The organism is Lacrimispora sanguinis (assembly GCF_044987295.1).
GTDB classification, from domain to species: Bacteria; Bacillota; Clostridia; order Lachnospirales; family Lachnospiraceae; genus Lacrimispora; species Lacrimispora celerecrescens_B.
The window spans coordinates 1,038,088-1,153,430 of sequence record NZ_CP173277.1; the positions used below are offsets into that span (position 1 = coordinate 1,038,088).

Genomic DNA, 115,343 nt, shown 5'->3' on the forward strand with positions numbered 1-115,343 from the left:
TTTCCATAGAAGCCCTCATTTTTGATCGTTATATAGTAAGTTTATTCCCTCATAAATACCCAGTGCCTGTCTTATTTTAAATACTTCCGCCTTTTTGAAGAAAATCTTTGAACTCAAAAAACAGGCCCGGATGGTTTCATCCGGGCCTGTAAGTTATCATATAAAGATCAATTAGTCGTTGCCGTATAAAGTAACCAGCTTCTGCAGGTACTCATAACGCTCTTTCGCATCTGCCTCATTCTTTGCAAATAATTCAGCTGCTCTCTCAGGATTCTTCATAGCTAAGGAAGCATAACGAACCTCGCCCTTTAAGAATTCCTGATATCCTTCTAATGCAGGAGCCTTGCTGTCTAAGGTGAATTTCTTCTCAGCTGCTGGATTGTAACGGAAGTTGTTCCAGTAACCGCACTCTACAGCCAGTTTTTCTTCTGTCTGAGCCTTGGACATGCCCTTCTTGATACCATGGCTGATACATGGAGCATAAGCGATGATCAGAGATGGTCCTGGATATGCCTCTGCCTCAGCAATTGCCTTAACAGTCTGAGCATAATCTGCACCCATAGCGATCTGTGCAACGTATACATAACCATAGCTCATAGCGATGCTTGCAAGATCTTTCTTTCTTGTTTCTTTACCGCCTGCTGCGAACTGTGCAACAGCACCTGTCTTGGTAGCTTTTGAAGACTGTCCGCCGGTATTGGAATAGATCTCTGTATCGAATACCATAACGTTGATGTCTCTGCCGCTGGCAAGAACATGGTCAACACCGCCGAAGCCGATGTCATATGCCCAGCCGTCGCCGCCGAAGATCCACTGAGACTTCTTAGCAAGGAAATCTTTGTCCTTAACGATAGCCTTGCAGGTATCACACTCAATACCATCTAATGCTGTAACTAACTTATCAGTAGCGGAACCATTGGTAGCGCCAACTTCAAAAGTATCCAGGTATTCTTTGCATGCTGCCTTGATATCATCGGAAGCCTTCTCGGAATTCATGATCTCTTCAACTTTTGCCTTTAAGCCGCCTCTGATAGCGCTCTGAGCCAGCATCATACCATAACCGAACTCTGCATTATCTTCGAATAAGGAGTTTGCCCATGCAGGACCCTGTCCCTTTGCATTTACGGTATAAGGTGTGGATGGTGAGGAGTTACCCCAGATGGAAGTACATCCGGTTGCGTTTGCAATGTACATTCTGTCACCGAATAACTGAGTGATCAGTTTTGCATAAGGTGTCTCGCCACAGCCTGCACATGCTCCTGAGAACTCAAGAAGAGGCTTCTTGAACTGGCTGCCCTTAACGGTATTTTCTTTAAATTTGTCGATAACTTCCTGCTTGATCGGAAGTGTCTGGCCGAAATCAAATACTTTCTGCTTTTCTTCGCAGTTTTCTTCCATATTGACCATAACAAGAGCCTTCTCGCCCTTCTTTCCAGGACATACGTTTGCACAGGAACCGCAGCCTGTACAGTCAAATGCGGATACAGTTACAGCGAACTGGTATCCTGGCATGCCTGTCATAGGAAGAGTCTTCATCTCTGCTGGCTTATTTGCTGCTTCTTCCTCAGTCAGAGCAACGGAACGGATAACAGCATGAGGACATACATAGGAACAGAAGTTACACTGGATACAGTTTTCCGGAACCCAGCCAGGAATGGTTACTGCAATACCGCGCTTCTCGTATGCGGAAGAGCCTGATGGTGTGGCACCATTGGCATAATCGCTGAATGCGGATACAGGCAGGGAATTTCCTTCCTGTGCATTTACCTTGGACTGAATGTTATTAACGAAATCAATAGCATCCTTTCTGCCTTCTGTAATAAACTTATAATCAAGACCTTCATCTTCGCAGTTTTTCCAGCTTTCAGGAACGTCTACCTTGACAACGCCCTTAGCACCTGCATCGATGGCTGCCCAGTTCTTCATAACGATTTCTTCGCCCTTACGTCCGTAGGTTGCTTTTGCAGCTGCCTTCATCAGTTCGTTTGCCTTCTCGGAAGGAATAATTCCGGTCAGCTCGAAGAATGCGGACTGAAGGATTGTGTTGATACGGGTCTGGCCCATGCCGGTCTCAATACCGATCTTCACACCGTCGATGGTGTAGAATTTAATATTGTGGTCAGCAATGTATTTCTTTACCTGTCCTGGCAGATGCTTCTCAAGACCTTCTGCATCCCATGGGCAGTTTAATAAGAAGACACCACCGTCAACCAGTTCCTGAACCATGTTGTACTTACGGATATAAGCCGGATTGTGGCATGCCACAAAGTTAGCCTGACGGATCAGGTAGGTGGACTTAATCGGCTTGTGTCCAAAACGTAAGTGAGACATGGTAACGCCGCCGGACTTCTTGGAGTCATAATCAAAGTAAGCCTGAGCATACATATCGGTGTTGTCACCAATGATCTTGATGGAGTTCTTGTTAGCACCTACGGTACCATCTGCACCAAGACCCCAGAACTTACAGTTTGAAGTTCCTTCTGGAGTTGTAACGATAGGAGTACCTGTCTCAAGAGAAAGATGGGTTACATCATCCACAATACCAATGGTAAATGGAGATTTCTCCTTGTTATTATAAACAGCAACGATCTGAGTCGGTGTGGTATCCTTGGAACCTAAACCATAACGGCCGGTTAAGATCTTCACCTGATCAAACTTTGTTCCCTTAAGAGCTGCAACAACATCAAGGTATAACGGCTCGCCTAAGGAACCTGGCTCTTTTGTTCTGTCTAATACGGAAATAGTCTTAACTGTATCCGGAATAGCATCAATGAAAGCCTGTGCAGCGAAAGGACGGTATAAGCGAACCTTAATTACGCCTACCTTGTTTCCAGAAGCCAGAAGATAGTCAAGAGTCTCCTCAATGGTATCGTTTACAGAACCCATGGAAATGATTACATGCTCTGCATCCGGTGCTCCGTAGTAGTTGAATAATTTATAATCAGTACCGATCTTTGCATTAACCTTGTCCATATATTTCTGAACAATTGCAGGCAGAGCATCATAGTATGGGTTGCAGGCTTCTCTTGCCTGGAAGAAGATATCAGGGTTCTGAGCGGAACCTCTTAATTCCGGATGGTTTGGATTTAATGCACGGCGACGGAATTCGTCGATTGCATCCATACTTACCATCTCTTCTAAATCCTCATAATCCCAAGTTTCGATCTTCTGGATCTCGTGGGATGTACGGAAACCGTCGAAGAAGTTAATAAATGGTACTTTTCCCTCGAGTGCTGCCATATGAGCAACTGGGGTTAAGTCCATAACTTCCTGTACGCTGGATTCGCAAAGCATAGCACAGCCTGTCTGACGGCATGCATATACGTCGGAGTGGTCACCAAAGATAGATAAAGCATGGCTTGCAACTGCACGTGCGGATACGTTGATAACACCTGGTAACTGCTCGCCTGCGATTTTATAAAGGTTTGGGATCATAAGTAAAAGACCCTGGGAAGCTGTATAGGTGGTGGTCAGCGCACCTGCTGCTAAGGAACCGTGTACTGCTCCTGCCGCACCTGCCTCAGACTGCATCTCTGTAATCTGTACTTTCTGACCGAAGATATTGGTTCTTCCGTCTGTCGCCCACTCATCTGTTGCTTCAGCCATAGGTGAAGATGGGGTAATCGGATAGATAGCCGCTACATCAGTAAATGCGTATGACGCATGAGCTGCTGCATGGTTACCATCCATGGTTTTCATTTTTCTTGCCATTCTTGATTTCCTCCTGCAAATGTATATAATGTATAAATTGGTTCCCGTATAGGGAAAGTGACCTGACATTATTATAACAATTATTCAACAAAAAGCAAATATTAAAACAGGAAAATTAAGTATTATTTTTGAAACAATCTAATAAAAAGGGACTGGAGCGAATATTCTGTCCAGTCCTGTCTTTTTTTGTTTTGTTTTTATTTTGTTTTTATCGTGTTTTTATTTTGTTTTTAGTTAAAAGGGTTGGGAGGAATGACATTCTGGCCTCCGTTATCGCCTGCCGCTTCTGTGGTAGAAGACGGTCCCTGGGGCTGGGTAGGCTGAGTTTCTGTGGTACCGGGGCCCTGAGGTCCTCCGGAATTTCCAGCTGTCTCATTATCGTGAGGTGCGGTGGTCTCTCCCGGTCCCTGGGGACTTACTCCAGTGGTTTCAGGAGCAGAAGTCGCCGGATCAGTTGCCGGAATGACAACTCCGGATTTATTCCGCTTGATGGTAGCCGACTTTCCACGGTACGTACTGTTGTGGAAAAACTCATCGCTTACCACAACACCATTCTTTTTGGTAACCAGATTGGTCACCCAGCGGCTTCCCTTGGTCTCAGCCTTAACGATCTTTTCTTCCGTAGGCTGAAGTGTCTGGTCTTCCTCGTAAACCGGCGCCGGAGCATCTAATTCTGCTGTTTTCTTCGATGTCATGGATAATGTGACACCCTCCTCCAGAATCGGAATTCCCACAATAGAGATCTTAAGCTTCCGGTCGGCAAAGCTGGTTCTGATGGCTATTGCAGTGGTAGAATTATTGACAAATTTCATATCTGGTCCGCCGTAGCTGACCATGGCATCCTCACCTGGTGTAACATAGGAAGGCTCGTAGCTGTGGGCGTGGCGCTCCGTAGTAGAAATCCCTGCGAATACTACCGCATTATATAAGGTAGAAGACACCTGGCATACGCCTCCTCCGGGCTCCTCAACTAATTCTCCGTTCAAATAAGCGCCTGCCGGACGATATCCCTTTGCAGTGGAACGCTCCCCTGTGGCTTTATTAAAGGAGAATTCTTCTCCCGGCTGCAGTATTACCCCGTTCAGGGCCTCAGAAGCCAGTTCGATATTCTTATTCCTTGCACTGTTAGCCGTAGTAGTTGTAGTATAAGTACCTATGACCTTATACATTTCCTTTGCCTGGGCTTCCGTTATCTTAGGGGCAACTTCCTTGCCTTCCGCCGCGATAACCGCCTGGAAATTCTTATCCTTGAGCTGAGTCAAAATATCCGATGCCAGCTTATCCTGATTAATCACAACTCCGTTTTTCTCTCCGGAATAGACAAATTTCCCGGCACTTTTATCAAATCCTGATATGGAACCGTTCTTGGCCGCAACATCCCATTTTCCTGCGATGGCTTTTACCTCAGCCTGAACGTCTTCATCCAGTCCGTCAAATTCAAGAGTATAACTTTCCTTTGGTTCACCTGAATATATTTCTTCAAGCAGGGAATCCAGCTTTTTGTCCAGCAGATTCTTAAGTTCGTACTGATCGTCATGATAGGTGACCTTCATTCCCCACTGATACTTCTTTTCAATGGCATCCCGGGCCTCTTCCCTGGACATGCCAGCGATGGAGATTCCATCGACTTTCACTTCTTTCCGTAATTCCGTCTCTGAAACGGTTGGGGTATTAACCTCCGTCTCTTTTGCTTTACGGCCTCCAATAAGCTTAACAGCCGCCATAACACAGATAAAAGCAGCAACAGCCAGAATGATCGCCAGAAGTATCTTTGTGATGTTATACTGAGGGCCTCTTTTTCTTTTCTTTCCCCGCTTTGGCTGATAGGAGCTTCCTGTTCTGTAAGTCTGTCCTGTCCTGCGGCCTGTTTCAGATACATTTTTACTGCTTCCATTCCGGGAAGAACTGGCTCTTCCCCCACTTCTTTGTCTGTTATCTATTTGATTCATTAACTTCACCTTTTTACATGATTTTGTAGCTTTACATTGAGTAGTATACCATACTTTGTGGGAAATGCTATTACGATTTTATGAATTTTCTTAATTATTTTTCGTCTTTTTTCTACATTTTACAGAATGAAAAAAACATGTTACTATAGTGTTACCAAACTATTTCATTTTGGAGGTTTTTATGAAATTTGTCGATTTGCATGTTCATTCCAATGCTTCGGATGGCACATTCACTCCCTCCGAAGTTGTGGCCCTGGCAGCAGAAAAGGGCCTGGCTGCCATAGCACTGACCGATCATGACACCATTGACGGTCTTTCAGAAGCCCAGGCTGCTGCTGCCGGGCTTCCAATTGAAATCATTCCCGGTATTGAACTCTCCTGTGTGTACCAAGAAGAAGAAATTCACATTCTGGGGATTTATGTCGATCCCACGGACCGGAATTTTATCTCTGAAACGGATGCTCTGAAAGAAATTCGAAAAAAAAGGAATGAGGAAATGATACGCCGTTTCCAAAATGCCGGCATTTCCATCACATTAGATGAAGTAATGGCAGGAAATCCTGACACGGTCATAACCCGTGCCCATTTTGCCCGGGTTCTTCTTGAAAAAGGTTATGTAAAGAATATGGACCAGGCATTTAAAAAATATCTGGACTATAGCGGCCCCTACTGTCCCCGTAAAGAAAAGATCACTCCGGAGCACGCCATGAAAATCCTTACCGATTGTAAGGCTTCCCCTGTTTTGGCCCATCCATACCAATATCACCTGGGAGATAAAAAGACAGAGGAACTGGTCCGCTATTTAAAGGATTTAGGGCTTCACGGTCTGGAGGTCTACCACTCTTCCAACAATCAGTATGAAAGCGGCAAATTAAGAAAATTGGCCAGACAATATGACCTTTTTCCCACAGGCGGCTCTGATTTTCATGGGAGCAACAAGCCTGATATCGGCATAGGTGTTGGACGGGGAGGCTTACGGGTAACTGCGCTTCTTTTGGACGATATTAAAAGGATACGGCGAGAGAAGGGCCTTTGACCCCTTCTCGCCAACCGGCTTCTATCAGCCGATTTTTCCCTCATCCATAAAACGGGCAAGCTCGATTGCGTAATATGTAATAAGGATATCCGCCCCTGCGCGGTATATACTTACCGCAGTCTCGCAAACAATCTTTTCTTCCTCAATAAATCCAGCTTTGGAAGCCGCTTTTATCATGGCATATTCCCCGCTTACACTGTAGGCGGCCACAGGAAGTTCGTGACGGTCTGCCACCTCTCTTATGATATCCAGATAAGAAAGGGCCGGCTTTACCATTACGATATCGGCTCCTTCCGCCACATCTAACTCAACTTCCTTTAATGCTTCTTTCCTGTTATGATAATCCATCTGATAGCTCTTCCGGTCTCCAAAAGCAGGCGCAGATCCTGCAGCCTCCCGAAATGGCCCGTAAAATGCGGAGGAATATTTGGCAGAATAAGCCATGATCGGCACATTCACAAATCCTGCCTCATCAAGGGCCTGCCTCATGGAACCGATCCTGCCATCCATCATGTCGGAAGGGGCCACCATATGAGCTCCTGCTTTTACATGGGAAAGGGCTATCATGTTCAAATATTCCAGAGTCTTGTCATTATCAACAGATTCTCCGTCAAGGATTCCGCAGTGACCGTGGGATGTATATTCACACATGCATACATCTGTAACAATATAAACCATAGGATAGTGCACTCTGATAAAGCGGATGGCACGTTGTACAATGCCTTCCTCATCATAGGCCTGGCTGCCGCAAGCGTCTTTATGAGCCGGAATTCCAAACAACAGAACTTTCTCTACACCGGCGTTTACGAGCCGGTCCATAATCTGGGGGAGCCGGTCCACGCTGTAGCGGTATTGACCTTCCATGGAAGGGATTTCTTCCACAATTTCTTTTCCATCCACCACAAACAGCGGATAAATAAGGGATTCCTTTGAAACTCTGGTTTCCCGTACCATTTTTCTTAGGGTATCTGATGTTCTTAATCTTCTTGGTCTGTATAATAAATCCATATCCAATCCCTCCATTTTATTCCTGTCCTATTATACACCCTCTCAAATAAGATTCAAGTAATTCTTGCAGCAATGGAAAAGATTGCTTATAATAGTATCCATATTAAATGAATCAGAAACGAGGTACGCTTTATGGAAGAATTCTATCAGGCAATTGAGGAAGCCATCCGCATGACCGGCTATAAAGGCCCGGTGGACGGGGAAGAAATTTACGACGAGATCAGCGACGAAATTGAGGACAAGGAACCGGGAGCCTATGTATTTATGTCGAAGAAAACGGATGATACTTTTTTTGAATATAAAATTCAGATTTTCGAAGACCAGTTTAATTTAAGCGCCATTGACATCCACACGCCTGATCAGGTTTATCACGCAGATTTTGATTAAGAACGCTCTTTGGAAAGCCACAGGTCCGTCAGGGAATGTACCACATTTCCCTTGCAGCCTGTGGTTGTTTTTGCCATGGCAAGAGAGTTTAAGACTGCCTCCTCTGTCGCTTCTGCCGCAGCCGTAAAGGCCGTCTCCAGGGCGCTTTCTTTTAAAATGCTGATGGACATCAATTCTTTTTCTGCCTGTTCCGGTATCCGGTTTGCCGTGGTAAAGCCAATCATAATATCTCCGCTTCCATGTCCCATATAGGAACCTGTTCTGGAAAGTCCTACCCCAGCCCGCTTTATAATTCTCTTTAACTGGCGGTCTGAGACAGGAAGGTCCGTAGCTATGACTGTCATTATGGAGCCTCTGTCTAAAACCTGCGGCTCTGTTATCCTGGCAATTTCCGTTCCAACAGCCTGTCCGTCTATCATCAGGTTTTCTGTACTTCCAAAATTCGACTGCACCAATACTCCCAGGGTATAGGTTTCTCCCCCTATTTTAAACATTCTGGAGGCGGATCCGATGCCTCCCTTTAAGCCATAGCATACTGTTCCGCAGCCGGCGCCTACGGCCCCTTCTTCAAAATCCGGCAAAGCGTTAGCCACAGCTGCCTTCACCTCTTTAAGTCCTACAACCCTTTCGCTGATGTTATTTAAGACCGAATCATTGCACTCTCCTACCACAGGATTGACAGAAGCCAGCTCTGCGCCCTCCTGCCTGCATTTTTCAAGCATCAAATCCACCAGGGCATCGTGAACCTTCCCTACATTTAACGTATTGGTAAGAGCAATGGGCGTTTCCAAAGTTCCCAGCTCATCAAGCTGGACCAGGCCTTGGCTTTTGCCAAAACCATTATGAATATAAGACGCCGCAACCAGCTTCCTTAAAAAGGGATTGTCCTTACAGGGAATAATGACCGTAACACCTGTTTTGTGATCCATGGTATCGATTGTGGCATGTCCTACCAAAACACCTTCCACATCGGTGATTTTATTAAGGGGGCCCGGAGCCAGTCTTCCTGTGATAATGCCATATTCCCGTATCCTCTTCATGATCTTATCCTCCATTTTTGCATTTGTATTCTTATTATACATAATAAACAGCCGTTTGACTTGTTTTTCTGGTTTTTTCCATATTGTACCAGAGTAAGAACACTGCTATAATAGGACATAGGAAATGAGAATCATTTCACGGACATTCCAAAGGAGGAATTCACATGAAAATTCAAAATATCACAGATGTAGAAAAGTTTTTCAAAGTAATCGAGCAGTGCAAAGGCACCGTTGAACTGGTTTCCACAGAAGGCGACCGGATTAATTTAAAGTCCAAATTAAGCCAGTACCTTTCCATGGCCACCATTTTTTCCAATGGCAGCATGATTAATGAACTGGAGCTGGTTGCCCATGACCCGGAAGATGTGGAAAGACTCATTAAATACATGTATCAGGGCGAATAATAAAAATTGTATATCCACATCTGATAAAAACCGCAGGATCTTATGTCCTGCGGTTTTTATATTGTACTTCTTGACATCATACCCCCTCTATTATATAATCAACTTGTTGAATATATAATAGAGGGGGTATGATGTATGTCACTTAAACACGGTCTGCTGGGATTGCTCAATTACGGCTCAATGACGGGATATGAGCTGGATAAGGCATTTAAGGATTCTCTTTCGTTTTTCTGGCAGGCAAAGAACAGCCAGATTTACCGTGAACTGGATGCCATGGAGCGCTGCGGCTGGCTGACCAGTGAGCGCGTTATTCAGAACCAAAAGCCAAACAAACGGGTGTATAGCATAACAGACAGCGGAAAAGAGGAGCTAACCAACTGGCTGTCCTCGCCGGAATCGGATATTGCCGACGCAATGCGTATAAGAAGTGCATTTCTGATGCGTGTATTCTTCGCTGGAGAAAGAAGTATCGAACAATCATTGGAAATGCTCCGCACATATCGCAAACAATGTACGGAAAGCAGTAAGGGAATGAGCGCCGCTCAAGACATCATCTCTGAATATGGAGCGGTTGTCGGCGACGCTAGAAAAGCGGAATACTGGAAAATGGTAGCCCTTTACGGTGAAGTCTTTTACGATGCCAGCCTTAACTGGGCAGACAAGGCAATTGCTCTATTAGAGGAGATGAAACGATGAACATATTAGTTATAAACGGTTCTCCCAAAAGTGAACGCAGCAATACCATGTGCCTTACCCATGCCTTTTTGGACGGAGCCCAATGGACAGACGCAGAAATTATTGATGTGGCAGACGCCAGCATAAAGAGCTGTCTGGGATGCTTTGCCTGTTGGAATAAGACACCAGGAACGTGTGTCATAAACGACGATATGAGTGAAATTCTAAAAAAAATGATTGCAGCAGATGTGATTATATGGTCTTTTCCACTGTATTATTTCAGCGTTCCCGGCGGCTTAAAAAACTTAATCGACCGCCAATTGCCGTTGAACTTACCATTTATGGCCGAAGGAAAGGAAAGCGGAAGTCATCCGGCAAGGTATGATTTAACGAACCAAAAACACCTTGTGATTTCAACTTGCGGCTTTTGGACATCAAAAGGTAATTATGACGGTGTAATCTCCATGTTTGACCACGCTTGCGGCAAAGGCAGCTACTCGGCGATCCTTTGCGGGCAAGGAGAATTGTTCCGCTTGCCGGAATTAAAAAGCCGCACGGATGCATATTTAGATATCGTCCGCCGCGCCGGGGCAGAATATGCCGCCGGAGGAATTCATGCCGTAACACAGGCAGAGCTTATGGAACCGTTATATCCCCAGGAGGTATTTGAAAAAATGGCGGATGCTTCCTGGGGCATTTCCAAAAGTGAGGATTCCGGCACTCCGGCAGACGACAGCCTAAACTTTACCACGCAGATGGCTGCTTTATATAATCCTGACGGCGTGGATCGTGTACTAGAATTTTATTATACCGACATTGATAAAACCTATCAAATCTTAATGACAAAGCAAGGGGCTAAAGTCATAACAGATGGGTTCAATTCATACACCACAAGGATTGAAACGCCTTACTCGATCTGGCGTTCAATTTCTCGCGGTGAAATTTCCGGGCAGGATGCACTGTACCAGCGGCTTTATAAAGTTCTCGGTGATTTTAATCTCATGATCAAGTGGAATGAGTTATTTGGTATGCATACGGCGACCAAATTAGCCAATATAAAGACGCAGAACAAGACCAACATGAGAATTTTTCTCGCGCCGTGGATTGTCATCTGGACGGTAATGGCGATAAATCCAACTGCCGGTGCTGCAGCAGCCATTGCCATTGCAGCGATTGTTCCACTGTTATGGCTTGCGTTCCGGCCTGTTGTCTATGAGCAAATCAGCATTCCAATCGTGGCCGGACTTTCACTGGCGGTAATCTTCGGTGCAGATACGAGAATGATCGTTTCCAGCAGCTATCTGATATTTGGATTGATGTGGATCATCGGTGCATTTACCAATATACCGCTGACTGCCCATTACAGCGCAGCGCACTATGGCGGGGAAGATGCCTTTTCCAATCCGATTTTCATGAAAACAAACCGGATATTGACTGCCGCTTGGGGAGGGTTATATCTTATCACTCCGATTTGGACATATATTTTGATGGGTACTGGTTTTTCATCCTATATCGGTTTCATCAATACTGTCTTACCTGCTCTCATGGGTGTTTTTACCGTATGGTTCCAGAAATGGTATCCGGCACACTGGGCGAGAGGATAAGAACGGAAAGCTGCCTTGCTGGTTCTTTCGGCCAGCAAGGCAGCTTTCTTATTTTTTAATTTTATGCCTCTTCCGCTTCTCCAGTCTTTCGTTCACGATTTCCCGAAGAATGGCATACACCACGGAACAGAGAGGGATAAATATCAGCATTCCCACAATTCCCATGGCACTGCCGCCGATGGTGACCGCAACCAGGACCCAGATGGAAGGAAGCCCCACAGAATTCCCTACTACATGTGGGTAGATAAAGTTTCCTTCCACCTGCTGAAGTACAAAGAAAATGATTAAAAAAACAACCGCATCCAGTGGCCTTACCATCAGCATCAAAAATGCCCCGATGGCACAGCCGATAAATGCCCCAAACATTGGTATCAGAGCTGTAAAAGCGATCAAAACGCCGATCAGTATCCCATATGGAAGGTCAAAGGCCGTCAGGGTCAAAAAGAACATACTCCCAAGGATAATCGCTTCCATGCACTGTCCCGTAAGAAAATGGGAAAAGGTTTCAGAAACCAGCGTTAAAATCTCAAGCGTCCGCAAGGTTACCTCTTCCGGAAGAAATGCCTTCATCAGCTTATGTATCTGCCGTGAAAGAGTTTCCTTCTGAAGAAGTATATAAACAGCAAAGACCAGGGCGATTAAGAAGGCGGTCATTCCGCTAATAAAGGAAAGGGCGGCCGACACGGTAGAAGAAAGCACCGTACCCGCTCCGGCGGATAAAAATCCAACCACATTCTCCAAAAAGGATTTCCAGTCAATCTCAATGTTACTGATATAATCCGCAATTTCAGGGTTCTGGGCAAACAGCCTCTCCGCTTCCTCCTTAATCCCTGCAAGAAACGCCGGAATGCTGTTTTGCAGGCTCATAAGGGTTTCAAAAAGCTGAGGCAACACAACAAAAACAACAAGCAGCAGGAGTCCCATTACAAACACAAGGGTAAGACAAAGGCTCAATGGTCTGCGGATCTTACTCTCCTTCTTTCCCGGCAGCAATTGCTCGATCCTGCGCATCGGAACATTGAGGATAAATGCCATGACGCCTCCCAGAAGAAAGGGCGAGATAAATCCCACCAGCTTCATTGCCAGGGCAAACAGACTGCGATAATTCCAGCCGGCCACCACCACGATTACTGCAAATACGATCAGGCCCCGTATTTTTTTAATTGTACTGTCATCTAATTCCATCATACTCTCCTTTTATGACTCCTCCTCAAACACTTTTCTGATATCTTCCTGCAAAGCCTGAAAAGTGCCCTGTGCCATTAGGGTACTTCCCCCGCCTCGACCGTTTAACCTGCCATTCAATGCTTTACTCAATGCCTTCATATCCTGCTGGCCGCTTCCAATAGCATACTGAAAGATACCTTCGTCTCCAGAACATGTCAAAACAACGCTTCCCTTCTTTCCTTCATACAGCATCGTGCAAAACTGCCTTAACTGCACAGGAGATAAGTCACGTTCAAAAACCAGCAGAGGAGCATCCAGTTCGGGATAATCTCCTGCCTTTCTTTCTAAAAGCTCTTTGGAAAGCTGACCGATTCTTCCATTTTTTTTCTGCCCTTCTTCTTTTAATCTGTCAACTGCCTCAAGAAGTTGATCCGGTTTTGCCGACAGCAGGACAGAAATTCCTGACACAGTCTTTTGTTTTTTGCAGTAATCCTTTAGAGCCATCCTACCGCACAGCATGGTCAACCTGACACCGCCCTTATAATGAATCATTCCCGTCACTTTCAAAATGCCGATTTCCCCCGTCGTCATTACATGGGTTCCGCAGCATGCGCACACATCGCCTCCCGGAAATTCGATCAGCCGGACTTGCCCGGTCAATTCCTTTTTACTCCGGTAATCGATAAGGGAAAGCTCTTCCTTTGAAGGATAAGACTCTAAAACCGGAATATCCTGCCAGATGAGTTCATTCACTTCCGATTCAACCACCTCGATTTCTTCCATGGTCAGGATTCCGTTAAAGTCCACGGTCACCTCATCCTTTCCCATGTGAAACCCTACGTTATCAAGACCATAATGCTTATGTACGATTCCCGACAACAAATGCTCTCCGGAATGATTTTGCATAAAACAGAATCTTCTATCCCAGTCTATGATTCCCTTCACCCTACTGCCTACCTTTAGGGGCTTATCCGTAATATGGACAATGCCTTCCGGTCTTTCCCTAACATCAAGAACTGACGCTTCCCCCAGACTTCCCATATCAGCCGGCTGTCCGCCTCCCTCTGGGTAAAAAGCAGTCCGATCTAAAAACACCTCAAAAAAGCAGTCCTTTCCCGGCCTGCAATCCGCCACTACCGCTTCAAAAGTTTTAACATAAGGTCTGTCATAATATAATTTTTCCATCTTTTGCTCCTCATTTCTCTGTTGTACTAATTATACACAACAATTGGATAAGTTCAATCATAACAATTCTAAAATTTTAAGAAAAAATGGAAACAGTGGCAAGCTGACATTCATACACTTACATTGTAAACAAATTATTTGGAGGAACCAATATGAGTGATCTGGCAGCAACTAACTGTGGATGCGGATGTGATGGAGGATGTGGTAATAATGGATGCGGCTTCAATATTATCTGGCTGATCATTATCCTGTGCTTCTGTGGCGGCGGCGGCGGCTTCGGTTGCGGTGGCGGTTGCGGTAACAGTTGCGGAGGCGGCTGCGGTAATGATGGTGGATGCAGTTGGATAATCATCATCATTCTTCTGCTCTGCTGCTGCGGCGGCGGCGGAAATAACTTCTTCTGCTAAGCAAAACATAAAACAAGGCCCGATCTTTTACAGATCGGGCCTTGTTTTTTATTTATTAACGGCTCTGACCGTTGTTTTTTCCAGGTCGTTGAAAAGAGTTCTGGCCACTTACTCCTTTTATGGAGCTTCTGCCCTGCTTTTTCTTCATACAATCTTCATCAATTTCATACACTGCATTTCCATCTATAATTAATCTGCTATTCATATCTAAATCACTCTCCTGTAATACTAATATATGCAGATGCATATATTGTCAACAAGAAAAGTAAGGAATCTTATGCCATGAACAACGAGCAAAATATACGCGCAAATGATCTGGACTCCCTTATTGGTGATAATCATCTTCAGATGATGAAGGCTGCCCTGCCTTATATGAGTGTTTCCCAGCAGCGTTTTATGTCCTACTTCGTAAAAATAAACGAGCTGCGCCGCACCATTAATCTTTTTGAAGAAGGAGAAGTAGCTGCCATGGGCCTCAATTCCTCAAGGGAAAGAGAACGGAATAACAACCCCTTTGACATGCTGAACACCATAAAGGCCTTTGCAAATCCCGCAGAACAGGATCTCATCGACCTTATTATCAACTTCTCTCAGGGGATTAGGCTGGCCAACTCTTCCCCGGATCCAAGCCCGGTACCAAGTTCCACCATTCCGATCCAGGCCCAATCCCAATCCCAACCGCAGTTCCAAGCCCAGCATGAAGGATCCGGAAGGCCTAACAATAACCAACGGCAGAATAATAACCCCTTTGGACGGATGCCTTTAGACCAGCTCAAGAATTTCATGCCGCCGGATCAACAGGCCCGGTTTGAAACCATGCAGCTTATGATGTCCGCCATGCAGCAGATGAATTAATCCATATTCCTCCCTGGCTCCCCTACCATATCCCATAGAAAGGACGAATAACAACCTATGAACATTAACTGGAAACAAGACCCCAGACTTAGAAATATGAATCCGCAAAAGCTCTCCATGCTGACCGAATTTGCAAAGCGGGTAGAATCCACTCCAAAAGACCAGCTTGTCCCAACGCTTTTAAACTTAAATGCAGAGGCAAGCCGAAAAGGCATTCAGTTTAGTAATGAAGAGACTGATCTTCTCATTACCATTATGAGCGCCAACATGACACCTAACGAGCGGAAACGAATGGATACCTTGCGGATGCTTTCCCAAAACTTAATGAAGCGCAATACAAAATAAGAACAAGGACATTATGGGCGGTTCCAATAGGAATCCGCTATAATGTCCTTATTTTATCATTCAGCACTTTGGCCTAACCCTTGGCCGATACCATTGATTCGTCACACCATCCATGATCTTCTCTATGTAATATTGAATATTAAAAACAAACCACATTTGAGCATCGAATCTCATAATCGTCCAAATAGATAAACCTTGTAAGTTATATTTCTCTACTAGCTCTGCTCTTGCATCAAAGCTTCTTGCATCTTTAAACCATATTACATGCAAAGTCCCATCACAATCCTCATAGTAGAAATAAGGTGACTGTGCTGCCTCATTAAATTGGATAACCAGATCGTTATCCGCTGCAATTTGCACTGCTCTATTGTTAGACATTACAACAGCGCCTGTGGCACCTGGGACATATGGAAGTGTCCAGTCATAACCCTGAGTGGTGATTCCTAATATGATTTTATCGTTAGGAATAATACCGGCTACGTAATCCAATAACTCTCTTAAAACATTAACCGGGAAAATTGAATTCGGATAGTTATAAATCCTTGCCCAATCATAAGAAGCAAATATGATACCATCTACATATTCAGAAAATTTAGAATAGTCTAATTTTTCGAAGCTGGCGTAGGGAGTATCAATATTTGTGATAGGTGTTACAGTAATCACGATCCTGTATCCTTCTGAATGGAAAATATCCCAGGCTTTCTTCAAATATTCCGCAATGTTATTTATGTTGTCATAGGTAATGTCTTCGACATATATGTTTATACCATAATAACCTTTCCTTTTTAGTATTTGAAGAGCGTTATCTATAAGGCGATCCTGTATAGAAGGATTATTTAAAATTTCATAGTTCACTTCATGACTAGTTAATCCTTCTTCCGTAATCGTGGAAACAAACAGCATAGGTGCAGCTCCATATTCTTTCGCCAGCTGAATAAGTTCCGTGTCATCAGATCTGGTGATGATTTCTCCCTCACTTGTAGCCCTATAATTGAAAATAGTCAAAAAAGTTAAAAAAGGAAGTGTCTTTATTAAAACAGATTTATCTATATACGGAAAGGCATAACCTCCGGTGCTAATTGTTCTTACTTTATTCGTTTGATAATTTATAACAATCGTTTCGCCGGTGTACAAAAAATCTCTGTCTGAGAGGTAGGGATTATTTCTCAGTAATTCCAATGGCGAAACGCCATGCTGCTCTGCAATACTATTCAAAGTATCGCCGGGCTGGACGGTATATACTGTTTCCGGCTGAACAATCACAATGGTTTGGCCTATTGCTAAATTGTCAGGGTTTGTAATTCCGTTTTCTAATATTAATCTGTCAACAGGAATTTTGTAATACTCCGAGATTGAATAGATGGTTTCACCGGGTTGGACAACATGTATGACCATGGCTTCCCTCAAATGATCTGATTAATTCTAATATATGCCAATCCGACCTGTTCATACAATTAAAATTTTACTTTCCATTCGCTTATTCCCCTTCATTCTTTCGTATCTTCCCATTGCGCCTGCTCTTCCAATTTCATCATTTGACGATTAACTCGTTCATCCATTGTTGGAAGTCTCCGAGTATTGTCTTTATAGTAACTTGTAAAAATAACACCCGCAAACAGCAGTGAATTAACCACCAATAATAAAATTACTCCATTCCAAGTTATGTCCTGATTTTGAAGAACTTCCGCCGTATAATTGCCGGTAATAATCGGAACTAAATTATTGTTGACAAAATGCAATATAACAACCGTCCATATGTTATCGGTTTTTAAATAAGCCCATCCATAAAATATTCCCAATGTTACACATGTAATTAATTGTCCTGTTAAGCTTATAAACCCTACGGAAGGTGACGAATAATAAAAGAAATTAATGGGTAAATGCCATAATCCCCAAGCAACTCCAAGAATAAGAATACCTCGAACCATTCCAAACTTTTTCTGCAATATAGGTTGAAGAAAGTACCTCCAACCGTACTCCTCTCCCAAAAATGCGGTAAATACTAAAAAATAGTTTATGGGTAATGTTATTAGCATCAGCCAAGTAACAGGCTTTAGGATAATTTCAGTCATGGTTTGTATTTGATCATTTAAAATATACATGATAACAGTTCTGCCAATGTAAAGAATGAAATATAGCAGAACAATGAGAGCTGCTGCGTTCCAACGCCCTCCTTTCAATCCATAGGCAATTCGCTTATCTTTCTTTTCAGTAAGCAGTAAAATCCAAGCGATAAGAGAACCAAGGATCATTAGATATTGGGAAATAGCGTTCCAACTCACACCAGGTATAAGAATGCTTGACACCGTACAAACAACTAATAGTAACGTAAGAATTAAAAAACCAATAAAAAATCTCTTTGGAATCAGATGATCTTCTTTGTGTGTAATCAAAGCGGCAAGTATTGCCCCCGAAGCAGGGTAGAACATCTGGGCTGAGGGAAAAACCGATACATCAAGCCCCTTCGTATAGCCAATCCCCATTAAAATCCCCAGCATATATGGTAATACAAAGGCCACTCCCAGGAAAATAAGCATCTGAGTTTTCTCATAACTTTTTTGACGTTCCATTTCATTCTCCTCTCTGTTTTATCAATCTCATAAAATCAAACATCGATCCATTCTTTTATAATCTAATTTCTTCTTTTGTTATCTGCATACAAAATACAACAATTCCTATTACAAACCATTTAACCGTATTGGAATACCCTAAAAATCTTCGCTCAAGAGATAAACGGCAAAGGTATTTTGGGTTTGTGTATCATAAATAACAGATATATAACCCTCTTTATATTTAAAGTGCATGTCGCCATTTTGATCACTAATTGGTTCCCCAAAGGCATTTTGAAAACTTTCTACTTTATCACCAATTTTAGCACCTTTGAAGTCTAAATCTTCCCGTTGGGTAAATACCTGATTGACTACATCGGTATCTGTATTAAACCATACCCGAATTCCAGTCTCTTTAAATTCCAAACCACCTTCGTCGACTGATTCCGGCTTTTCACTTATATCGTTGATCAAATCCTGTTTACTCGAACCCAACAAATCAAAATATAGCTCAAAAGAGGTACCCCCCATTTCCGATGAAGGAGTTTGGTCTTGAGTAACTGATTCCTCCTCGGAAACGATACTAGGGGGAGCCTGTGCAGCAGAATCCTCGCCGCCCTTGGAATCATTTTCTATTTCTGTGGCATTTTGCGGTTTCGTTCCGGGGTCAGAGCTGGATGTACTTGAGCATCCGTTTAATAAGAAAAGACATAACAAAGTTATTACCGTCCATTTAATGGGTGTTTTTTTGTATTGTGTAATCATGATTTATTATAAAACTCCTTCCTTCTTTAAAATCGACTTAACCGACTTTTTCTCCAAACAATATATTCCTGCAACCTTTCTGATGTCTCCACAACTTTTATATTCATCAATAATATCCTGTACAGTAAACTCATAATTAATTGGCTCATTCATGTATTCTGTCATAAGGTAACTCTCTTTCCAGTTTTTCTAACCCCTTCTTTCGAAGTCATACGGCTCATCATCCAGCCTTTCTAATTCAATCTCAATAATTCCATTGTCGCGGCAGGTAAATGTATCCTTTGATCCTACCGGCTGCTTTCTTAAATTGTTACATTTGGGATATATATCAGCCAGGGTAGCATAACAGTACTTTTCCAATTTATTGAAACTCATATCAAAGCAGTGCTTTTTAATTATGATCTCATCACCTTCTTCAAAGATGGGGCAATAATTATTCTTTTTTACAACTGTCATTTTAATAACTGTCTGAGGGCGGATCTCCATTTCTATACCTCCTGAAAATTAGATTTCATTTAACTTTACAAAATAAATCTGCTTATTTTACGCGAAGTTGTTGTTTACTCTGTTCAGCAAACCAATCATCGACTGCTTGCTTACTAAAATATAGTCGGTCGTTAATTTGAACATAAGGAAACCCTGGCCAATCTCCATTCAAAATACTATTTTGCAAATCGGAGCGAAGTTCATCATTCATGTTATCATAGGTATTGCCATAACTTTCGCTGTCGCTTTCCTCATAAGTTGGAAATATTCCCATATATTGCTTCAAATCATCAATTCCCATAAGTTCAGGATATGTATAGCCATTCGATATACTACCGCTAAAATTTCCCATCATTGGACGGTCAGCAATAACGTTTGCAAAAATCAAAACAGCAATTATAAATCCGACTACTGCAATGATAGTACAAAGCATCAATGGCATGCTGTTTTTCCAATCCCAGTTTTTGTCTGACTTCATTTAGACCTCCTAAATATTGATTTTGATTATTTTTCAATTTAATGATAAATAATCAAAAGCAATCCTTGGATCACCATTCGCCACATGGATAATTCCACATTTTTTAAAACCATTTTTTAAAACAACTGCTTGCATAGGTACATTGTCTGCATGAGTATCTATTCTAAGATAGTCTGTTTTGCTTTTACAAAAATCAAAGCAAGCTTTCGATACCCCTTTTACCTGTCCACTCCCAGCCAGTCTGTGAATGGTACCATAGGGCATATCACAATGCCAGTTTCCCTGTTCAATCGTATGGTATGTAGGTTCTTCCCCAATGATAAATGCAAAAGTACCAACCATAGTCTCTTTTTCAGTACAAACATAACAGTTCCCGTTTACAATGTCTCTTTCCACTACATCCACATTTGGATAGGCGGGACTCCATTGTGTTGGATTTCCACTTTCTATCATGAACTTACGGGCATATTCATAAATTTTCATAATCGCCTTTACATCTTCATCGACTGCTCTTCTTATTACCATTCTACATGAAAACATCCTTTCAACTGTTATTATTTAAGTTTTACATCATCATATAAATTCTCATTCATACTCCTCCTCGGAAGAAATATATACAATCCAAATCACTCCACGATTATTTCCATTTTACCACATCATCGCTTACATTTAAATGATATTATTTGTCTCCCTAAAATATAAATAGCATTTCATTATGCATGGGTGGGTATTTTTACATACATTATTTTACGCTAAATAAGGACACTATAAGCCATATTTCTACAGCCTAAAATGTCCTTATTTTAAAATTGTTTTATTTAACAGTTTTATTTGCACACGATATTTACAATATGCTACATGAGTGGCTTGTAATCTTTCTTTTATCGTTCTGTCAATTTCAATTAATGTTGCTTTATCCACAATGTTTACCTCATAAGAAAAGTTCTTTCGTCTCAACCATATCACCCCAGGTAATTCTTAGTCAATGCCCATAATCCTCTCTATGTAATACTTAGTATTGATAATAAGCCATAACTGGGTGATGAATCTCATGATAGTCCAAATAGATAAACCTTGCAGGTTATATTCCTCTACCAGCTCTGCTCTTGCGTCAAAACTTCTTGCATCTTTAAACCATACGACATGCAAAATCCCATCGACATCCATATAATAGAAGTAGGATGACTGTGCTGCTTCATTAAATTGAATTGGTATATCGTTTTCTGCTGCAATTTGCACGGCTCTATCATTAGATATTATAATAGCTTCTGTGGCACCAGGGACATATGGAAGTGACCAATCATAACCTAGAGCAGTGACCCCTAGAAAAATTTTTTCGGAGGGAATTATACTAACCACATAATCCATCAATTCTCGTAAGATATTAACCGGAAAAATCGCACTTGGATAGCTGTAAGACCTTGCCCAGTCATAAGAAGAAAATATAATTCCATCTACAAATTCAGATAATTTTGAATAGTCTAATTTTTCAAAATTGACGCCGGGGATATCTACATTCGTAGCCGGTGTTATGGTAATCAGCACCTTATAACCTTCTGAATGAAATATCGAAGAGGCTCTTTTCAAATATTCTGCAATGCTGTCTATGTTGTCATTGGTTATGTTTTCTGCATAAATATTTATACCATAAAAACCTTTCGATCTTAGTATGTAAAGAGCGTTATTTATAAAGCGATCCTGCACAGTAGGGTTATTTATAATATTATAAGTCACTTCACGACTGACGATCCCCTCTTCTGTCATAGTGGAAATAAACATCATGGGTGCAACACCATATGCTTTAGCCAGCTGTATAATTTCTGTATCATCGGCACTTGAGATAATTTCACCTTCACTTGTAGTCCTATAATTGAATATAGTCAGGTAAGTTAAAAAAGGAAGTGTTTTTATTAAAACAGATCTGTCTATATATGAAAAAGTATAACCCATAGTGGCAATTGCTCTTGTTCTATTTGTCTGATAGCTTATAACTAATGTTTCACCGGCGTATATAAATTCCATGTCAGAGAGATAGGGATTGTTTCTTAATAATTCCATTGGCGTAGTCCCATGCTGCTCCGCGATACTCTCCAAAGTATCACCTTCCTGGACAGTATAAAGTGTTTCGGGTTGAACAATTACAATCGTTTGGCCTATTGCTAAATTTTCAGGGTTTGTAATTCCGTTTTCCAATATTAACCTGTCAACAGGGATTTCGTAATACTCTGATATTGAATAGATGGTTTCACCGGGCTGGACAACATGTATGACCATGGCTATCCTCAAATGATCTTATTAATTTAATTATATGCTAATCTTACTCGTTCATAACAACAACGTTTAAAATTTAAGTATCTCAATCAAAAACATTCGATAGCCATATAATATTTTCAAAACCTATAATAGCGGGCACATTATTAGAGATGTCTTCTACCCCTTTATGTACCATTTGACATTATATTGATTCTCCTATTTTGTCATTTGGCCAGATACCTGTTTCTATCCTTTTATCTTAGAATCAAAAGCCTCAACAGGAATAAGAATGACCCTCTATCCATGAAATAGTAAATACATTCCCCTGAAGTCCTGCTTTACACATGCCAGCTTGTCATACATTATATCAATAGTGGCGTTGCTATCCTTTCTTTTATGTTTTTACATCAAATGAACGTTTGCATTATTTGAACGCTAAATAAGGACACTATAAGCCATATTTCTATAGCCTATAATGCCCTTATTTTAAAGCTTATTTGTTCAACTTCTTTATTAGATTTTACACCAATTTCTTTACTCCATTACACCATTCCTACACCAAGTGGGTAATAAAGCATAATAAGATATAACAAGTTATAACAGGTTCAGTCCTTATAAAATCAAGGTTTTCAGCTTATTTATAAGTTTTGACAGTTTTATTTGCACACGATATTTACAATTCTTCCAGGAACATAGATTTCCTTAACAATGGTTCCGGTTATCTTATCAGGGATCAACGCCTTACCCGCTTCAATGGCGTCTTCCTTTGATACATCTACAGGAAGCTTTACCACTGCTCTGGTCTTTCCGTTTACCTGGACTGCAACTTCGATCTCGTCATCCTTCATGGCCTCTTCATCACATTCTGGCCACTGAGCGTGGAATACTGAACTCTCGCCGCCAAGCTGCTGCCACAGCTCCTCACCGATATGGGGAGCAAAAGGAGCAAGTAAAATCACAAAGGCTTTCAAAGTCTCTTTGTCAATGCCTCCGTTCTTCTTGGCCAGGTCAATCAACTTATTGTTATATTCCATGAATCCGGAAATTACTGTATTTAAATTAAACTGATTGAAACGCTGTTCAATATCAAAAATCAGCTTGTTGCGCAGGCGAAGCATTTCTCTGGTGGCTTCCACATTCTTATCGCTGCTTTCCGCTACCAGATTCCAGAAACGGTGCAAGAAACGGCTGACGCCTTCGATTCCTCTGTCATCCCACTCTGCATCTAACTCCGGCGGCCCTACGAAAAGTTCATACATACGGAGAGCATCACAGCCATAGTCACGCACCAACTCATCGGGAGATACCACATTTCCCTTTGACTTACTCATCTTGATTCCATTCTTTCCATTGATCATACCCTGATTAAACAACTTAGTAAATGGTTCATCAAAGTCCACTACACCGATGTCATTTAAGAACTTGGTGTAAAAACGGGAATACAAAAGGTGAAGTACGGCATGTTCCACACCGCCGATATACATATCCACCGGAAGGTACTTTTTCGCCTTCTCCTTGGATACCAGTTCATTATCGTTGTGACTGTCTACGTAGCGAAGGAAATACCAGGAGGAACCGGCCCACTGAGGCATGGTATTGGTCTCTCTCTTAGCGGGAGCGCCGCATACCGGACATGTGGTATTTACCCATTCCTCAATATCTGCCAGCGGAGATTCTCCCGTACCGGTAGGCTGGTAGCTTTCTACCTCCGGAAGGGTGAGAGGAAGCTGGTCTTCCGGAACTGGAACGTTGCCGCAGTGTGGACAATGGATGATCGGAATGGGTTCTCCCCAGTAACGCTGTCTGGAGAATACCCAGTCACGCAGCTTAAAGTTTACGGTTTTCTTACCAAGGCCCCGCTCCTCGATAATTGCCGGAGCTTCTTTTTTAAGGACAGAGGACTCCATTCCGTTCCACTCACCGGAATTGATCATGGTTCCGCTGGCATCGGTATAAGCTTCGGTCATGTTTTCGATTTCTTCGCCGTCCTTTGAGATAACCTGGACAATGGGGATATTAAACTTCTTAGCAAACTCAAAATCTCTGTCATCATGGGCAGGCACGCACATGATGGCACCGGTACCGTAGTCAGCAAGCACATAATCGGAAAGCCAGATAGGTACCTTGGCGCCGCTTAAGGGATTTACTGCGTAGCTGCCGGTAAATACGCCGGTCTTTTCTTTATCCTGAAGACGGTCCACGTTTGACTTCATGGAGGCGTCGTAAATATACTTCTCAACCGCTTCTTTATTTTCCGGAGTAGCAAGGCCTGCGGCAAGAGCGTGTTCCGGCGCTAGCACCATAAAGGTGGCTCCGTATAAGGTATCAGGTCTGGTAGTATAAACTGTGATGTTCTCCTCTTTTCCGTCTACCTTAAAATCAACCTCAGCTCCATAAGATTTTCCGATCCATTCGGACTGCATCTTCTTGACCTTATCCGGCCAGTCAAGCTTATCCAAATCATTTAACAGACGGTCAGCGTAAGCGGTAATTTTTAACATCCACTGTCTTAAGTTCTTCTTTGTAACTCCGGTTCCGCAGCGCTCGCAGCAGCCGTTTACCACTTCTTCGTTTGCAAGTCCTGTCTTACAGGATGGGCACCAGTTGATAGGGAATTCCTTCTCATAAGCCAGGCCTTTTTTAAACATCTGAACAAAAATCCACTGGGTCCATTTGTAGAATCCGGGATCCGTGGTGTTGACCTCCATATCCCAATCATAAACAGCCGCGATCTCATTGATCTGACGCTTAATGTTCGCCACGTTTTCTGCCGTGGATTTCGCCGGATGGACTCCCATCTTGATGGCGTAATTCTCTGCCGGAAGACCAAATGCATCCCAGCCCATAGGGTGGATCACATAATGTCCCTTTAAAATCTGATACCTGCTCCAAACATCAGAAATTACATAACCTCTCCAATGGCCTACATGAAGACCGCTTCCTGAAGGATATGGGAACATATCCAGACAGTAATATTTCTCCTTCTTTCCATCATCAACATTGATGGGGTTCTTTGCCCAATTTTCCCGCCATTTTTTTTCAATGGCGCTGTGGTTGTATGACGCTGCCATAACAAATTTCCTCCTTTTACGTCAGGGTTCTTTCCCTGTATCAAATGCCTGCAGATAAAGTAATGTCCGTAAGAGCGCATAAAAAAATGCGCCTCAGACCGCTTATTCGGCCATAGAGACGCAGGATCTACCGCGTGGTACCACTCTATTTCATACAGTTTTGTATGCTCTCACTGGATATGAAAAAACATATCCGCCCGCTTTAACGGTCGGGATACCGGCAATGCCTACACAGAAAGCAGAGCTTCCTTCAGCACGCTACTCAAAGGCCAGTTCGGCTGCCATCCCCAACCGGCTTCCACCACCCGCCGGCTCTCTGTTTGATTCAGACAGCTTACTATTCCTTATCACAGTATTTTTGCTAACTACAAATGTAACATAATTGACGAATTGTGTCAACCGTATATCGTCTTTCTTTTTCTTTAGCCTGCAGAAATGACAAAGGTCACAGCCGAAACAATAAAAAACAAGATCATTCCAATATTTAAAAAGAGTACTTTAAATGCCCCTTTGCCCCAGGTTTCCATAAATCCAGGATGAAACATTAACTTTTTTTGATTCATAAAAAACAAAAAGGTTCCGACAATAACCGCCCCAAGCATAAAGATGGAGTAGGCAACGGTAAGGAGCGGATTGTCTGCTATATGAAGGGCCACAACGGAGCCGAGAAAATTAATAATCATATGAAAAATGATGGTATAGCGAAGCTTTCCCGTCTGAATATAAATATAGGCTAACACCAGGCCAATTCCAAAGGCATAAAAGAACTGATAGAAATTACCGTGACTTAAACCAAAGACAACGCTGGATACCAGGATAGCCGCTTTATCTCCATAAAGCCGGATCCGGTCGATCAGGATCTTTCGGAACAGGATTTCTTCGCAAATTGGGGCCATTACCACCATGGTGACAAAGATCGACCAGGTGCTTAAGCCTTTCATCACTTCCTCTACCGGGTTGACCATGGGTTTTCCAAGCAGCGCACTTACAATATTCATAAGGCTCATGCCCATAAGGTTTCCAAAAAACAGGGCGCTCATACAGACCAGGAATCCGGTAATCAGCATTCCTGCCCCGGCTTTTCCTGCCCTGGGCCTGCATAAAACAGGCATATCCTTTATAATCAGGTAGGCAACGATTCCTCCCACAAGGTAATTCAACAGGGAAACGATCACCATGTACCAGTTTCCAAAGGTTATTTTCATTCCAAAACGGGATAGTAAAAGAGTAATGACTCCTACTTCAAGCTGTATAACAAGCGTTACAAGAAGGAATGCTCCATATCCGATTCCAACTCTCGAAAACGCCTTCCATGCATTTTTTCTGTCTTCCACTATTCTCATACCTCCTGCCAGTTGGTATCAGTTTATCACAGATCAGAAAAAAGCGCAATTATTCCGGATTCCTCTTCTGCTGGGTTATGTATGATCGTTCACTGGCCCATTATAAGGAAATCGTCGAGCAAATTAAGTCCTGAACCTTATCCAGTAATAACAAAAAACCCATTGCAGAGCCTTACAATCAGGCTTGCAATGGGGTTTTTATCACTTTATATCATATTTAAACTTCAATCCTGTCAATCTTAGATGCTCTTTCTTCCACTTCTCTCTTCTGCACATCTCCAGGAGCCAGCTCATAGCGGCTGAATTCATATTCATAGGTTCCGATGCCTCCGGTCATGGAGCGAAGATCCGTATTATAGCCGAACAGTTCGGACATAGGCACATCCGCCTCGATGACCTGCTTTCCGCTGTGGTTGGAATTCATTCCTAAAACGCGTCCTCTCCTACGGTTTAAGTCGCCCATAACATCTCCGGTAAATTTATCCGGGACCGTAACCTTAAGGGAGGCAATCGGTTCAAGCAGAACCGGATTTGCATCCATAAAGCCCTTTTTAAAGGCCAGGGTTGCAGCCATCTTAAAGGCCAGCTCAGAAGAGTCAACCGGATGGTAAGAACCATCGGTCAGTGTTGCCTTTAATCCCACAACCGGATAAGCGGCAAGGGGGCCTTTTAAGACACACTCGGCGATTCCTTTTTCAACCGCCGGGAAATAGTTTCTCGGCACTGCCCCGCCAAATACGCTTTCAGCAAAGACATAAGGCGTTTCCTGATCTCCGGAAGGCTCAAAGGTCATCTTAACGTCGCCGTACTGTCCATGTCCGCCGGACTGTTTCTTATACTTTCCCTGGACCTCTACCTTCTTACGAAGGGTTTCCCGGAAAGCAAATTTCGGTTTACTCAGTTCAATATCAACTTTATAGCGGTTTAAAAGCTTGCTTACAACCACCTCCAGCTGCTGGTCACCGATGCCATAAAGGAGCGACTGACGGTTTTCCGTATCAGTGACTGCCTTTAAGGTCCAATCCTCTTCTGTCAGCTTTGCCAGAGCGCTTGATACCTTATCCTCGTCGCCTTTTGTCTTGGTCTTATAACGCATATACGTATATGGAGTGGATATCTCCGGTTTATGGTATACGATTGGCGCGGAGCGAAGGGCAATGGTATCACCGGTCTGTGTCACATTAAGCTTTGACACGGCTCCGATGTCTCCTGCCTTTAATTCCGTAACTTCAATGGCCTCTTTACCTCTTAACACGTAAAGCTTACCGACCTTTTCTTCTGTATCCTTATTCACGTTAAAAATTGCGGAATCAGGCTTTAAGGTACCGGTACAAATCTTTAGCAGGGAATATTTTCCAATGAATGGGTCCACAATCGTCTTAAATACACGGGCTGACAGGGATACATTATCATTATATTTTGCTGTAAAGCGCTCTCCTGTGGAAATATCCACACCAATGCACTCGAAATAGTCTGGAGACGGAAAATACTTATCTATAGCCTGAAGCACCATCTTGGCACCCTGGGCATTAATTCCGGAACCAAGCATAACCGGAACGATATTTCCTTTTATTACATGTTCCCGAAGAGCAGAAGAAATCTCATCAATGGTAAACTCATCACCAGAGAAATAGCGTTCCATATATTCCTCGCTGGTTTCTGCTACAGCTTCCATAAGAGCTTCACGGGCAATTCCCAGATTCTTCTGGCTATATTCAGGAATCTCACATTCTTCATAATCACTGTTGACGGTAAAACGCCGGCCTGCCATCTTTACAATATTAACAAAACCTACGAACTTTTCGTTTTCACGAATCGGGAGGTGGAACGGCGCGATCTTTCTTCCGAACTCTTTATCAAGCTTTAATAACAATTCACGGAAACTTGCATGGTCATCATCCATATTGGTCACAAAGAAAAGTCTGGGAAGCTTGTACTTTTCGCAAAGTTCCCACGCCTTTAATGTTCCAACTTCAATACCTGCCTTACAATTAATAACTATTACTGCTGCATCCGCAACGCTGATGGCCTCTTCTACTTCGCCAACAAAATCAAAATATCCGGGAGTATCAAGCAGGTTGATCTTGATGGGGCCATCCTCTCCTTTATACTCCAAAGGAATCAGGGTCGTAGAGATGGAGAACTGTCTCTTGATCTCTTCTTTGTCATAATCGCTGATGGTATTGCCATCGGTAACTTTTCCCATTCTGCTGATGGCTCCGGTAATCAACGCCATAGCCTCTGCCAGGGTGGTTTTACCGGCGCCCCCGTGCCCAAGTAAGGCGACGTTACGGATCTGTTTGGTTCCATACACGTTCATAAACATTCCTCCTGTTCGGTATTTAAGTCTATAAGGATATTTTACTAAAAATGTCTTATAATTGCAAGCAGAAGGTGCAATTTGCACAAATATTTTTTACGCAAATCTCAATTCAATAAAAGAAGCGGTTACTACGACAAAAAATGATAAAAATTTATGCAATCTTAACATCAACCAAGTTGAAATATACGAAAATCGTGATAAAATATACAATGATATAATAGCAAATCTTAAAAAACTTAAGAAAGTAGGGGGTTAATGGTGTTATGGGTAATTTAAGCTTATTTCTAATCATTTCCATTCTTGTTTCTATTTTTGCGTTTGCTTTTGCAGTGTGGTTGTACCGCTGGGTATCTGCACAGCCATCTTCAAATCAACGGGTGAAAGAGGTTGGAAGCTATATCAGACAGGGGGCAAATACATTTTTAAAAAAAGAATATATTGTTTTATCAAAGTTTTGTGCGGGAGCGGCACTTCTGATTTTTCTGTTTCTTCCGGCTCCGATCTGGAGCGGAGGCTCGGTTTTACATAACCTTACCATTGTTCTGGCCTACCTATGCGGAACTGTTTTTTCTGCCATCGCAGGCAAAATAGGAATCCAGGTAGCTACCATAGCAAACATAAAGACTGCTGAAGCGGCTCAGAGGGGCGGTTTAAAGCCTTCTTTTCTGTCGGCCTTCCGTGGCGGTGCAGTTATGGGTATGGCAGTCGTGGGAAGTTCACTTTTAGGAGTAACTCTTGTTATGTTGATTAGCGGAGATTCCGTTGCACTATTGGGCTTTAGCTTTGGTGCCAGTTCCTTAGCTTTATTTGCCAAGGCAGGCGGCGGTATTTTTACAAAGACTGCGGATATCAGTGCGGACCTTGTAGGGAAGGTTGAACTTGGGATCCCTGAGGATGATCCCAGAAATCCGGCGGTAATTGCCGATAATGTGGGGGATAATGTAGGAGATGTCGCCGGAATGGGCGCAGACCTGTTTGATTCTAACGTGGCCTCCACAGTATCCGCCTTGGTTATGGCCATTGCTCTGGGTAAAAAAATAGGAGTCGACTATGCTGCTATGGTATTCTGCTATGCTTCTCTGGGACTTTTATCTTCCATCATAGGAGTTATGGCAGCCCGTATGGGAAAAAAGGGCGATCCTACCATGGCTCTTAATATGAGCACCTATATTACCACGGGCATATTTGCCGTACTTACTGCCGGGGCAACAATCGTATTTCAGTTTGATTGGCGTATCTGGGGAGCAACGGCTATCGGCTTATTTGTTGGTGTCATCATTGGAATTACCAGTGATTACTTTACAAATGATAATAAAAAACCTGTTCGTAATGTTGCAAAGGCCTCTGAGTCAGGGCCTGCATTCACCATTCTTTCCGGTGTTTCCTATGGTTTTTTAAGTGTACTGCCTGCCATGGTGGGAATTGGTATTTCTGCCATGATTTCCTATAATCTTTGTGCTTCCATCGCTCCTGAAGATCCTACTGCAGGAATGTTTGGAATATCTATGGCCGCAGTCGGAATGCTTTCCATCGTCGGTATGATCATCTCCAATGATGCGTATGGCCCAATTGCCGATAACGCCAGAGGGCTTGTGGAGATGGGCGATCTGGGAGATGAAGCACTTGAAATCACAGACTCCCTTGATAGTGCTGGAAATACAGTAAAAGCGGTAACAAAAGGATTTGCCATAGCGGCGGCTGGATTAACTATTATCTCCCTGCTTGGCGCATTTATGAGTGAGGTAAACGATGCTGCCGGTACTACCGTACTTACCGGATTTGATATTATCAATCCCACGGTATTTTTCGGAATGCTGGTGGGGGCTTCCGTTCCAGCTATCTTCTCTGCTATGCTGATGCTTGGAGTAGACCGCAACGCACAGAGAATGGTGTCTGAAATCCACCGTCAGTTCAGGGAAATCAAGGGACTGAAAGAAGGCAAGCCGGGAGTGGTGCCGGAATATGACAAATGCATTGATATTGCTACCGATGGTGCATTAAAGGAACTGATTCCTGCCGGACTTGTCAGCATTGTTGTGACCATTGTGGTTGGGTTTGTAGGCGGCGTTGAAGCCGTAGGAGGATACCTTGCAGGCAACATTATCAGCGGTCTCCTGCTTGCCCTGTTTATGAGCAATTCCGGAGGGCTATGGGATAATGCGAAGAAATACATTGAGGCCGGAGGAAACGGAGGAAAAGGAAGCGAAGCCCATAAGGCAGCTGTAGTCGGAGATACGGTAGGCGATCCCTTTAAGGATACGGCCGGCCCGTCCATCAATACCCAGATAACAGTGGTTTCTCTGGTGGCTTCTTTGATGTCTTCCTTGTTTTTAGCATTTTCCCTGTTTTGATTGATAACGGCAGGACTTAATAGGATCGCGGCAGACCGCCGCGCGCAAGCTATAAAAAAACGGTGTCAGGACACAAATCCCGACACCGTTTTTCCAGATTCAGTGAAACCTGTCTCTTTCAATCCGATTAATAAAATTCTTCTTTCCGTTTCCTATGATCTGGCCACTTTAAGAGCTGTATCCAGCGCACTCATCTCAGGTATTCCGATCTTAGTGCCTGGCAGTCCTTCCCGGACCTTCTCTTCCACCATACCCCGGATTATATCATTTTTAACCAGAACACTGCCCCAGAGCCAGAGACTTAACTTATCTGCAGCAGCCATCTTGGTTTTCGTATCCCAAATTAGCCCCCACAAGGCTTCCCCACATTCCCAGTGTATGCGAATCGCTTCATGATCCCCAAGAACCGCCGCCTGATATGCAAACAGGGATAATCTGGCGATCTCAGACTTTTCCATAAGATTGGCATTGATAAAATCGTCTATTTTTTCCAATGTGTCAAGCCCTGTTTCCTTTATAATCAGAGGTGTAAGAACAGGACATTTGATTCGGCCGGACAGATCATCTCCTACCGCTTTTAAAGTTTTAAGCCCCATATCAAACCCGCTTCCCTCATCACTAATGATGTGATTCCAGCCGCCGGTCCGATAGATGCTTCCATTACCATCTCTCCCAAAACATACCGAACCGGTTCCTGATATGACTACCAAAGCCGGATCCTCTGTCATGTGAAGAAAAACCTCACAGTCATTTAACACCAGAAGTTTTTCATGGGGAAATCCCATCTCTTCAAAGCTTGACCTGCAAACTTGCTCATCAGACGGAGAGTCAATCCCGCTGGCCGCAACACAGATTCCCTGACAGCAGCCCGGTTCCAGGTTTAATTCTAGAAGAGCCGGGAGTACCAGATCCCGGTATCGAAGCCGGCTTTTCTCCGCTCCATCCGTATTAAGGCTGCAGCCCGGTGCTGTAAATTCCCCAAGTATCTCTCCAGCTGAGCCGCAAATTTTAAGCCGTCCATTGGTTCCGCCAATATCCAATCCTGCATAATAACCTTTCATGATGCCCTCCTCCATATATGGTTCATTTCCACGGCAGAAAGCCTGCTGTGGTAAACATCTCCTTTCCTTCAAGAAGATATTTTTTTAACGTGATTTGCAGCGAGGTGCTGCATGGGTATTTTTCCAGTTTCTCCATAGAACAATCAAACCCCATAACCCGTTCCAGAATCTGTGGCCGTTCTACCTTTATGGGCATTTTGTAAAAACGCTCCATAAAGCTTATGATCCGGCTTTTTTCCGGCAGTATAGCCTCAAGATGAGGATCCAGAAGCCAACTGTCACAGACTAAAAGACTTCCTGTATAATAATCTTTTGCCGTCTCCAGAGCGGAATCAATGCTATCGGGTGAAAGATCCGCCCCTTCCGGAATATGGACTGCTACCGCCTGTTCTCCCGGCGCCAGCTGAAGCTCCCAGTCCGACAGGGAAAGAGTCACCGGGTTCTCCATATTAAGCACTCCCTGTTTAAGATCCGGTGAAAAACCGGTCACTGATCGATCCAGAACGTTTAAGTATGTCTCAGACTCCCTGTTAATACCTCTTCCATTGGTTCCTGAGAAATAGCCTTCCTGATCCACCTTAAGTCCAGGACATGCCAATGCTCTGTATTCGCCGGTCTGCCTGTTTTTAAAAATCAGGAAGGGAAATTCATATGTTACTTCCTCAAACTGCAGACTTCCGAACCTCCGCACATCTCCTGAAATGGACCGGAACACCCACTCAATCTGATCAAGGCCTACCTTGCCCTCATGATATTTCCGGTAGACCTTAATCCAGATTTCAATATCCTTCATGGATTCCAGAAAAACCCGCTCCGGAATCCCATGATTCTGAGATTCCTCATATACCTCCGGCATCATCCAGTCTAAATAAACAACCGGAAGCAGTTCGGCATCCAGATTAAGCAGTTTTGCATGCTGTATACCAAGCGCTACCGCCTCTGCAGCCTCTTCCGGATCTTTCCTTTTTAACAGAAGCTCCCTGCACCATATGTAATTGTTCATAAAAAAGGGATAACTGCGGAAAACGGCGGATGCAGAAGCAACCGCCTTTTGAGTATCTTCACTAAATATACTGTGTTTTATCATGGTTTTCCATAAACCTCACTATTAAGCCGCCTGCTGTCAGTGTACGGTCCTTTTCATTAAATTCCGGCCGGTAACTTTCCGCATAAACCGCAAACTCATCCAGGGACTGAAAGTCATGGCTGCTGCCGCATACGCAGAAGTATGCCATGTCATCTCCATAGGTTCTGTATTCACAATCAAATAACTGGTCATCAACGGGTTCCATCACGCCGCTGCACCAAAGAGCGGCAAACCCATTGTTCTGCCTGCCCAAAAGCCAATGTTCCCGGATCCTTGTTTCCTGGAATTTGGGAGCAGGGAAATAGGCATGGGTAAAATGTATGGGATGCTCCCCTGGAATGTGGTAAACCGCTCCCAAAAGATTTCCCTTTTGTGCCAGAGCCGGCATCACTCCGTTTCCATACCAGAAGCCCGGCCTCATGGAACTGGAGTCACAAGTCCCTCCCGGATGGTTGGTGAACAGATCCGTCTCCTTATCAAGCGCAGCATACCACATGTGCTGCTGGTAACCGTATACTCCCGGTTCAAAGCAGGTGGTTCCGTGGAATCTTTCATTAAGGGACTTGGTGTATTCACAGGTCGAAGGATCTGCTTCCGGGTCCAGAGATAAATTCTTCCAGCGGTTAAATCCCGGATCCATTCTTGGGGACTGAACCGACGTCATACAGTATTCCGGGGTCTTTTTCAAAGCAATCAGGGCATTTCCCGTAGAATAACTTTCATCAGCCGGTTCTTCCATAAGCTGTTCCAATCCCGTGGGCAGCCGGTATCTGCTGCTGGCATAAAAGCCCAGCCAGCCTTCGCCGAAGGAATAAGGAACTTTTGGGTTGATCAGATTCATCAGTGCCTGGGCCCCCTGTTCAAAGGGATGGACCACTTCCCGGTACACACGTCCCATAGGAGCGATAATTACTCCATCATAGGTGTGGCGGCAAAGCATTTCTAAAAGACGGTCCGTAATTTTTACTGCGCGCGCAGAGATCTCCGGCTCCGAATAGTCAATGACATTTAGCAGAGCAGCAAAGGTGACGCACATATAAACGGTACTTAAGAATTCTTCAAAGCCGTGTTCTTCTACGTCCTCCAGCCAACATTCCACCTTGGCCCTGCCAGCTTTAGAAAGCTCCCTTCCGGTCATATCCGCTCGTGGAAAGTAATCATCCGGATACATTTCCCCTGCATTCATGGCACAGGTATAGAACATCAGGGAATGATTCTCGCTCCAGAAGCACATGGCATCGGAACCTTTCTGATCCATCCAGTACCTCCAGTTAAGGAGAACCTCCTTGGCCCGTTTTGACATACTTTCATCGACCGGATAATTTTTCAAATACCGAATGAGGCCGCACACAAGGAAATCAGAACAGTCATAACGGCTTTCAATCTGGTCAAGGGTCTCATAAAGAAGGTCCATGTCCTTTCCGTTTTCCATGCCAAGGGCTTTCCTGGCGAGGATATTGGAGATGGAAAAGCCAAACTTGTCTCCCCTTGATAAGCTTTCCGCATTCCCTATCCTGCGGAAAATGGCATCCCTGTTTTCCTCAAAGCTTTTTCCTTCTGAATACACCGGCTTCTGGGCCAGAATATTCTCCACTTTTCTGGTGAGAACGGCATGTTCTTTCTTAACGCTTACTAAAATCACCCCGGGTTTTTCTTCGTCCAGGATCACCTTATCCCTGCCGCTGATCTCCTGCCACTCCTTACGGCTTTCCACTTGAGCAAAATCAGGGCTCTGGCTGTCATAGGAAAGCCATGTACCATGGGGAGCATTTCCTTCATAGGTCATGACAGAATCCTGTATGCCGAGGGAACCAAGCCAGTTCTCCGTGCGGACCAGTTCATCGGTCTTTTCCTCATCCGGCAAAACAACGGTGATATCAGCCGTATGATTAAGGATCTGGATTCCGAATAAGGTTCTGGTATCCCGGACACCCAGAGTCTGAAGGCTTACGTAGATCTGGTTGGCGCCTTTCTTTAATTGAAGTTTCATGGTTTCCTTCCGGATGGGTTTGTAAACCGGTGGGTCCATATGGCACACAGGCTCCCCATTGCACCAGACATCCACTGCAGAATAAGACCATACAACAGCCTTTACCGTCAAATCCCTATCAACCATGATTCCGGTAACCGCATCAAGCTCCACCTTCTGAAGCGTGGAATAAAAGGTGCTTTCATCTACAAACCAGTTTCCATAGTGGTAATAATATCTCCAGGGCATACCAAGACGGCTGGTTTCTCCCAAAGCCACAGGCTCTTCCGGAAATGTCATGCGTTTGTCTGCCACCAATGATCTTAAGTATTTCTCATAGCGCAGCTGGTTGTCATCAGTTTCATGATTGATAAAATCCGTTTCTCTTGGGCCGGATACCAGGTAATTGGTAAGAAAGCCCGATCTGTTTAAATGTAATTTTTCCATCTTCTTATCCCTTTACCGCACCAGCAGTCAATCCGCTCATGAAGTAGCGGCTGGTGCACATATAAATGACTATGATCGGTATGATCGAAATCGTAGAGCCTGCAAACATTAAGTTCCATGCAGCCGTTCCGTCTCCGCTGTTCTTTAACATGACAACACCTACAGTCAGAGGACGGAGCTTGTCGTTGGACATGGTGAATACCAGCGGCATAATGTATTCATTCCAGCCGGTACGGAACGAAAGAAGTCCAATGGTCGCGATAACCGGTTTTAAAAGTGGTAGTATTATTTTATAATAAATCTGGAAAAAAGTACAGCCATCTAATTTAGCCGCTTCATCAAGTTCCTTAGAGATGGTATTCATAAATCCACGTACCAGGAAAATGTAGGTTGCCTGTCCCATGCCAGTGGAAATCAGGATAATACTTAGAAGGGAGGTATTCATTTTCACCTTCACGGCAAGTTCAAAGAGCGGTCTTAAGCTGACGCTTCCCACATTGACAAACATAAAGGCCACAAAAATGCTGTACAATAATTCTTTTCCTTTGAATTTTTTTCTTGCGAATACGTATCCGGCCATGGTCGTTGTCATAATGGATAATCCCATAACACCAAGGCTTATCATAAGGCTGTTTACAGTATAGACTGCGAAATTGGCCTTTTGCCATGCCTGCTTGTAGTTGTCAAAGATAAATGTTTTGGGCAGAATGTCTGTGCCTCCCAAAAGCAGTTCATTATTCGCCTTAAAAGATCCCAGAATAATGTAGATGACCGGGTAAAGGGTGATCAGCGAAATAACCAGGAGAAGCAGGAACAGAAGGCTTCGCATTGCTTTTGTCTTTTTTGAATATACGGTATGTGTCTTTTCCATATCTGCCTCCTTAAACCACATCATCCAGTTTTCTTGCAAGGTACATGTAAACGGCTGTGATCACGCCGATAATAAGAGCCGCCATAATGCTGAGTACGGTTGCATAACCGATCTGGGGCGTTGTCTGTGAACCGAATATCAGCTTATAAATATAGGTAAACATTACCTCTGATCTGCTGTTCGGTCCTCCGTTGGTAAGTACAAGGATCGATTCATAATCCTTCAGCGCCGTAGTAATGGCCAGCATTAAAATAACTTTTAACACAGGGCTTAACATGGGCAGGGTGATATAAAAGAATGACTGTACTCCATTTGCCCCGTCCATCTTGCAGCTTTCGTATATTTCTTCCGAAATACTGGAAAGACCAGACATGAACAGAATCATATAATTTCCGAATCCGCCCCATACCGCCACAATGATAATGGAAATCATAACGATGGAGGCGCTGCCCAGCCAGTCAATGGGAGAATGGATCATTCCAAGCTTCTGTAAATAAGCATTCAGTACACCGTTGTAAACGGCAAAAATAAAGCCGAATATAAGGCTGTATACAGCGGAGCTTATGACCGTAGGCATAAAGTAGATGCCTCGGAAGATTCCGCTTCCTTTGATCTTCTGATTCAGCAAAACTGCCAGAAGCAGGGATAAGGGTATGATGATGACCAGTTTCATCACAGCATATTCAAAGGTATGAAGGACGCTGCGCCAGAAAATGGCATCCTGAAACATTCTGGTAAAGTTTTTAAATCCTATATAGTAAGCTGTAAATCCGTTGTAATCATAGAAAATATATCGGAAAAGCCAGCAGAAAGGATAGATGGATATCACCGCCAGCAAAAACACTGCCGGCAGCAGCATTAAAACGGAAGCAAAATCTCCTCTGCTGCCTGCCCGTTTCAGTCGCTCCGCAAAGCTTAATTTTTCTTTCATGAGTCGTTTCACCTTTCTTTAAAACAGGGGCTGCTTTTAGTTTATCTAAAAACAGCCCCTCTGCTCTCTGCACTTATTTGTCTAAGTACTCAATGGTTCCTGCATTTGGATGCATCGGGTCAAAGTCCTTGATGATAAGTCTCTTAATCTTGCCCATGCTAACATCATTGTCAAGCGCCTCGTTGTATCTCTTGTTTAAATCTTTGATTGCATCGTCAGCACTGACATTGCCTAAGATCGCATTCCAAAGAGTTGCGATATAATCATCACCCTGGATAGCAACAGCCGGTACTGCCGGATATACGCTTTCGTAATCCTGTAATTTAAAATCAGCCAGTCTGCCGGTTTTAGAGGAATCAATCGCATTGCTCATATAGCCGGAGATCGGAAGGCAATAGCCGCCCTCTAAGTAGCCCTTTAAGAAATCTTCGCTGGAGAAGAACTTAATAACTTCCCATGCGGCGTCTTTGTTCTTAGAAGAAGAAAGCATCATGTACCCCTTCTGAGGCTGAATGGTTAAAGCACCTTTTACTTCTCCGTCAAGAGTCGGAACGGTGGATACTCCCCAATCAAATTTGGTAACCGGGAACTGATCAGTAAACACGCCTGCTTCCTGAGATGCATTGCCCCAGAGAGCAAATGCACCCTCCGCAAACTGTGCTCTCATAGCGTCTACGCCCTGGGATACGGATCCTGGGAGAACGCTGTTATCTTTAAAGAACTGATTGCTCTTTTCGATCACCGGTTTGTAACCGTCAAAATTAAATTCGCCATTCTTATAGTCGTAACGGTAGATACCGCTTGTCTCACAGGTTCCTTCAATCCATCTGATGAAGGGAACACTTGAGGTAAAGGCAACACCGTAGTTTTTCCCACCGCCGTTTTCCGTTACTTTCTTAGCCAGATCAATGACACCATCTAAGGTATTCGGGAATTCGGTAACACCCGCAGCTTCCACCAGAGCCTTGTTGTACTCCATTCTTACACCGCTTCTCATGCCTGTGGGAATCCAGTATACATTGCCGTCGATCATGTCGATTCCTTCATACTGAAGCTTGCTGGCCTCGGTAACCTTTTCATAATCAGCATCTGTAATTCTATCATTTAACGGCTCCAGGATTTTTGCATCTGCAAAGGTCTTTAAATCAAAGCCGCTCTGGCCTGCACTGATCCCTGCAATATCAGGAGCCGTGCCGGAGGAATATGCCATGGAAAGCATATTGGCGTAATCGTCCGTTACCACCGTCATTTCGATCTTGATGCCCTTGTCATTGGTCTCATTAAATTCACTGATCTTCTGATCTACGTACTCGGAGTCATGACGGTCATTGGTCCAGACCTTAATCACGGTTTCTCCTTTTGTGCCCTCCTTAGATTCGGCTGCTCCTCCTGCCTGATTCTGTGCTGCAGTTGTGCCAGCCGTACCTCCTCCACCGGAACAGCCCGTAAGTGATGCAGCAGCCAGGACTCCTGCCATCATAAAACTCAAAGCTCTTTTTTTCATAACTTTCTCCTTTCCAAACGTTTATAATACATTTGTCTTGATGCTACTATTTTAACCATTTCCGTTTTAATATGACATGACATTTTCCATGATTCATGTAACACTTTTAAACATTATACCGCTGCAGGCAGCAGAATGAAAAATAAAAGAAGGTATCCCGCAGGCCACGAACCGGCATTTGGGATACCTCTCTTATGCATTTTGTTTTCCGGGAATGCGGATCACCACACTGTTCCTGTAATATGGAATGGTCTGAAAATCCATCTCTACCTCTCCGTAATAGATTTTTAATCTTGTATAAACATTATGAAGCCCGATATGCTGGCCGCCTGCCGGTTCATTCCGGTAAATGGTATCACGGGCTTTATCTATATCAATGCCGCAGCCATTATCAGTGACTTCAATGTAAATCCAGTCCTCTTTCCGGTAAAAACGAACATCAATGGAAGGAATGCACACTGCCTCTCCCCACTTCTCATCCCGAAAGCCATGCTTAATGGAGTTTTCCACCAGGGGCTGTAAAATCAATTTGAGAATCCGGTACTCCTTAAGCTCCTCCTCCACATAGGACTGGAAGGAAATAGACTTATTGGTCCTGTGGTTCATGATATTGATGTAAGCTTCCACATGGGCGATTTCATTCCTGATCATGATAAGCTCATCCCCGTAGTTCAAGCCGATCCGCATAAAGGTCCCAAGATTATTGATCATGGACGATGCCACCAGCGTGTGGTTGTTCAGCACCTCAAGGTTGATGCCTTCCAGAGTATTGTAGAGCAAATGAGGATTAATCTGTTCTGCCAGAAGCTGTATCTCCAATTGATATTTTTCATGCTCATCTTCCTTGATCTGACTGATTTGAGACTGAATGGTACTGTACATGGTATTGACTGCCGCATTCAGCTGTCCGATTTCATCATCGTACTTTGTTTCATATGGCTCGTCGTATTGATTCTCCTGGATCTGCCGGATGCTCTCCATAAGACGTTCCAGAGGTGACGTGATAAACTTAGACAAAAGAGCAGAAAATGCCACGGAAAATATCAGGCCTGCGGCACCCATTAATACAATGAATTGATTCATTGTCGCGATCTTTCTATTTAAAGATTCTTTTGAAAGCACGCTGATCAGATGAAGATCCGAAAACGGAAGCATTTGGGAATAAACCACATTGTCCGTTAAATCCGCAATCTTACGGATCTGGGTATCCTTATTATTTTCCTTCACTCCCTGAATAAAATCCTGGCTTTCTAACACCATTCTCATGGACTGGGGATTTTTAAGGCTGATGTTATTCCCATTGGAATCTGCCACAAAATAAGAGCGCTCAAAATAATTGGCATTGGATAAGGACAGCCTGCTTTGAAATTTCTGCAGATTTAACAAGACCACCAGTCTGGTGGCGACTTCTTCTCCCTTAGTGGTGATCACCACATTATCACCGGGGATCAGGGTTGATAAGGGAATCACAATGGGAATCACGTCCTGCTGCTGCAAAAAAGGGCTCTGGCAGTTGGGAAGCCAGGTGATTTCATCAATGGTCCCATAATCAGCCAGGAAATCGGACAGGCTTTTCTCCGGTCTTACCCCATAAGAATATACTGTATTGCAGGTTCCATCCTTATTGACCATAAACACCGACTCAATCATACTGTTGCTGCTTAAAAGGTTGATAAGCTGGACCTGGACCCCTTCCTGGTTTAAATAGTTGCTCTCATCCCGGCCGCTTACAACGACTCTTTGTATGGCAGGGGTGGAAGCAAAGCTGATCACATTGGTAAGCAAGGTATCATACATGTTATTTAAGGATTCCGAAATTACATTCATGGTATCCTGCATCTGCATTTCCACTTCTCCGTAATAGAGCTTATTAAAATAACCTCTGGCAAAAATGCAGATAAAAATAGTAAGCATGATATCGATGCTGAACATACAAAGCCGGATTTTGGATGCGATCTTCTTGTCCCCAATAAATTTAAAAACCGTTTCTCTTAACCGTTTTATCATATCTGCCTTTCCAAATCACAGTGTTTTCCGCTGTTTCTGTTGTAATCCGATGGAGAGACGCCTGTGTTCTGTTTAAATACCCGGTAGAAGGAACGGTAATCATCGTAGCCGATTGCAGCTGCCACTTCTGCCACCGGCATATCCGGCTTCCGCTCCATAAGTCCTTTGGCGTGCTCCATTTTGATTCGGATCACATAATCCCTGAAATTGACTCCCGTTTTTAATTTAAAATAGCTGGTAAAATAAACATCACTGAGGTTTACGTGCCTTGCCACGTCCTTAGCCAGAATCTTTTCTCCCATATGGGATTTGATGTAATACTCCGCTGCCTGAATGATCTGGTTCTTCGGTCCGTTCTCCCCGGCTCCCTGCTTTCCGGCACACGCTACCAGAAAATCCTCCATATAGGCCTTCAGTTCCTCAAAGGTACGTATGGTATTCATGGGAAGAATGACTTCCGCCTGGGAAAATTCCTTCTCACTTCCCAGTTCCTTTTGAATGTCCGTGATCAGATAGATACACATCCCGCGGATATAGTTGGGCGGGGGCATCGGTACATAAAGAAGTTTGGAAAAATACTCCCGGCAGAATTCCCGTATTTGCTCCGTCCGGTTCATGGTAATCGAATACATCAGATTATTATAATCCATTTGATTCGCTGCTGCAGGCGGCGGTGCGGTGCACAGAATGCTTTCATCAAAGATCTTATGATCCGTCTCGTAAAAGCTATAGGACAGGCACATAAGAGCTGTTTTGTAGGAATTGGAGCAGTCCGTAAGCGTGGCTCCTTCCTTACCGATTCCAATCGTTAAGTCCATAGTGGAATCCCGGTTCACCCGTTTTAAGCAGCGGATTGCAAGGAAATGGTAATTCACGGGCAGATCTCCCGGTTGCAGAGTATGAATGATGGTCAAAAGCTCGTTGGAGCTTGAGATAAGAAATTCATATCTTGTTTCCTGAAGTTCTTCGCTTACAATATCCATCAGATAATTGATCTGCTGGAACTCATCCTCTTGTTCCCCGTCCTCTTTCCCCTGGATGGAAAAAACCATGACCCGGAAAGGACTGTCATTCAACTTAAGCTCCAGCCGCCTGATCTCATCCCCTATCTCTTCATAAGAATAAAACTCGTTCTTTAACAGTCTCTTTAAAAACTTTTCTTTTGGCTCAGACTTGACATTTAAATAAGCAGAATAAGAATGGATATGGTTGGACTGGAGGATCTCCTCTTTCTGCTGTCTGATCTCCGTCACCAGCTCATCAATCTTAATGGGCTTTAAAAAATAATTCTTAGCTCCCAATTGGATTGCCTTCTGCGCATATTTAAAATCGCCATAACCGCTTAAAATAATAAAATTGGTCTGCAGCTTTTCTTTTTTTACCTGTTCCATCAGCTGCAGTCCATCCATGCCCGGCATACGGATATCGGTTATTACAATGTCCGGATTACAGGTCTTAATAATCTCGTAAGCCTCCCTGCCATCTTCTGCAGTGCCAACAATGGTTATGCCAAACTGTTCCCATGGCACAACCGTAGACAGCCCATTGCGGATCGCCGCCTCATCGTCCGCAATCAATAGGGTTATATTTTTATTTGCATCCATGATTCTGATTTCCTCCCAAGTACAGCCAATAGCTTCTGCTCCGCCTCTCTAAACCACTGATCTTCAGGATTTACCAAAAGAATATACTGTATTCTTCCCAAAAGCGAAAGAAGATACTGATTCTCCGGGATTCCCGCAGAATTTCCGCTCCTTTCCAGATGGGACTTTACTCCGTATTTCTGACAGTAAAAAATTTCCTGCCGCAGTTTCCTTCTGTAATCCCCGGAGACCTGCAGTTTCTCATTGACCACGATTCCCGTAACCGCCTGTCTTCCGTTGCTGTATAGAATCCTGGTCTTTTCTTCATTTAGTTCAAACCCCATGGAATCTAAAAAGCTGGAAACCTTCCGAATGACCATGCCCGGGTTAAAATCACCGGAAAACGTCATATCGTCACAATACCTGGTATAGGAGATTCCTTTATTCCCGCACCATTTGTTTATGGATTCATCAAAATGCTTCATGACCAGATTGGAAACTGCAGGCGAAGTAGGTGCCCCCTGAGGCAGAAACTCGTTGCAGCAGCATAAGGCAGTCAGCATGGTTCCTACTGCAGGAGGAAAATGCCGGACGGGAAAAACGCTCCTTAAAACCATTGGAAAGGAAATGCTGCCGAAGAAGTCTTTGATATCCAGCTTCACCACCACATGTTTTCCTGTATGCTCCCTGGCATTGGACACCACTCCTGCACCTTTGTGGTAGGCAGTGGCACAGCTGGAGACCTCATATCCATCAAGGATATGATGCAGGATATTCCTCTGTATTCTCATCAGCATATAATCCGGTACCATGAGGCTCCGCTGCCTTCCGTCTCTCTTTGGGATACGGACGGTGCGGTAATGGCGTTCTGTATGGTTGCTGAACGCATAAAGACATGCCATTACCTTCTGGTCCGGCCAGCTGGTATTCCCCAGAAGCCGGAAAGATAATAGCATGTCCCTGCAATACTCCTTCGTGCAGTATTTCCATAAATCTGTCTGATACATCGGCTCCTCCATCGTAGTTATATTCTAAAATTCATTCTTAGCTCTGAATAAACAACAGAAGCAATACAAATATGATGCCGTAAGGTGTGAAGATGTACAAGCCGCAGGCACATGCACATGCAATGTGCGGTAGTACCTCGCAGCAGATTACGGCCTTTTCCTACCCCATGATAATCCCGGCAGCGACTCGCTGCCCGGCCGCAGGCTTATTACACGCGGAAAAACTATTGCTTCTGCTGTTATGGTTTTTATTCTAACACAATGATTTTAAATATTCCACTATTTTGCTTTACTGAATATACTTAACACCCTTTCTAAATTAATAATTTACGTTAAAGCGTCAAAGTTTAACGTGTAAAAGCGTTGACAACTTTCCTGCAATGGATTACAATGGGGAATATATTTGCAAAAGAGAGGACATAAAAGACATGATCATTATTATGAAGCCTAACGCTTCCGAGGAAGCTGTTGGTAAAATAAAAGACTTAATCGAATCAAACGGACTTCAGGCCCATTTATCAAAAGGGACGGAAGTTACCATAGTAGGCGTTGTAGGAGATAAATCCAAACTTCAGGGCAAAAACATCGAGATGTTCGAAGGTGTTGACAAAATCGTTGCCGTGACCGAAACCTACAAGCTGGTGAATAAAAAATTTCATCCGGAAGATTCCGTCATAACCATTGGGAATGCAAAAATCGGCCCGGGTCATCTCACCATAATGGCAGGTCCATGCGCCATTGAAAATCACGATATGGTTCTTGAAACTGCTTTTGCAGTTAAAAAAGCAGGCGCCCAGTTCCTCCGCGGCGGAGCCTATAAGCCCAGAACTTCTCCATATGCATTTCAGGGCCTTGAGGAGGAAGGGCTGAAATACATGAAGGAAGCCAGGGAAGCCACCGGGCTTAACATCGTCTGCGAAGTTACAAGCCTGCGGGCTCTTGAAACATCCGTAAAATATGTGGACATGATTCAGATCGGTGCGCGGAATATGCAGAATTTTGAGCTTTTAAAAGAAGCAGGAAAGGCCGGCATTCCGGTTCTGTTAAAGAGAGGCTTATCAGCTACCATTGATGAATGGCTGAATGCCGCAGAATACATCGCTTCTGAAGGAAACACAAATATCGTGCTTTGCGAACGGGGTATCCGTACCTTCGAAACTGCTACCAGAAATACCCTGGATATCAGTGCCGTACCGGTTATCCGCGCAAAGAGCCATCTTCCCATCATCATTGACCCAAGCCACGCCACCGGAGTACGAGCTTATATTGAGCCGATCTCCAAAGCTGCCTTAGCAGTTGGTGCTGATGGACTGATCGTGGAAGTCCATCCACGTCCATCCTGTGCCTTGTCTGACGGTCCCCAGTCTCTGACCTTCGAGCAGTTTGAGAATCTAATTGAAGAGTTAAAGCCTTACGCCAAACTTGCGGGGAGGACGTCTTAATGAGCGATGCCACCATTGCCTTTATCGGGCTTGGTCTCATCGGTGGCTCTATCGCCAGAGGGATCAAGCGTGAAAAACCAGATACTAAAATCATGGCCTACATGCGCACTCGTTCCAGGCTCTTGCAGGCAAAAGAAGACGGGATCGTTGATGTCCTTTTAGATGGAATCGGAGAAGAACTCCGGGAATGCGATCTCATCTTCCTCTGTACTCCTGTGGAGTACAACGCAAAGTATTTGTCAGAAATCAAACCCTTCTTAAAGCCTGGAGCCATCATTACCGACGTAGGAAGCACCAAGACGGATATTCACGAGGAAGTAAGCCGTCTTGGCATGGAAAGTAAGTTCGTGGGAGGCCACCCAATGGCCGGTTCGGAAAAGACCGGATACGAAAACTCCACCGACCATTTGCTTGAAAATGCTTATTATATCATTACTCCTACCCAGGCTTCGACTGAGGAACAGGTAAGCCGTCTGGTGCGGATTGCAAACATGATCGGATCCATTCCCCTTGTCCTAAATTATCGAGAACATGATTTTATCACTGCGGCAATCAGTCATCTGCCCCATATCGTAGCCTCCAGTCTGGTAAACCTTGTGAAGGCTTCCGATAATGAGGAAGGACTTATGAAGCGGCTTGCCGCCGGGGGCTTTAAGGACATTACAAGAATCGCTTCTTCCTCTCCTGAAATGTGGGAACAGATCTGTATGACAAACAGCCAGAATCTTTCCGTGATTCTGGAACGGTACATCGCCTCTTTAAATCAGATCCTGGGTGAACTTAAGGCAAATGACAATCAGTCTGTTTATCAGCTTTTTGAAACCTCCAGGGATTATCGCAACTCCTTTTCAGAAAAGGTACCAGGCCTCATTGCCCCGGATTATTCCTTTACGGTGGATATGGCTGACGAAGTAGGCGCTATCTCCACCTTATCCGTCATCCTTGCCGCTAAGGGCATCAGCATTAAGAACATCGGCATCAATCATAACCGGGAGCACGGAGAGGGGACTTTAAGGATTGCATTTTATGACAAAGAAACCATGGATAACGCATGGAAACAGCTGGAACGGTACCACTATGATTTAATTTCTAATTAAAAGAGAGGATTCCTATGAAATTCACAAAAGCCTCCCCTTTAAAGGGTGAAATAACCATACCAGGTGACAAGTCCATCTCTCACCGAAGCGTGATGTTTGGTTCTATTGCAAAAGGAACTACGGAAATCAGCCACTTTCTCCAGGGAGCCGACTGCTTATCCACCATCTCCTGCTTTAAGAAAATGGGAATTCAGATTGAAAACAACCATGACACCGTCATTGTCCACGGGAACGGACTCCGGGGCTTAAAAAAACCGGAAACGATCTTAGACTGCGGGAACAGCGGAACCACTACCCGCCTGATCTCCGGTCTTCTGGCCGCCCAGGATTTTGACGTGACCTTAACCGGTGACGAATCCATTAGGAAACGGCCGATGAAGCGCATTATGGAGCCATTATCCTTCATGGGGGCTGACATAAAGAGCGTTAAGGATAATGGCTGCGCTCCTCTTTCCATAACCGGTAAAAAGCTTCACGGAATCCATTATACAAGCCCGGTCGCTTCCGCCCAGATAAAGTCCTGTATCCTATTAGCCGGACTGTATGCAGAGGGCGAGACAAAGGTGACGGAACCTTATGTATCCAGGAACCATTCGGAAATCATGCTGAAGTATTTTGGCGCTAATGTTAAGACAGAAGGAACCACCGCCTGCATCGCTCCCGTTAAAGAGCTCTACGGGAATAAAATTGTTGTTCCGGGGGATATCTCTTCTGCGGCTTACTTTATAGCGGCAGGCCTGATGATCCCAGGTTCGGAAATACTGATAAAGCAGGTAGGCATTAATCCAAGCCGGGACGGGATCATTCACGTTTGCCGGGATATGGGAGCTGATATTACTCTTTTAGAGGTAAATACAGATTCCGGGGAGCCTACTGCGGATATTCTGGTTAAATCCGGCTCTCTGCACGGCATTACAATCGGTGGAGCCATCATCCCTACCCTCATCGATGAGCTTCCCATGATCGCCGCCATGGCCTGCTTTGCGGAGGGCGAAACAATGATAAAGGATGCGGCCGAATTAAAGGTAAAGGAATCCAACCGTATTGAGGTTATGGTAAAGAATTTATCTGCCATGGGAGCCGATGTTAAAGAAACAGAGGATGGCATGATCATCAGAGGCGGAAAGCCTCTTCACGGTGCTGTCATCGACAGCAAGTTAGATCACCGGATCGCCATGACCTTTGCAGTGACCGGGCTTTGTGCAGAAGGGGAAACAGAAATCTTAGGCGCCGAATGCGTGAATATCTCTTATCCTGGCTTTTATCAGGATCTGGAGAGATTGATGAAATAAAATTAATCAGTCATGCAGTGATGTCTGAGCACAAAAATGCCGGGAGAACATAAGTTCAACCCGGCATTTTATTGATTTTATAAAACTTCGATTTGGCACATCTTCATTGCCTCTAACGCATTCTCATGGCTCTTTACAGTCACTCCGGCACAGCAGGAGGAGTCCACCAGCACAGGTACTTCAGGAAGAAAAGCTTTGACTAACAGGGCATTGGAGATCACACAGATATCCGTACATAACCCCACCAATTCAATGGATTCATATTCTCTTTCTGTTACATATTCTCCAAGCACTGCGCTTCCAAAGGTGTTTTTTTCAAAACGTACTCCCTGAAATTCCTTTAAGGAATGATCAAGATCCCAACCGGCTGTTCCTCTGACACAATGAACGACCGGAAGTTTTTTCCCCTCCTGGGAATTAAGATAACTTTCTTCGTGAGTATCCAAGGTGAAGATCACCTCGTCTCCTACCGCCTGATATTCTTCTATTTTTCTTTTTACCTTAGGGACGATAGACACCGCCTCCGGAGTTCCCAGGGAACCGTCGATAAAATCTTTTTGCATGTCTACTACGATTAACAACCTTTTCATGGACAAACCTCCGATAATAAATAGTGATTATAGTTTATCACATTTTGCTCTCATAAGCATATTATTTTTCATCACATTTTTACTAGGAATTATTTTTACTTTTATGCCATTTCTCGTTTAAATCATTTATTTCTTTTATAATATTTAACAGCCTCTTCTGCTATAATAGCTATAATCACCACAAGAATTATTGTCCAAAATTCAGATTTGATTACATTTCCCCATGTAGCACCGGTTGATTTTTTTACTCCAAGTATCATTCCCGCTATTAGTGACATACTCCCACCACTTAGCACCACATTTGGGATCAACTAAATGCTTATGCTAGAAGTGAGGGCTTCTTGCTCAAGTAACCTAACAGTTACAGTATCAACAAGCTATCCCCGTGTGCCCCACGGTTCTTTTTAGCCGTTTATTCCAATACTAATATTCCTTGTTTCTTGATATTTCGTGCAGCATTTACATCTCTGTCACAGACGAAACCACATTCACATTGATACGTGCGTTCCGACAGAGATAATTCTTCTTTTACTTTTCCACAGCAAGAACAGGTTTTACTGCTTGGATACCATTTATCAATTTTTATCAGTTTCTTCCCCTGCTCAGACAGTTTGTAACCTAGTAACGAAGTGAATATTCCCCAGCCGTTATCATGGACGCTCCTTCCGAAATTCAAGTTCTGGGACATTCCCTGCATATTTAAGTCCTCAATACACACCGCATCGTAGACATTGGTTATCTGTCTTGACAGCTTATGTAAAAAGTCTTTTCGTTGATGTGATACCTTTTCATACAATCTGGCTACCCTGATTCGCTGTTTATTACGGTTTTTACTTCCGATCCGGCATTTCGATAACCTTCTCTGTTCCTTTTGTAACTGCTCCATGCTTTGACGATAGTAGCGGGGATATGCTGCAGTCACTCCATCAGAAGAAACAAATAGCTCTTTCATGGAAAAATCCAGTCCTACAACATTTTCTGCCTTTACTGGCTGGATCACTTCTTCGTATTCAAAAAGGACAGAGACAAAATATTTTCCTGTGGGGGTTTTCGATATGGTCGCGGACTTAACGCAAAAGTTTTCTGGTACAGGTCTATGCTGTTTCAACTTTACAAATCCGATTTTTGGAAGTTTGATACGCCCCTCCTCCATACGAATACTGCCTCTTTGATTATTGGTCGTATAACTGTCCTGATGTCGATGTTTGCTTTTGAACTTAGGAAACCCTGATTTTGGAGAACGAAAGAAATTACGATATGCTGCTTGTAAATGGAGCTGAGCATTGGCAAGTGCCAGACTGTCTACTTCTTTCAGCCATGGGAATTCTTCTTTATACTGCGCAGGCGTATTGCTCAGCTTTTTCCCTGTCTCATGATAATAGTCAATTTTATCACCGAGCATTTTATTATAGATAAATCTGACACAGCCAAAGGTCCTGGTCAGTAAATTCATTTGTTCTGCATTAGGATAAAGTCTGAATTTATAAGCTTTATTCACTCTTCTCACCCTGGCTTTCGATATACTGCTTAAGGACAGTTAAGGGAGCTCCACCAGCGGTTATCAGACAAAAGCTTTGACTCCAGAAATATTCGTTCCACAATTTCTGACGAATTTCCGGAAACTCTTTCTTAATCAGTCGGCTGCTGGCACTTTTATAAGCATTGATGAACTTACTGATTTCAGTTTTAGGATGGGCACGAAATAAAATGTGGATATGGTCAGCATCATAATTCCATTCCATGAGTGTTATATGGTAGTTCGGTGCGATGTACTCAAAAATCTCCTTCGCACGAGATGATATAAGGTTATCAAAAACCCTACGCCTATATTTTACTACTAATATCAAATGATAATGCAGTAGAAATACCGAATGAGCATTATTATCTAAAACCATAGTATCACCAGCCTTTTATTCTATTCGACTGATTATATTATATCACAAAAATTGATTTGTAGCAAGAGATTATAGCGATTCATCCCACCACCTTAGAGGTGGGGGAATTCTCGCTAATATATGTTAAAATATACCCCCACATACCCATTAATTTGTCTCTTATTGTCCTCACCTAATCCTTATAATTTGTTGAATACACAAAGGTTTCTATATCTTCCAGGGACTTAAAGAAATAAATGATCCCATCTTTGTATCCGCCCAGACAAATAGACAAGGCTATTTTACTCTCATTTTCGAGAAGTAAAATTCCGCTGTAAGCAAAAAAAAGAAATGTATGGATGGATGTTAATTAATATAGTATAATTTTTCGATAACAATGGAAGTTGATATAAAGATAATCTATATTAATTTTCATCAGAAAGTAAGGTGATGATAATGCACAGCAATGTTGCAGCTATGTTTAATGATTGGGACGAAGCTCTAATATGGTCCTGTTTGCAAGGACATATGGGAAATATTATCTTAGATAATGAAAAAAATCCCGCATCTGCTATGATTGAAACCGGTGACTTCTGCTTTTTCGCAGGCCAGCCAAATACAGCCCTGTTTCATGATATAGAAGGAGAAAAACTGCTCATACCGAAAGATGAAACTTGGGAAGCACTGATCGAGAATTATTTTGATGGACGGGTAAACAAAATATTTCGCTATGCAATTAAAAAGGAACCAGATGTTTTCCATGTTGCAAAACTGGCTTCTTTCATTAGTTCCCTGGATGATTGTTATGAGCTTCGAATGATAGACAGGGAAGTATATGAATTAGCTCGAAAGGAAGCATGGTCCGTGGATTTATGTTCTCAGTTTAAAGATTATGCTGACTATCAGCGCCGGGCATTTGGGGTATCAATATTACACAATGGTGAATTAGTGGCAGGCGCTTCCCCCTATGCTGTCTATAATAATGGTATTGAAATAGAGATAGATACCAGACCCGATTATAGAGGCAAGGGACTAGCGACAGTTTGCGGCGCCAAATTGATTCTTGAATGCCTGGCACGAAATGTATATCCAAGCTGGGACGCCCATGACTTACGTTCTGTTGCTTTAGCGGAAAAACTCGGTTATCACCTTTCCCATCCATATGTGACATATGAACTGACCGGCAGGTAGGCCCACCTCTTGTCTCCATTATAACCCAGGAGAAGTGAAAAAACAACAGTCATGTGCTTAACGAAACCATGCCGCCGCTCCTTTCGGGTGGACAGGCAATTTCTGACTTTTTCTAATTAACAGTTGACAAATCCATACAGACGTATTAATATACTGTTTAAATGAAATAATAAAACCGTTGAAAAAGAAGAGTAAGCTTTCCAGGCAATATTTCAGAGAGCCGCCGTTGGTGCGAGTGCGGTATAAAGCTGATAGCTGAATGGACTTTTGAGGGCGGCCCCGAACCATTGTTTTTTGTAGGGGCTGACGGAAACCACAACCGTTATTTCTCGTGGCATATATGTTAGTATATGAAAAGTGGGCTTTTATAAAGCCAATTTGAGTGGCACCGCGGATTGTATGATTCGTCTCAAGTACGTATTTTTGCGTACTTGGGACTTTTTTTATTTTCAGGATTCCCCTCACTCCCTCGCTCTGTCAACGGAAACCATCTTAAGGAGGAAATATTATGAAAAAATCGATCAAAACCCTGTTACTGGCTGCCCTTGCAGCTGCCGCACTCTCCGGCTGTTCTTCCAAGGCAGCTCCGGAAAAATCATCTTCCAATGACAGCACAGCCTACACCGTCGGCATCGGCCAGTTCGCAGAGCACGGTTCCCTTGATAACTGCCGGGAAGGCTTTTTACAGGGCCTTTCTGAAGAAGGAATTGTGGAAGGGAAAAACTTAACCGTCTTATACGAAAATGCCCAGGCTGACGGAGGCACAGCCAGCCAGATCATAAACAACTTCCTTTCCAAAAAGGCGGATTTGATCTGCGGCATCGCCACCCCAATGGCTCAGGCCGCCTATAGCGGAGCAAAGAAGACCGACGTTCCTGTTATTTTCACAGCAGTTACCGATCCGGTTGCAGCAGCTCTGGCAAAAGAAGATGGAACTCCGGTCGGGGAAATCACCGGAACCAGCGATAAGCTTCCGGTGGAAAAACAGCTGGAAATGATCCGCAAGATTCTTCCGGATGCGAAGACCATCGGCATTCTTTACAGCACCAGCGAAGTGAACTCAGAAGCAGCAATCAAGGAATATAAAGCCGCTGCCGCTTCCTATGGCTTTGAAATCGTAGAAGGCGCTGTGTCCGCAACTGCCGATATCCCTCTGGCAACTGACAGCATTTTAGAAAAGGTTGACTGCTTAAACAATTTAACGGATAACACCGTAGTAAGCTCTCTTCCGCTGATCTTAGATAAAGCCGGAAAGAAAAACATACCGGTATTCGGCAGCGAAGTAGAGCAGGTGAAAATCGGCTGCCTGGCTTCCATGGGTCTTGATTATGTGGACTTAGGCAAGCAGACCGGTATCATGGCTGCAAAAGTATTAAAGGGTGAGGCAAAGGCTAGCGACATGAATTTTGAGGTAATCAAGGAAGCCGCATTCTACGGAAACGCAAAGGTTGCCGAGAATCTCGGGATCAGCCTGCCGTCAGAGCTTACCGGTTCCGCCGCTGAAGTTTTTACAGATATCACCCACTAGAAATCATAACACTGGAAATATTGGAGGAAGTTAAACCATGTCAATCATACTTGGCGTTTTAGAAGAAGGCCTTGTCTATGCCATTATGGCGCTAGGCGTTTACATCACTTATAAGATTCTGGATTTTCCAGATCTTTCCGTTGATGGAACCTTCCCTTTGGGAGGCGCAATTACCGTTACCCTGATCCTGGCCGGAATGAACCCGGCGGCAACGTTATTTATAGCCTTTGCCGTCGGTGCCCTGGCCGGATGCATCACCGGCTTTATCCATGTAAAATTAAAGGTACGGGATCTTCTGTCAGGTATTATTGTCATGACTGCCCTCTATTCTGTGAATCTGCGGATAGCCGGTAAATCCAATGTCCCATTTTTTAATAATGATTCCATCTTTGAAAACAGTTTTGTGAACCGCCTGTTACCTGGGAAGCTTGCCGATATCAGCGTTGTGATCATATTAGCTGTCATCGTGGTGATCGTTAAGATTTTGCTTGACCAGTATCTAAAGACCCGCTCCGGCTATTTGTTAAGAGCTGTGGGTGACAATGAAACACTTGTTACCTCTCTGGCCAAGGATAAAGGCATGGTAAAGATCATCGGTCTCGCCATCGCAAACGGCCTGGCTGCTCTGGCCGGTTCCGTATACTGCCAGCAAAAAGGGTTTTTTGAAATCAGTATGGGAACCGGTACCATTGTTATCGGCCTTGCCAATGTAATCATTGGTACAAAGCTGTTTAAACGGTTTGGATTTGTGAAATCCACCACCGCAGTCATTATTGGCTCTATCATTTACAAAGCCTGCGTATCCTTTGCCATTTATCTGGGAATGGAAGCATCGGACTTAAAACTGATCACATCAGTGCTGTTCCTGGCTATTCTGGTGATCAGCAACGGCAGGGAAAAGAAGGTGAAACAACATGCTTGAACTTCAAAACATTAATAAATATTACAACCAGGGAACCGTCAATGAGATGTGCCTGTTCCAGAACTTTCATCTCACCATTAAAGATCAGCAGTTCGTATCTGTGGTAGGGAGCAACGGCTCCGGTAAGACTTCCCTTTTAAACATCATCTGCGGAAGCATTCCTTTGGACAGCGGTTCCATCCTGGTGGGCGGCGCCGACATCACCAACATGCCGGAATTTAAGCGCCAGCGCCGGATTGGAAGAGTCTACCAGAACCCGGCTATGGGCACCTGCCCCAATATGACAATCCTGGAAAATATGGCTCTGGCTGATACCAAGGGAAAGCCCTTTAATCTTCTTCCCGGTACTAATAAGCAGCGGATATCCTATTATAAGGAACAGCTTCGCTTCCTGGGCCTTGGCTTAGAGGATAAGCTGCATGTAAAGGTGGGCGTTCTTTCCGGCGGTCAGAGGCAGGCTATGGCTCTTCTTATGTCCACCATGACTCCCATTGAATTCCTGATCTTAGATGAACACACTGCTGCCCTGGATCCAAAGACAGCCGAGAACATCATGGAGCTGACAGACCGGATTGTAAAGGAAAAGCATTTGACCACCATTATGGTCACTCATAACCTTCGGTATGCCGTAGAATATGGAAACCGTCTGCTGATGATGCATCAGGGAAATGCCATCATTGACACGGAAGGGGACGAAAAGTCCAGTATGGATGTGGAACACATTTTAGAGAAATTCAATGAGATCAGCATTGAATGCGGAAATTAGATAATTATAATGATTTCAATCAAAGAAAATCCGGCCAGTACCTCGCCGGATTTTCTTTTTAATTGCCTGTTTTTACTTTTCACGCATCCATACAATCATTTCACCCTTGCCCCGGTTATTCCAACAGCAATAGGGAATCGCCTTAAACGTATCTTTTATGTATGAGGGTCTCTCTTCCTCATATAGGGTATCTCCTACTCTGGAATAATCAATGCGCATGCCTTCCAGTCCGGCGCACATGGTTCCGCCAAGCAATGATTCGTCAAATTCTTCTTTCGGCGGCACCGAACTGTCCATGATATCTGATGCCAGATACTTGCCGTTATCCGCTTCCTCAAGGCAATACACCATTGGCCCTTTCATCAGGCAGACCTTACCGATGTTATCACGTACCCTGGGGTTACATCTTACAAAACGGAAAGAAACATCAAAAACCACTGTGATCTTATCTCCTGCCTTCCATTTACGAGTTAGATACAGGTATCCTTTTTCCAGGCACACAGCTTCCTTAATACCATTTACACTTAGCTCCGCTTTGCCTGAGTAGGACGGTTTCCTGATTCCTACGGTAAACTCCTGTCCGTCCATTTCCGGAGTGATTTCCAATGTCACATCGCCTTTTACCGGATAATCAGAACTGAGTATAAGCTCCACATGGCCGGAGGACAAGTCGGTTTCAATCCTGCTGCCGACAAATAAGTTCACATAAACCGTATTCTGCTCTGAAGCATACACAAAATTGCCAAGGGAAGCAAGGGTTCTGGCAATATTAGGCGGACAGCAGGCCACGCCAAACCAAAGCTGTCTTGTGGTTTTTACATGGCGGTAAGTCGGATTTTTCTCTGCAATCTCAGGAACCACCTCCAAAGGATTGACATAAAAGAAATGTTTCCCGTCTAAGGCGATCCCCGCCAAAAGGGTGTTGTATAATGCCTTTTCTACTATATCGGTATATTTTCCATCCCTTGTGATCTGGAACATCCGGTTGGAAAACATGGCAAGCCCTACTGTGGCACAGGATTCAGAATAATTTGAATTGTTGGGCAGGTCGTAATCCGTGGTAAATCGTTCCCCATAGGATGCAGAACCAATGCTTCCGGTGATATACATCCTTTTTTCCACAATATTGTTCCACAGAATTTCGCACTGTTTTAACAGTTCTTTATCCTGATATTCATAAGCCAAATCAGCCATGGCGCTGTATAAGTAAACCGCCCGCACCGCATGCCCTTCCGCTGTTTCCTGTTCTTTCAAAGGCATATGGGACTGGTTATAATCCAGGTCAAAATCTTTAAATTCAGGAAAAATGAAATTCTGATTCTTTACACAGTCTTCGTTTAAAAAATAACAAGGTCTTTCCCCTCTGGTTTGTACAAAAAAATCAGCCAGTTCCAGATATTTTGTCATTTTGGTGACCCGGTAAAGCTTTACAAGGGCCAACTCCACTTCCGGGTGTCCCGGATAGCCGTGGATTTTTCCCTCTTCCTTTCCAAACACCGTACACATGTAATCGGCAAACTTACAAACCACATGAAGAAATTTATTCTTTCCCGTTGCTTCATAATAAGCCACTGCCGCTTCGATCATATGCCCTGCGGTATAAAGCTCGTGGCCTTCCAATAAGTCAGACCACCGTTTTTCTCCTGTAATTGTATAATACGTATTCAAATATCCATCTTCACACTGGGCTCTGGCAATTAAATCGATGGCGATGTCGGCAGCGGCTTCCAGTTTTGGATTCCTTTTTTTAGCGAGGGAATAGGCGGCAGCTTCCAGCCATTTGGCAACATCCGTATCCTGAAATACCATGCCCTTGTGATCTCCTTTTTCATCGCCGCAGGCAATCCGGAAATTTCTGATACAATAGCTTTTTTCGGCTCCTTCTACTTGATCATTGATCAGCTCCCATTGAAAGGGTAATATTACATGATCCACCAGATCAATATATCTGTTCCAGAATGGATCATTAATTATAATGCTTTTTAAATCCACTGTTGTCAACTTACCACCATCCATATCGTTTCCTCACTCAGCAATTAGTTTTATTCATAAACCGCAGTTTCGTTCCGTTTCTTTACCGACTCTCCTTCTATCAGAGCGCAGGGCAAGGTGATGTTTACATCTCCCACGCTGGTTCCATGAATGCTTTCAAGTAAGAGCTCCATGGAACGGTATCCCATTTCCTGGAGAGGCCTTTCCACTGTGGTGATTCTTGGAGTCACATACTGGACAATATCTCCGTTATCAAATCCCGTTACTGAAATATCGTCTGGAATTTTAAGTCCAAGCTCTCTGGCAGCGTCATAAACACCCACTGCCATATCGTCGTTCATTGCTACAATCGCAGTCGGAAAGTCTTTTTTATTAAGTATCTTTCTGGCTGCTTCCTTTCCTTCCCGGTACTTCCAGTTTCCGCATACAACGTTCTCGGGCTTTAATTCTATCCCCGCCTCGTCTAAGGCTCTCTGAAAGCCTTTAAACCTAAGAGCAGCAGGTTCCGATCCTTTAAGCCCGTTAATCACACCAAACTCCTTATGTCCATTGCTTATAAGCATCTGTGTCATCTGGTAAACCGTTTTTTCGTTACTATAGCGGATTGAAGATCCTTCCCCATCCGTGTAACAGTAACAATATACCACCGGTTTTTTTATATCATGAAGTACATGGTTTATTTTGCGGTCATGCATGCCCACATAAATAATGCCATCCACCTGCATTCCAATTAAAACATCTACCGCCTTATCGATGTCCTTTTGAAAATTTGAAATATGTTCAAACTGGGATTCTATTTTGCTAAGAAGCCTTAAATTATTTAAGATGGTATTATATCCTCTTGCTTCTGCTATTTCATTGATCCCATCAATGATATGGGCCGTATGCCAGACAGTAATGTCTTCAACAATCACTCCGATTAAGAACGATTCATTTGTCCGAAGACTTTTCGCCAGGATATTGGACCGGTATCCCGTCTCTTTTATGATCTTTTCTACCCGTTTTCTTGTCTCTTCACTTACCTGAGCCGTATTGTTGAGCACATATGATACCGTTGCTACGGATACACCGGCCATAGAAGCAATTTCTTTTAATGTCATGGTAGTATATACTCCCTCTTTTCATTTTTTCCGTTCTTTACCCATCACTTCATGGCAGCCCATTTCTGCTATCCTTTTAAACCGGAAGTTTTGATCCCCTCAACCAGAAATCTGGAACCAAACAGGTAAAGAAGCATAGGGGGCAGAATCATCAGGGAAGATGCTGCCATAATCGACGGCCAGTTAATGACAAATGCATTACCAGAAGTATACATAAATGTAGTCATTAATGCAATGGTCAGCGTTCTCCACTTGTCGCTGTTAATATAGAACACCGGCTGGGTCAGTTCATTCCACCAGAATACACTGGACAGCACGCCAATCGTGGTAAAGGTGGACTTTGACAGAGGCACCAGCACTTTAAAAAACACGCCCAGCTTGCTGCAGCCATCTATGGTTGCTGCTTCATCCAGTTCCTTAGGGATGGACCGGAAAAACTGCCGGAAAAGAAATACATTATATGGATAAGCAAAAAATGACGGAATGATCATGGGGAGAAGGGAATCCAGCCAGCCGATCTTTCCAAACATAATGTACTGGGGAATAATCAGGGCAATACCCGGAATCATCATTGTACCCACAATCAATGAAAAGATTAAATTCTTCCCGGGAAATTCCATTCTTGCAAGAGGATAGGCTACAAAGGAGGAGGATATTAATGTCCCTAACGTAGTCCCTGCCATTAATAGAACGGTATTTCGTACATATAAATAATAGTTGGAATGAAAAAAGATATAGTTAAAGTTTTCCAGTGTCACATTCTTAGGGATAATATCAGAAGAGGTGGTGAACTCTGTTAAATTTTTAAACCCTCCCGAAAACACCCATATGATCGGAGAAAACATGATAACAGCAACAAGAATCTTAAGAATAAAAATTAGAATCCTGCCTGCCCTTTTCTTTGCTTTTGCTGAATTCATGGCCTCTCCTCCTTAATTTTCGTAATAGACAAGTTTTTTTGATACTGCAAATATGCCGATCCCAAAACCGCAGGCGATCAGAAACAGGACCACCGACAGCGCACAGGCATAGCCTACCTTCATATTGCTGAAAGCTTCCTTATAGATTAAAAGGCTTAAAACCTGGGTCATCCCGTTGGGATCTCCGCTTTCCCCTGTCAATGGATAAAGCAGTGCAAAGGAACCATTTAATGCGCTGATGCAGCCCATAACCGCATTAAACAGCACAATGGGGGAAATCATGGGAAGGGTTATGCCGAAAAACTTCCGGAATGGACTTGCACCGTCAATGTCACACGCTTCATAAAGCTCTCTGGGAACATCATTTAAGCCTGAGCGGAAGATTAACATCATCTGTCCGGTGTTGTATGTAAACAGGGTAATAAAAAATACGGCAAGATAAATGGTGCGTTTATCATACAGCCAGTTCACCATCACATTTTTTGCAGTCAGCTGTGAAATGATGGCATTTAAAAGACCTGCCTCTTTTCCGAAAATGGTACGGAATGTATACGCCAGTGCAACCGTCGGTATAACGGAAGGAAGAAAATAACAGAACTGGAATATGCCGTTTAATTTCTGTTTATAATTTAACAACATAGCAAGAATCACTGCCCAGATCGTAGTAACCACCATCATAACAACCGTAAAAAACAAGGTCACTTTTATGGAATTCCAAAAGGTAGGGCTTTGAACCATATTAACGTAATTTGCAAATCCTACAAAATTTGAAATACCATTTAATTTCCGGTTTGTCAAACTCACTGCAAACATAAAAACAATGGGAAATAAGGTAAAACATATAAATCCTATAAACCATGGGGCGCAAAAAGCATATGCAGTCAGATGGTTCGTAAGCTTCTTTTTATTTATCGGCTTCCTTTTCTCATTTTTCATAGCATTCACGATCCTTTCGCTTAAAGGCACAAATGACCTTTCTTTGCGGCCGCTTCCCTTCCGCTTTCCGTCTGGTCTGCGGCCGCTCCTGTGCCTGGCTGCTTTAATAGCAAATCGTCTCCTTTGCATACTGGGAAGCATTCTTCACCGCATCTTCCGGTGTTTTCTGACCTAATACCGCTGAGTTAAATTCACTGATTGCATTGTTGGTTACACCGGATGGCAAGCATGTATATCCAAATACACCGGCTTTTAAGGAGTCTGTTATGGCATCCCAGTTTTCGATTGTCGTTACGCTCTCCACCTTCCAGGCTCCTTTTTCTGCTATGGATTTGATTGCTGAAGGATTGCCGCTTGCCTTAGAGTTAATGGCCTGACCTTCCTCGCCCATCAGGTATTCAATTACTTTAAACGCGGAATCCTGATTCTTGCTCTTTGCATTAATGCTGTAAAAACCGGTATGTAGCGTGTTATATTTCAATTTATCGGTAGGAATTGAGGCTATATCCCAGTTAAAGGCAAGTCCGCCGCCATAAGTTCCGATATTCCAGCTTCCCTGCCAGCTCATAGCCGCTTTTCCGGCTGCAAAAAGATCTGCAGTATCGGAAGAAGGTTCCGGCATGGTACCGTTTTTAACCATTTGTGCCACATCAGAGACAAAGGAAACAGCTCCGTCGCCGATCACCATCTGACCCTTGGCCGGATCAAAAACCTGATCTCCTGCACCGCCGATCCCTGCCCACCAGGTCTGAGTATTGGGAAGCGTGCTTCCATATACTTCTGTTGTTCCGTCGGCCGCCTTTTTGGTAAGCTTCTCCGCCGCTGCCTTATAATCTGCATAAGACCAGTCATTCGTCGGGTAGGCAATGCCTGCTGCATCAAACATATCCTGGTTGTAATAAAGCAGTTCCGTAGCTGCACACCATGGTAATCCATAGGTACCGCCCAGGCCTTCAGACAGCTTTGCTACCGCATCAATAAACTCATCTGTTTTAATTGTGGATTTGGCCAGATAATCGTCAAGCGGAATGATTCCGCCTACCTGGGCAAAATTTGCAATGTCATTTTCCCAGATCACATAAATATCTACGGAATCATTCCCGGTTGATACCATCTGGTTCAATTTAGAAGAATAATCGCTTTCCGGGATCACTGTCACTTCTACGTCAATACCGGTTGCCTTTCCAGCCTGTAAATACATATTAAGAGCTTCGTCTTTACTTGGCTCATTCCAGACTGCAATGGTTACCTTCTTTCCTGCTTCGGCTGAATCCGTCTTACTGCTTTCCCCTGCCTTGGATTCAGTGCTTCCGGCCGCAGTCCCTTCCGACTTTTGTGTTCCCTTGGCGCCGCAGCCGGCCAATGAACCGCAAACCACAGCTGTTGACAGAAGCAGTGCCAGTAATTTCTTTCTTCCCATAATAAACCCTCCATTAAATTATATTATTTTTTTATTTAAACGTTTAAATAACTTTTTTATTTTTTGGCCGATAGATATAAATATTCATCAGCCAAAAAACATTTATTTAATCGTTTAAATTAATTTCTCAAAAAAATATACACTATAATGTACAACTTTAATATATATCCTTTTTATTTATTTGTCAATATTTTAATTTAAAATTAACCAAATACTTTTTATATCGTCACTTTATATATTTAAAGGTTTAAGTTGTCGCGAAGATTTGTATTTTGCTGCCGCAATTTGTCGATTACCGGTCTGAATATGGAAATGAGGCAGGATCTTAAGGAATCCTGCCTCGTTTGACGGTATTGTGATTTTCACTTTATCTGCTCATCTCACTCTGAGGACCTTTATCATTATGGTCTTTTATAACGGTATTGACCTCGCTCAAGTCAGAAGTAGGAAGATCTCCCGGTATGGTATTCTTTAATGCAGAGGCTGCATTGCCGTACTGGACTGCCTTCATGCAGTCACCTCCGCTGCTTAACAGTCCGTAAAGAGCGCCTGCAATATAAGCATCTCCGCTTCCGATCCGATCGACAACATCAATGTTATGGTAAGGCTCTTCCTCGTAATATTCCTTTCTGGAAGCATCGTAAATCACGGAACCAAAGGTATGGCTCTTGGGACTGTGCACGATCCTTTGTGTAGAAGCCACGACAGATATCGGATACTCTTCCGTAAAGCTTCTCATCATCTCCTTAACGGTTCCTTCCTTCTTAAAGGTCAGTCTTGCCGTCTCTTCTGAACAGAAGAAAATATCCACAAAGGGAAGAATCTGTTCAATGCATGCTCTGGCTTCCTCACCGGTCCAGAGATTGCCCCTGAAATTCACATCAAAGGAAATGATTGTTCCCGTCTCCTTGAATTTCTTGATCATATCAATGGCTGTCTTCCTGGTATTCTCACACAAAGCCAGGGTGATTCCTGTGGTGTGAAAACAGGTAGTTGCCCGATACATCTCCTCTGGGAATGAAGAGGTGCTGATCTGAACAAAAGAACTGTTTTTTCTGTCATAAATGACCTTAGGTTTTCTTGGATATGCTCCGTATTCATAATAATAAAGCCCCAACCTGGCACTTAAACTATTGTCGTAGACAAAATAGTCATCGCTGATACCATAGGAACGGACTTTATTCTTTACAAAATTTCCTATATCGTTAAACGGAAGCTGGGTAACCACTCCAGTATGAAGCCCTAAAAGAGCCGCACCTACGGCAACATTTAATTCTGCACCGCCCACCTGCTTTTGAAAGGAATCTCCCCGCACAAGCCGTTCCACACCTTCCGGAGACAGGCGTAACAAAAGTTCTCCCAGGCTCAGTAAATCAAAAGGTCTGTCACTCATCTTGATCTTTCCTCCATAGTTTTTAAAAGGGGAGCCATTACCAAATGACTCCCCTTCTTCTTATAAATTATCTCTGAACACGACCTGAACCGTCGCCGCCAGCCAAAGTCTCTACGTCTTCTCTGGTTACCAGGTTGAAGTCTCCAGGAATGGTGTGCTTTAATGCGGAGGCAGCAACTGCATACTCCAAAGCGCCCTTAAAGTCCTTACCGTCAACCAGTCCGCAGATCACGCCTGCTGCGAAGGAATCGCCGCCGCCTACACGGTCAACGATAGGGGTAACGCGATATTTCTTAGAGTGATAGAATTCACGGGTTGCGCCATCCATGATGCATGCAGACCAGCCATTATCGGAAGCTGAGAAGCTCTCACGTAAGGAGCTGACCACATATTTGAAGTTAAATTTATCGACCATCTGATTGAAGATGTCTACATAACCCTGTAATTCCAGTTCGCCGGAAGTTACATCGGTATTACCTGGCTTAAAGCCAAGAACCTTTTCTGCATCCTCTTCGTTGCCGATGCATACATCAACGTACTGCATCAGGTTTGTCATGACTTTCTGAGCCTTCTCAGAAGACCATAATTTCTTACGGAAGTTTAAGTCTACGGAAACAGTTACGCCGTTAGCCTTAGCTGCCTTTAAAGCTGCCTCAGTTAATTCTGCTGCTTCATCGCTTACTGCCGGTGTGATTCCTGTGAAATGGAACCAGTCTGCATCCTTAAAAATCTCGTTAAAGTCAAAATTAGCTGCGGTTGCTGTAGCGATGGAGGAATGCGCTCTGTCATATACAACTGCAGATGCTCTCATAGCAGAACCTGTCTCTAAATAGTAGATACCAAGTCTTTCGCCGCATTTTGCAATGTGCTTTGTTCCTACGTTGTATTTTCTTAAAGCAGCTACCGCACACTCACCGATGGGATTCTTAGGAACTGCTGTTACGAACTCAACGTCATGTCCATAGTTTGCTAAGGAAACAGCTACGTTTGCTTCACCGCCGCCGTAGTTTACATCAAACTCATCTGCCTGAATAAATTTCTCATTATTTGGGGTAGATAATCTTAACATGATCTCGCCCATTGTTACAAGTTTTGCCATTTGTGTTCTCTCCTAAAATTCTATTATTAATTTTTATTATTAGTTTTCTTACTTGCGAGCTGCGGCTACTGCCTCAACGAATTCTTTTGCTTTCGCTGTTACTGCTGCGAAATCTCCTGTCTTAGCACCCTTTGTTAAGCTGCTGCCTGTACCAACGGCATAAGCTCCTGCCTTGATCCACTTATCAACGTTGTCAACGTCAACGCCGCCGGATGGCATGAAATCACCCTGAGGAAGAGGTCCTTTAAAGGAGCTGATCGCATCTGGTCCCATGATGTTGCCTGGGAAGATCTTGATCACGTCACAGCCGCACTCCAATGCGGTAATTGCTTCGGTAGGTGTCATGACGCCTGGGAGCATCGGCACTCTGTAACGGTTGCAAAGCTTGATGGTCTCAACATTTAAGCCTGGGCTTACTACGTAATTAGCACCTGCAAGAATTGCTGCTCTTGCTGTCTCCGGATCCAGAACAGTACCTGCTCCAATAACTACATCGTCATTTTTGCTATATTTTTCAGACATTTTTGCGATGAATTCAATTGGATTTCCTTCATCCATGGTCATTGTGATTTCAATAAAATTGATGCCGCCTGCAATGATGGCGTCAACTACCTTTTCGCCCTGCTCAAAGTCTTTTGCACGAACAACAGCGACCAGACAGTCTTTTTTCATCTTTGATAAAACCTGTTCTTTTTTCATCATCCTATTCTCTCCTTCTTCAATTTCGTATATACGAATTAATTTCATATTTACGATTCTTATACTTGAAATATTAATCGTTTCCTTCCATTTTGTCAACAGGTATTCCTTATATTTTTCCAAGAAAGCCTAACAAACGGGAAACCTCCATGCTCTTTTCGGAAACCAGCTTTCCTAAAGCCTCATAATCATTCGAAGGCTTATAAAGACTGGACACGCTGATGGCTCCTAATACATTGCCATCCCGGTCAAAAACCGGAGCTCCCACACACTGCATATGCTCCTCCATCTCCCTGGCATCAAACGCATAGCCTCTTTCCCGAACCTGTTTCAGTTCTTCCAGAAGCTGGCCCTTGTTTCTGATGGTTCTTTCGGTGTACTGGGTGAATTTCAACCGGTTGATCATCTGCTCCCTGGCCTCCTCATCGCTGTAGGCAAGAATTACCTTTCCAAGGGAGGTACAGTACATGGGGTTTTTGGAACCAACGGTAGCTGTGGTAATAATTGGGTTCTCCGGCTCGAACTTACATATGTATACCACATGATGATCCGAGGGGATTCCAAAGAAGACTGTTTTCCCCACTTCCTTTGAAAATGCTTTGAGCACCGGCTCAATGATTCCGATAAAATCCAGATTATTGGTATAATTAATTCCGATGCGGTAGGCCATTAAGCCTATGGTATAATTCTGTTTTTGTCCCCTGGCCACATTCACCATGCCCATCTCGGCAAGGGTTGTCACAATATCGTAAGCGCTGGTCTTTGGCAGATCCAGCTTTTCACATAGGTCATCCAGGGTAGCCCCCTCCGGCGTTCTGGAGATTAATTTTAAGATTTCAACGGTTCTTTGCGTCGTTCTGTTCAGTTTCATGGTTTGGCCTCCATTTCTATGTCTTAGTATACTCCGAAAAACTGGAAAAAAGCAAGATGATTTTCGCATATACGAAACATTTGTAAGCATTTACAAAATAACCGGGTTTTCATCGGATTATTTGCGAAAACAATAAATCAGGGATTGTAATATTTATCATAATTATGTATAATGAACTGGGTATGTAAATACTTACAATTACGGAGGTGATGTTTTTGAATATCTATGATGTTTCCGAACATGCTCACGTATCGATTGCCACCGTTTCCCGCGTCATCAATGGAAATCCCAATGTCAGCGAAAAGACCAGAAAGCGGGTTCTCGACGTCATGAAGGAGCTGGGATACACCCCCAATGTATTCGCCAGAAGCCTGGGGCTAAATACGATGAAGACCATTGGAATCATGTGCGCCGATTCTTCCGACCCATGGTTGGCAGAAGCCATTTATTATCTGGAAAAGGAATTAAGGGGCAACGGCTATGATTCCCTCCTCTGCTGCACCGGCTATCTCCCTGAAACCAAGAAGAAGTATTTGGAGCTTTTGCGTTCCAAACGGGTGGATGCCATCATCCTGACCGGTTCCCATTATATAGAAGCAAAACCAAAGGACAACGCCTATCTTCTGGAGGCAGCAAAGGATCTTCCCATTATGCTGGTCAACGGGCAGCTGGATGGGGAGCAGATCTACAGCACGGTCTGTGACGACCACGCGGCCGTTTACGATGCTGCTTTACGGCTATACCGCTCCGGCCGTTCCTCGGTGCTCTATCTTTATTCCGGTAATTCCTTCAGCAATTTAAACAAGCTTTCCGGCTACCGGGATGCGGTAAGAGATGCCGGTTTTATGGTCAGGGACGAGCTTATGGTGCTCTGTAGCAAGGACTTAGACGCTGCGATGGAACGATTGGATACGATTTCCCGTTCCGGGGTCTATTTTGACGCTGTACTGGCTTCCGAAGATATTCTGGCTGTCGGAGCCGTTAAATATGCAGACAAGGCAGGACTTACGATCCCGAAAGATTTAAGCATCATCGGATACAACAATTCCATTCTTTCTAAGTGCACAACTCCGGAAATAACTTCCGTGGACAATAAAGTGGAATCCATTTGTACCACCACGGTAAACACTTTAATGAAGGTTCTGGAAGAGGGAAACGTACCGGGAAAAACCACCATCACCCCGGAACTGATAAAACGAGGTACTACTAATTTTTAATTTCACATATTCAAGGAGGACTCTCTAACATGAAACAGTTTATGGACAAGGACTTTTTACTGTCTACCGATTCAGCAAAAGTGCTTTATCACACCTATGCAGAAAACATGCCTATCGTAGACTATCACTGCCATATCAATCCACAGGAAATCTATGAAGACCGCAAGTTTGACACCATTACCCAGGTATGGTTAGGCGGCGATCATTACAAATGGCGTCAGATGCGTTCATGCGGCGTGGATGAAAGATACATCACAGGGGATGCTTCCGACCGTGAGAAATTCCAGAAGTGGGCAGAAACCCTGCCAAGGCTGATCGGCAATCCACTCTATCACTGGAGTCACTTAGAGCTTCAGAGATATTTCGGCTTTACCGGCCACTTAAACGGCAATACAGCAGAAGAAGTATGGAATCTGTGCAATAAAAAGCTTCAGGAAGATTCCATGAGCGTCCGCAACTTAATCAGGCAGTCCAATGTTAAGCTGATCTGCACCACCGACGATCCAGCCGATACTCTGGAATGGCATCAGAAAATTGCATCTGATTCAACCTTTGAAGTAAAGGTGCTTCCGGCCTGGAGACCTGACAAGGCCATGAACATAGAAAAACCTGATTTTGCAGCCTATATGACAAAATTATCTGCTGTCAGCGGCGTGGAGATCAAGGATTTCGCTTCCTTAAAGACCGCATTAAAGAACCGCATGGAATATTTCACCAGCCAGGGCTGCGGCGTATCCGATCATGCCCTTGAATATGTTATGTATGCTCCTGCTGATGAAGCAGAGCTTGATACGATCTTTGCAAATGGACTTTCCGGCAAAGCCATTTCAAAGGAAGATGAGTTAAAATATAAGACCGCCTTCATGCTGTTCGCCGCAAAAGAATACAACCGCATGGGCTGGGTGATGCAGCTTCATTACGGCTGTAAGCGTGACAACAATGCCATGGCATTTGAAAACCTGGGACCAGACACAGGTTTTGACTGCATCAACAACTATGCTCCTTCCGCACAGATGGCTGACTTCTTAAATGCGTTAAGCGCAACTGATGAGATCCCAAAAACCATCATTTACTCCTTAAATCCGAATGATAACGCCTCCATCGGCACCATCCTTGGCTGCTTTCAGAGCAAATTCCCAGGAAAGATCCAGCAGGGCTCTGCATGGTGGTTCAACGATCACAAGACCGGCATGACCGAGCAGATGATCTCTCTGGCTAACTTAGGATGCCTTGGAAACTTCATCGGAATGCTTACCGATTCCAGAAGCTTCTTATCTTATACCAGACACGAATACTTCCGCAGAATCCTCTGCGAGTTAGTCGGCGGCTGGGTAGAAAACGGAGAATATCCGGACGACCAGGATTCCTTAAAAGAAATCATTGAGGGAATTTCCTTTAATAATGCAATAAAGTATTTTAATTTCGAAGTTTAATCCCGGAATAAGAATGAAGAAATGCGTATTGATTGAGAGCGTTATAAAGCCCAATCAATACGCATTTTTATGTTCCAACATCTCTTAAGTTGGTTAAGCAGTATCCCTTTCACATCTGGATAAAGGCATGATCTTAATTTCCGATACCAGAACTGCTCCAAGGATCAGGATGCAGCCTGCCACCATTTTTCCGTCAATTTTCTCATGGAGGAGGAGGACAGAAAACAATGTTCCAAAAACCGCCTCCATAGAAAGGATAATGGCGGACCTGGTTTCATCCACATACTGCTGGGATGCAGTCTGAATGAGATAGGTAAGAGTGGTGCTCACCGCTCCCAGATACAGGACGCTTAATATCCCCTCCCTTGTCATAGAGAACTCTCCCCATCCTCCTGTTATAAGGAGATAGAACAGGGAAAAGGCAAAGGCCGTAACCATCTGGAAAAAGATCAGTACCGTCACCCGGTATTTTTCCACGTATTCTCCGGTAAAAAAGATATGCAGGGCAAAGCAAACGGCGCATAACAGTGTCAGCCCATCACCAAGGCCTATGGCGAAATTTTTATCCAGAGACAAAACTCCTGCCCCGGCAATGGCCATAAAGGCTCCAATCACTCCCTGAACGCTCACATGCTTCCGATAGAGGACTCTGGCGATAAAAGGGACAAATACTACATTTGTAGCGGTGAGGAATGCATTCTTAGACGGTGTCGTGTATTTTAGACCTACGATCTGAAGGGCAAAAGCCGCGAACAAATAGACTCCCAAAATAATTCCCGCCCTTATCTCCTGCTTCTTTATACTCTTTAAATGCCTGGCACACAGAGGAAACATAAGTACCGATGCCAGCAAAAACCTGGTGACCAGAATCTGAGCCGGACTTAAGCTGGAAAGGGCAATGTCACTGGCCACAAAGCCTCCTCCCCATATCACCGTCACAATCAAAAGCCCCAGCATGCCAAGATATTTTTTCATTTCTCTTTCTCCTTACACGATGCCATACCGGATGTAAAATTCCTATTTTCCGAATTTGGCCTTCATTTCCTCCTGCAGGCCATCCATGACCGTCTTCGGATCCTGTCCGTCAAGGGTCACTTTGCTCACTGCATTTTTGGATAAGTCAATGGCTTCAGCAAAATTAGCCGTGTAGTTGCACTTTGGTATCTTCTGGCCCACTGCATTGAAAAGATCATAAATCTTCTGGCCTCCGAAAAATTCATCCCCCTCCTTAAACACCTCTGAATCAAGTGCAGGAATATAAGATGGATACAGACCGTATTTGGTAAAGCCCTCTACATTGCCTTCCTTGTCGGTCATGGCAAACTTCACGAATTCCACAGCCGCTTCCTTACTCTTTGCGGACGCTGGAACCGCCAAAACAGAACCGCCGTTGCTGGCCCCGCCTGACTCTTTGTCCTTGTCGAATCTGGGAAGCTCCATTACGCCCCATTTGCCGGACTGATCCGGAGCAGCATCCTTGATGGAACCGGCAAGCCATACTGCCTCCGGCACACAGGCGATCTTACTGCCGCTTAAGGAAGCAATGAAATCATCCCAGCTGTTATCATTTACCGTGATCCCGGCATTATAAATCTTCTGGATCATCTCCATAGCCCGAATGGATTCCGGAGAATTTACATTGGTATTGCCGTTCTCATCAAAGTAAAAGCCTTCCTGTTCCATTAAAAGCATCCGGTAAGTGGTATCCTTTCTCGCCGTTGCCAGAGGCATCATAGCCGTTCCGGTCTTTTCCATAATGGTCTTTCCCGCTTCAATAAAGTCATCCCAGGTCACAATATCTTCTGCCTTTACTCCTGCCTGTTCAAAAATATCAGTCCGGTAGAACATGGCGCAGGGGCCTGCATCCCATGGATAAGCCACAACTTTTCCTCCTGCGGTACATTCAGATATTTTAATATCCAGAAAATCCTCGGCCTTGATATCACCGGTGAAGTCCACAAACTTATCCGGGAACTTTTCTCCGAATTTTGCCATCTGCTCCCCTTCTAAAGATACCACATCCGGAAGTCCGATCCCGGACTGAAGGCAGGTGGTAATCTTACTGTACACCTGGGAAACGCCCATTTCTTCAAAGTTAAATTCTACATCGGGATAAATCTCATTGAATTTTTCCGCTTCTTCCTGAAGATGGGCCAGGGCCACATCCCAGCTCCATACGGTTACGGTACCGGAAAGGGATTTATCCGCCTCTCCCTTTGCTTCACTTCCCCCTTTTGTTACCGGCGCGCCTCCTCCCGAACAGGCCGTAAGGGACAGTGCCATGACCAGTGATAACGCTGTTGCCTTCATCTGTCTTTTCATAAAATCCTCCTTTTCATTCACTTGGAATGTACCTTATATAGTTTTTTCCCCTCTTACTCCTTTACTGCGCCGCCCATAACCCCGGCTACAAACTGTTTCTGGAAAATCAGGAAAATCAAAAGAATGGGCAGTGTTGCTAATGACGTCGCAAGCATGATCACGCCATAATCCTTTCTCCATACGACTCCATCCAGCATGGACAGGGCAACCGGAAAGTTATACATGGACTTGGTCCCCAATATGATCAGCGGCCACATAAAATTATTCCACATGCTCATAAACATATAGATGCCAAGGGCTCCCACCGCCGGCTTCATGTTTGGCAGGACTACCCGGAAAAAGATCCCCATTTCCCCATAACCGTCAATCCGTGCCGCCTCAATGAGGGAAGCCGGAAAGGACAGCATGTTCTGCCTCATGAGGAAGATGCCAAAGGCATTGGCCAGTCCCGGAAGAACCACAGCCTGATATGTATTCGCCCATCCGATCCGGTTCATCAGGGTGAATAAGGGGACATACATGACCTGTCCGGGGATCATCATGGTCATCATGATAAATCCAAACATCAGACCCTTACCCTTAAACTCGTATTTGGAAAGCGCATAGCCTGCCATGGAATGAAACAAGATGGACAGACCCGTGTAGCTTACTGTCATGATCATGGAATTGATAAAAACTCTTCCGATATCCAACTTCTTATTTAAATTCTCAAGGTTCGTGAGGAGGTTGGTCCCAAAGGTCAGCTTCGGAGACACGCTTAAAATCTGGGCATTTGTGTTGGTTGCCGACACAAACATGAAATAAAACGGAAACAAGGAGGCAAAAACTGCTATTGTTAAAAACACATAGGTGACTGCCTTTCTTCCCAAGTTTTTTCCTTTCATTGCGTCCATCAATTTTCCCCTCCCTTCGTCATCTTAAACTGGATTACAGACAGCACGCCGATAATGATGAGCAGAGCATAGCTTAAAGCAGCCGCATATCCGAATTTAAAGAATGCAAAGCCTGTGTTGTACAAATAATGGCCGATGGTAATGGTGGCATTATCCGGCCCTCCCTGGGTCAATATAAAGGATTCGTCAAAAAGCTGGAGGGTGCCAATGGTAGAAGTAATGCTGACAAACAGCATGATCGGCTTCACCATGGGTATGGTAATTCCCATGACCTTCTGCCAAAACGAGGCGCCGTCTATATCCGCTGACTCATAAAGCTCTGTTGGAATACCCTTGATCCCTGCGATCATGATGATGGTGTTATACCCCGTCCACCTCCACGTAATGCCCATGATAATGGAAAACCTGGCTCCCCACACCGTATTGAGCCAGTCTACACCGCGAAAGCCCGCTGCACGCAGCACGTAATTGATAATGCCGTAGTCCGTATTCAAAAGCAGTTTAAACACCATGGCATAGGCCACCAGGGCCGTAATGGATGGAAGAAATACGCCGATCCGGTAGCAGGCACGGAATTTTAAGAAATCCTGCTCCACCAGCACCCCTAAGATCAGAGATAAGATCACCATAACCGGTACCTGAACGATTAAATAGATCACCGTATTCGAAAGAGATTTCCAGAATATAGGATCCTTTAGCATCACGGCATAATTATTTAAGCCAACCAGCGTATACGTTCCTCCCTCAAAGTTAAAAAAGCTGAGCCGGAAGGAATCCGCAATGGGATACGCCATAAATGCCAGAAACAGGATAATCATTGGCGCCAGAAAGAAATATGGCGCATTTCTTTTCGTTATTATACTCTTCATGTTCCTTCTCCTCCAAGCCTGCCGGCTTTATGATTCTCCTCCGGACAGTTTCCACACGAAATGGAATGGCTCAGGCTTTAAGCGGTCCTTTTCCAGGGCCTCCGCGCCCCAGCTGGCGCTTCCCAAACCGTTCTGTCCATAATCCACAGAAAGATACACCTCTTCCTCTCTTAGCAGTTCATTGGTATGGCTTGCCCTTGTAAGTTCCTCCTGGCTGTAGTGAAGGGCACTGAAGCCAAAGGGCACTTCTGATTTAAGACAAAGGGCCTCCCCATGACTGAATTTAGCCATGAGCCACTTCGTATCTTCTCTGTTTCCTGTTTCCTGAGGAACCACATATGGAAAATAGAAGTCATCCACAGACTTTTCAAAGATGCCCATTTTCCCCCCATCTTTACAGTCCGGGTAGGTCTCCCCTTCCCCTCTTCCGTACCATTTGACCTTTTCGCATTCTCCGGAAAGCAGAAAACGAAGGCCAATCCTTGGGAAACATTCCGGAAGTGTTCCCACGGGAGTTCCGGAAACCTCTATTTTTACAGTGCCATCAGGCGTTACCGTATACACAGACTTTACAAGTATCTTCCATTCCATAACAATAGGCGCATAGGTCTGATGGCAGGTGATCACCACCTGTTTCTCGTCCCCCTCCACTTCTACCCGGTCTACCACGCTGCACATATGGTTTACCATGTGTTCTTCCCACAGCGTCTTCATGTTTTTGTCATTATCCACCGGAGCTCTCCACAGGTTTAAGCCAAGTCCCTTTTCTATAAGGCTTTTTCCCTTTATGCGGTATCCGCAAAGGTTCCCCCGAACCCTGTCAAAAACGGCTTCAAACTGATCTCCTGAAACAATGACATGAATTCCTTCCTGTTTAAGCTTTAAAATGCCATCCCATACCTCTAATTCTTTTTCAGGACATCTTTCCTTAAGCATCTCCTGATGGAAAGCTACCTCTTCCTGGTCCTCTAAGGCCCAGAGTGGTTTTTCCCGGTAACAAAAACTTAGATCCAGCCAGATATCTTGTAACGTGTTTTTAAAGGCAGCTTGTTTCAGTCCTTCGATGCTCACTCTCTTTTCAGAATGAGGTCCGATTCCTTCCAGGGAAATCTCTGTCTCCATCAAGGTCTCCTCCCCTGACCAAACCCGGCATAAACATACCAGATGGTCCAGAGTCAGAAAATCATACCGGTTCTTTATTGAAATGCTTTCGCTCTCCAGACAGAAGTCTCCTGCTTTCACCGGTTCCAAAACTTTCTTAAGCTCCCGAAGGCCAGGAGTAGGAGTCCGGTCAGCCTGAATCAAACCGTCGCAGCAGAAAGCCCCGCTGTTGGGTTCATCGCCATAATCCCCACCATAGGTGATGTACCATTTCCCTGCTTCATCCTGCTTGCGGATCCCGTGGTCAATCCATTCCCAGACAAATCCGCCCTGGAGTCTTTTATATCTTTCAAAAATCTCCCAGTACTCCTTTAAGCCGCCCGGCCCGTTGCCCATGGCATGTGCATACTCGCAGACAACATGGGGCTTTTTCTTAGAAGTATCCCGTCCCAAAAGCTCTAATTGAGCGTGTCTTGTATACATGCTGCTGTACATATCAGCCACCGAAGCATCCCGGTCCTCCTCATAATGGATCAGGCGGTGGGTATCTCTCTCTCTGACCGCTCTTGCGGAAGCCACGAAATTTGATCCGAACCCGGATTCATTGCCAAGGGACCAGATGAGTATGCTTGAATGGTTTTTATCCCGATCCACCATGCGGACAGCCCGGTCCACATAGCTGGCTTCCCACAACACATCCTCGCTCAGCTTATCCATCTTTCCCTTTATGTACGCCATCTGGTTACATTCTAAATCTGCCTCCTCCATGACATAAAAGCCCATCTCGTCACAGAGAGTCAGAAAATCGGGATGACTTGGATAGTGAGCGGTCCGCACCGAATTGATGTTGTTTGCCTTCATCAGCCTTAAATCAGCTTTCATATCCTCTATGGTGATACATCTGCCCTTATCCTGGTTCCAATCATGGCGGTTTACACCTTTGAACTTAATGGGCTTGCCGTTTATAAGAATCAGCCCATCCTTTTGCTCCACATTCCGAAACCCGATCCGTTCCGGGTAATACTCTGCGGCCCCGTCCTCGGTTTTAAGGCTCATCATGACTTCGTAAAGCTCTGGTGTTTCAGCGGACCAGGCAAGGATTCCCGGAAGAATTCCTTCAAAGGCTGTCTTTGTCTCCCCTTCTTTTAAGGTAACCTTCTTTTCCTCCCGGAACAGGTACGCCCCTCCTTTATTAATACTTAAGGCGATTTCAGCCTCCACATCCCTGCCCTGATGATTGCTTACTGTGACCAGCCCGGAGAAAGCTCCATCTTTATTCTGATTAACAAGAAGAGCATCAAGCTTGTAGTCGGAGCAATGGATCTTTTCCCGTGAAACGATCCCAACATCCCGGATGATTCCCCCGAACCACCACATATCCTGATTTTCCAGATAGCTTCCGTCGCAGAATTTGTATACCTTTACCGCCAGAAGATTCTCTCCATCTAAAAGGGCCTCGGTTATGTCAAATTCCGCAGTCAGCCTTGGCCCCTGGCTGTAGCCGATGAATCTTCCGTTTAGCCATACGTGATAAGCGCTCTCCACTCCGTCAAACCGAAGCAGATATTCTCTGTCTTCCTCTTTTTCTAGAAAAAAGCTGTGGCGATAAGCTCCTGTAGGGTTATCCACCTGAATGGACGGTTCATCCAAAATGGGAAACAAAGAAATGGCGTCGTTATAATGAGGCTCTCCATAACCATTTAACTGCCAATGTCCCGGCACTGCCATCTTCCCCCAGCCTTCCCCAAAAAACTCCGGGTTCATGAAATTCTCCGGTACTTCCATAGGAGTCTCATAATATTCAAAATCCCAGTTTCCATTTAGCAGAAACCAGTTTCTGCTTTTTGACCGGTCATAAGTATGCGCTGTCTCTTCATCCTTAAATCCGCAGTAAAACGGTCTTGTCCCCAGACGGTTCCTCTCCAGCACATGCACATTGTTCCAGTCTTCCCTCCTGTAATCGAAGATCACCTTCTCCACGTTCATCCCTCCAACTCTTTTTTATTGCTCTTCTTCTGCCGTTTCTTTGCAGCTCTGTCTTAACACCAGCTTGTTTGGTGTCACCATTTTTACCCCTAAAAATCGCTTTGTTCCGATTCTTTCATCCAACAGCCTGGCAGACATGATCCCGATGAGATCGCTGTAAATATGGACCGAGGATAAAGGCGGTGTCAGAAATTCATCGTTTGGTATGTCATTACAGCTGATCACAGCCGTCTGTTCCGGAATCTTAATATTGAATTCCCTCATTGCTCGCAGGCTGCCGATGGCCATGGAATCGTTTTCCACAAATATCGCCCTGGGAAGCTTATTCTCCTCTATGGCCTGTTTCGTCAGGCGGTACCCTGATTCTGCAATGGAGGTGGGGCCCAGGAATACGTAATCCGGCTGATACAGCCCTGCACTCTCTAAAATATACCGGAAATAAACGTATCTGGTGTCCAGGATGTTCTTATCTCTCACCCAGACTCCTTCTGACCCGATGTAACCAATGGTGGAATATCCCAGCTTCATGAAATGCTCCAGAGCCTTTTCCATAACGCCCTTAAAATCGTTTACAACACAGTCAAATTCCAGTTCGTCATCCTTTGGGTTAAAATCCGCCATGACCACGGGAAGCTTTGAACCAATGACCGCCTGACGAAATTCCTCCTCACCGTACCAGCCTCCGGAATGCCCGATTACGATCAGTCCTGCGTAATCTCCCAGTCCGGAAAGCAATTCCTCCTTAAGCGGAAGGAAAAACTCCTTTACTTCGTAACCGAAAGCCTGAGCCTCTTCCTTTGCGTTTACCCGAATGGTCAGGTAATAAGAATCCGTAATCTCATCAAATTCGCTGTACAGCATGACCATGGCCACGCTTCCCTTTTCCTCTGCCGCAATTCTGCCAAGAGCAGATGCTCCGGACTTGTACTGAAGTGCCTCGGCAGCCTTAAGGATCTTAAGCTTTGTCTCTTCTGATATGGAAAATGTCTCATCCTGATTCAACACTCTGGATACAGACGCAATGGAAACTCCTGCAAGGTTTGCAATACTCTTTAATGTAGCCATTTTTTCCTCCTTGGTAAAAGTTTTAGTAAAAACTTTTACTTGATTGGTTTCAATATACTTAATATACTATAATTTGTCAACAGTTTTTTAGTAAATTCTTAGCCTTTTTTATTCATTATGCTATGTATTTCACCTTATTTTTAGTAAAATAGTTTTACTACTTGTTATTTTACAACGAAAAAAGGGGTTCGATCCTCTTCTAAAAGATCGAACTCCCTTTTTATTTTACTGAATTATCTTTACAGGACATTTTGCAGCACATTTACCGCAATTGGTGCATTTCTCATAATCGATCACTGCAACATTGTTATCCATGTGAATGGCATCGAATTCGCACTGCTTTGTACACAGCATACAACCAATACAGCCAACTTCACATTTAGCCTTAACATCTTTGCCTTTGTCATGGGAATTACACTGAACCAGATGCTTTGACTTGTATGGAACCAGGTCAATTAAATGGTTCGGGCAGGAGGAAACACATTTGCCGCAGGCCACGCATTTCTCCTTATCCACCACTGCAATTCCGTCAACCACATGAATGGCATCAAATTCACAGGCCTTTACGCAAGAGCCGTATCCCATACAGCCATAGACACAGGCCTTATCACCGGAGCCAGGAACCACCGAAGCCATCCGGCAGTCATCAATTCCGTAATAATTGTACTGAACCTTTGTCTTATCGCAGGTTCCTTTACATTTTACAAATGCAACCTTCTTATCCGCAGAACCGGCCGCAACTCCCATGATTTCGCCGATCTTCTCAGCGACTGTCGGGCCGCCTACCGGACAGGCGGAAACAGCTGCCTGGCCTAATGCAATGGCCTTAGCCAGCGCATCACAGCCTGCATATCCGCAGCCGCCGCAGTTGTTACCTGGAAGCTCGTTTCGGACAAGGATTTCTTTTTCATCAACTTCTACTTTAAACTTTTCGCTGGCAATACCCAGGAACACACCGATTAAAATTCCGATGATGCCCACAACGGCTGCCGCAAATATAATACCTGTTACCATTCTTTCGTCTCCTCCTTATTTAATTAATCCGGAAAATCCGAAAAATGCGATTGCCATCAGGCCGGAGGTAATGAGGACAATGGGTGACCCCTTAAAGGAATAGGGGACATCATTGTTTTCGATTCTCTCGCGGACACCTGCCAGCATAACAATGGCAATGGTAAAGCCTACGGAAATACCCACACCGTTGATAACACTTTCCAGAATGTTATATCCCTTCTGCACGTTGGTCAGGGCAACGCCCAGTACCGCACAGTTGGTTGTGATCAAAGGAAGATACACACCCAGAGCCTCATAAAGAGCGGGCATGGATTTCTTCAAAAACATTTCTACAAACTGTACCAGAGCTGCAATAACCAGAATAAATACAATGGTCTGTAAGAACTCCAGATGAAGTCCCACTAAAATCCCCTTATAAATAACACTGGTTGCAAATGCTGCAATGGTAATTACGAAAATAACGGCTGCGCCCATACCGGCAGAGGTCTTCACATTTTTGGAAACTCCAAGGAATGGACATAGGCCAAGGAACTGGCTGAGCACTACGTTGTTGACCAATGCGGAGCCAATGGCTATCAGTAATAATTCTTTCATCTATCCATCCTCCTATTCTTCTTTCCTGGAAGCTGCGGTTTTGGCTTCCGCTTCTTTTTTGGCTGCCTGTGCCTTCTTAGTTGCCAATGCTTCCTCTTCCATCTGCTTCTTCCTGGTCTGAAGAACCTCGTGATTGGACATGCAGGAGGAACCGGTACAGGAAGCACAGTTGCCGCCACATGCTAACTTGGAAGGAGGAACAGAACCGTTGGTAGCAGAAGGTGCTTTAAACTTATTCTGAAGTGCCGTTAAAACAGAGAGCACGAAGAATGCACCCGGAGCAAGGACGAAAATGGAAATGTGAAATTCCTCCGGAATAATGGTGTATCCAAATACAGCGCCAGAACCTAACAGCTCACGGACAAGTCCGATACAGGTAAGAGCGATGGTAAATCCAAGTCCCATACCGATTCCGTCAAAGGTCGATTCCATGACACCATTCTTGGAAGCATAGGATTCTGCACGGCCTAAAATAATACAGTTTACCACGATAAGGGGAATGTAAATTCCCAGTGCAGAATAAAGGCTAGGTACATAGGCCTGTAAAAGAAGCTGCACAATCGTAACCAAAGTCGCAACGACAACGATATAGGCCGGAATTCTCACCCGGTCCGGAATGATATTACGAAGGGCAGATATAAGCATATTGGAAAATAGAAGTACCACGGTCGTGGAAAGTCCCATGCCCACACCATTCACCGCTGAAGTGGTAACAGCCAGAGTCGGGCACATGCCAAGCATCAGGATGAAGGTCGGGTTTTCTTTTACAATACCGTTATATAAACGTTCCATACATTTGTTATTCATCTTCCCACCTCCTAACGGTCAATACTGTGCACGTAATACAATGCGGCATTGACTGCATTGGTTACTGCGCTTGATGTAATGGTTGCACCGCTGATGGCATTGATCTCTCCATCACCGGCATTACCGGATTTTGTAACGGTAAGGGATTCCTTGTTTTTTCCAGCATACTGATCCTTAAATGCCGGTTCCTTTGCCTTTAAGCCCAGACCCGGGGTATCGCTGATCTCCAGAAATTCTATGCCGTTAATGGTTCCATCTTCTTTGATACCAACGGATATCTTTACGACTCCGCTGTAGCTGTCACCGGAATAGGAAGTAATCACATAACCCAGGGCAGTCCCGCTTGCGTCCACTGCCTGAAATGCATTTTCCACACCAACTTTTCCAAAATTCTGGGAAAGCAGTTCTGTATTGCAGGATTCCACTGCCGCTTCCATCTTATCATCCGATGTAAATTCGGCCGCTTCCGGAAATACTTTCTTATATGCCGCCATATTGGCTGCTTCAGTTGCCTTTTCAATGGGATCCTTTGTAATCTGATAAGCGCCGCCCAGCAAAAAACCGGAAATCAGAGTGATCACAAATAAAATCAATGCGTCCTTCATAAATCCGCCGTTTTTCATCTTACTTTCCCTCCTTTCCAAATGCTACCGGAATAGAGATCTTCTCAATCAGAGGCACCAGAATGTTACTGATGATGATGGCATAGGATACGCCTTCTGCCGAACCTCCGAAAAGACGGAATAATCCGGTCAGCACGCCTAAAAGAATGCCGAAAAGGATCTGTCCCTTTGGTGTGATGGGGCTGGTCACATAATCGGTAGCCATGAAGAATGCACCGAAGATCAGGCCGCCGCCGCATAAATGAGTCAGCACATACGTAAGATCATGCTGTCCGAAAATAAATACGAATACCGCAAAGGTAATTAAATAGGCTGCCGGAATCGTGATGGAAATCACTTTTCTGAACAAAAGGTAAGCTGCACCCACGAGCAGGGCAATCACTGATACCTCACCAATGGTTCCTGAAATTTTTCCAATAAACATGGATGTTAAATTAACTGCTTCTCCTGCCTTTAATGCAGCAAGAGGAGTCGGGCCTGCAACTGCGTCACTATATGTAAAATCAGTCATCTTGCCTGCAAAAGAAATAAGCAGGAAGCATCTTGCCGCCAGGGCCGGGTTCATAAAGTTCTGTCCCAGACCGCCGTAAAGCATCTTTACTACGATAATGGCGAATACACCGCCCAGAAACGGAATCCATAAGGGAATAGCCGGCGGCATGTTAAGGCCTAGGATCATTCCGGTCACCAGAGCACTTCCATCGCTCACGGTAATGGGTTTTCCCATAAGGGATTCAAATACATATTCACTAAGAACACAGGATAATACACTGATCAGCAAAATCAGTGCCGCTTTCACCCCAAACTGATATACACCATACGCAGACGCAGGAATCATGGCAATGGCAACATCCAACATAATATTCTGTGTTGTAACCTGATCCCTGACATGAGGTGATGATGATACGTTTAACAATTTACTCATGCTTCTCCTCCTACGCTTTCTTTCTGCTTGCCGCAACTTCTTTGCGCATTTCTTTAAATGCCTGGGTAAGAGGTCTTCTGGCCGGGCAGATGTATGCACAGCAGCCGCATTCGCAGCATTCCATGCCATTTAATTTTACAAACCGTTCCATGTCAGACCGTTCCGCCGCATCCATAATCATCTGAGGAACAATGTTGCCCGGACATACCTTTACGCATCTTCCGCAGCGAATACAGGCGCTGGGTGCATTACCTGCCACCTCGTCATTTGTCATGCAGGTAAGGGCAGAGGATGTCTTTGTAACGGGAATATTAAAGTTAAACAAAGCCTGCCCCATCATAGGGCCTCCGGAAATCACCTTTTCCGGTTCTGTCTTAAAGCCGCCGGAAGCCTCTATAAGCTCGCTATAGTTGGTCCCGATCCGAACATTATAATTCTGTGGATTTGTGATCGCATCTCCGGTCACCGTAATGATACGGCGAATCAGTGGAATACCTTTTGCAACCGCATTATAAATAGAAATTACCGTATCCACATTGTCTACCATACAGCCTGCATCTGCCGGGAGCATGGTGGAGTTGATCTTTCTTCCTGTTATGGCATAAATCAGAGTACGCTCGCCGCCCTGTGGATATTTGGTTTGTAACGGACAGACAGTGATCCTTGGCTCATCCTTTACAAGCTCAGTCATCAGCTTGATCGCTTCCGGTTTGTTGCTCTCAATGCCGATCACACCCTTCGCATTGTCAAACAGCTGAAGGATTATATTTAGCCCTTTTATGATACTTTCCGGCTCTTCTAACATCATCCGGTAATCAGAAGTTAAGTACGGCTCACATTCCGCACCGTTGACAATGATCGTATCGATTTTTGACTCATCTTTTGGCGTCAGCTTCACATGAGTAGGAAATCCGGCACCGCCAAGACCTACCACCCCTGCTTCTTTTACAATAGTTCTGATCTCTTCCTTAGATAATGTCTTCGGATCACGCTCTTTGCCAAATCCTTCCACCGTCTGATACTTCCCGTCGTTTTCAATGATAACAGACGGAACCATAGAGCCGTTTGCAACCATTCTTGGTTCAATGGTTTTTACCGTTCCTGAAACAGAGCTGATCACACATGCAGAAATAAAGCCTCCCGGCTCCCCGATTTTCTGTCCAACCAGCACCTGATCTCCTGCCGCCACCAATGGTTTTGCCGGCGCACCGATATGCTGGGATAAGGGGAATACCATCTCGCCTTTTGGCTGCAGCACTTGTACAGGTTTATTTTCCGACAGTTCTTTTCCTTCATTAGGATGAATGCCGCCTTTAAATGTAGCCAGACCCATTTAACTAACCCTCTTTCTCTACAATTCTTTATCTCTCCTAGCAAAATTTCAGCATTTTGCCACCTGAAACAGTATAACATAATTTAGTAACCGAAACAATGCATAAATACATATTGTATACTGTGTTTTATATACAATACTTTTCAATTATCAGGGATAAAACCTGGTAAAAGGCCCTGGTTATACGTTAATTAAATAACAATCTTATTGAAGTTACCGCTATTATGTTTTTATAAAAATACATTTAATTCGAATATTTTTTTATTATTCCAGATTATCAGCCTTTTTTTGACAATGTTTTTCATTCTATACAAGATTCTTCGTTAAATTTTTGCTAAATTTTCATAACTTGAGTCGGTTTACCCCCTGTTTTTATGAAGTTATATTATGGTTTCCCATCATCATATATTAGAATTTTTAATAAATAAAGAGGAGCATTGTAATAACAAAATCAGGATTGACTCCGTGACTGTTGTTTTTTCCAATGCTCCCCTTGGGGTATGCAAGCCGGGGTTTTTGTTTAATCCAGTTCCACTGCCCCGGTATAAAGCTGATAATATCTGCCTTTTTGTTCCAGAAGATCCTCATGATCTCCCCGTTCAATGATCTCCCCGTTTTCCAAAACCATAATAGCATTGGCATTACGCACCGTTGACAGGCGGTGGGCGATCACAAACGTAGTCCGGTCCGCCATAAGGCGGTCCATGCCACGTTCAATATGCTTTTCTGTTCTGGTATCCACGGAGCTGGTCGCTTCATCAAGTATCAGGACCGGTGCCTTTGAAATCGCTGCCCTGGCAATGTTTAAAAGCTGTCTTTGCCCCTGGCTTAAGTTGGCCCCGTCGCCTTCTAACAGCGTATCAAAGCCGGCAGGCAGCCTCATGATAAAGGAATACGCAGAAGCTGTTTTCGCTGCCTGGATTACCTCTTCATCCGTTGCATCAAGCCTTCCGTAACGGATGTTTTCCATTACGGTTCCTGTAAACAAATGAGTATCCTGAAGGACCATTGCAATATTATGGCGTAAGTTTTCCCTCTTAATGTGACGGATATCGACTCCGTCAATGGTAATTTCACCTCCCTGAATATCGTAGAAACGGTTCAGAAGATTTGTAATCGTAGTTTTTCCTGCTCCGGTAGAACCCACAAAAGCGATCTTCTGCCCGGGTTTTGCATAAAGATTTAAATCCTTTAAAATCACTTTGCCTGGATCATAGCCAAAGGTCACATGCTTTAATTCCACATATCCATTCATTGGATTCAGCTCTGCCGCATCTTCGTCATCTGCAGGCTCCGGCTCCTCATCCATAACAGCAAATACCCGTTCTGCTCCTGCAAGGGCGGAGAATACATTAGTTACCTGCATGGACATCTCGTTGATCGGACGGCCGAACTGCCTGGAAAAGCTTAAGAATACGGTCAGTCCGCCCACATCAAAGCCACGGAGCACACAGAGAAGACCTCCGATGCACGCCGTCAGGATGTAGTTCAGCTGGCTTAAATTTCCCATGACCGGCATCATCACGCCTCCGAAAAACTGAGCATGGATCATGTTATTCCTTAGATCCTCATTGAGAATTTCAAATTCTTCTTCTGCCACATCTTCATGGCAGAACACCTTAACCACCTTCTGGCCGCTGATAATTTCTTCAATATATCCGTTTACAGCGCCAAGGGAGCTTTGCTGTGCTGAGAAAAACTTCTGGCTTCTTGACGCTACAAAGCCGCCAACCCTCATCATAACAGGAATCATGATTACGGTCACCAGAGTCAGCCAGATATTTGTATAGATCATAAGCACCAGGGTACCGATAATGCTTAATGCTCCGGTAAAAAGCTGAACCAGGGTACTGCTTAGCATCTGGCCGATGGTATCCACATCATTGCTGAACCGGCTCATTAAATCACCGGTGTTATTGGTATCATAAAACCGTACCGGCAGGGTCTGAATCTTGCTGAACAAATCATCTCTGATCTTTTGGAGTGCATTTTGCGCAACCGTCAGCATGATTCTGGATTGGGCATAGTTAGCAATCAAACCGATGAGAAAAACGGCTGCCATTGCCACAAGACCTTTTGCAAGACCTGACACACTCCCCAGCCCGCCTCCGGGAGGTGCGATATATTGATTTATGATTGGCCTTAACATATAAGAACCGGCTAAGGTCGCAAGGGTACCGACAATAACGCAGACAAACGCCGCTCCCATAAGAAGCTTATATTCATTTAAATAAGACATAAGGCGCCGGATGGTTGCTTTCGCATTTTTGGGAAGGCCGCCCTTTATCTGCCGGGCACCTCCATGCCCACCCATGGGACCACGGTTTTTAGCTGGCTGGGAAGACCGTCCATAACGCTTTTTTAAGCTGTTTATTTTCTTCTGTTTATCCATTATGCACCTGCCTCTTTATCCACATCTCTCTGGGAATAGTAGATTTCCTGATAAGCCTCGCAGGATTCCAGCAATTCTTCATGGGATCCCATACCTACGATCTGTCCGTCATCAAGCACGATGATCTTATCCGCGCTCTCCACGGATCCGATCCGCTGGGCGATGATGAATTTGGTGGTATCTTTTAGGGTCGTCTGAAAGCACTGGCGGATGCGCGCTTCGGTTGCCGTATCCACAGCAGAGGTGCTGTCATCTAAAATCAGTATTTTCGGTTTCTTTAAAAGAGCCCTGGCAATACAAAGTCTTTGCTTCTGGCCGCCAGATACATTCGATCCTCCCTGGCCCAGATCTGTGTCATATCCGTCTTTAAAATTTGTAACAAAACCATCGGCCTGAGCGCTTTCCGCCATAAGGATTACTTCTTCCATGGTGGCATTCTCATCTCCCCAGCGGAGATTTTCTTCAATGGTTCCTGAAAAAAGGACATTCTTCTGTAAAACCATTCCAACGCCTTCCCGTAGGTTTCTAATGGAATAATCTCTTACGTCAATGCCATCCACCAGTACTTGTCCTTCATCCGCATCGTAAAGACGGGGAATCATCTGCACGAGTGAGGTCTTTCCGCTTCCTGTGGAACCGATGATTCCAATGGTTTCTCCAGGCTCCGCAGTAAAATCAATGTGTTTTAAGACCATTTCATCCATTCCTTTTACATACTGGAAGGAAACATTCCGAAATTCTACTTTGCCGCTTGTAACCTGGGCTGATTTTTCAGAAGCATGATCATCGGTCAAATCAATCTCTGTATCCAGGACCTCTCTGACACGTCTTAAAGAAGCCATAGCTCTTGAAGCCTGCAAAAATACCATGGACAGCAGCATTAAGGACATGAGGATCTGGACGATATAAGTGGTAAACGCAGTCAGATCACCTACAGGCATCTTTCCTGCAATAATAAGATTTCCTCCATACCACACCACTGCGAGAGTCGTAACATTCATGGCAAGCATCATCACAGGCATACTGACTACGACAATCTTCATGGCATCAAGGCTGCCTTCCTTTAGATCCCGGTTTGTGGCTTGAAATTTCTTTTCCTCAAAATCTTCCCTGACAAAGGACTTAATGACGCGCACATTCGTTAAAGCTTCCTGCACGCCGGAGTTTAAACGGTCAATCTTCTTCTGCATTGCCTCAAACCGGGGAAATGCCGCGATTAATATGATAACGATGGCCAAGATCAGCAATGGAATCACTACCAAAAGTATCACCATCAGCTGCCGGTTCATGAGATAGGCCATAATAAGACCGCCGATCAACAGGCCCGGAGCCCGAAACAGCAAACGCAGACTCATCATTACTACATTTTGAATCTGCTGGATATCATTGGTCAGCCTGGTAACCAATGACCCTGTGCTGAAATCATCAATATTCTTAAAAGAAAACTGCTGGACTTTATGAAACACATCTTTTCTCAAATCTGTACTAAAGCAAATGGATGCTTTGGATGAAAAATAGGATGCTCCGATTCCTCCCGCTGCCATGACAACGGCGATGGCAACCATTTTGCCTCCCATTCCTAAAATGTATCCCACATCTTTTGTGGCAACTCCGTTGTTAATGATCAAGGACGTCATTCTGGGAAGCATAATCTCGCCAAATACTTCCGTCAGCATTAAGAGGGGCGCCAGTATAAAGGCTCCCAAATACGGCCTGATATATTTCCAATATCGTTTCAAGTTATTAATCCTCTCTTTCTGTAATGTCCCTTTCTAAAGGAATCTGAGATAAATTATCATAAATGCGGTCCAGGTATTGCCTCATGGCAGCCAAATCTTCCGCTGAAAAATCACGGAACATCCGCTCTTCAACATTATGAAAAAATTCCCGGCTATGCTCTACCGTATGCTTTCCCTTCTCTGTCAGGCAAAGCTTATTCATCCGGTTATCCTCCTGATCCACGGCCCGGGTGATATACCCACCTTTTTCCAGCTTTTTTACCGATACCGCTATGGTGGCTGTGGACACATAAAGGCGTTCAGCAATCTCCTTCTGGGATATATTAGAATGGTCGGAAAGCATCATAAGAATCTGATGCTGGCTGCGGTATACCCCTGTCTCCTTCAGACGATCTTCCAAAATGCAACGATGCATCTTCATGATTCTCATATATCTTACCATCACGCCATGGGCCGGTGAAAAATCCCCCTTAAGTCCCTTATCATGGAATGGGCACGTTGGTTTCATTTGCAAATATTCCCCTTTCTGTTAGCCTCCTAACAATTAGCTAATTAACTATGTAGCAGTATATCACCATTTTTTCCGGTTTGCAACCCGGAAAATTTTGAAAATTTTGTGAATTTTCTAAATAGCATAACCTATTTTTAGGCTTTCATTCCTATACCCGTTCGATACCCCTGGGAATCTCCATGGCATTGGACAGTTTAATCATCTGATTGCCCAACTCTAAGTACTCCCTGCTGTTCATGTCCTTGATTGGCCTTTGCTTTTCATATAATTCATGCATTTTCCCGTTCTTTATGGAAAAGCTTTCCGGTGTATGATACTGTAATTCAAAAATCTGGCCGTAAGGCGAATATAAGGTGGTGTTGATCCCCTTATAAGGACTCTGCCTGTCAAGCCAGTAATTTTTAATTTCAACCGTATGAAAGCCTGCTTTCCAATAAAGCTCCATGGCTATTAAAACCTTTTCCGCAAGCTCTTCTGCAGGAGCTGTGTAGGTATATCTCAATATATCCTTGACCTCGTACCCCTGGCAGCCAGGGTTGTATTTTCTTTGCATTTTTTCCAAATAAGAATCTCTGGATTTTATGCGGTTTTCCACACCTGCCATATCCATTCCTGCCCGCCCTGCTATTGACCTGACTTGCCTTGTAATTTTAGGTTCACACACCGCAGCCCTGATGTAACAGGACATTCCTTTTATCTGAGGCCTGATAACCCCATGATTATACTGCTTTTCTACGGTCAGGCGGTTCCGCCACATTTTCTCCCCGCGCATTGTACCAAATTCCTTTTACATTTTTATCATATCTTTCAGTATATGCACCATTTCCGGAAATTGTGTCTGTAACATTGCCTAATCGGTAAAAATTATCCTGCATCCGAATGTAAAAGCGGAGGCCTGAATTCTATGCAGGCCCCCGCTTCTATAATCTCTATTCAAAAAAATCTTCATTAAAATCACGGTCACGATCACGGTCACGGTCACGATCGCAATCACGATCACGATCACGGTCACGGTCACGCCGACAGCAGTGGCACCGCGGATCATTACAACCTGCCCTAAATCCTGCGCAGAATGCTCTTCTTCTTTCTTCCTCACATTCGTCACGATCACGCTCATCATCACAATCACGATCGCGGAAATTACGGCATCTGCAGCATCTACAGCATCTGCAGTTACATCCAAAGTTATTTCTGCAGCCTCCAAAAAAGCAACACATATTTCACACCTCTCCCTTTTTTAATTGTACTATATTATATGGGACATATAGACAAGATGTGAAAACCGCCGGTTTCCTGACTTTACTCTGCTCCTGCGGCCGTATATAGCGATGGAAATTCCCTTACCGATTCCTCAGTTGTGACTGCATCAGCTGCCTGGCAATCTCTTCCATTCTTGAATGGGTTTTCTCAAAAAAGTACTTATAAGATGAACAGAAATAATTCTGACCAAGATGGCCGGCCTCATCTATTTGACGGTTCCTGCGGCATCCGCCACGACATAGGTATGCGTATTTACAGGTCTTGCACTCTTCTGGTCTATTTAGGGAGGCCTCTACAAACCCACTCTCCAATCCCCTGTTTCCCATCTCCTCAATAGAATCTACCAGGAAATTTCCAATTTTATACTCATCCATTACATAAAAATCACAGGGGTAAACAGATCCATCCGCTTCTATTACATGCTGGATGCTGCAGCACCCCTTCATATCACATGCCTCCGGGGGATATCCCATCAAAAGACTGATATAATTTTCAAACTGACGAATGTATGGCTGCTCTCCCTTACATAAATCCAAATACCAAAGATCAAACAGATTTACAAGAAATTCTCCATAAACCTCCGGAGTCAGAGAATACTCCCGACTACCCTTAGGCTCTCCTAATGGATCAAGACAAGCGATATACTGCTGATATCTCCAGTTGTTTTTCTTATAAAATTCATATATTCGAGTAATCCGCTCCGCTGTTCTTCGATTTACAACCGTCAGGATATTATAATCTACCCCTTTTTTGTCAAACATCTCTAGGGTCTTCATAATCTTACCAAAGGAACCTTTGCCCGCTGAATTCTCCCTGTAGGCGTCATGAGTATATTTAATCCCATCCAGGGATACTCCTACCAGGAAATTATTTGCAGCAAAAAACTCTGCCCATTCTTCACCCAGCTGGTAACCATTGGTCTGAATCGAATTCATGACTTTTACATTACGTATATTATACTTCTGCTCAAATTCAAGCAGCTTTTTATAAAAGTCAAGACCCACCAAAGTGGGTTCTCCTCCCTGGAATATAAAATCACACTGTTGCTCACTATAAGCCAGTGTTTTCTTAACGATCTCCTCCAGGGTATCCAAAGACATAAATCCGTAATTTTGCTTTTCCCGGTTCTGCATTTCGTCATGATAAAAACAATATTTGCATCTTAAATTACAACTTCCGGAAGCTGGTTTAATCAGTAACTGTATTGGTGGCATACCTTTATCTCCTCACATAACTATGTTTCGTATTCTTGTTTCAGCCAGGATTACCATGCGGCAGTTGGACTTCCAGTGGCTCAGTACGGCCATATAATTATCTTTGTCCAGATTTCTTTATTATACATGACTCTATACAGAAAGTGAATTACTATTTAGCGCTTACCCGATCCATCGCAGTCCTTTATCGTGCAATCCTTTAGGGCAACAAAAAACTACCAGCTAGATATTAATAGCCGGTAGTTCGTCTTAAATTGCTCTTATTAGAAGAATAACAACCACCAAAATGGAAATCTTGAGTCAAAATCATGTCTCCTATCGAATTCTTCTCTTCGTTCAGATTCTTGCCTTCTGTCAAATTCCATTCTTCTATCGAATTCTTCACGCATACCTCTTCTGTCGAAACCTCTTCCGCCTACGCTTCTGCCGCCTACGCCTCTTCCATCAGAGCCCATTCTGGGATCACCTTGAGAACAATCCATATAAATATTCCTGTTTCTATAATTTTATATTGCTAATGTATGCAAAATTAAATTGATGTGACACCCTATACTAGCTATAAATTTCAATTTTCTTAAATATTTTTTTTGTGGGCTCAATTTTGAAGCTTCGCACTATAATTCAAATAGCACTTTTATTTTTTGAGCAACAATGTCAGGTGATATATTTGAATTATCAATTTTAATGTAATTATCAAATGGTATTTCCCCGTCATTACTTACTAAACGGTATCTTTCATCATCAACTATTAATCTTTGATTGGAAATAATAATATCTCGTTTTGATGCCTTATTGCGCAATCTATTTTCAGTAGTATTTCTTTCCAAACGCACTTCTCTTGAAGCGACAAGTTCAACATAGTAAAATTCCGTTTCGTATGGTCTGAATATATCTTTGACGTGCTCAATATAATCCCAATCGGACTTCTGGTCAAATGCCCACATATATGTAAAAATAAGTCCATAATTATTTGATGCTGCATATTCTTCAAATACCACTTCTCTTAAACGGGAAATTATTTTCCCATTGTAGGAGCCAAAAATTTCAATTACCGGCTCAATTGTCATATGATTATGGAACAAACGTAAGTCTGTAATTTTCATCAATTCCTGTCCAACTGTCATTTTTCCTACGGACGCATTTCCAATTAAAAACACAACTTTCATAAAATCATTCTCCCCACATAATATAAAAAATCTATAAATAGAATACCATCCTGCCTACCAACTATCAATAGCAAGGTTTCGGGCTAAGCAAAACCAAAATAAGTAGCAACTTTGTGCTTTTATCATAACTTTATACGGTTCAACGTTACGCTTACTTGTTTGCCCGGAACGATTAGGACCTATTCAGATAGAGACAATTACATTCTAAGTGTGATAATTTATAGAAGCTTGACGACGGTATGATAAATAATTTTCAGCCGTCATTTTCTTGATTGAACAAAATACAGAACGAAATAACCCGATACATAAAGAAATGGCGTAGCTTTATGCGCTACGCCATACTTCGTTCAAAAACTTTTTAAGTGGAGCAGACGGGAGTTGAACCCGTGTCCAAAAACCAATTCCCTGTTCTTCTACTATCATAGTTAGTTTATTGACATTCCCTCCACCGCCCGGGAACTAACACCCTGACAGCTTCAGTAGCTTCATAATACGACCGCATGCTCAAAGCTTTGCATACGTCGTTTCTCACATCGTCGATGCCGGGATCTTAAAGTGTGAGTGCCTTAAGGCCGACAAGCTGCATTAAGCAGCTAATGCTAATTCGTTATTGTTAGCGTTTATATTTAGGTTTGCCATTTAACGCATCGCATGCGGATAGCTTCACCAGCTGCATAGCCCCTGTCGAAACCAGTACTGCCCCTGACTGGTACTCTTCTGGAGAGCATTCTCATACTAACATGAAAGAAATCAATTGTCAAGACCTGTGCAATTCCTGCTGCGATTACCTTGTGGCAACACTGCCTGAAGATTCACCTTATTCCTTTTTTTGGTTAAAAAAATTATTTTGCCTGCAAAGCAGCCATTGTAAAATAGTTATAGGGCTGATTAAAATGTGGCAGGAAGAAGATGTCCGTCAGCTTTAACCGGTCAATGGTTACCTGCTCCTGGATCGCAAGGGAGAACATGTGGATCGCCATGGAAATATCATATTCTGAACATAATTGTGCTCCCAAAACGATGCGGGTTTTCTTATCGTATACGATCCTGATTTTTACCTTGTAATTGTCATGTTCAATAAAGGCCGGTTTTTGAGTATCCTCATAATCCACCGCCGCTGCGTCATATCCCAGCTTTTTGGCTTTTGCATAGCTGATCCCTGTAGAAACCATTTTCAGATTCCAGATGCAGATTCCATTGGATCCCTGAACGCCAATGGATTCCAGAGGTGTTCCGCATACGTTATGAGCTGCCACGATTCCGGACCGCACGGCATTGGTTGCCAGAGCAATGTAGTTTGTCTTTTGGATGGAGTTGTCAAAAACAGTTGCACAATCGCCGATGGCATATACATCCGGCCGGCTGGTCTGCTGCTGCTTGTCAACGAGAAACGCCCCGTTACAGAACAGTTCAAGATCATCCTTGCCTAACCGGTTGTTAGGTTTAAAACCGATTCCCAGTACTACCATATCAGCATGGTATTCATTTTTGTCAGTGACCACTTTTTCCACTTTGCCGTTACCTTCAAGCTTAGTCACGATTTCATTATAAACCAGTTTAATGCCATGGCTTGATAAGTTTTCGGACATGATATCGGAAAACTCCTGATCATAATAGCTTGACAGACAGGTGTGCATATTGTCGATTAAGGTGACATTCTTTCCAACACGGCGAAATGCTTCCGCCAGTTCAACGCCGATGTACCCTGCCCCTACAACCACGATATCTTTCAAGGCATCGTTATGCAGCTTGTCAATGACATCTTTCGCATTCTGAAATAATTTCACAAATTGAACGTTGTCCAGTTCTTTTCCTTCAATATTAGGAGAAATAGGAAGAGAACCGGTTGCAAGGATCAGCTTATCGTATTCCTGCTGGTATCTCTGGCCATACTTTCCCTCTGCAAAAACAATCTTTTTATCATAATCAATGCGCTCTACTCTTGTTTCCATGTAGACCTTTGCGCCCTTTTTTTCAAAAATATCTTTGCTGCAATAAAACAGGCCTTCGGATGAATGAATCTGCTCGCCGATCCAAAGAGCCATGCCGCAGCCTAAAAAACTGATATTATCATTGGAATCAAATATAACAACTTTGTTGTCTTTATAATTATCTAAGATTGTGTTGATAGCTGCCGTACCGGCATGGTTTGCTCCAATTACCACAATACGTTCCATAAATAGCCTCCTAAAGAATTGTTTTTCTTGATTATATCACATCGTTAAAACAAAAACAATTATTATTATTGAAATGGCGATCTTTTTTAATACAATCTTACTTGTTACAGATCATCCACCAGAGCGCTGCTTTTCGCATATGCCGTGCTTTTCGCTTCAAAAAAATCTGTTTTGATCAGATTGGCATTGCTGTACTGGTTAACCCATAACATGCTTTCCGGCTCCCTGTCATGACCCTCATAAATCCGCTCCCAGCCGAGACTTGCACAGCGTAAGTTTCCAAGATACATGATATAGTCCGTGATCATTTCTTTTGTAAGTCCGGGAACTTCATCTCCGATGGCATAGCAGCCCCAGGCGATTTCCTGCTCACAGCCTTCCCTGATCATACTCCGGTAAACCTCCACCCGTTCCCTGGTAAACAGTTCCGGCTCTTCCTTCTCAAGTTCCAGAATAATATTTCGGAACAGCCATAAATGAGTGTTCTCATCTCTATTAATGTAACGGATCTCCTGAGAGGAGCCGATCATTTTATGATTCCGTCCTAGGTTATAGAAAAACATGAATCCGCTGTAAAAATACACACCCTCCAGAATAAAATTTGCCACAACTGCCTTCATAAATGCAAACGCGCTCTTGTCCTTTTGGAATTCATTATACAGGTCACCGATAAAGGTATTACGTGCAAGAAGATGAGGGTCACTCTTCCACTGATAGAGCACCTCATTCCGAGTCTGAGGTTCGCAGATGGAATCCAGCATATAACTGTAACTCTGACTGTGCACCGCCTCCTGGAAGGTTTGAATGGAAAGGCAGAGATTGATCTCATTGGCAGTCACATATTCTCCTAGAGCCGGCAGATTAGCGGTCTGGATGCTGTCCAAAAACACCAGGAAGGATAATATCTTATCATAAGCTCTACGTTCTTCGGGACTTAATAAGGGATAATCCTTCCTGTCCCTGCTTAGATTAATTTCTTCAGGAATCCAGAAATTATTCATGGCCTGCCGGTACCAATCACTTACCCAGGTGTATTTCATATTGTTAAAATCATTGAGGTTTGTGGTATTGCCGTTGATCATCCGCCGTTTTCTTACCTCAATTTCCCCATCCGGATGAAAAAGGGGTCTTTTTTTTAATTGTTCCATATCGTTTTCTCCGCATTCTCTTGTTTTATTATTCCCAACCGTTTTTTAGCTGGAGCAGGCCTCGCATTCATCCACTTCCAGACTTTTGGAACGGACGTAGTAAATGGTTTTCACACCCTTTTCCCAAGCCAGGATATAAAGCTCCAGCACCTGACGAAGGGTGTAATCATTGGTAATATAAAGGTTCATGCTCTGGGCCTGGTCCACATGGCGCTGGCGGATACCCGCCGCCCTTACGGACCACCTCTGGTCTATATAATGGGCATTTTTATACTTCCAAAATGTTTCAGGCGATAAATCCGGGGCTACCCGGGGAACCAAACCGTTCTTTTTCTCCTCCAGATAATACCGGTTCATGACAGGGTCAAGCCCGGCCGTGGTACCTGCGATCATGCTGGTGCTGCTGGTTGGTGCTATGGCGATGAGCCAGCCGTTTCTCATGCCATGGGCTGCCACCTTTTCCCGAAGGTGCATCCACTCTTCAGAGCAATATCCCCGTTTATCAAAATATGCCCCTGTCTGCCATTCGCTTCCTTCATACAGATCATAGCTTCCTTTTTCCTCTGCAAAATCACAGCTTGCTTCAATTGCCGCATAATTGATTGCTTCAAACACCTTATCAGTAAATTCAAGATGCTCTTCTGACTCCCAGGAGATCCCGTTCTTAGCCAGCATGTGATGATATCCGCTTATCCCAAGTCCCACCGGGCGATAGCGGAGGTTGGTGACCTTTGCATAGGGCACTGGGAAAAAATTTAAATCGATTACATTGTCCAAAGCACGGACCGCACTTCTTGTAAGCTCGGTCAGCTCTTTGGTATCCTTAAGATCAATATTCCCCAGGGAAAGGCTGGCAAGGTTGCACACAACAAAGTCTCCCGGCTTTGTTACGGTGACCACCACGGTCTCCCCGTCCACGGTCTGGATCTGCTGGTCCACCTGTTCCACCCCGCTCATATTCTGAGCAATTTCCGTACATAAGTTGCTGCTGTAAATGATGCCGCTGTGGCTGTTTGGATTGGCTTCATTGACGATATCCCGGTTAAAGGTAAAGGGCGTTCCTGTTTCCACCGCGCTCTTTAAAACCAGGCGGATGATATCTTTAATGGGAATGATCCGCTTATGGATACGGCTGTCATTCACACAGTCCAGATATCGTTCCTCCCACTGGGCTCCATAAGAATCCTCCAGTGCCCAGCCCTTTACTGTCAGAATCTCATGAGGACACATTAAGTACCAGTCCCCTTCTATGTTCTCCTTTGCCTGTTTCCAAAACAGGTTGGGATAGCAAACCGCCGGAAAAACATCATGGGCCTTCATGCGGTCGTCTCCGTTATTGGTCCTGAGAGTCAAAAACTCCGGAAAGTCCTTATGCCAGACATCTAAGTAAACTGCCACGGCTCCCTGCCGTACCCCCAGCTGGTCCACTGCCACTGCCGTATCATTGGCCAGCTTGATCCACCGGATCACGCCTCCCGCAGCGCCCTTAAAGCCGCGGATCGTACTCCCTGCGGCACGGACTTTTCCGAAATAAAGGCCCATGCCTCCTCCGAACTTACTGACCTTTGCAAAGCTGTCAATGCTTCGGTAAATGCCATCCAGACTGTCCGGTACGGTATCGATAAAACAGGAGGAAAGCTGATGATAAGGCTTTCTGGCGTTTGAAAGGGTGGGCGTAGCCATGGTAACCTTTAAAGTGCTGAGCATATCATAAAACCGTTTTACCCAATGATCCCGGTCAGCCCTTTCCAGCATGGCAAGATGCATGGCAATTCCAAGAAACATTTCCTGGGGAGTCTCTAAAGGCTCATTCCGGCGGCTGCGGATCACATACCGGTTAAGCAACAGTTCCAGCCCGGAATAATTGAACAGGTGGTTTCTGCTATGATCCAGATAGCCTTCATACCGATCAATTTCTTCTTTTTTGTAATTTTCCAGAATGTAGTCCCCATAAAGCCCGTCTTCTGTCAGGAAACATATTTTATCATAAAAGCTGCCAATCTTTCTCCGGTCCAGCTCTTCTTTTAACCTGGTTTCATAACGCAGCATGGAAAGCCTTGCCCCTATATACTCCCAGTTCGGCGCCTCCTGGGTCGTCAGCTCCACAGCCGCCTGGATGAGCGCCTCGAACCGTTCTCCAAGGCTCATATTTTTCTTACAAAACCCTGTGAATTTTACGGAGAGGTGATCCAGATCATATGGTGCCAAATCCCAATCCTTACGGATTCCCTCTAAAACGCCTATGAGCTCTGGTACCTCTTTAAAATATTCCAGGATTTCCTGTTTTCCATCTGTCTTGTCCATTTATAATTCCCGCCATTCCATGTTTTATATTAGTATCAATAACTGTTATTGAATCTCATATGTAAAAATATACCACAACATATAGTTAATTTCAACCACCGAAGCACAAAATATTCGTTTTCAGACTATTTCCCTTTTTTATTATTACCAAACAAAAGCTGTTAAATTAATTAGTCAATGGGATATTCGAAATCCGCTTCGCTACTTGCTCATAACCGAATAGCAACTATCGCTGCTTGTCAGGTGGAGCTTGTACTCCACCTGACACAAGTAAGTCCCCACCCACCACTTAATGCTTTTCGCATTTGAAGTGGGGGACTTACTTGGTTCGGTTAAAAAAACGCCTGAAATCTCACAAAGTAAGACTCCAAGCGTTTCCATTAATAGGAAAATCTTTATCTCGCACCGCGCACATAAGGCTTCCCAAGGCTTTCCGGCCCATGATTTTTGTGGGCGGAGCCCAGCAGGGCCGCCAATGTGATCAGATAAGGAAGCATGGACAATGCCTGCGAAGGAAGAGGAACTCCCACTGCCTGAAGACGGATCTGCAGCGCATTGGCAGAGCCGAATAAAAAGGCAGCTCCCAGCATTCCAAAGGGAAGATAACGCCCCAGGATGACAGCCGCCAAAGCAATGTATCCTCGGCCGGAGGTCATATTTTCCGAAAAGTTCCCCACCTGTACCAAAACCAGATAAGCACCGCCAATCCCGCCCAGAACTCCGTTTAACACCATGGAAATGTACTGGTACCGGTAAACCGGTATCCCGGCTGAATCCGCGGCACGAGGGCTTTCACCGATGGAAGCAAAGGAAAGCCCGGTATTTGTTTTCTTATAAAAAAACGATACTCCCATGACCAGAAAATAGATCAGATAAGTTAAAATATCCTGATTAAAAAGAGCATTGCCAATGAGTGGAATGTCGGCAAGCAACGGTATCCGCAATTTTATTAAAGGTTCGATCTGCTGGTAGGACTGTCCCCCTGACATCAGTTTATACAGGAAGCTGGTGACGCCAAGTATAAAAATATTAATGGCGATCCCGCTGACCGACTGATCCTTAGAGAGCCTGATCGACAGAACTCCATGAAGCATACTGACAGCCGCTCCGCCCGCCATACCGCAAAGTAGCCCTACAAGAATACTCCCCGAAAAAAATGTGCCTGCAAAGGAGAAAAAAGCCCCGGAAAGCATGACGCCCTCCATTCCGATGTTTAATATTCCGCACTTTTCCGATATCGTCTCCCCTAGCCCTGCGTAGGCAAGAGGCACAGCCATCCGCACGGCTGCCGACAAAAAGGCAGACAGGAAGCCGACAGTTAAGATCTGCTGCATCATTTATTTTCCCTCCTTTGCTCTCATTTTTCCGGTCAGAAGTTCCCTGCCCAGGATAAGCAGTACAATAAATCCAATCAGAAAATCTACAATCGCAGAGGGAACTCCCATCTGCCTTTGCATGGAGTTTGCCCCAACTTCCAAAGCCGCAAATAAAACGGAAACCAAAAGTACGCCGCCCGGATGGTTAAAGGCCAAAAGAGTTATGAGGATTGCCGTATAACCGCAGCCTCCTGAAATTCCTTCAAGCAGCTTTTTCTGGACTCCAAGTACCTCCACAGCTCCTGCGATTCCTGCAAGGCCTCCGCTTAATACTGCTGACAGGATTATATTCTTCACCACAGAAATACCGCTGCATGCCGCTGCCCGTTTATTAAAGCCCACGGCTTTGAATTCATAGCCTGAGGTGGTCTTTTCCATGAGAAACCATACAAAAAACACAGCTCCAAGGGCTATAAAGATACCTGTATGAACTCTGGTTGGCTTTAAAAAACGTAAAAGTGTGACAGATGCATCTATTTTTTCAGATTGGGGAATGCTTCCCGCCGGATCCATGAGAAAGGTACGGACAGCGATACCCAAAAGATTCATAGAAATATAATTAAGCATAATGGTGCAGATGATTTCTGATATTCCAAGCTTAGCTTTTAATATGGCTGCTATAAGAGCCCATAAGCCGCCGAAGAGAAAGCCGCATCCAATGGCAAGGATAATCCGAAAAATTCCCGGGACTCCGGTGGCATTTAGAGCCACCCAGGCAGACGCAAGGGCTCCTATGTAGAATTGTCCTTCAGCACCGATATTAAAAAAACCGGTCCGAAAGGCCACCGAACATCCAAGTCCGGTGAGAATCAAAGGAGTCGCTTTTACAAATACTTCTCCGAAGCCGCTTGCATTGCCAAAGATTCCGTTAAAAAACATCCGGCCTGCCGTAAGAGGATCAGCCCCTGACAATATGATAAGGATGACTGCCATAGCAATGGAAAGGAACGCAACCTCCGTCACTTCTATTGCCTTCCACTTTTTCATGTGATTCATGGCCTTCCTCCTTCTTCCGTTACTCCGCCCATGTAAAGTCCGATTTTAAATACATCCGCTTCTTCCCTGTTAAGGATCCCCATGATCCGTCCTTCAAACATTACTGCAATCCGGTCACTTAAAGTGAGGATCTCATCTAGATCGGCAGAAATGAGCAAAACGCTTTTTCCCTGGTTCTTCTGTCTGATTAAGGTCTGATGGACAAATTCCGTTGCTCCGATATCCAATCCTCTGGTAGGCTGGCTGGCTACAATGAGCCTGGCCTCTTTTGATATCTCACGGGATAAGATCACCTTCTGCTGATTTCCGCCGCTCATAAGCTTTACCGGCGTCCTTGTCCCACTTTTTCCTGAAGTACGTATTCCATACTCTTCAATGGCTTCTAAAGCACGGTTCTCTGCCTTTTTATAATCCAGAATCCATTTCTTTGAAAAAGGCAGCCGGTTGTAGGTACGCAGAATCATATTTTCTGTTACCGTCATGTCCACAACCAGACTATCCATGTGACGGTCATCGGATATATAGGAGATGCCCTTATGGAAACGCTCCCTCACAGATCGGCTGTCAATGGCACTCCCATCAAAGGAGATGTTTCCCTCCGTATGCTTACGGATTCCCGTGATAACCTCGGCAAGCTCCTTTTGCCCGTTTCCTTCCACTCCGGCGATTCCAAGGATCTCCCCCTTATAAACCGTAAGGCTGATATGATCCAGCGCCATTTTACCAGCCCGCTTTTTTGATAAAGAGACGCCTTCCAAGCTTAATGCTGCTTCCTTTGATGTTTTTTTCCTGTCTTCTGTTTTAGGGGAAAGCGGCCTGCCGATCATGTAGGCAGATAATTCCTCGGGTGTGGTATTTAATGTGACCAGATTCTTAACTGATTTTCCATCCCTTAGGATCGTAACCCTGTCGCTGATCGCCATGATCTCACTTAGGCGATGGGTAATGATGATGATACCATGTCCCTCATCCTTTAACCGCCTTAGCACATGAAAGAAATTTTCTGTTTCCTGAGGGGTTAGAACGCCTGTGGGTTCATCTAATATAAGCAGGTCTGCTTTCCGGTACAATGCCTTTAAGATCTCCACCCTCTGCTGTTCTCCTACGGACAGACTGCCAACCAGTTCATCAGGCTTAACAAAAAGGCCGTATTTTTCCGCCAGAGAGCAGATCTCTTCTGAAGCCTGCTTTCTGTCAAGGACCTCTTTTTTACCGCCGGAACCCAGAATAATATTGTCAAGCACTGTCATCCGGTTTACAAGTGAAAAATGCTGATGGACCATGCCGATTCCATGGCTTATGGCATCTGCAGGAGACTTAAACCGAACCGATTCTCCTTTATAGAAGATTTCCCCGCCATCAGACTGGTATATGCCGAATAATATGTTCATCAGCGTAGTCTTTCCGGCTCCGTTCTCCCCAAGCAGGGCATGAATTTCCCCTTTTTCCACGGAAAGGGTTACATCCTCATTGGCATACACTCCGGAAAATGCCTTTGTAATATGTTTCATTTCCAATAATGGCATAAGAATGCTCCCTATCTGATCTTTGTATCACATGGTACTGAAAATTCTCCGGCTGCAATAGCTGATACCTTTTTCTCAATCTCCGCCTTCACCTCATCCGGTACTTCGGCCTCCAGTTCGTGGTATGAAGCGATGCTCACTGCGCCTTCCTTCATGCCCAGATCATAGATTCCTCCAGCAAAGCTTCCGTCTGCCACCGTCTGAAAAGCTGTTTCGATTACATTTGGAATATGATATACGGAAGAAGAAAGAACGGTCTCCGGAGCCAGTCCATTCTGATCATAGGAATCCCCGGTTGCATAAACTTTTGCTTCCTTTGCTGCATTGATGGCCCCTGTACCGGATTCATTCGCACAATGGCCGATGACATCGGCTCCATTGTCGATCATAGCCTGAGCGGCTTCTTTTCCCAGAGCCGTATCCGTAAAAGAACCGGTCCATGCAGTCTGGACTTCAATGTCAGGCTTTACGGACTTTGCACCATCTTCAAAGCCATTCATGATTTTAACAAGGGATGCGCCTTGAATCGGTCCTACAAAACCAATCTTATTGCTTTTTGACATTCCTGCTGCAAGCATTCCCATGATGTAACCGCCTTCTTCGCATTTGGTGACATAGGAGGCCACATTGTCAGCGGAAACCTCTCCCTCTGTCACAATGAATTTGGTATCCGGATACTGTTCTGCCACTTCTACGGCAGGATCACCGAACTCGTAGCCGTGGCCGATCACCACATCAAAACCATTGGCGGCATAATCGGCAAATGCGGCTTCAATGTCATCAGGAGTCAGATTTTCCGTATAGGCGGTCTCACAGCCATAATCGGATTCCAGAAGCTTTAATCCTTCATAAGCGGACTGGCACCAGCCCATGTCATTTGCCGCACCGGAAAGGCAAAGTGCTACCTTGAACGTTTTAGAAGTTTCGGATGTTTTAGAAGTATCAGAAGTCTCAGATGATACAGATGTATTAGGGGTCTCTGTTTGTGTCTCTGTCTTTTTACTGCAGCCAGCTAAGGATGCAGCCGCCATGGAAGCAGCAAGAGCCAGGGCTGCTAATTTTTTTAAGTTTTTCATAATGATTCTCCTCTCTTGTTGTCAATTCCTTCGTTGTGCTAAGGTTTCATTATCCGGATCTGCGTATGGGTGATATAATTGGAGCTTTGGTTTTCCACAAACTGATCCAGAATATTAAAATTAATGGTTAGATCTTCAAATTCCAGATCCGGTCTTGCGTTTCGGATCCGCTCAATGGTAGCAGGTACCGTTTCATAAGAGCCCAGGTGATAGCCGCATAGAAAATCGCCTGCAGGAATTTTACGGATCTGATCCTTTCTGATCGTCTCCGGCAATGGTTCGCCGGAGGGATATAAATAGGCACCGAAATATTTTCCTTCTCCCTGATAAAAGGCGATGGTAGGATAAAAATAGAAGGAATTCTGCCGATAGATCATCTCTTCTTCTCCAATGGCAAGATAGGCCCTGTCTTCAAAATGGCGGATGGTAATCTCATCCGTACGGATATTTTCCATCTCTTCTTCAATAAAACGAAGCTTTCTCTGAATGGCCTCATCAATGGAAATCAGCTCCATCCACTGCCTGTGAAGCTCCTCTGAACGCTGCTTTAAGGAATCCAGAGCGGAACCGGCATGCTGTGTACTCCGCTGCTTTGTGATTTCCTCCAGGGAGTATCCAAGCTTTCGCATGTAACATATGGTTGCCAGCTCATAAATCTGGTCAAACTCATATTTTCTCCTGCCGTTTTTCATATCCCGCATTCTTGGTTTAAATATGTCTATGCTGTCATAATAATACAGGGTCTGTATATTCAGACCGAAAAGAGATCCCATCTCTCCAATGGATAAAAATTCCTTCAAACCGTTTTCCTCAACTTTCTATGATCAGGCGGCTTATAAAAACGGACGGAATGCCTCACTTGGCTTACGTATCACTCTGGTGCAGACCGCCTCTCCTTCAGAAGCCAGCCGCTTCTCGTCCACTCCAGTGATCACGCCATCCTTATAAACCACTTTTCCATTAATCATAGTGAGCCATACGTTTCCTGTCAAGCCAACCCTTGCAAGGAGATTCTTGGGATCATGGATTGCTCCTGCAAGCTCCAGGGCTTCTGCATCTATCATAAATAAATCGGCTGCCTTTTCCGGTTCCAGAGAGCCCAGATCCGGTCTTCCCAGAGTCTTTGCTCCATTGATGGTTGCGATTTTTAACATATCATAGGCAGACGCACAGCCGCCTCTTTCCTTTGTATGATAAGTCTGCATCATATAAGCAGAGCGAAGGGCATCAAGAAGATTGGAGCTGTCATTGGTTGCGGATCCGTCACAGCCAAGGCTTATAAGAACTCCGGCCTCCTGCATGGCCTTAATATCAAGAATCGGGAAGCCTCCCAGCACAGCCGGCGTAGGACAATGGGAAATCCCGGTTCCAGTTTCAGCAAGCAGCTTGTATTCTTCGGGAAGCACTTCCCAGTTATGTGCATACCAGACGTCTTCTCCTATAAAGCCGATATCCCTGCACCATTCCAGAGTGCGTTTTCCATAGCGGGCCTTGATCCCTTCCGTCTCCCCTTCCCCTAAATGGGTATGCATCCGCACGCCCATACCTCTGGCTGCGGCAACGGTTTCAATAAATGTTTCCGGTCTGCAATTAATTGGCTGGCAGGGTGCCATGACGATCTGCTGCATGGAATAAGGACCCGGATCATGATAAAGACGGATAAGCCTTTCGCAATCTTTTAAGAATTCATCGGTGGTCTCCAGCATATTGTCTGGAATCGAGCTTCCTTCGCTCCTTGAAAGCGTGTTGCTGCCCCTCCCTGCATGATAGCGGATTCCCATAAGATTTGCTGCTTCCATCTGCTTATCCACCGGATCCTTGCCGGTTTTCTTCGTATAACAGTACTGGTGGTCAAAGGCGCAGGTGCAGCCGTGCTTGATTAAATCGGCAAAAGCCGTAAGAGTGGAATAATAAATGACATCATTGTCAACGATCTGAAAAATCCGGTAGATCTTATCGATCCAGTCCATGACTGTCAGATTCGGATAATCAATGGTGATCAGATTCCTTACAAAGGTCTGAAAGAAGTGATGATGAGTGTTGATTAGTCCCGGGTAAACAAATTTTCCTGATCCGTCAATGACCTGTGCGCCTTCTTCCTTTATCCCGGGGCCTATTGACAAAATCTTAGGCCCTTCAATCAGGATATCGGTGTCTTTGTACACATGGTCATGTTCATCGCAGGTTATAATTGCTTTGGCATTTTTTATCAATATTTTTGAAACCATGTTATCCCTCCATTTTCAGTACGGCATCATGCCGTCGTTTAAATCGAGGTCATTATATATCCTATAGTAACTATAGGTTCAAGCTTGAAACGTCAATTCATTGATTAAAAAAATTTATAATCATTTTGTAATTTTCTTATAAGCGTACATTCCATACTTATATGCCGCCAAAAGCCCCTCCCGATTCTTTTAAATCCAGTTCTCCAAAAAGGCTGTCAACCACTGCTCTGTAATCTGCAAGGTGCTGGGACTTTTTAATCTTTTTCCCATGTTTTTCACCGCCGTCAAACATCTGGATCATATATGCCCACAGCTCTTTCATCTTAAATAAGACATTGCGGTCCCCCGATATGATCTCTTCATAACCCATAAGAATCTCGTCATGAAAGGCTTTTAGCTGCCTTTTATCCATTTTCTCCCCATCTCTCATTTCCCCTGCAAGACCAGGATTGGCAACCAATCCTCTTCCAAGCATGATATGGTCTATGGAAGGAAACACTGTGGTGAATTTCTCATAATCTTCCGCTGAAAACAAGTTTCCATTGTAGCACAGAGGATTTTTGCTTAAAGAGACAGCCTCTTTCATCACGTTCCAATTCGGTTCATTCTTGTAGTAGTCCTTTTGGACCCTTGGATGAATAATCAATTCTTCGATCGGATATTTATTATAAATTTCCATGAGTCTCCCAAATTCCTCCGGGCTGTCCTTTCCAATCCTGGTCTTTACGGATATCTTCATATCCAGGGCAGAAAATATCTGATCAAAGAATATTTGAAGCAGCTCCGGTTCCCCAAGAAAGCCGGATCCCCGGCCCTTCGTAACGACTGTGGGAGAAGGGCAGCCCAGATTTAGATTCACCTCTTCATATCCGAATTGTTTTAGTTCATTTGCCGCCCATATAAAATCTTCCCCTTTATTGGTGAGAATCTGAGGAATCACATGCAGTCCTACGTTATGCTCTGGCAGAAAGTCATTTTTTTCCCTGGAGGAAAACTTCCGGTTCTGTGTGGGCACAATAAAAGGCATGACATATACATCTACCTGCTTAAAAAACTTGTGGTGAGCGTTCCGGTAAACATAGCCGGTGATCCCCTCCATGGGGGCAAAATAATACTTCATGTTTCAGTCTCCATTTTCTATTATTCTTTATCGGTACATTTTACCACAATAAGCGACAAATTCATAGAAGACCATTTACAGAATCTGCCAAAGAGTGTTATAATGTTAGGCAAAAAGCCATTATTCTGGAGGATCGATCATGACACAATTAAAGAACTTACTGCCTGCAGCCGCCAAGGCCCTTTTACTTGCCGTTCTTATTTCCACCACCTCCTCTTCCGTCTCATGGGCAGAAGAAGAAATCGGGCCGGCCTTTGCACCTCCGGTAACCAAAACAATGACACCTGAAATAGGACCGGGCATGCGAAACAACAACTCCAACTTTATCGTAGTTCTGGATCCGGGACACGGAAAGACAGGCGGGCATTATTCCGGCTGCAACTTTGTATATAATGGAGTTACCTATTATGAAGATGAAATCACCATGAAGATCGCTACTTATACAAAGCAGTATCTGGAACAGTTTTCCAATTATACGGTTTATTTAACTAAGGACAGCGCAGAAGTCACCATCCCTCTGGATCAGCGGGCCGCCTTTGCCGCCTCCGTGCAGGCAGATCTTTTCGTAAGCCAGCATGTAGACTCGGCTTTAGGAAACGGTACCGTGAAGAATGCTTACGGAGTAAGCTCCATGGCCCCCAGAACCGGCCGCTTTAATAACGACCTGGCTCTCCAGTCCCAGGAAGCCGCTAATACGATCTTAAAGCAGTTAAATGGTCTGGGACTTAACAACCGTGGACTGATCCTGCGGGATTCAGAGAACGGAACATTATTCCCCGATGGAAGCCAGGCCGATTATTATGCGATTCCCCGCTATTCCCAGATGTATGGAATCCGAGGCTTTATCATTGAACACGGCTTTTTAAACCATACCAGCGACTTGACCCTGTTTCTTTCAACAGAGGAACAATATAAGGCACTGGGTGAGGCAGATGCAAAAGGTATTATGGAATATCTGCAAAAAGCAGGTAAATCTACATTTGTCCAGACAGCACAAAACACTCAGACAGCCCAGAATACCAACAACCAGAACGAAGGGGCGGTTACTCCTCCCTCTGTCACCGGAAGCAATGGCCCAGGTGTGAATTAAGCGCTTACGATCAATTTCTGCAAATGAATAACGTCAATGGCAGCAAGAGCTCCTTGCCCCTCATTCGTGAGGGGCAAGGAGCTCTTTTTGTCTCTATCCAAAAGAAATAATAAATTTACTATTAACGCAGATAATAATCCAGCAAGTTCCGAATATTATCATTATTAGAAAACCACTGTTACCGATGGAATGACAGAGCAGGGTGCGCCGTTAAAAAACTGTTAAAAAATAATGCAAAAAACTATATTTCGACATAATACTTGGCCAAAATGCACCTTTATTTAGTAAATTCAATTATTTTTTTGTTGAAAATATATATAATTTGGTACTATAATGAAATCATCAAAATATTATACTGGAGGTATGAAGTAATGGATGCAATTTATTTTGTATCAATGGGGTCATTGTTGGGGATTATCTTTGCCTGGGTCATGTTCCTTCGTGTTAAAAAGCAACCGGAAGGCACCTCGGAAATGGCCCGGATCTCTGAAGCAGTCAGAAAAGGGGCAAATGCCTACTTGAAACGGCAGTATTCAGGAGTTGCAATATTTTTTATTGCTGTTTTTTGTATATTACTCATTATGGCATTTAACGGTTTCCTAAGCTTTTTTACCCCGTTTGCGTTTTTAACGGGCGGCTTTTTCTCAGGTCTTTCCGGATTCATTGGTATGCGTACTGCAACCATGGCTAACTGCAGAACTGCTGAAGGAGCTTCAAAAAGTTTGAATAAGGGACTCCAGGTAGCATTCTCAGCCGGTTCGGTTATGGGATTTACGGTAGTCGGGCTTGGTCTTTTGGATCTTTCAATTTGGTATTTTATTTTAAACGCAGCTTTTCAGCATCTTCCTGTAGAACAACGCATTACAGAAATCACAGCGAATATGCTGACCTTTGGAATGGGTGCTTCCAGTATGGCCCTCTTTGCCAGGGTTGGCGGCGGTATCTTTACCAAGGCAGCAGATGTGGGGGCTGATCTTGTCGGTAAGGTAGAAGCCGGTATTCCAGAGGATGATCCGCGTAATCCGGCTGTTATCGCCGATAATGTAGGTGATAATGTAGGTGACGTAGCCGGAATGGGCGCTGATCTCTACGAATCTTATGTGGGCTCTATTGTATCAACTGCAGCTCTTGCGGTTGCTGCTGGATACGGGGTTAAAGGCGTGTCTATACCGATGCTGCTGGCAGCGCTTGGTGTTGTCGCATCCGTCATTGGTACCTTTTTTGTTAAGACAGAGGAAGGCGCCTCTCAGAAGAACCTTCTCAAAGCCCTAAGAACCGGTACTTATATTAGTGCGGCAATTATTGTTGTTGCAGCGTTTTTTATAATAAAGATGATGCTTCCCGGTCATATGGGACTTTATGCAGCCGTTCTTTCAGGACTAATTGCAGGTGTTTTAATCGGAGCAATTACAGAATATTACACATCAGATACCTATAGCCCAACAAAAAAATTAGCGGAATCCAGTGAAACAGGAGCCGCAACCGTAATCATCAGCGGATTATCCCTGGGCATGCTTTCTACTGTTGCGCCGGTAATAATCGTAAGTATTTCCGTCCTTGTAAGTTACTATTGTTCCGGAGGTGCAAATGATTTTAATCTTGGACTTTACGGCATTGGTTTATCAGCTGTCGGAATGTTATCCACTTTAGGTATTACACTGGCTACGGATGCTTACGGACCAATCGCTGACAATGCCGGAGGCATTGCTGAAATGACACATATGGATGCTTCCGTAAGACAGAGAACAGATGCACTGGATTCCCTTGGCAATACCACTGCTGCCACAGGAAAAGGATTTGCTATCGGTTCCGCTGCTTTGACCGCTCTAGCCCTGATTGCTTCCTATGTTGATAAAGTACATCAGATCCAACCGGATCTAAATCTGGATTTAACCATAACCAATCCGAAGGTGCTTGTAGGATTGTTTATTGGCGGTGTATTACCGTTCCTATTTGCTGCTCTTACCATGGAGGCCGTAGGCAAAGCCGCACAGTCCATCGTATTGGAAGTCCGCCGTCAATTTAAGACCATAGCCGGTATTATGGAAGGAAAAGCGGAACCGGATTATGCTTCCTGCGTTGATATGTGTACAAAATCGGCGCAAAAGCTGATGATCGCACCGGCCATGATAGCCGTCGTTATTCCGATTGTCATTGGCTTATTATTAGGGCCGGAAGGCGTATGTGCTCTTCTTGCCGGCAATACCGTTACAGGTTTTGTTCTTGCTGTCATGATGGCGAACTCCGGAGGCGCATGGGATAATGCAAAGAAGTATATTGAACAGGGCGCACATGACGGAAAGGGAAGCAGCCAGCATAAAGCTGCGGTCGTAGGCGATACAGTAGGTGATCCGTTCAAGGATACTTCAGGACCATCCATCAACATTCTCATTAAGCTTACTTCCATGGTTTCTATTGTATTTGCATCACTTGTTCTGGCTTTCCATTTATTATAAAATAAAATTCATGCTCACCTATAGCTCCCCTAATTCCCCTTAATCAGAGAGGAATTAGGGGAATCTTTCAGTGCCATCAGACTCATTCCTGCCCGCAACAGCCGAAAGGTGCGCAAGGCAGCTCCCCGGTACAGCTCCATAGACCGCTCCATGGCCTCCTCCACAGGCATTGCCCCTTGTATGGTGGTTAAAATGCTTTCTATTCCATAGTCATAGATTGCTTCTGCACCTTCTCCCATGCTTCCTACAATGGCAACTGCCGGAATTCCTTTGGCTTTGCATCTCATACCGATGCCACTGGGTACTTTGCCAAAAGCGGACTGCCAGTCCATTCTGCCTTCCCCTGTAATAACCAGATCCACACCATCTGTTTCGCTATGTATGATCTCATTTCATCTTTATAGCAGGAACTTATATCCTATTTTCTATTTTCATTATTGCTTTTCTCTGATACAATAACAAAATAGCTGATTTTTAATTAATAATGCTCCATCTCCTTTTTCAATATAAGTTTTTTACCACTTTCAGGTTATAATTATATCTTTAGTTATGTTTTTTATCCAATAACCCTTTCCTACTTTTATTATAGCCAATTCTTATAATCAAAATAGTACAACAAAAGAAAGCAGGCCTTCTATGGACATCAGATATCTGGAATATATCCTTGCTCTGGCTGAAACCGGCAATATGACGAAAGCCGCCAAAAAGCTATACGTATCACAACCCACACTCAGCCAGTTTCTTACCAAACAGGAAATGGAGCTGGGAACGCCGCTGTTTCAAAGATCCAACGGCACCTATACGCTCACGCCGGTAGGAAGCCTCTATGCTGAATATGCAGAAAAAGTAATCTTCTTAACGGACAATCTGGCAAAAGACATAAAACGTGTGTCCAATTCCAGCCGTATCCGCATCGGTACCTCAGCTTCCAGTGCCAGGCATATGCTTTCCTGTATCCTGGCAGATTTTCGTCAATATTATCCCAAAGTTGAATTGGTTCTGTCAGACGATAACCTGGACTCTATGAGTAATTTTATATCAAGAGGGGAGATCGACCTTGCTTTTGTGACCGCTAATTCTCTGGAGCAATACAAGGGGCAGAGCATCGAGCTTAAGAAGGAGGAGGTTGTATTTGCTGCGCCCAGTCTCCATCCTTATTGCCAGAAAGTAAAAGGAAACCGCCGGCATTCCCTTACCAGTGCACAGCTGCTGGAACATTTCCATAACACCCCCTTCATTTTGCAGCATAAAGGATCCTGTATCCGATATTTGATAGAAGATTTCTTTGATAAGCAGGATTTTAACCCAACCATTGCCTGCATGACCTCTCAGGCCCAGTCCATCTGTGACATGATTTCCAGCAATATCGGAGTAGGTTTTATTCCTGTCGGGTACCATATTCCATATAAGCAAATTACCAGTTTTTCATTGGATCCTAAGCTATATAGAATCCATTCGATTCTTTATCGAAAGGATTTATACATGGCTCCACCTCACAAATGCCTGATCGAACTGGCACTGACATATGTGAATACCAGTCGTAACCAATCTTAACCAATCAGTACAGAAATCAAAAAGGAAATCCCTGATACTTGTAAAAGTACCTGGAATTTCCTTTTTACATTTTACTCTGTTTGAGCCAGGATCTGCCAGGAATCCACCTTCTTTCTTACGTGGTATTCTTTTCCTGCTGCATTTCCGGCTGATGCAGAAGACTGTTTCGTTCTTGTGATAATCAGCTCATCGCCTTCGGCAGAATTCAATGCAAAGAATTCTTTGTCCTCTTCCCGATACGGATAAAGCAAAGATGCGATTCTATGGCTTAATTGGGGCTTTTCTGTTGTTGCCTTTATGTGCCACTGCATATTCAGGCCTTCGGTTTCATTTGGATTCACGCCTTCAAATTGATTTGTCTGTTCAAGAACCATAGAACTGCCAGTAAATAAAACATCTACCCCCGTCCCCTGATGGCTGCTGGAGAAAGAATTGTTCCCCAGCGTAAACTCATGAAGGCCGTGCATCAGCCAGCTTACGGTTTCTTCTTGTGACAGCTCTATCTCATCTATGATTAAAAAGAAAGTTTCCTCTATCATTAATACGTGACGCTTTGCAGACAGCAGGGCAGGAACGGTCTTACGGTATGCATTTAAGGCATCTCCTCTTATATAAATGGAGCCTTCCGAAGTGCTGCATTCTTCAATGGTACCGTTTGCCGCCATCAGGCTTTCAAACTGGGACTTTGCAGATCCATTCATTTCTTCCGCCTTCGTCTTCTGGTGCAATTGTGCAAACTGTCCCTTGTCTCCTATCAAAATCGCATTTTTTGACTTCGTATGACGCCGCCATTCCGTATGCATACTGCTCCAATAGCCAATATAATACCCAGACTGGATGGCAAGAGGTTCTCCAAACCCATGGAGAACGAAAGAGTTCTGATCTCCATGACTGTGGCTTACGGAACCATAGGGGCTGGATTTAAAATAAAAGGCAAGATGCCTCTTTTCATCGGCCATATTTTTATGAATGCAGACCCAGCCAATATCGCGGAACCACTTAACGGTCGTACGATTATCAGGAATCTCTATAGGTGTGGGTGTATAGAGCATATGAAAAAACAGTTCATCAAAATCGAAGTTCCACCATCCATAATTATAAAACAGGTGTTCCGTCCCTTCTCCCCGTTTTTTTGCCTGTTCGTAATACCATGCATATTGCCTGCGATTCGGAGAATCGCTGGTAGCGCTTAAGATGCGCATCGTATAACCTGCTTTTAACCCGGGATAATCACCCAGATCTGACATATCTCCAAAGGCCATGAACCGGGTATCCTGACAATAGGTGTTAAGGATAAAATCTCCGGTATTCTTAAAAAACGGACGCTTAAAGATATCGAGTCCGGTAGCTTTCTTGATCAGGCTGATGGCCTCTGTAAAAAAGGATACCCCAGATTGCCAGTAGGTGGGGCCTTCAGCCCATCCGCCATCATCTCCGCCCCAAGGGCTGAACATGGTAAAAAAATATTCGATCGTATAGTTCAGCCATTCCACCGCCTCTGCTTCCTCTTCGTAAAGCGCCAGGGCGGCTGGAACAAGAGCCATAGACAGTGAGCGTACGCCGTGACTGTCCAGAAGCTTTATGTGAATCTTTATCTGGTTTTTTACGTAATCATATAGTTCCCGGGCCCGTGTAAGAAGTGTTGATTTAACTAATCTCCGTTCTTCGGAAGTCAAGTCCTCATAGAGCCAGTCGTATCCCCAGGCAAGGGCTGTGATAATACGAAAGGCTGCTTCGTCATTATAGGAACGGGCTGTAGGACCGGCTGTATCCCATGAGGCAATGGTCATAAGCCAGTTTTTGGCGGTAGCCAGACAGTCGGGGGCACCGGTGACTCTCCATGCCACCGCGCAATGTTTTACTGCATAAAGCGCTTCCTGGCAGTCCATATACATCTTCCGCCAAATGGGAATGACACGTTTGTTATTGGGATAAGGAAGGGGCTCGTTATGAGGGGAAGTACCTACCCATGGTCTGACCCCGGTTTCTAGAAATCTGTTCCAGTAAGGCTGGAGTTCCGTCTGGGATCTTTCCTTTAAACGTGTGATATCAGGCTGATTTAGCCAGATCCTTGGATGAGCGCTTATTGCATCGTAACGGTGTTCACGGCCTTTTAATGGAGTGATGGCAGCGTTCTTAGAAATCGAAAACGGTTGTTCCGATACAAGTGTCTTTTCTCCTGATAGAATACGGTAGGTATAATCTCCAGGCTCCATCACCATATCGGGTGTATAAAAATTAATTGGTACCGAATCAAAACGGTAACATGGCTCGTGCTGGGAATTAAAAACCTCTATGGTATAAATCTCTCCGTCTTCTGCAGGCATCCAGGTAAAGCGCGGAGGATTTTCATAGCTGACAGCTCCTGATGGCCGATTATAAACGTAGTAGTTCATTTTCATCTTCTCCATTCTTTGGTAAAAAAAAGATAAGGGCATCGAATCGTATTATTTTTTTTACTGCTTCTAATTTATAATTATACCTTTGCTTCTGAGTTTTTTCCAATAACCCTTTCCTATCTTTCTTATAGCTATAGCCTATAATCAAAATAGGACAGAAGAATTTCCTATTGCATAAAAAAACCTTCAAGCCCGGCAGATTATCTGCCGACAGCTTGAAGGTTTTATTTGCGTCCAAATGTCCGCAATCTTACTCTTCAACAAACATGTCCTTACCAACTCCGCAAACTGGGCAAACCCAATCTTCGGGTAAATCTTCAAATGCAGTACCTGGCTCAATACCAGAATCTGGATCACCGATTTCAGGATCGTACACATATCCGCATGGCTCACAAACATACTTTCCCATCCCTATCACCTCCTTTAACTTCACTGTGCTTTCTTTATAGCATATTATACCATTTTTATCAATAGATTTATTTCACATGTCCTATTTTTATTTCTCAGAATACAGATTTATTTATAAAAAGTCTTCTCTCATAGGTGTAAATATATCTACCAATATGCCCTTTTCAAGGCAAACACATCCATGGACGATGCCATCCTGCTTTAATAGAGTGTCTCCAGCCTCTACGACCTTCTTTTCATCCCCAATGGTGAACTCAAACGATCCGCTGGCAACATAGGTAATCTGGGTATGTGGGTGGCTGTGGAGATTTCCCACTGCTCCCTTTTCAAACTGGTTTTCCACACACATCATTCCGTCACAGTATGCCAGAACCTTTCTCACAACGCCATCTGAAGCCTGAACGCCTTCTATATCCTTATTAAATACCCACATCTGATCTTTCTCCGGCTTTTTCATCATGTCTTCTCCTTGCTCCTTCCTTTTTATAAGCCTAACTCCAATTCTTCCACACCTCCGGCCGGTATCCAACTGTAGCCAGCCTTCCATTTCTCACAATGGGAGTTTTCAGTACCTTTTGGTTTTCTAAGACCTTTTCATCTTTATCCTCACCGGCAATGTATTTGATCAGAGCCAGGGCTTCCTGATCCTTGCATGTTTCATCAAGCATGGCATCCAATCCTCCAACTGCCTGCTTGACTCCATTGTACTCGCCTTTGCTCAGCCCTTTTTCTTTCATATCAATAAACTGGTATTTGATTCCGCGTTCCTTAAAATAGCGTTCCGCCTTTTTGGTATCAAAACATTTTCCGGTTCCAAAAATTTGTATGTTCACGGGCCTTGTCCACCTTTCTGGTACGATCTTCTTAACAGGCCCATTATAACACAGGGAACCCTTGGTTTCAATAACCAGGGGTTCCCCATTTTCATCGTCTTATTTTACGTACCGCTGCAGGGTCTTTCTCACCGCTCCGGGACCTTCTAACATTTCATAAAGCATGGTTTCAATCTTACCGGAAATTCCTGCTTTCACCAAATCCGTTCCAAACAGAACGGGATTGGATAAGATCTCATCAAGACCTTCTTTTCCTTCCGGCTTTTCTCCCAGTCTGATTCCCTTTAACTGTTCTTTTAATTCTGAAAGCATGGGATCGCTGCTGATCTCCATGGCATTTCCCTCATCATCCACACCCAGGAGATAACGGAGCCAGCCGGCAATTGCCAGCGGAATCGCAGTTAAGTTCTGCACATCTAAATTTTTATCTGCCAGATAAGCCTTTATGGTTTCTCCAAAACGGATGGGGATCTTCTGGCTGGTATCGGTTGCAATTCTCTGTGGGGCATCCGGGATAAATGGATTTGGCAAACGGTATTCAATTACCTCTCTGATAAAATCCTCAGGGATTAAGATTCCCGGATCCGTAACCACCGGAAGACCTTCTTTGTAGCCAATCCGCTCTACAAGGGCTGTTAAATCCTCATCTCTCATCTCTGCGGCAATGCTGTTATATCCTAATAGGCATCCGTACACTGCCAGGGCCGTGTGCAGAGGATTTAAGCAGGTGGTTACTTTCATACGCTCGGTCTTATTTACCGTATCCCGGTCTGTCATGTATACCCCAGCTTTATGAAGTGCCGGACGTCCGTTTGGAAAACGGTCTTCTACCACTAAATACTGAGGAATCTCAGCATTGACAAATGGGGCAATGTATGTATTTTTGCTGGTGATGATGGGCGCCATATCTTCGATTCCATCCTCCTCCAGGTTTTTCTGAACCACCTCAGCAGGCCGTGGAGTGATCTTATCGATCATGGACCATGGGAAGGAAACCTTGTTTTCATCCTGAACCCAGGAAAGGAAGCTTTCAGAAGCATAACCTTTTTTTGTCCATGCTTCCGCGATGGATACGATGCTGTCCCTTAATTTTTCTCCGTTATGGCTGCAATTGTCCATGCTGACCAGGGCCAGAGGAGTACCACCCGCAAGATACCGTTTAAGAAGAAGGGCTGTCACCACGCTCATGGCATGGCTTGCTTTTTCCGGGCCCTCTTCCATGTCTTTTTCCACTACAGGGAAAAGCTCTCCACGGAAATTAGCAAGTGCATAGCCCTTTTCCGTAATGGTAAAGCTTACCATCTGAAGAGACGGATTCTCAAACGCCTGAACCAGATATCCAAAATCCGTTTCATTGCTCACATCAGCTTTTACGCCTCTGGCAACGCTTGCTACCACTTCCCGGTCCATGGTTCCGTCCGGTTTTAAGCTGACCATCATGGTCATATTGTCAAAGGGGGTATATATTTTATCAATAATATCATAATCAAAGGTATCTGTCGCGATGATGCCGCTATCTTCAAGACCATCATTCAGCAGGCGCTGCTGCAGCACTGCGATGAATCCTCTGAAAATATTTCCTGCTCCAAAATGGATCCATTTCGGTGACTTATCCGTGGCCGACCTCATTTTTTCCCAGTCAAATTCCGGCAGCTTTACAGAAGCCTTTTCCCAGGCTTCCCGGTTTGTTAAACAGGACCGATTCAGTTTCATAAATCCATGCCTCCTATTTTCTTTTTTTATGGGTTTTATCAATCGCTTCCCAAAGACCTAACAAGTAATTTGCCCCAATGGCTCTGTCATACAGACCATATCCTGGACGAGCCTGCTCGCCCCAGATCATGCGGCCATGGTCCGGACGGATATATCCTTCAAAGCCGGATTCATACAAAGCCTCCACAATGGCAAACATATCTAAATCCCCACAGGAAGAAAGATGAGCCGCTTCATCAAAATCTTTTTCCGAAGTATGGCGCACATTCCTGATGTGAGCAAAATGAATTCGTTTCTTATCTCCAAACTCCCGCATCATGGCCGGAATGTCATTGCTTAAGTCACTTCCAAGACTGCCGGTACATAAGGTCAGTCCGTTATAGGGATTGCTGTTTAAATCAAGAAATGTCCTGATATTTTCTGCATTGGTAATAACTTTTGGAAGTCCATAAAGAGGCCATGGCGGATCATCCGGATGAATCGCCATCTTTATATCATACTTTTCTGCGTAAGGAACTACCGCATCCAGGAAGTATTTCATATTGTTCCAATATTGATCCCGTGTCATGGACTGATAAAACTCAATGTCCTGTGCCATGGCATAAAGCCGCTCCGGCTCCCAGCCCGGAAGGGAGTATCCTCTGGCTTTTCCTTCCATAGCCTTTGCCATCTTTTCCGGGTTCATCTGAAGAACCTCATCATGGCGGTAAGCCATAACATAGCTTCCGTCTTCTGTCCGATAAGCAAGATCACTCCGTGCCCAGTCCATCACAGGCATAAAGTTATAGCAGAGACATTTGACCCCTACAAGGCTTAAATGCTCCAGGGTCTTTATATAAGCATCTATATACCCATCCCTGGTAGAAAGGCCTTTCTTTATGTCTTCATGAATATTGACGCTTTCGATAACCTCCATCTCAAGACCGGCCTCATTAATCTCCTGTTTCAGGGCTTTTAAGGTCTCTAACGGCCATACTTGTCCCACGGGTACCTTTGGCAGGCAGGTGGCCACACCGGAAACCCCCGGTGTCTGGCGGATCTGTTCAAGGGTCACGCTGTCATCCCCAAAGGGAAACCAACGCATAATCATTTTCATGTTTGAATACCTCCGTTTCCTTGCTCCTTATTCTTTTCTAAACGCAATTGTTTGTGACTATCCAGTCCTAGCATAAGTATATATCTAGTATACTAGTAGTTCAATCAGCAGATTTCATAAATATCTTCTTTTTTTTTGTATATAATGTATAGATGTTTATTTTTTCCAAAACCTAACATCAAATCGACGCAAAAAAGCGGTAATAAGAGATGGGGACTACCCTTCCTTATTACCGCTTTTATTATTTTTTATGAATCAGAAAGGCAACATCACAGAAAATACTCTGAATATTCTTTTCGCAAAGCTTCCTCATCGATTTTATATCTGGATAAATGCTTTTCCATCAATTCTTTTGCCTTGACTCCGTCCTTTGCAGCAATGGCGTCCA

At 44.2% G+C, this 115,343-nt stretch carries 100 protein-coding genes, 1 other RNA gene, 1 pseudogene and 2 other annotated features (2 of these 104 only partly in view); of the genes and pseudogenes, 20 read left to right on the plus strand and 82 right to left on the minus strand.

Going from position 1 to position 115,343, the window contains the following annotated elements; genetic code table 11:
* The 3 genes from ACHZES_RS04845 to ACHZES_RS04855 all read right to left on the minus strand — a co-directional run.
* A protein-coding gene (locus ACHZES_RS04845) for a DUF4397 domain-containing protein (protein WP_395547723.1) crosses the window boundary here: on the minus strand, positions 1-7 show its start. 869 nt of this gene lie to the left of the window's left edge; the window shows 7 of its 876 coding nt (coding positions 1-7); the start codon lies at positions 5-7; its stop codon lies beyond the left edge, outside the window.
* Between the two features lie 164 nt (positions 8-171).
* Positions 172-3,711: a pyruvate:ferredoxin (flavodoxin) oxidoreductase gene (gene nifJ, locus ACHZES_RS04850; protein ID WP_038282433.1), complete on the minus strand. Its 3,540-nt coding sequence runs from the start codon at positions 3,709-3,711 to the stop codon at positions 172-174.
* Positions 3,712-3,941: 230 nt separating this feature from the next.
* Entirely contained in the window at positions 3,942-5,660 is a 1,719-nt protein-coding gene (locus ACHZES_RS04855) for a VanW family protein (protein ID WP_038282434.1), read from the minus strand.
* Positions 5,661-5,841: 181 nt separating this feature from the next.
* On the opposite strand from ACHZES_RS04855, the gene ACHZES_RS04860 reads away from it, so the two are divergent.
* Entirely contained in the window at positions 5,842-6,696 is an 855-nt protein-coding gene (locus ACHZES_RS04860; protein ID WP_038282436.1) for a PHP domain-containing protein, read from the plus strand.
* Positions 6,697-6,720: 24 nt separating this feature from the next.
* Here ACHZES_RS04860 and hemB read toward each other — a convergent pair whose 3' ends face one another.
* Positions 6,721-7,704: a porphobilinogen synthase gene (gene hemB / locus ACHZES_RS04865; protein WP_395547722.1), complete on the minus strand. Its 984-nt coding sequence runs from the start codon at positions 7,702-7,704 to the stop codon at positions 6,721-6,723.
* A 132-nt stretch (positions 7,705-7,836) separates the two neighbouring features.
* Between hemB and ACHZES_RS04870 the strand changes: the two genes are divergently transcribed.
* The gene (locus ACHZES_RS04870; RefSeq protein WP_038282441.1) at positions 7,837-8,091 is read left to right on the plus strand and encodes a hypothetical protein; all 255 of its coding nucleotides are present in this window, start codon (positions 7,837-7,839) and stop codon (positions 8,089-8,091) included.
* Here the strand turns inward: ACHZES_RS04870 and ACHZES_RS04875 are convergent.
* Positions 8,088-9,131, minus strand: coding sequence for a P1 family peptidase (locus ACHZES_RS04875; protein ID WP_395547721.1), 1,044 nt, complete (start codon positions 9,129-9,131; stop codon positions 8,088-8,090). The two genes, ACHZES_RS04870 and ACHZES_RS04875, sit on opposite strands and share 4 nt — an antisense overlap.
* A gap of 164 nt (positions 9,132-9,295) precedes the next feature.
* On the opposite strand from ACHZES_RS04875, the gene ACHZES_RS04880 reads away from it, so the two are divergent.
* From ACHZES_RS04880 to ACHZES_RS04890, 3 genes are all read left to right on the plus strand, one after another.
* Positions 9,296-9,535: a hypothetical protein gene (locus ACHZES_RS04880; RefSeq protein WP_038282442.1), complete on the plus strand. Its 240-nt coding sequence runs from the start codon at positions 9,296-9,298 to the stop codon at positions 9,533-9,535.
* A gap of 135 nt (positions 9,536-9,670) precedes the next feature.
* A complete protein-coding gene (locus ACHZES_RS04885) occupies positions 9,671-10,231 on the plus strand; it encodes a PadR family transcriptional regulator (RefSeq protein ID WP_395547720.1) in 561 nt (186 codons plus the stop codon).
* The gene (locus ACHZES_RS04890) at positions 10,228-11,814 is read left to right on the plus strand and encodes an NAD(P)H-dependent oxidoreductase (RefSeq protein WP_395547719.1); all 1,587 of its coding nucleotides are present in this window, start codon (positions 10,228-10,230) and stop codon (positions 11,812-11,814) included. Before ACHZES_RS04885 ends, ACHZES_RS04890 begins: the two co-directional genes overlap by 4 nt.
* A 48-nt stretch (positions 11,815-11,862) precedes the next feature.
* Here the strand turns inward: ACHZES_RS04890 and ACHZES_RS04895 are convergent, their stop codons facing one another.
* The 4 genes from ACHZES_RS04895 to ACHZES_RS04910 form a co-directional block, all read right to left on the minus strand.
* The gene (locus tag ACHZES_RS04895; RefSeq protein WP_038282443.1) at positions 11,863-12,999 is read right to left on the minus strand and encodes an AI-2E family transporter; all 1,137 of its coding nucleotides are present in this window, start codon (positions 12,997-12,999) and stop codon (positions 11,863-11,865) included.
* A 12-nt stretch (positions 13,000-13,011) separates the two neighbouring features.
* Positions 13,012-14,166 (minus strand): alanyl-tRNA editing protein, encoded by a 1,155-nt coding sequence (locus ACHZES_RS04900; RefSeq protein ID WP_395547718.1) that lies wholly within the window; start codon positions 14,164-14,166, stop codon positions 13,012-13,014.
* A gap of 134 nt (positions 14,167-14,300) precedes the next feature.
* Positions 14,301-14,582, minus strand: coding sequence for a hypothetical protein (locus ACHZES_RS04905; RefSeq protein ID WP_154524469.1), 282 nt, complete (start codon positions 14,580-14,582; stop codon positions 14,301-14,303).
* 46 nt (positions 14,583-14,628) lie between these two features.
* Positions 14,629-14,778, minus strand: a complete 150-nt coding sequence (locus tag ACHZES_RS04910; protein WP_166429740.1) for a hypothetical protein — start codon at positions 14,776-14,778, stop codon at positions 14,629-14,631.
* Positions 14,779-14,855: 77 nt separating this feature from the next.
* On the opposite strand from ACHZES_RS04910, the gene ACHZES_RS04915 reads away from it, so the two are divergent.
* Together ACHZES_RS04915 and ACHZES_RS04920 are read left to right on the plus strand one after the other, a co-directional pair.
* On the plus strand, positions 14,856-15,428 hold the full coding sequence (locus tag ACHZES_RS04915; RefSeq protein WP_154524471.1) for a hypothetical protein: 573 nt from the start codon (positions 14,856-14,858) through the stop codon (positions 15,426-15,428).
* 57 nt (positions 15,429-15,485) lie between these two features.
* On the plus strand, positions 15,486-15,773 hold the full coding sequence (locus ACHZES_RS04920; RefSeq protein WP_038282449.1) for a hypothetical protein: 288 nt from the start codon (positions 15,486-15,488) through the stop codon (positions 15,771-15,773).
* 60 nt (positions 15,774-15,833) lie between these two features.
* Here ACHZES_RS04920 and ACHZES_RS04925 read toward each other — a convergent pair whose 3' ends face one another.
* From ACHZES_RS04925 to ACHZES_RS04980, 12 genes are all read right to left on the minus strand, one after another.
* On the minus strand, positions 15,834-17,168 hold the full coding sequence (locus ACHZES_RS04925) for a LysM peptidoglycan-binding domain-containing protein (RefSeq protein WP_395547717.1): 1,335 nt from the start codon (positions 17,166-17,168) through the stop codon (positions 15,834-15,836).
* A 92-nt stretch (positions 17,169-17,260) separates the two neighbouring features.
* Positions 17,261-18,343: a CPBP family intramembrane glutamic endopeptidase gene (locus ACHZES_RS04930; protein WP_154524475.1), complete on the minus strand. Its 1,083-nt coding sequence runs from the start codon at positions 18,341-18,343 to the stop codon at positions 17,261-17,263.
* 138 nt (positions 18,344-18,481) lie between these two features.
* Positions 18,482-19,087, minus strand: coding sequence for a hypothetical protein (locus ACHZES_RS04935; protein WP_395547716.1), 606 nt, complete (start codon positions 19,085-19,087; stop codon positions 18,482-18,484).
* A 6-nt stretch (positions 19,088-19,093) separates the two neighbouring features.
* Positions 19,094-19,252, minus strand: a complete 159-nt coding sequence (locus ACHZES_RS04940) for a hypothetical protein (protein WP_166429741.1) — start codon at positions 19,250-19,252, stop codon at positions 19,094-19,096.
* 24 nt (positions 19,253-19,276) lie between these two features.
* Entirely contained in the window at positions 19,277-19,573 is a 297-nt protein-coding gene (locus tag ACHZES_RS04945; RefSeq protein WP_038282453.1) for a hypothetical protein, read from the minus strand.
* A gap of 52 nt (positions 19,574-19,625) precedes the next feature.
* Positions 19,626-20,051 (minus strand): hypothetical protein, encoded by a 426-nt coding sequence (locus ACHZES_RS04950; protein ID WP_395547715.1) that lies wholly within the window; start codon positions 20,049-20,051, stop codon positions 19,626-19,628.
* 33 nt (positions 20,052-20,084) lie between these two features.
* The gene (locus tag ACHZES_RS04955) at positions 20,085-20,576 is read right to left on the minus strand and encodes an N-acetyltransferase (RefSeq protein ID WP_395547714.1); all 492 of its coding nucleotides are present in this window, start codon (positions 20,574-20,576) and stop codon (positions 20,085-20,087) included.
* A gap of 273 nt (positions 20,577-20,849) precedes the next feature.
* Positions 20,850-20,972, minus strand: a complete 123-nt coding sequence (locus ACHZES_RS04960; protein WP_286173428.1) for a hypothetical protein — start codon at positions 20,970-20,972, stop codon at positions 20,850-20,852.
* A 57-nt stretch (positions 20,973-21,029) separates the two neighbouring features.
* The gene (locus ACHZES_RS04965) at positions 21,030-22,325 is read right to left on the minus strand and encodes a LysM peptidoglycan-binding domain-containing protein (protein ID WP_395547713.1); all 1,296 of its coding nucleotides are present in this window, start codon (positions 22,323-22,325) and stop codon (positions 21,030-21,032) included.
* Positions 22,326-22,960: 635 nt separating this feature from the next.
* Positions 22,961-25,375 (minus strand): leucine--tRNA ligase, encoded by a 2,415-nt coding sequence (leuS, locus tag ACHZES_RS04970; RefSeq protein WP_395547712.1) that lies wholly within the window; start codon positions 25,373-25,375, stop codon positions 22,961-22,963.
* Between the two features lie 111 nt (positions 25,376-25,486).
* Positions 25,487-25,735, minus strand: a binding site (T-box leader).
* A 62-nt stretch (positions 25,736-25,797) separates the two neighbouring features.
* Positions 25,798-26,709, minus strand: a complete 912-nt coding sequence (locus tag ACHZES_RS04975) for a lysostaphin resistance A-like protein (protein ID WP_395547711.1) — start codon at positions 26,707-26,709, stop codon at positions 25,798-25,800.
* Positions 26,710-26,935: 226 nt separating this feature from the next.
* Complete coding sequence (locus ACHZES_RS04980; protein WP_038282467.1) at positions 26,936-29,038, minus strand: translation factor GTPase family protein; 2,103 nt, start codon at positions 29,036-29,038, stop codon at positions 26,936-26,938.
* A gap of 266 nt (positions 29,039-29,304) precedes the next feature.
* Here ACHZES_RS04980 and ACHZES_RS04985 point away from each other — a divergent pair, with 266 nt between their 5' ends.
* Positions 29,305-31,392 carry a sodium-translocating pyrophosphatase gene (locus ACHZES_RS04985; protein ID WP_154524484.1) on the plus strand — a complete coding sequence of 696 codons (2,088 nt, stop codon included), beginning with the start codon at positions 29,305-29,307 and terminating at the stop codon, positions 31,390-31,392.
* A gap of 152 nt (positions 31,393-31,544) precedes the next feature.
* Here the strand turns inward: ACHZES_RS04985 and ACHZES_RS04990 are convergent, their stop codons facing one another.
* The 9 genes from ACHZES_RS04990 to ACHZES_RS05030 all read right to left on the minus strand — a co-directional run bounded on the left by ACHZES_RS04990 (position 31,545) and on the right by ACHZES_RS05030 (position 43,859).
* Positions 31,545-32,453 carry an N-acetylglucosamine kinase gene (locus ACHZES_RS04990; protein WP_395547709.1) on the minus strand — a complete coding sequence of 303 codons (909 nt, stop codon included), beginning with the start codon at positions 32,451-32,453 and terminating at the stop codon, positions 31,545-31,547.
* A 22-nt stretch (positions 32,454-32,475) separates the two neighbouring features.
* The gene (locus ACHZES_RS04995) at positions 32,476-33,456 is read right to left on the minus strand and encodes an acyltransferase domain-containing protein (RefSeq protein ID WP_404820330.1); all 981 of its coding nucleotides are present in this window, start codon (positions 33,454-33,456) and stop codon (positions 32,476-32,478) included.
* Positions 33,457-33,517: 61 nt separating this feature from the next.
* Complete coding sequence (locus ACHZES_RS05000) at positions 33,518-35,956, minus strand: hypothetical protein (protein ID WP_395547707.1); 2,439 nt, start codon at positions 35,954-35,956, stop codon at positions 33,518-33,520.
* A 4-nt stretch (positions 35,957-35,960) separates the two neighbouring features.
* The gene (locus ACHZES_RS05005) at positions 35,961-36,827 is read right to left on the minus strand and encodes a carbohydrate ABC transporter permease (RefSeq protein ID WP_395547706.1); all 867 of its coding nucleotides are present in this window, start codon (positions 36,825-36,827) and stop codon (positions 35,961-35,963) included.
* 10 nt (positions 36,828-36,837) lie between these two features.
* Positions 36,838-37,758 (minus strand): carbohydrate ABC transporter permease, encoded by a 921-nt coding sequence (locus tag ACHZES_RS05010; RefSeq protein ID WP_038282477.1) that lies wholly within the window; start codon positions 37,756-37,758, stop codon positions 36,838-36,840.
* Between the two features lie 73 nt (positions 37,759-37,831).
* Positions 37,832-39,262 carry an ABC transporter substrate-binding protein gene (locus ACHZES_RS05015; RefSeq protein ID WP_154524492.1) on the minus strand — a complete coding sequence of 477 codons (1,431 nt, stop codon included), beginning with the start codon at positions 39,260-39,262 and terminating at the stop codon, positions 37,832-37,834.
* Between the two features lie 192 nt (positions 39,263-39,454).
* The gene (locus tag ACHZES_RS05020) at positions 39,455-41,269 is read right to left on the minus strand and encodes a sensor histidine kinase (protein WP_395547705.1); all 1,815 of its coding nucleotides are present in this window, start codon (positions 41,267-41,269) and stop codon (positions 39,455-39,457) included.
* Positions 41,266-42,873, minus strand: coding sequence for a response regulator (locus tag ACHZES_RS05025; RefSeq protein ID WP_089994862.1), 1,608 nt, complete (start codon positions 42,871-42,873; stop codon positions 41,266-41,268). The genes ACHZES_RS05020 and ACHZES_RS05025 overlap by 4 nt, the downstream gene beginning before the upstream one ends.
* The gene (locus tag ACHZES_RS05030) at positions 42,852-43,859 is read right to left on the minus strand and encodes a reverse transcriptase family protein (protein WP_395547703.1); all 1,008 of its coding nucleotides are present in this window, start codon (positions 43,857-43,859) and stop codon (positions 42,852-42,854) included. The genes ACHZES_RS05025 and ACHZES_RS05030 overlap by 22 nt, the downstream gene beginning before the upstream one ends.
* 428 nt (positions 43,860-44,287) lie before the next feature.
* Here ACHZES_RS05030 and aroF point away from each other — a divergent pair, with 428 nt between their 5' ends.
* From aroF to aroA, 3 genes are read left to right on the plus strand one after another with little or no spacing between them, the layout of a single operon-like run.
* Complete coding sequence (gene aroF / locus ACHZES_RS05035) at positions 44,288-45,301, plus strand: 3-deoxy-7-phosphoheptulonate synthase (protein ID WP_154524498.1); 1,014 nt, start codon at positions 44,288-44,290, stop codon at positions 45,299-45,301.
* On the plus strand, positions 45,301-46,398 hold the full coding sequence (locus tag ACHZES_RS05040) for a prephenate dehydrogenase (RefSeq protein ID WP_038282487.1): 1,098 nt from the start codon (positions 45,301-45,303) through the stop codon (positions 46,396-46,398). The genes aroF and ACHZES_RS05040 overlap by 1 nt, the downstream gene beginning before the upstream one ends.
* A gap of 14 nt (positions 46,399-46,412) precedes the next feature.
* Positions 46,413-47,690 (plus strand): 3-phosphoshikimate 1-carboxyvinyltransferase, encoded by a 1,278-nt coding sequence (gene aroA, locus ACHZES_RS05045; protein ID WP_395547702.1) that lies wholly within the window; start codon positions 46,413-46,415, stop codon positions 47,688-47,690.
* A gap of 77 nt (positions 47,691-47,767) precedes the next feature.
* Here aroA and ACHZES_RS05050 read toward each other — a convergent pair whose 3' ends face one another.
* The 4 genes from ACHZES_RS05050 to tnpA all read right to left on the minus strand — a co-directional run bounded on the left by ACHZES_RS05050 (position 47,768) and on the right by tnpA (position 50,175).
* The gene (locus tag ACHZES_RS05050; RefSeq protein ID WP_089994848.1) at positions 47,768-48,280 is read right to left on the minus strand and encodes a cysteine hydrolase family protein; all 513 of its coding nucleotides are present in this window, start codon (positions 48,278-48,280) and stop codon (positions 47,768-47,770) included.
* A 122-nt stretch (positions 48,281-48,402) separates the two neighbouring features.
* The gene (locus ACHZES_RS05055; protein WP_395547701.1) at positions 48,403-48,558 is read right to left on the minus strand and encodes a hypothetical protein; all 156 of its coding nucleotides are present in this window, start codon (positions 48,556-48,558) and stop codon (positions 48,403-48,405) included.
* Between the two features lie 134 nt (positions 48,559-48,692).
* The gene (locus ACHZES_RS05060) at positions 48,693-49,778 is read right to left on the minus strand and encodes an RNA-guided endonuclease TnpB family protein (protein ID WP_404820331.1); all 1,086 of its coding nucleotides are present in this window, start codon (positions 49,776-49,778) and stop codon (positions 48,693-48,695) included.
* Positions 49,771-50,175, minus strand: a complete 405-nt coding sequence (gene tnpA, locus ACHZES_RS05065; protein ID WP_404820332.1) for an IS200/IS605 family transposase — start codon at positions 50,173-50,175, stop codon at positions 49,771-49,773. The genes ACHZES_RS05060 and tnpA overlap by 8 nt, the downstream gene beginning before the upstream one ends.
* 456 nt (positions 50,176-50,631) lie before the next feature.
* Here tnpA and ACHZES_RS05070 point away from each other — a divergent pair, with 456 nt between their 5' ends.
* The 4 genes from ACHZES_RS05070 to ACHZES_RS05085 all read left to right on the plus strand — a co-directional run bounded on the left by ACHZES_RS05070 (position 50,632) and on the right by ACHZES_RS05085 (position 54,561).
* A complete protein-coding gene (locus ACHZES_RS05070; RefSeq protein WP_404820333.1) occupies positions 50,632-51,345 on the plus strand; it encodes a GNAT family N-acetyltransferase in 714 nt (237 codons plus the stop codon).
* Between the two features lie 169 nt (positions 51,346-51,514).
* Positions 51,515-51,760: a binding site (T-box leader), on the plus strand.
* A 93-nt stretch (positions 51,761-51,853) separates the two neighbouring features.
* Positions 51,854-52,873: an ABC transporter substrate-binding protein gene (locus tag ACHZES_RS05075; RefSeq protein WP_038282495.1), complete on the plus strand. Its 1,020-nt coding sequence runs from the start codon at positions 51,854-51,856 to the stop codon at positions 52,871-52,873.
* Positions 52,874-52,910: 37 nt separating this feature from the next.
* On the plus strand, positions 52,911-53,795 hold the full coding sequence (locus ACHZES_RS05080; RefSeq protein WP_395548893.1) for an ABC transporter permease: 885 nt from the start codon (positions 52,911-52,913) through the stop codon (positions 53,793-53,795).
* A complete protein-coding gene (locus ACHZES_RS05085) occupies positions 53,788-54,561 on the plus strand; it encodes an ABC transporter ATP-binding protein (protein WP_154524512.1) in 774 nt (257 codons plus the stop codon). Before ACHZES_RS05080 ends, ACHZES_RS05085 begins: the two co-directional genes overlap by 8 nt.
* A gap of 72 nt (positions 54,562-54,633) precedes the next feature.
* Here the strand turns inward: ACHZES_RS05085 and ACHZES_RS05090 are convergent, their stop codons facing one another.
* The 9 genes from ACHZES_RS05090 to ACHZES_RS05130 form a co-directional block, all read right to left on the minus strand.
* Positions 54,634-56,577: a glycoside hydrolase family 127 protein gene (locus ACHZES_RS05090; protein ID WP_395548892.1), complete on the minus strand. Its 1,944-nt coding sequence runs from the start codon at positions 56,575-56,577 to the stop codon at positions 54,634-54,636.
* A 26-nt stretch (positions 56,578-56,603) separates the two neighbouring features.
* Entirely contained in the window at positions 56,604-57,653 is a 1,050-nt protein-coding gene (locus tag ACHZES_RS05095) for a LacI family DNA-binding transcriptional regulator (protein WP_038282501.1), read from the minus strand.
* A gap of 68 nt (positions 57,654-57,721) precedes the next feature.
* Positions 57,722-58,573, minus strand: coding sequence for a carbohydrate ABC transporter permease (locus tag ACHZES_RS05100; RefSeq protein ID WP_395548891.1), 852 nt, complete (start codon positions 58,571-58,573; stop codon positions 57,722-57,724).
* A 12-nt stretch (positions 58,574-58,585) separates the two neighbouring features.
* Positions 58,586-59,638 (minus strand): carbohydrate ABC transporter permease, encoded by a 1,053-nt coding sequence (locus ACHZES_RS05105; RefSeq protein WP_395548890.1) that lies wholly within the window; start codon positions 59,636-59,638, stop codon positions 58,586-58,588.
* Positions 59,613-60,929, minus strand: coding sequence for an ABC transporter substrate-binding protein (locus ACHZES_RS05110; RefSeq protein ID WP_395548889.1), 1,317 nt, complete (start codon positions 60,927-60,929; stop codon positions 59,613-59,615). The genes ACHZES_RS05105 and ACHZES_RS05110 overlap by 26 nt, the downstream gene beginning before the upstream one ends.
* Positions 60,930-61,296: 367 nt before the next feature.
* Entirely contained in the window at positions 61,297-62,322 is a 1,026-nt protein-coding gene (locus tag ACHZES_RS05115) for a sugar kinase (protein WP_089994822.1), read from the minus strand.
* A gap of 67 nt (positions 62,323-62,389) precedes the next feature.
* Positions 62,390-63,421 carry a sugar kinase gene (locus ACHZES_RS05120; RefSeq protein ID WP_038282506.1) on the minus strand — a complete coding sequence of 344 codons (1,032 nt, stop codon included), beginning with the start codon at positions 63,419-63,421 and terminating at the stop codon, positions 62,390-62,392.
* Positions 63,422-63,469: 48 nt separating this feature from the next.
* On the minus strand, positions 63,470-64,120 hold the full coding sequence (locus ACHZES_RS05125) for a bifunctional 2-keto-4-hydroxyglutarate aldolase/2-keto-3-deoxy-6-phosphogluconate aldolase (RefSeq protein ID WP_038282820.1): 651 nt from the start codon (positions 64,118-64,120) through the stop codon (positions 63,470-63,472).
* Positions 64,121-64,229: 109 nt separating this feature from the next.
* The gene (locus ACHZES_RS05130; protein ID WP_025232601.1) at positions 64,230-64,991 is read right to left on the minus strand and encodes an IclR family transcriptional regulator; all 762 of its coding nucleotides are present in this window, start codon (positions 64,989-64,991) and stop codon (positions 64,230-64,232) included.
* A gap of 215 nt (positions 64,992-65,206) precedes the next feature.
* On the opposite strand from ACHZES_RS05130, the gene ACHZES_RS05135 reads away from it, so the two are divergent.
* Positions 65,207-66,208: a LacI family DNA-binding transcriptional regulator gene (locus ACHZES_RS05135; RefSeq protein WP_395548888.1), complete on the plus strand. Its 1,002-nt coding sequence runs from the start codon at positions 65,207-65,209 to the stop codon at positions 66,206-66,208.
* A 29-nt stretch (positions 66,209-66,237) separates the two neighbouring features.
* On the plus strand, positions 66,238-67,641 hold the full coding sequence (gene uxaC, locus ACHZES_RS05140; protein ID WP_395548887.1) for a glucuronate isomerase: 1,404 nt from the start codon (positions 66,238-66,240) through the stop codon (positions 67,639-67,641).
* Between the two features lie 93 nt (positions 67,642-67,734).
* Here uxaC and ACHZES_RS05145 read toward each other — a convergent pair whose 3' ends face one another.
* The 31 genes from ACHZES_RS05145 to ACHZES_RS05295 form a co-directional block, all read right to left on the minus strand.
* Complete coding sequence (locus ACHZES_RS05145; RefSeq protein WP_038282517.1) at positions 67,735-68,616, minus strand: DMT family transporter; 882 nt, start codon at positions 68,614-68,616, stop codon at positions 67,735-67,737.
* A gap of 42 nt (positions 68,617-68,658) precedes the next feature.
* Positions 68,659-69,963, minus strand: a complete 1,305-nt coding sequence (locus tag ACHZES_RS05150; protein WP_395548886.1) for an ABC transporter substrate-binding protein — start codon at positions 69,961-69,963, stop codon at positions 68,659-68,661.
* Positions 69,964-70,016: 53 nt separating this feature from the next.
* Complete coding sequence (locus ACHZES_RS05155) at positions 70,017-70,856, minus strand: carbohydrate ABC transporter permease (protein WP_395548885.1); 840 nt, start codon at positions 70,854-70,856, stop codon at positions 70,017-70,019.
* On the minus strand, positions 70,856-71,725 hold the full coding sequence (locus ACHZES_RS05160; protein WP_051835230.1) for a carbohydrate ABC transporter permease: 870 nt from the start codon (positions 71,723-71,725) through the stop codon (positions 70,856-70,858). Before ACHZES_RS05160 ends, ACHZES_RS05155 begins: the two co-directional genes overlap by 1 nt.
* 27 nt (positions 71,726-71,752) lie before the next feature.
* Positions 71,753-74,806 carry a glycoside hydrolase family 2 TIM barrel-domain containing protein gene (locus ACHZES_RS05165; RefSeq protein ID WP_395548884.1) on the minus strand — a complete coding sequence of 1,018 codons (3,054 nt, stop codon included), beginning with the start codon at positions 74,804-74,806 and terminating at the stop codon, positions 71,753-71,755.
* Between the two features lie 21 nt (positions 74,807-74,827).
* Positions 74,828-75,877, minus strand: coding sequence for a LacI family DNA-binding transcriptional regulator (locus ACHZES_RS05170; RefSeq protein WP_395548883.1), 1,050 nt, complete (start codon positions 75,875-75,877; stop codon positions 74,828-74,830).
* A 225-nt stretch (positions 75,878-76,102) separates the two neighbouring features.
* Positions 76,103-76,891, minus strand: a complete 789-nt coding sequence (locus ACHZES_RS05175; RefSeq protein WP_395548882.1) for an RnfABCDGE type electron transport complex subunit B — start codon at positions 76,889-76,891, stop codon at positions 76,103-76,105.
* Positions 76,892-76,906: 15 nt separating this feature from the next.
* On the minus strand, positions 76,907-77,485 hold the full coding sequence (gene rsxA, locus ACHZES_RS05180) for an electron transport complex subunit RsxA (protein ID WP_025232597.1): 579 nt from the start codon (positions 77,483-77,485) through the stop codon (positions 76,907-76,909).
* Between the two features lie 12 nt (positions 77,486-77,497).
* On the minus strand, positions 77,498-78,292 hold the full coding sequence (rsxE, locus tag ACHZES_RS05185) for an electron transport complex subunit RsxE (RefSeq protein WP_395548881.1): 795 nt from the start codon (positions 78,290-78,292) through the stop codon (positions 77,498-77,500).
* 11 nt (positions 78,293-78,303) lie between these two features.
* Positions 78,304-78,915 (minus strand): RnfABCDGE type electron transport complex subunit G, encoded by a 612-nt coding sequence (locus tag ACHZES_RS05190; protein WP_038282529.1) that lies wholly within the window; start codon positions 78,913-78,915, stop codon positions 78,304-78,306.
* Position 78,916: 1 nt separating this feature from the next.
* Positions 78,917-79,840 (minus strand): RnfABCDGE type electron transport complex subunit D, encoded by a 924-nt coding sequence (locus tag ACHZES_RS05195; protein ID WP_038282531.1) that lies wholly within the window; start codon positions 79,838-79,840, stop codon positions 78,917-78,919.
* Between the two features lie 10 nt (positions 79,841-79,850).
* Entirely contained in the window at positions 79,851-81,173 is a 1,323-nt protein-coding gene (gene rsxC, locus ACHZES_RS05200) for an electron transport complex subunit RsxC (RefSeq protein ID WP_038282533.1), read from the minus strand.
* Between the two features lie 520 nt (positions 81,174-81,693).
* A complete protein-coding gene (locus ACHZES_RS05205) occupies positions 81,694-83,565 on the minus strand; it encodes an ABC transporter ATP-binding protein (protein WP_395548880.1) in 1,872 nt (623 codons plus the stop codon).
* Positions 83,565-85,304 carry an ABC transporter ATP-binding protein gene (locus ACHZES_RS05210; protein ID WP_154524538.1) on the minus strand — a complete coding sequence of 580 codons (1,740 nt, stop codon included), beginning with the start codon at positions 85,302-85,304 and terminating at the stop codon, positions 83,565-83,567. Before ACHZES_RS05210 ends, ACHZES_RS05205 begins: the two co-directional genes overlap by 1 nt.
* Positions 85,305-85,308: 4 nt before the next feature.
* Entirely contained in the window at positions 85,309-85,812 is a 504-nt protein-coding gene (locus ACHZES_RS05215; RefSeq protein ID WP_038282546.1) for a MarR family winged helix-turn-helix transcriptional regulator, read from the minus strand.
* 151 nt (positions 85,813-85,963) lie between these two features.
* The gene (locus ACHZES_RS05220; RefSeq protein ID WP_038282549.1) at positions 85,964-86,587 is read right to left on the minus strand and encodes a hypothetical protein; all 624 of its coding nucleotides are present in this window, start codon (positions 86,585-86,587) and stop codon (positions 85,964-85,966) included.
* Between the two features lie 78 nt (positions 86,588-86,665).
* A complete protein-coding gene (locus ACHZES_RS05225; RefSeq protein ID WP_395548879.1) occupies positions 86,666-86,944 on the minus strand; it encodes a hypothetical protein in 279 nt (92 codons plus the stop codon).
* A gap of 211 nt (positions 86,945-87,155) precedes the next feature.
* Complete coding sequence (locus tag ACHZES_RS05230) at positions 87,156-88,289, minus strand: anaerobic sulfatase maturase (RefSeq protein WP_395548878.1); 1,134 nt, start codon at positions 88,287-88,289, stop codon at positions 87,156-87,158.
* A gap of 263 nt (positions 88,290-88,552) precedes the next feature.
* Positions 88,553-88,744: a hypothetical protein gene (locus ACHZES_RS05235; RefSeq protein WP_154524546.1), complete on the minus strand. Its 192-nt coding sequence runs from the start codon at positions 88,742-88,744 to the stop codon at positions 88,553-88,555.
* 159 nt (positions 88,745-88,903) lie between these two features.
* Positions 88,904-89,455, minus strand: a complete 552-nt coding sequence (locus ACHZES_RS05240) for a hypothetical protein (protein WP_395548877.1) — start codon at positions 89,453-89,455, stop codon at positions 88,904-88,906.
* A 360-nt stretch (positions 89,456-89,815) separates the two neighbouring features.
* Positions 89,816-90,158, minus strand: a transfer-messenger RNA (tmRNA) gene (gene ssrA, locus ACHZES_RS05245).
* Positions 90,159-90,297: 139 nt separating this feature from the next.
* The gene (gene nox / locus ACHZES_RS05250; RefSeq protein WP_395548876.1) at positions 90,298-91,632 is read right to left on the minus strand and encodes a H2O-forming NADH oxidase; all 1,335 of its coding nucleotides are present in this window, start codon (positions 91,630-91,632) and stop codon (positions 90,298-90,300) included.
* Positions 91,633-91,736: 104 nt separating this feature from the next.
* Positions 91,737-92,780, minus strand: a complete 1,044-nt coding sequence (locus ACHZES_RS05255; protein WP_154524550.1) for a ribonucleotide-diphosphate reductase subunit beta — start codon at positions 92,778-92,780, stop codon at positions 91,737-91,739.
* 45 nt (positions 92,781-92,825) lie between these two features.
* Positions 92,826-95,084 carry a ribonucleoside-diphosphate reductase subunit alpha gene (locus ACHZES_RS05260; RefSeq protein WP_395548875.1) on the minus strand — a complete coding sequence of 753 codons (2,259 nt, stop codon included), beginning with the start codon at positions 95,082-95,084 and terminating at the stop codon, positions 92,826-92,828.
* A 395-nt stretch (positions 95,085-95,479) separates the two neighbouring features.
* Positions 95,480-96,421 (minus strand): ABC transporter permease, encoded by a 942-nt coding sequence (locus ACHZES_RS05265; RefSeq protein ID WP_038282558.1) that lies wholly within the window; start codon positions 96,419-96,421, stop codon positions 95,480-95,482.
* Positions 96,422-97,393, minus strand: coding sequence for an ABC transporter permease (locus ACHZES_RS05270; RefSeq protein ID WP_395548897.1), 972 nt, complete (start codon positions 97,391-97,393; stop codon positions 96,422-96,424). It lies immediately after the preceding gene.
* 59 nt (positions 97,394-97,452) lie between these two features.
* Positions 97,453-98,982, minus strand: coding sequence for an ABC transporter ATP-binding protein (locus tag ACHZES_RS05275; RefSeq protein ID WP_395548874.1), 1,530 nt, complete (start codon positions 98,980-98,982; stop codon positions 97,453-97,455).
* A gap of 11 nt (positions 98,983-98,993) precedes the next feature.
* Positions 98,994-100,058, minus strand: a complete 1,065-nt coding sequence (locus ACHZES_RS05280) for a BMP family protein (protein WP_154524556.1) — start codon at positions 100,056-100,058, stop codon at positions 98,994-98,996.
* 38 nt (positions 100,059-100,096) lie between these two features.
* Positions 100,097-100,858, minus strand: a complete 762-nt coding sequence (locus tag ACHZES_RS05285; RefSeq protein WP_154524558.1) for a MerR family transcriptional regulator — start codon at positions 100,856-100,858, stop codon at positions 100,097-100,099.
* 33 nt (positions 100,859-100,891) lie between these two features.
* Complete coding sequence (locus ACHZES_RS05290; RefSeq protein WP_038282566.1) at positions 100,892-102,286, minus strand: amidohydrolase; 1,395 nt, start codon at positions 102,284-102,286, stop codon at positions 100,892-100,894.
* Positions 102,287-102,443: 157 nt separating this feature from the next.
* Positions 102,444-103,406: a tRNA dihydrouridine synthase gene (locus ACHZES_RS05295; protein WP_395548873.1), complete on the minus strand. Its 963-nt coding sequence runs from the start codon at positions 103,404-103,406 to the stop codon at positions 102,444-102,446.
* A gap of 139 nt (positions 103,407-103,545) precedes the next feature.
* Here ACHZES_RS05295 and ACHZES_RS05300 point away from each other — a divergent pair, with 139 nt between their 5' ends.
* Both ACHZES_RS05300 and ACHZES_RS05305 read left to right on the plus strand, forming a co-directional pair.
* A complete protein-coding gene (locus tag ACHZES_RS05300; RefSeq protein WP_038282569.1) occupies positions 103,546-104,496 on the plus strand; it encodes an N-acetylmuramoyl-L-alanine amidase in 951 nt (316 codons plus the stop codon).
* 371 nt (positions 104,497-104,867) lie between these two features.
* The gene (locus ACHZES_RS05305; RefSeq protein WP_395548872.1) at positions 104,868-106,952 is read left to right on the plus strand and encodes a sodium-translocating pyrophosphatase; all 2,085 of its coding nucleotides are present in this window, start codon (positions 104,868-104,870) and stop codon (positions 106,950-106,952) included.
* A gap of 29 nt (positions 106,953-106,981) precedes the next feature.
* Here ACHZES_RS05305 and ACHZES_RS05310 read toward each other — a convergent pair.
* Positions 106,982-107,320 (minus strand): annotated as a pseudogene (locus ACHZES_RS05310) (glycerate kinase); the annotation flags it as partial.
* 268 nt (positions 107,321-107,588) lie between these two features.
* Here ACHZES_RS05310 and ACHZES_RS05315 point away from each other — a divergent pair.
* Positions 107,589-108,506 carry a LysR family transcriptional regulator gene (locus ACHZES_RS05315; protein WP_395548871.1) on the plus strand — a complete coding sequence of 306 codons (918 nt, stop codon included), beginning with the start codon at positions 107,589-107,591 and terminating at the stop codon, positions 108,504-108,506.
* Positions 108,507-108,577: 71 nt separating this feature from the next.
* Here ACHZES_RS05315 and ACHZES_RS05320 read toward each other — a convergent pair whose 3' ends face one another.
* The 7 genes from ACHZES_RS05320 to ACHZES_RS05350 all read right to left on the minus strand — a co-directional run.
* Complete coding sequence (locus ACHZES_RS05320; RefSeq protein WP_395548870.1) at positions 108,578-110,902, minus strand: DUF4962 domain-containing protein; 2,325 nt, start codon at positions 110,900-110,902, stop codon at positions 108,578-108,580.
* Positions 110,903-111,155: 253 nt separating this feature from the next.
* Positions 111,156-111,314, minus strand: coding sequence for a rubredoxin (rd, locus tag ACHZES_RS05325; protein WP_013272313.1), 159 nt, complete (start codon positions 111,312-111,314; stop codon positions 111,156-111,158).
* 111 nt (positions 111,315-111,425) lie between these two features.
* The gene (locus ACHZES_RS05330) at positions 111,426-111,770 is read right to left on the minus strand and encodes a cupin domain-containing protein (protein ID WP_038282580.1); all 345 of its coding nucleotides are present in this window, start codon (positions 111,768-111,770) and stop codon (positions 111,426-111,428) included.
* Positions 111,771-111,804: 34 nt separating this feature from the next.
* Entirely contained in the window at positions 111,805-112,146 is a 342-nt protein-coding gene (locus ACHZES_RS05335; RefSeq protein ID WP_038282581.1) for an arsenate reductase family protein, read from the minus strand.
* Positions 112,147-112,245: 99 nt separating this feature from the next.
* Entirely contained in the window at positions 112,246-113,859 is a 1,614-nt protein-coding gene (locus ACHZES_RS05340) for a mannitol dehydrogenase family protein (RefSeq protein WP_395548869.1), read from the minus strand.
* 13 nt (positions 113,860-113,872) lie between these two features.
* The gene (gene uxuA, locus ACHZES_RS05345) at positions 113,873-114,955 is read right to left on the minus strand and encodes a mannonate dehydratase (protein ID WP_395548868.1); all 1,083 of its coding nucleotides are present in this window, start codon (positions 114,953-114,955) and stop codon (positions 113,873-113,875) included.
* 269 nt (positions 114,956-115,224) lie between these two features.
* Positions 115,225-115,343, minus strand: the final stretch of a protein-coding gene (locus ACHZES_RS05350) for a GntR family transcriptional regulator (protein ID WP_038282587.1). Its footprint extends 556 nt past the window's final position; the window shows 119 of its 675 coding nt (coding positions 557-675); its start codon lies off the right edge, out of view; its stop codon occupies positions 115,225-115,227.

Excerpts from the sequence above, each read along its gene's own strand:
- nifJ (WP_038282433.1), bottom strand. The coding sequence starts at position 3,711 with ATGGCAAGAAAAATGAAAACCATGGATGGTAACCATGCAGCAGCTCAT.
- ACHZES_RS04855 (WP_038282434.1), bottom strand. The coding sequence starts at position 5,660 with ATGAATCAAATAGATAACAGACAAAGAAGTGGGGGAAGAGCCAGTTCT.
- ACHZES_RS04860 (WP_038282436.1), top strand. The coding sequence starts at position 5,842 with ATGAAATTTGTCGATTTGCATGTTCATTCCAATGCTTCGGATGGCACA.
- hemB (WP_395547722.1), bottom strand. The coding sequence starts at position 7,704 with ATGGATTTATTATACAGACCAAGAAGATTAAGAACATCAGATACCCTA.
- ACHZES_RS04870 (WP_038282441.1), top strand. The coding sequence starts at position 7,837 with ATGGAAGAATTCTATCAGGCAATTGAGGAAGCCATCCGCATGACCGGC.
- ACHZES_RS04875 (WP_395547721.1), bottom strand. The coding sequence starts at position 9,131 with ATGAAGAGGATACGGGAATATGGCATTATCACAGGAAGACTGGCTCCG.
- ACHZES_RS04880 (WP_038282442.1), top strand. The coding sequence starts at position 9,296 with ATGAAAATTCAAAATATCACAGATGTAGAAAAGTTTTTCAAAGTAATC.
- ACHZES_RS04885 (WP_395547720.1), top strand. The coding sequence starts at position 9,671 with ATGTCACTTAAACACGGTCTGCTGGGATTGCTCAATTACGGCTCAATG.
- ACHZES_RS04890 (WP_395547719.1), top strand. The coding sequence starts at position 10,228 with ATGAACATATTAGTTATAAACGGTTCTCCCAAAAGTGAACGCAGCAAT.
- ACHZES_RS04895 (WP_038282443.1), bottom strand. The coding sequence starts at position 12,999 with ATGGAATTAGATGACAGTACAATTAAAAAAATACGGGGCCTGATCGTA.
- ACHZES_RS04900 (WP_395547718.1), bottom strand. The coding sequence starts at position 14,166 with ATGGAAAAATTATATTATGACAGACCTTATGTTAAAACTTTTGAAGCG.
- ACHZES_RS04905 (WP_154524469.1), bottom strand. The coding sequence starts at position 14,582 with ATGTTTTGCTTAGCAGAAGAAGTTATTTCCGCCGCCGCCGCAGCAGCA.
- ACHZES_RS04910 (WP_166429740.1), bottom strand. The coding sequence starts at position 14,778 with ATGAATAGCAGATTAATTATAGATGGAAATGCAGTGTATGAAATTGAT.
- ACHZES_RS04915 (WP_154524471.1), top strand. The coding sequence starts at position 14,856 with ATGAACAACGAGCAAAATATACGCGCAAATGATCTGGACTCCCTTATT.
- ACHZES_RS04920 (WP_038282449.1), top strand. The coding sequence starts at position 15,486 with ATGAACATTAACTGGAAACAAGACCCCAGACTTAGAAATATGAATCCG.
- ACHZES_RS04925 (WP_395547717.1), bottom strand. The coding sequence starts at position 17,168 with ATGGTCATACATGTTGTCCAACCCGGTGAAACCATCTATTCAATCTCG.
- ACHZES_RS04930 (WP_154524475.1), bottom strand. The coding sequence starts at position 18,343 with ATGGAACGTCAAAAAAGTTATGAGAAAACTCAGATGCTTATTTTCCTG.
- ACHZES_RS04935 (WP_395547716.1), bottom strand. The coding sequence starts at position 19,087 with ATGATTACACAATACAAAAAAACACCCATTAAATGGACGGTAATAACT.
- ACHZES_RS04940 (WP_166429741.1), bottom strand. The coding sequence starts at position 19,252 with ATGACAGAATACATGAATGAGCCAATTAATTATGAGTTTACTGTACAG.
- ACHZES_RS04945 (WP_038282453.1), bottom strand. The coding sequence starts at position 19,573 with ATGGAGATCCGCCCTCAGACAGTTATTAAAATGACAGTTGTAAAAAAG.
- ACHZES_RS04950 (WP_395547715.1), bottom strand. The coding sequence starts at position 20,051 with ATGAAGTCAGACAAAAACTGGGATTGGAAAAACAGCATGCCATTGATG.
- ACHZES_RS04955 (WP_395547714.1), bottom strand. The coding sequence starts at position 20,576 with ATGGTAATAAGAAGAGCAGTCGATGAAGATGTAAAGGCGATTATGAAA.
- ACHZES_RS04965 (WP_395547713.1), bottom strand. The coding sequence starts at position 22,325 with ATGGTCATACATGTTGTCCAGCCCGGTGAAACCATCTATTCAATATCA.
- leuS (WP_395547712.1), bottom strand. The coding sequence starts at position 25,375 with ATGGCAGCGTCATACAACCACAGCGCCATTGAAAAAAAATGGCGGGAA.
- ACHZES_RS04980 (WP_038282467.1), bottom strand. The coding sequence starts at position 29,038 with ATGAACGTGTATGGAACCAAACAGATCCGTAACGTCGCCTTACTTGGG.
- ACHZES_RS04985 (WP_154524484.1), top strand. The coding sequence starts at position 29,305 with ATGGGTAATTTAAGCTTATTTCTAATCATTTCCATTCTTGTTTCTATT.
- ACHZES_RS04990 (WP_395547709.1), bottom strand. The coding sequence starts at position 32,453 with ATGAAAGGTTATTATGCAGGATTGGATATTGGCGGAACCAATGGACGG.
- ACHZES_RS04995 (WP_404820330.1), bottom strand. The coding sequence starts at position 33,456 with ATGAACAATTACATATGGTGCAGGGAGCTTCTGTTAAAAAGGAAAGAT.
- ACHZES_RS05000 (WP_395547707.1), bottom strand. The coding sequence starts at position 35,956 with ATGGAAAAATTACATTTAAACAGATCGGGCTTTCTTACCAATTACCTG.
- ACHZES_RS05005 (WP_395547706.1), bottom strand. The coding sequence starts at position 36,827 with ATGGAAAAGACACATACCGTATATTCAAAAAAGACAAAAGCAATGCGA.
- ACHZES_RS05010 (WP_038282477.1), bottom strand. The coding sequence starts at position 37,758 with ATGAAAGAAAAATTAAGCTTTGCGGAGCGACTGAAACGGGCAGGCAGC.
- ACHZES_RS05015 (WP_154524492.1), bottom strand. The coding sequence starts at position 39,262 with ATGAAAAAAAGAGCTTTGAGTTTTATGATGGCAGGAGTCCTGGCTGCT.
- ACHZES_RS05020 (WP_395547705.1), bottom strand. The coding sequence starts at position 41,269 with ATGATAAAACGGTTAAGAGAAACGGTTTTTAAATTTATTGGGGACAAG.
- ACHZES_RS05025 (WP_089994862.1), bottom strand. The coding sequence starts at position 42,873 with ATGGATGCAAATAAAAATATAACCCTATTGATTGCGGACGATGAGGCG.
- ACHZES_RS05030 (WP_395547703.1), bottom strand. The coding sequence starts at position 43,859 with ATGTATCAGACAGATTTATGGAAATACTGCACGAAGGAGTATTGCAGG.
- aroF (WP_154524498.1), top strand. The coding sequence starts at position 44,288 with ATGATCATTATTATGAAGCCTAACGCTTCCGAGGAAGCTGTTGGTAAA.
- ACHZES_RS05040 (WP_038282487.1), top strand. The coding sequence starts at position 45,301 with ATGAGCGATGCCACCATTGCCTTTATCGGGCTTGGTCTCATCGGTGGC.
- aroA (WP_395547702.1), top strand. The coding sequence starts at position 46,413 with ATGAAATTCACAAAAGCCTCCCCTTTAAAGGGTGAAATAACCATACCA.
- ACHZES_RS05050 (WP_089994848.1), bottom strand. The coding sequence starts at position 48,280 with ATGAAAAGGTTGTTAATCGTAGTAGACATGCAAAAAGATTTTATCGAC.
- ACHZES_RS05055 (WP_395547701.1), bottom strand. The coding sequence starts at position 48,558 with ATGTCACTAATAGCGGGAATGATACTTGGAGTAAAAAAATCAACCGGT.
- tnpA (WP_404820332.1), bottom strand. The coding sequence starts at position 50,175 with ATGGTTTTAGATAATAATGCTCATTCGGTATTTCTACTGCATTATCAT.
- ACHZES_RS05070 (WP_404820333.1), top strand. The coding sequence starts at position 50,632 with ATGTTTAATGATTGGGACGAAGCTCTAATATGGTCCTGTTTGCAAGGA.
- ACHZES_RS05075 (WP_038282495.1), top strand. The coding sequence starts at position 51,854 with ATGAAAAAATCGATCAAAACCCTGTTACTGGCTGCCCTTGCAGCTGCC.
- ACHZES_RS05080 (WP_395548893.1), top strand. The coding sequence starts at position 52,911 with ATGTCAATCATACTTGGCGTTTTAGAAGAAGGCCTTGTCTATGCCATT.
- ACHZES_RS05085 (WP_154524512.1), top strand. The coding sequence starts at position 53,788 with ATGCTTGAACTTCAAAACATTAATAAATATTACAACCAGGGAACCGTC.
- ACHZES_RS05090 (WP_395548892.1), bottom strand. The coding sequence starts at position 56,577 with ATGGATGGTGGTAAGTTGACAACAGTGGATTTAAAAAGCATTATAATT.
- ACHZES_RS05095 (WP_038282501.1), bottom strand. The coding sequence starts at position 57,653 with ATGACATTAAAAGAAATTGCTTCTATGGCCGGTGTATCCGTAGCAACG.
- ACHZES_RS05100 (WP_395548891.1), bottom strand. The coding sequence starts at position 58,573 with ATGAATTCAGCAAAAGCAAAGAAAAGGGCAGGCAGGATTCTAATTTTT.
- ACHZES_RS05105 (WP_395548890.1), bottom strand. The coding sequence starts at position 59,638 with ATGCAAAGGAGACGATTTGCTATTAAAGCAGCCAGGCACAGGAGCGGC.
- ACHZES_RS05110 (WP_395548889.1), bottom strand. The coding sequence starts at position 60,929 with ATGGGAAGAAAGAAATTACTGGCACTGCTTCTGTCAACAGCTGTGGTT.
- ACHZES_RS05115 (WP_089994822.1), bottom strand. The coding sequence starts at position 62,322 with ATGAGTGACAGACCTTTTGATTTACTGAGCCTGGGAGAACTTTTGTTA.
- ACHZES_RS05120 (WP_038282506.1), bottom strand. The coding sequence starts at position 63,421 with ATGGCAAAACTTGTAACAATGGGCGAGATCATGTTAAGATTATCTACC.
- ACHZES_RS05125 (WP_038282820.1), bottom strand. The coding sequence starts at position 64,120 with ATGAAAAAAGAACAGGTTTTATCAAAGATGAAAAAAGACTGTCTGGTC.
- ACHZES_RS05130 (WP_025232601.1), bottom strand. The coding sequence starts at position 64,991 with ATGAAACTGAACAGAACGACGCAAAGAACCGTTGAAATCTTAAAATTA.
- uxaC (WP_395548887.1), top strand. The coding sequence starts at position 66,238 with ATGAAACAGTTTATGGACAAGGACTTTTTACTGTCTACCGATTCAGCA.
- ACHZES_RS05145 (WP_038282517.1), bottom strand. The coding sequence starts at position 68,616 with ATGAAAAAATATCTTGGCATGCTGGGGCTTTTGATTGTGACGGTGATA.
- ACHZES_RS05150 (WP_395548886.1), bottom strand. The coding sequence starts at position 69,963 with ATGAAAAGACAGATGAAGGCAACAGCGTTATCACTGGTCATGGCACTG.
- ACHZES_RS05155 (WP_395548885.1), bottom strand. The coding sequence starts at position 70,856 with ATGGACGCAATGAAAGGAAAAAACTTGGGAAGAAAGGCAGTCACCTAT.
- ACHZES_RS05160 (WP_051835230.1), bottom strand. The coding sequence starts at position 71,725 with ATGAAGAGTATAATAACGAAAAGAAATGCGCCATATTTCTTTCTGGCG.
- ACHZES_RS05170 (WP_395548883.1), bottom strand. The coding sequence starts at position 75,877 with ATGGCTACATTAAAGAGTATTGCAAACCTTGCAGGAGTTTCCATTGCG.
- ACHZES_RS05175 (WP_395548882.1), bottom strand. The coding sequence starts at position 76,891 with ATGGTAACAGGTATTATATTTGCGGCAGCCGTTGTGGGCATCATCGGA.
- rsxA (WP_025232597.1), bottom strand. The coding sequence starts at position 77,485 with ATGAAAGAATTATTACTGATAGCCATTGGCTCCGCATTGGTCAACAAC.
- rsxE (WP_395548881.1), bottom strand. The coding sequence starts at position 78,292 with ATGAATAACAAATGTATGGAACGTTTATATAACGGTATTGTAAAAGAA.
- ACHZES_RS05190 (WP_038282529.1), bottom strand. The coding sequence starts at position 78,915 with ATGAAAAACGGCGGATTTATGAAGGACGCATTGATTTTATTTGTGATC.
- ACHZES_RS05195 (WP_038282531.1), bottom strand. The coding sequence starts at position 79,840 with ATGAGTAAATTGTTAAACGTATCATCATCACCTCATGTCAGGGATCAG.
- rsxC (WP_038282533.1), bottom strand. The coding sequence starts at position 81,173 with ATGGGTCTGGCTACATTTAAAGGCGGCATTCATCCTAATGAAGGAAAA.
- ACHZES_RS05205 (WP_395548880.1), bottom strand. The coding sequence starts at position 83,565 with ATGGATAAACAGAAGAAAATAAACAGCTTAAAAAAGCGTTATGGACGG.
- ACHZES_RS05215 (WP_038282546.1), bottom strand. The coding sequence starts at position 85,812 with ATGAAACCAACGTGCCCATTCCATGATAAGGGACTTAAGGGGGATTTT.
- ACHZES_RS05220 (WP_038282549.1), bottom strand. The coding sequence starts at position 86,587 with ATGCGCGGGGAGAAAATGTGGCGGAACCGCCTGACCGTAGAAAAGCAG.
- ACHZES_RS05230 (WP_395548878.1), bottom strand. The coding sequence starts at position 88,289 with ATGCCACCAATACAGTTACTGATTAAACCAGCTTCCGGAAGTTGTAAT.
- ACHZES_RS05235 (WP_154524546.1), bottom strand. The coding sequence starts at position 88,744 with ATGGGCTCTGATGGAAGAGGCGTAGGCGGCAGAAGCGTAGGCGGAAGA.
- ACHZES_RS05240 (WP_395548877.1), bottom strand. The coding sequence starts at position 89,455 with ATGAAAGTTGTGTTTTTAATTGGAAATGCGTCCGTAGGAAAAATGACA.
- nox (WP_395548876.1), bottom strand. The coding sequence starts at position 91,632 with ATGGAACGTATTGTGGTAATTGGAGCAAACCATGCCGGTACGGCAGCT.
- ACHZES_RS05255 (WP_154524550.1), bottom strand. The coding sequence starts at position 92,780 with ATGGAACAATTAAAAAAAAGACCCCTTTTTCATCCGGATGGGGAAATT.
- ACHZES_RS05260 (WP_395548875.1), bottom strand. The coding sequence starts at position 95,084 with ATGGACAAGACAGATGGAAAACAGGAAATCCTGGAATATTTTAAAGAG.
- ACHZES_RS05265 (WP_038282558.1), bottom strand. The coding sequence starts at position 96,421 with ATGATGCAGCAGATCTTAACTGTCGGCTTCCTGTCTGCCTTTTTGTCG.
- ACHZES_RS05270 (WP_395548897.1), bottom strand. The coding sequence starts at position 97,393 with ATGGCAGTCATCCTTATCATATTGTCAGGGGCTGATCCTCTTACGGCA.
- ACHZES_RS05275 (WP_395548874.1), bottom strand. The coding sequence starts at position 98,982 with ATGCCATTATTGGAAATGAAACATATTACAAAGGCATTTTCCGGAGTG.
- ACHZES_RS05280 (WP_154524556.1), bottom strand. The coding sequence starts at position 100,058 with ATGAAAAACTTAAAAAAATTAGCAGCCCTGGCTCTTGCTGCTTCCATG.
- ACHZES_RS05290 (WP_038282566.1), bottom strand. The coding sequence starts at position 102,286 with ATGGTTTCAAAAATATTGATAAAAAATGCCAAAGCAATTATAACCTGC.
- ACHZES_RS05295 (WP_395548873.1), bottom strand. The coding sequence starts at position 103,406 with ATGAAGTATTATTTTGCCCCCATGGAGGGGATCACCGGCTATGTTTAC.
- ACHZES_RS05300 (WP_038282569.1), top strand. The coding sequence starts at position 103,546 with ATGACACAATTAAAGAACTTACTGCCTGCAGCCGCCAAGGCCCTTTTA.
- ACHZES_RS05305 (WP_395548872.1), top strand. The coding sequence starts at position 104,868 with ATGGATGCAATTTATTTTGTATCAATGGGGTCATTGTTGGGGATTATC.
- ACHZES_RS05315 (WP_395548871.1), top strand. The coding sequence starts at position 107,589 with ATGGACATCAGATATCTGGAATATATCCTTGCTCTGGCTGAAACCGGC.
- ACHZES_RS05320 (WP_395548870.1), bottom strand. The coding sequence starts at position 110,902 with ATGAACTACTACGTTTATAATCGGCCATCAGGAGCTGTCAGCTATGAA.
- rd (WP_013272313.1), bottom strand. The coding sequence starts at position 111,314 with ATGGGAAAGTATGTTTGTGAGCCATGCGGATATGTGTACGATCCTGAA.
- ACHZES_RS05330 (WP_038282580.1), bottom strand. The coding sequence starts at position 111,770 with ATGAAAAAGCCGGAGAAAGATCAGATGTGGGTATTTAATAAGGATATA.
- ACHZES_RS05340 (WP_395548869.1), bottom strand. The coding sequence starts at position 113,859 with ATGAAACTGAATCGGTCCTGTTTAACAAACCGGGAAGCCTGGGAAAAG.
- uxuA (WP_395548868.1), bottom strand. The coding sequence starts at position 114,955 with ATGAAAATGATTATGCGTTGGTTTCCCTTTGGGGATGACAGCGTGACC.